The organism is Enterobacter sp. Taxon_2 (genome assembly GCF_058355295.1).
Genome location: NZ_CM178024.1, coordinates 4234425 through 4349767 on the forward strand (window position 1 = coordinate 4234425; position 115343 = coordinate 4349767).

Below are 115343 nucleotides of genomic sequence, written 5' to 3' on the forward strand. Positions count from 1 at the left end.
TTCATCTGCGAGGCTGGCGGAGCCATGTGAACTAACTGGTTTCCACGGTATACCCCTACGTCCCCATTTCTGAGCTTTCCGGGATGATCGACCAGACCCATCATCAATAATCGGTGCGCACTGAGTAAGTCATTGAGCTTCCAGGGCTTCCATTCGGGCAATTTCTCATATGCCAGGATAGCGTTGCGTACTTCCTGAATATCTTTTTCAGGAGCAAGTACGCATTTGCCATCCATGATTGCCGTCACCTGCCCTGTCGTCAGCGAGTTATGTTCAATGGCTAGCGAGGCCTGAATGGTTCTAATACGATTCTCTTTACGGAGAAGTGGCGAAGTCCTACCAGAATGTGCCGCCCAATGCCCTAATAGCTCACCAATCTCAACCACCTGATTGAGGATAAAGGGTGTGATGGTGAACGGAGGCTGATAGCGGCTCATTTGACTTACTCCCCCTGCTGCTCCAGCGCATGCTTATACAGCGCATTTTTCTTCACGCCGTGGATCTCCGCCGCTAATGCCGCCGCTTTCTTCAGCGGCAGTTCCGCCTGCAGCAATGCCAGCGTACGCAGCGCGTCGGCAGGAAGCGCGTCTTCTTCCGCCTTGTGCCCTTCGACAATCAGCACCATTTCGCCCTTGCGGCGGTTTTCATCTTCCTTCACCCACGCCAGCAGTTCACCCACCGGCGCGCCGTGGATCGTTTCCCAGGTTTTGGTCAGCTCGCGCGCCAGCACCACGTAGCGGGCTTCTCCCCAGACGGTCACCATATCTTCCAGGCTCTCCAGCAGGCGGTGCGTGGATTCGTAGAAAATCAGGGTGCGCGGCTCCGCTTCCAGATCTTTTAACACGTCGCGACGGCCTTTGGATTTGGCTGGCAGGAAGCCTTCATAGCAGAAACGGTCAGACGGCAGACCTGCGGCGCTCAGCGCAGCAATGGCAGCGCATGGACCCGGCAGGGGCACAACGCGAATACCAGCTTCGCGACAGGTACGCACCAGGTGATAGCCAGGATCGTTAATCAACGGCGTACCGGCGTCGGAGACCAGGGCGATGTTCTGCCCCTCTTTCAGCTTCGCCACCAGCGTTTCGGCTTTTTGTTGCTCATTGTGATCGTGCAGAGCGAACAAACGGGCGTTAATCGCGAAATGTTGCAGCAGTAAGCCGGTGTGGCGGGTATCTTCAGCAGCAATTAAATCAACAGCTTGCAGTACGGTGAGCGCACGTTGGGTAATATCAGACAAATTCCCGATAGGAGTAGGTACAATATAAAGCTGGCCTTGAGAATTATCTGCCGTTTCGTGTTGTTTCATTGTTTCGTCCGTATTGCCGATTTAATATTGAGCATTGCGTAAAAAAAATCACTGGATACAGTATGGTACCGTTAACGTTTCTTCGAAAAAAAGCCACGCGCAGCGTGCCGCTTCTGCTGGCAGCCCTGATCTTTGCAGGCTGTGGCACCCAGGCACCTGACCAGAGCACCGCCCATCTCCAGGGTTCTGCTCAGGCTGATTCTGGCTTTTATCTGCAACAAATGTCGCAGAGTTCAAATGATACCAAGACCAACTGGCAATTACTCGCCATTCGTGCACTGCTGAAAGAGGGTAAAACCCAGCGGGCAGCCGAGCTGTTTAACCAGTTGCCAAAAGATCTTAACGACGCCCAGCGTCGTGAGCAGAGCCTGCTCTCTGCCGAGCTGAAAGTCGCGCTGAAAGATTACGCCGCCGCGAAGAAGATCCTCGGGGATATTGACGTGAGCGCGCTGGATAAAAATCAGCAGGCGCGCTTCTGGCAGGCGGGCATTACCGCTGAGCAGGGACGCCCTTCGCTGACCTTGCTCCGCGCGCTCGTCGCGCAAGAGCCACTGCTTGGCGGTGCCGATAAGCAGAAAAATATCGATGCCACCTGGCAAGCGCTGGCTTCGATGACGCAGGAACAGGCGCAGGCGCTGGTCATCAACGCCGATGAAAACGTCCTGCAGGGCTGGCTGGATCTGCAGCAGATGTGGTTTAACAACCGCAGCGATCCAAAGATGCTGAAAGCCGGTATTACGGACTGGCAGACGCGCTACCCGCAAAACCCGGGCGCGAAAATGCTGCCAACCCAGCTAGTGAACGTGCAGAACTTTAAGCCTGCGTCTACCAGCAAAATCGCTCTGCTGCTGCCGCTCAACGGCCAGGCGGCGGTGTTTGGCCGCACCATTCAGCAGGGCTTTGAAGCGGCGAAAAATGGCACGACGTCGGTAACCGGCAGCGCGGTTCCCGCGCAGGCGGCCCAGGCGGCTAACGTGAATGATGTTGTCAGCCCATCAGCAGCAGAGACCAGCGACCTGACCTCGGCGCAAGCGCCGGCGCAGGGCACGATGCAAAACCCTGTAACGGCTCCGACGCCGCCGCCAGCTACAGCGGCACCGGCTACTACAGCACCTGCGACCCAGGCTCCGGCCGAGACGCAAGCGGCACCTGCACCTGTCACAACAGCAGAGCAACCTCAACAGCAGCCTGCGCAACCCGCGGCCCAACCTGCCGCGCAGCCGCAGGCCGTGGCAACCACCAGCGCCAATCCGGGCGCTGAGTTGAAAATCTACGACACCAGTTCGCAGCCGCTTGATCAGGTGCTGGCGCAGGTTCAACAGGACGGGGCGAGCATCGTTGTCGGTCCGCTGCTGAAAAACAACGTGGAAGAGCTGATGAAGAGCAATACCACGCTGAACGTGCTGGCGCTCAACCAGCCGGAGCAGGTTCAGAACCGGGCCAATATTTGCTACTTCGCGCTCTCTCCTGAAGATGAAGCCCGCGATGCGGCGCGTCATATTCACGAGCAGGGTAAGCAGGCTCCGCTGCTGCTCATCCCACGCAGCGCGCTGGGCGATCGCGTGGCCAATGCCTTTGCCGATGAGTGGCAGAAGCTCGGCGGCGGCGTGGTGCTGCAGCAGAAATTCGGTTCCGTCTCTGAACTGCGCGCGGGCGTAAACGGTGGAGCGGGTATCGCGCTTAACGGTAGCCCGGTCACCGCGAGCCTGCCACAGCAGCAGGGCGTGACGATTGGCGGCCTGACGATCCCTGCCCCACCTACCGACGCGCAGATCAGCGGTGGCGGTAAAGTGGATGCGGCTTATATCGTTGCCACGCCGCAGGAGATCGCCTTTATCAAACCGATGATTGCGATGCGTAACGGCAGCCAGAGCGGCGCAACGCTCTACGCCAGCTCCCGCAGCGCGCAGGGCACCGCAGGCCCGGATTTCCGTCTGGAAATGGACGGTCTGCAGTACAGCGAAATCCCGATGCTGGCAGGCAGCAACCCGGCGCTGATGCAGCAGGCGCTGAGTACCGTACGTAACGATTATTCGCTGGCCCGTCTGTATGCGATGGGTGTCGATGCATGGGCGCTGGCGAACCACTTTACCCAGATGCGTCAGGTGCCGGGCTTTGAGCTTAACGGCAACACCGGCGATCTGACCGCCACTCAGGACTGCGTGATCAACAGGAAGTTATCATGGCTCAAATACCAGCAGGGGCAGATCGTCCCGGCCAGTTAAGCCGCAAACAGACCGGCGATGCGTGGGAGTTAAGGGCGCGTCGCTGGCTTGAAGGCAAAGGACTGCGCTTTATCGCCGCTAACGTCCGCGGGCGCGGCGGCGAAATTGATCTGATCATGAAAGACGGTCAGGTCATCGTGTTTGTAGAAGTGCGCTTTCGACAGTCCTCCCGTTTTGGCGGTGCTGCCGCCAGCGTGACGCTCGCCAAACAACATAAATTATTACAGACTGCCCACTTGTGGCTTGCCCGCCATAATGGGAGTTTTGATACTGTGGATTGCCGGTTCGATGTGATAGCCTTCACCGGAAATGAGATCGAATGGCTTAAAAACGCTTTTGGCGAAGACGCATAATTAAGATTTAAAAGGGATAACGTGCTCGAAAGAATTAAAGTGTGCTTCACAGAAAGCATCCAGACTCAGATTGCCGCGGCGGAAGCCCTTCCGGATGCTATCTCGCGTGCCGCAATGACGCTGGTGCAATCCCTGCTTAATGGCAACAAAATCCTCTGTTGTGGCAACGGCACGTCAGCCGCCAACGCACAGCATTTTGCTGCCAGCATGATCAATCGCTTTGAAACAGAACGCCCGAGTTTACCCGCCATTGCACTTAATACCGATAATGTGGTCTTAACGGCGATTGCTAACGATCGTCTGCATGAAGAAATTTACGCAAAGCAGGTGCGAGCCCTGGGTCATGCCGGAGATGTGCTGCTGGCCATCTCCACGCGCGGCAATAGCCGGGATATTGTCAAAGCCGTTGAAGCCGCCGTCACCCGCGACATGACCATCGTGGCCTTAACCGGCTATGACGGGGGTGAGCTGGCGGGTCTGCTTGGGCCGCAGGATGTGGAAATCCGCATTCCGTCTCACCGGAGCGCGCGTATTCAGGAAATGCATATGCTCACGGTGAACTGCTTATGTGACTTGATCGATAACACGCTTTTCCCTCACCAGGATGATTAAGGAGTTCTTATGAAGGCTTTATCGACCCTCGCAGTCCTTATGTCTGCATTACTGCTTCAGGGATGTATCGCTGCGGCCGTTGTGGGTACCGCCGCAGTAGGCACCAAAGCGGCAACCGATCCGCGCTCTGTGGGAACACAGGTGGATGACGGTACGCTGGAGCTGCGCGTCAACAGTGCGCTGTCGAAAGACGAAAAGATCAAGAAAGAGGCGCGTATTAACGTGACGGCTTACCAGGGCAAAGTGCTGCTGGCAGGCCAGGCGCCGAATATGGAACTCGCCTCTCGTGCGAAACAAATCGCAATGGGTGTTGAAGGAACCACAGAGGTGTTTAACGAAGTGCGTCAGGGCAAGCCAATTGGTTTAGGTGATGCCTCTTCCGATACCTGGATCACCACCAAAGTGCGTTCCCAGCTGCTGGGCTCGGACCAGGTGAAATCCTCCAACGTGAAAGTGACGACGGAAAACGGCGAAGTGTTCCTGCTGGGTCTGGTGACCGACCGTGAAGGGAAAGCGGCGGCCGATATCGCCAGCCGGGTGAGCGGCGTGAAGCACGTCACCACCGCGTTTACTTACATTAAATAAAAAAAATCCCCTCACTTGAGGGGATTTTTTTGTAGGCCCGGTAAGCGTAGCGCCACCGGGCGTTTTTCACAGAAGCGCAATACTTCCCACCATCACCCCGCTCAACGCCACCAGCCCCGCGGTCAGCCAGAGCGCTTTCGCCGGGAATGACTTACGCAGCATAATCAGCGACGGCAGGCTGATCGCCGGCAGCGTAATCAGCAGCGCCAGCGCCGGCGCGGTGCCCATGCCGGCCAGCATCATGGTCTGAACAATCGGGATCTCCGCCGCCGTTGGGATCACAAACAGGCAGCCTGCAACGGCCATCGCAATGACCCACATCAGCGTGTTGTCGATAGCGCCATCCGCATGCGGGAAGAGCCAGACGCGCGCCGCTCCCAGAACCAGTACCGCCAGGATATAGACCGGGATGGTGCTCCAGAAAAGTTGCCATAGCGCCCTGCCCCAGCGCGCAAAGAAGCCCCCCTGCGGCTCGCTGACGTCCAGCTCAACGGCTGCGGGTTCTTCAGCAGTATCCTTCACCAGTTTTTGCACCAGCGTCGCCACCACCAGCACGGTCAGCAGCCCGGCGACCAGACGGATGAACGCGAAATGCCAGCCCAGCACAAAGCCCATAAACACCAGCGTCGCCGGATTGAGCAGCGGGTTGCCCATCCAGAACGCCAGCGCGCCGCCCATCGACACGCGCTGGCGGCGCATCCCTGCCGCCACAGGCGCGGCACAGCAGGAGCACATCATGCCCGGCAGGGAGAAAATCGTCCCCAGAAGCGTGCCCTGAAAGCGCGGCTGTCCGAGGGTTTTCACCAGCCAGTTACGCGGGATCAGCACCTGAATCAGCGACCCCAGAATGACGCCTAAAACGGCGGCTTTCCAGACGGCAAGGAAGTAGACCATGGCATAGTCCCACGCCGCCTGCAGCGGGCTGGACTCAGCCTGAGCGAGAATAGATTTACCGATGCTGTGCGTTTCAGCGGCGGTGAAGGCTTTGCCGTAGTACGGCTGCCATTTCACGTACCAGAGGCCAACAATGACCACGAGAAAGAAGAGTGCGGGCTTCCACCATTGAACAGGTGTTGCCGCCTGAGATGAAGACTGACCAGTCATAGCATTCCCCGGAGAGTATTAGGTTATTAGCCGGGGGAGTTTACGCCTCGCCCTGCGCGATTTCACGCAGTTTTGCCGAAGGGATAATGTTTACGCCCGCTTTCGACGGGGCCAGTCCCTCTTTTAACATCGCCCGCGCGACGTCCCGTGCCTCGATGGCCTTCCAGTTGCCGGGAAGGATGCGAAACAGCGGGGCCAGGATCGACTCGTTAAAGCGGCGTTCGTCCCGGTGGCCGATCAGCATCGAAGGGCGCACAATCGTCAGTTGCTCCCATTTCTGCGCAATCAGCGCATCCTCCATCTTGCCCTTCACCTTGTTGTAGAAGAAAGGCGATCCGGCATTAGCGCCCAGCGCGCTGACCACCAGAAAATGTTTGGCCCCCAGCTTTTTCGCCGTAAGCGCGGTGTCCACCACCAGCGTATAGTCAGCGTGGATAAATGCCTCTTTGCTGCCCGCCTCCCGTCGCGTGGTGCCCAGACAGCAAAAGGCGATATCAATAGGATCCTGGACCTGCGCCAGTGCGTCCGTCAGCTGAGGATCGTGCGGATTAAAGACGCCAGATAAATCTGCCAGCGGTCGACGCGTCGGGGCGGCGATATAGTTCACGCGGCGATCCTGAATCAGCAGCCGCAGCAGATGATCGCCCACTAACCCGGTAGCCCCGGTAATCAATACCTGACTCATCGTATCCCCTTTACAGAATTGTCCGTTTGCGAACTCAGCGTCGTCGACCACACTTAGAAGTCTGTTACAGGTAAGTATTTACCACAAGCGGAGAAAAATCAGTCTGAAGCCAAAACAACGGAGGAAGCATGGGCAAGAAAATCGCAGTCTTGATTACCGACGAGTTTGAAGATTCAGAATTCACCTCTCCTGCAGAGGCGTTCCGCAAGGCGGGACATGAGGTCATCACCATTGAGAAAGAGGCGGGCAAAACGGTGACAGGCCATAAGGGCGAGGCGACCGTAACCATTGATGAGACTATCGATAACGTTAGCCCCTCAGATTTCGACGCCCTGCTGTTACCCGGTGGCCATTCCCCGGATTCCCTGCGCGGGGACGAGCGCTTCGTGACCTTTACCCGGGACTTTGTCTCTACCGGCAAACCGGTCTTTGCCATCTGTCACGGTCCGCAGCTGCTTATCAGCGCAGAAGTGGTCCGCGGGCGTAAGCTTACCGCCGTGAAACCGATCGTTATCGATCTGAAAAATGCGGGCGCCGAGTTTTACGATCAGGAAGTGGTCAACGACAAAGATCAGCTGATCACCAGCCGTACCCCGGACGATCTCCCGGCGTTTAACCGCGAAGCGCTACGCCTGCTCGGCGCGTAACCAGTGCAGCTTCTTGCCAAAGCCCAGGGTGTTGTCGGTAAATTTCAGCTCATCGAGGCGGATTTCCCACACCGGGGCTTTTAGCGCAGCGGCAACGGGAAAGCGGCGCGTGTAGAGCTTACGGCGCGCGTCGCTCTCTTCGCCGTCCAGACGACGGATCTCCCCTTTGAACTGCACGCCGCGGATCAGTGCGACCGTTTTCGGCTGGCCATTTACCGTCCCCGCGACCTTTGCCTGCAGGCCGGTCATCTGCGCATGACGCGTTTTGTCTTCGCTCATGACATAAAACGCGACGCGCTCCGGATCATAGTAGTAAAACGCGTTTGCGCACCACATCTCCCCCTCGTCATAGACGCACCAGGTGACAACATGCTGCTTCGCCAGCCAGCGGTTAATGGCGGCCAGTGTTTCCATTTTCGTTCTCTCTCATGCTATGGTGCGTTCACCTTAACATACTGAATCTGTTTACCGTGTGCTGGTTTCTCTATCTTGTCCGAACCGCTGATAACGCACTCTACACCGGGATCACCACCGATGTGGCGCGGCGTTTTTTACAACATCAAACGGGGAAAGGGGCAAAAGCACTGCGAGGGAAAGGGGAATTACAGCTCGCCTTTTCGGCGCCCGTCGGTGACCGATCGCTGGCGCTCAGGCTGGAATACCGCATCAAACAGCTGACGAAGCGCCAGAAAGAGCGCCTCGTGACCGGAGACGGCTCCTTTGAGGCGCTACGCGAGAGCCTGATTAAAAGCGATTGAAATGGTCGTGGTACTCGACCAGGCCATTGACGCCGTTCAGCGCGTCGTCCGCCAGACGGTGCACCTGGAAAGCGGATTCCGTACCCGGCCAGCGGCAGCGCAGATCGTAATGCGCGGCCTGCTCAAAGCCTAAACGGCCATAGAACGCCGGATCGCCCAGCGTGACAACGGCCGCATAACCGAACTCATTGAGCGAATCCAGGCCTTCATAGACCAGCTGGCGTGCCAGCCCCAGCCCGCGATAGCTTTCATCTACCGCCAGCGGTGCCATGCCTACCCACTGCAGCTCTTCGCCCTGAACGATGACCGGACTGAAGGCAACATAGCCCACCACCTGACCTTCGTCATCGGTGGCAACCAGCCCCAGCGTAATCAGGCCGTCTTCGCGAAGGTCGTGGACCAGTTGGGCTTCGGCATCGCTCGCAAAGGCGCGGCGTAACAACGCATCGATCCCCGGCGCATCAATCCCAATTTCGACTCGAATCAGCATGGCTCACCTACTGAAGTGTGTTTACCGTCCGGCGGGGTTTTCAGCCCGGCCTCAACGAAATCTGCCATTTGCATTAACATCACGCGCAGCGCTTTCGGCATCTGCTCCAGCTCAATGGCATCCATTAAATTCTTCACGTACAGACCGAGCTCCGTGTCGCCTTCAATCACCAGACGGCGCTGGAAGAAGAGCGTATCCGGATCCTGCTTACGCGCGGCGATCATCAGCAGATCGCTGGCGTTGGCGCTAAAGCTCACATCCGCCTCGGCGGTTTCGCGGACGATCAGCTGGTCATTCTCAACGGAGGTAAACCAGCGCAGCCCGATATCACGCACCTCAATGCTCAACCAGCGCCCTTCCAGGAATTCCAGCTCGCCATCCTGCAGCGCCTGGCGGAACTGCCAGCTCAGGACCTGCTCCAGCACCTGACGTTTAAGCGCGAACGGCGCCAGCTTTACCGGCACGCTCAGCATTGATGGACCAAATTGTACGAGACGTGAACGCAGTTTATCCAGCACGAGCTTTACTCCCTGATATCTATAGTCCTGCTATTTTGCCATATCCGAAGCGCAACATAGCGGCGTAAATCAACAAACCGTCGTCCGCCGTACCTCATTATTGGTGTCATCAATACGCCATTAGCTGCCTTAAATCAAAAATTGTCGCCTATGGGTTAATTAAAATCCCAGCTCGTTAACAATTTTGCGATCGACTACATCAGGATAAATTATGGAGCTGCTCTGCCCTGCCGGAAATCTTCCGGCGCTTAAGGCGGCCATCGAAAATGGGGCCGATGCGGTCTATATCGGGCTAAAAGATGACACCAACGCCCGCCATTTTGCTGGCCTCAACTTTACGGAGAAAAAGCTTCAGGAAGCCGTTAACTTCGTTCACCAGCACCGCCGCAAATTGCATATCGCCATCAATACCTTTGCTCATCCTGACGGCTACGCCCGCTGGCAGCGCGCGGTGGATATGGCGGCACAGCTGGGTGCCGATGCGCTGATCCTGGCCGACCTCGCCATGCTTGAGTATGCGGCAGAACGCTATCCCCATATTGAGCGCCACGTCTCTGTTCAGGCATCTGCCACCAACGAAGAAGCTGTGCGTTTTTACCATCAACACTTTGACGTGGCTCGCGTGGTGCTGCCGCGCGTGCTCTCTATTCATCAGGTTAAGCAACTCGCGCGCGTCACGCCAGTGCCGCTGGAAGTTTTTGCCTTTGGCAGCCTGTGCATCATGGCCGAAGGCCGTTGCTATCTTTCCTCTTATTTAACCGGTGAATCGCCGAATACCGTCGGGGCCTGCTCCCCTGCCCGCTTTGTCCGCTGGCAGCAGACCCCTCAGGGGCTGGAATCCCGCCTGAATGAGGTGCTGATTGACCGCTATCAGGACGGTGAAAACGCCGGTTATCCCACCCTGTGTAAAGGCCGCTATCTGGTCGACGGCGAGCGCTACCACGCGCTGGAGGAGCCGACCAGCCTCAACACGCTGGAGCTGCTGCCGGAACTGCTGGCGGCCAATATTGCCTCGGTGAAAATCGAAGGTCGTCAGCGCAGCCCGGCCTATGTGAGCCAGGTGGCGAAAGTGTGGCGTCAGGCCATCGACCGCTGCATGGCGGACCCGCAGAACTATGCTCCGCAGCAGGCCTGGATGGACACGCTCGGATCGATGTCCGAAGGCACGCAAACCACGCTTGGCGCGTATCACCGTAAATGGCAGTGAGATAACCATGAAATATTCATTAGGACCGGTGCTCTACTACTGGCCAAAAGAGACGCTGGAAGATTTTTACCAACAGGCCGCCACCAGCAGCGCCGATGTGATTTACCTCGGCGAAGCGGTGTGCAGCAAGCGCCGCGCCACTAAAGTGGGCGATTGGCTGGATATGGCGAAAAGCCTGGCCGGCAGCGGCAAGCAGGTGGTGCTCTCGACGCTTGCGCTGGTGCAGGCCTCTTCTGAAGTGGGCGAGCTGAAACGCTACGTAGAGAACGGCGAGTTCCTGCTGGAAGCGAGCGATCTCGGCGTGGTGAATATGTGCGCCGAACGCAAGCTACCGTTTGTCGCGGGCCATGCTCTGAACTGCTATAACGCCGTGACCCTGCGCCTGCTGCTCAAACAGGGGATGACGCGCTGGTGCATGCCGGTGGAGCTCTCCCGCGACTGGCTGGCTAACCTGCTGAACCAGTGCGACGAGCTGGGCATTCGCAATCAGTTTGAAGTGGAAGTGCTGAGCTACGGGCATCTGCCGCTGGCCTATTCTGCCCGCTGCTTTACCGCGCGCTCGGAAGACCGTCCGAAAGACGAGTGCGAAACCTGCTGCATTAAGTACCCAAACGGGCGCAGCATGCTGTCGCAGGAGAACCAGCAGGTGTTTGTTCTCAACGGTATTCAGACCATGAGCGGCTATGTCTATAACCTCGGCAACGAGCTGGCGTCGATGGACGGGCTGGTAGATATGGTGCGCCTGTCGCCGCTGGATACCGGCGTGTTTGCGATGCTGGATGCCTTCCGCGCCAACGAAAACGGCGCCGCTCCGCTGCCGCTGACGGCAAACAGCGACTGCAACGGCTACTGGAAGCGTCTGGCCGGGCTGGAATTGCAGGCGTAAAAAAGGCTCACTTTGTTAACAACGGTTATCATTTTTTAATGCAGTATTAAAGATTGACCGTCGACAAAGTGAGCTGGTATGACTGACAAAACTATTCCGTTTTCGGTGCTGGATCTGGCGCCGATCCCACAAGGCTCCTCGGCAAGAGAAGCCTTTTCGCACTCCCTCGATCTCGCTCAGTTGGCCGAAAAACGTGGCTATCACCGCTACTGGCTGGCCGAGCACCACAACATGGTGGGCATTGCCAGCGCCGCCACCTCGGTACTGATTGGTTATCTGGCGGCAAATACCACCACTCTGCACCTGGGCTCCGGCGGCGTGATGCTGCCGAACCACGCCCCGCTGGTGATCGCCGAGCAGTTCGGCACGCTGAATACCCTCTATCCGGGCCGTATCGATTTGGGGCTTGGCCGTGCGCCTGGCAGCGACCAGCCAACGATGCGCGCCCTACGTCGCCATATGAGCGGCGATATCGATAACTTCCCGCGCGACGTGGCAGAGCTGGTGGACTGGTTCGACGCGCGCGATCCGAACCCGCACGTGCGCCCGGTACCGGGTTACGGCGAGAAGATCCCGGTATGGCTGTTGGGATCAAGCCTCTACAGCGCACAGCTGGCCGCCCAGCTGGGGCTGCCGTTTGCGTTTGCCTCGCACTTCGCGCCGGATATGCTGCATCAGGCGCTGCATCTTTACCGCACGCACTTCAAACCGTCCGCGCGTCTGGAGAAACCGTACGCGATGGTGTGCATCAACATCATTGCCGCCGACAGCAATCGCGACGCGGAATTCCTGTTCACCTCTATGCAGCAGGCGTTTGTGAAGCTGCGCCGCGGTGAGACGGGCCAGCTTCCGCCGCCGGTGGAGAATATGCATCAGCTGTGGTCAGCGTCAGAGCAGTATGGCGTTCAGCAGGCGCTGAGCATGTCGCTGGTAGGCGATAAAGCGAAAGTGCGTCACGGGCTGGAGGCGGTGCTGCGCGAAACGCAGGCGGATGAAATTATGGTTAACGGCCAGATTTTCGATCACCAGGCGCGATTGCATTCGTTTGAGCTGGCGATGCAGGTGAAAGAGGAGCTGGTGGGGTAGTTTTTTGCCGGATGGCGGCTTCGCCTTATCCGGCCTACGCGATCCCTGTAGGCCCGGTAAGCGCAGCGCCACCGGGCTTTCTGTTTATTGATACACAGGCAGCAGGTTAAAACTCGACAGCACGTGGACCAGCGCATTGCCAGCACCGAACACCAGAATCAGCGCAATCATCGGCTTACCGCCCCAGACGCGGAATTTCGGGCTGCCGAAGCGTTTACGTGATTTACGCGCCAGCAGTGCGGGCACTATTGCCGCCCAGATGGTGGCCGCCAGTCCGGCATAGCCGATGGCGTACAGGAAGCCGTTCGGCCACAGCAGGCCACCCACAATCGGCGGCAGGAAGGTCAGCAGCGCGGTTTTGTAACGCCCTATCGCAGAATCATCAAAGCCAAACAGATCCGCCAGGTAGTCAAACAGGCCCAGGGTTACGCCGAGGAAAGAGCTCGCCACCGCAAAGTTAGAGAAAATAACCAGCAGCAAATCCAGGCTGCGGCTGTTCAGCACGCCGCTCAGGGCCTGCACCAGCACGTCGATGTTACCGCCCTTCTGGGCAATGCCGATAAACTCCGGGCGCGGGATGTTGCCCATCGTCCCGAGCAGCCAGATGACGTACAGCCCCAGCGCCAGCAGCGTGCCGTAGACCAGACACTTCACAATGGTGCGCGGATCTTTGCCGTAGTACTTCATCAGGCTCGGCACGTTGCCGTGGTAGCCGAACGACGCCAGACAGAACGGTAGCGTCATCAGCAGATACGGCGTATAGGAGGTATTCACTTCGGCAACGTTAAACAGCGTGGCGGGCGTCACGTGCCCCAGCAGGCTGCCGAAGGTCAGGAAGAAGGTGATGACCTTCGCGCCCAGTACGATTGCCGTCATCCGGCTTACCGCTTTGGTACTCATCCAGACGATAAACGCCACGCCCAGCGCAAAGCACAGCCCGGCCAAACGCGCCGGAACGTTCAGCGACATCTCAGAGAAGGTGTGATGCAGAATCGAACCGCTCGCCGAGATATACGCGTAGGTCAGGATATAGAGCACAAAGGCGATGGACAGCCCGTTAACCAGGTTCCAGCCTTTGCCCAGCAGATCTTTGGTGATGGTGTCGAAGCTGGAGCCAATGCGGTAGTTCAGGTTTGCTTCGAGGATCATCAGCCCGGAATGGAGCATACAGAACCAGGTAAAGACCAGCGCAGCCAGCGACCAGAAGAACCACGCACCGGACATGACCACGGGCAGGGAGAACATCCCGGCACCTATAATGGTTCCGCCGATGATCACCACGCCGCCAAGCAGCGAAGGTGACGTTTGGGTGGTGGTTAGTGTCGCCATACAGCCTTTTCTCCAGTCAATCATGCGGTTCTGCATTTTAATGTGACGCACTGTACCAGTACAAGAGTACAAAGGGAATAAAAAAAGCCCCGATAGCATATATCGGGGCTGTATATTTTACTTTACGTCAGAAGCGTAAGGCTTACGCGTCACCGAAACGACGACGGCTGGTACCTTCTTCACGACGCGGGCCACGGTTTTCGCGGCGCTCGCCGGAGAAACGACGACCTTCACCACCGCGACCTTCGCTGCGGCCGCCTTCACGACGCTCGCCGCCGAAGCTGCGACCACCGCCACGACGTTCGCCGCCACGGTCAGGACGTGGCTGTGCATCGCCCAGCAGCTGCATGTTCATCGGCTTGTTCAGGATGCGGGTACGCGTAAAGTGCTGCAGCACTTCGCCCGGCATGCCTTTTGGCAGCTCGATGGTAGAGTGGGATGCGAACAGCTTGATGTTACCGATGTAACGGCTGCTGATGTCGCCTTCGTTAGCGATCGCGCCAACGATGTGACGAACTTCAACGCCATCGTCACGGCCCACTTCAATGCGGTACAGCTCCATATCACCTGCGTCGCGACGTTCACGACGTGGACGGTCTTCACCACCACGCTCTGGACGGTCACCACGTGGGCCACGATCGTTACGGTCGCCACGACGTTCGAAACGATCGTCACGGTCGCGGAATTCACGCTTAGGACGCATCGGCGCATCTGGTGGCACGATCAGGCTACGTTCACCCTGAGCCATTTTCAGCAGTGCTGCAGCCAGGGTTTCCATATCCAGCTCTTCGCCTTCAGCAACAGGCTGAATCTGCGACAGCAGCGCGCGGTACTGATCCAGATCGCTGCTTTCCAGCTGCTGCTGTACTTTGGCGGCGAATTTTTCCAGACGGCGTTTGCCCAGCAGCTCTGCGTTTGGCAGGTCCGCTTCTGGAATAGTCAGCTTCATGGTACGTTCGATGTTACGCAGCAGACGACGCTCGCGGTTCTCAACGAACAGCAGTGCACGGCCAGCACGACCCGCACGACCGGTACGGCCGATACGGTGAACGTAAGACTCGGAATCCATCGGGATGTCGTAGTTAACAACCAGGCTGATACGCTCAACGTCCAGACCACGTGCTGCCACGTCGGTGGCAATCAGGATATCCAGACGACCGTCTTTCAGACGCTCCAGAGTCTGCTCACGCAGGGCCTGGTTCATGTCACCGTTCAGCGCTGCGCTGTTGTAGCCGCTACGCTCCAGGGCTTCAGCCACTTCCAGGGTCGCGTTTTTGGTACGAACGAAGATAATCGCCGCATCAAAATCTTCCGCTTCCAGGAAACGTACCAGCGCTTCGTTTTTACGCATGCCGTACACAGACCAGTAGCTCTGGCTGATATCCGGGCGAGTGGTTACGCTGGACTGAATACGCACTTCCTGCGGCTCTTTCATGAAGCGGCGGGTAATGCGACGGATAGCTTCCGGCATGGTTGCAGAGAACAGCGCGGTCTGATGACCGTCCGGGATCTGCGCCATGATGGTTTCAACGTCTTCGATGAAGCCCATACGCAGCATTTCATCTGCTTCATCCAGTACCAGACCGCTCAGTTTAGAGAGGTCCAGGGTACCGCGCTTCAGGTGATCCAGCAGACGGCCCGGCGTACCGACAACAATCTGTGGGCCCTGGCGCAGGGCGCGTAACTGCACGTCATAACGCTGGCCGCCGTACAGGGCAACCACGTTTACGCCGCGCATATGTTTAGAGAATTCCGTCATGGCTTCTGCAACCTGAACAGCCAGTTCACGGGTTGGAGCCAGAACGAGGATCTGCGGTGCACGCTGGTCCGGATCAATGTTGTTCAGCAGCGGCAGCGAGAATGCTGCAGTTTTACCGCTACCAGTCTGGGCCATGCCCAGCACGTCACGACCAGAAAGCAGGTGTGGGATACACTCAGCCTGGATCGGAGATGGTTTTTCGTAACCCAGATCGTTAAGGGCTTCAAGGATAGGAGCCTTCAGGCCCAGATCTGCAAAAGTGGTTTCGAATTCAGCCATGTAGTACGAGTGCCTCAATGTCAATGGCGGCCAGTCTACTTAGCTCATCGTGAAAATGATTAGCAATTTTCATTGAAAAGTGTGAACCGGCTCAAAGTAGGTGTATTGACGAACAACAACGCCCTCACCAGTTAAGGTGATGGCAATCAAAAGATTACGGGCTGATGTTTATGTCGTCAGCTATTGCTGGTCCGATTCTGCCAGGTCGTCATGCTCCTGGCCCAAGAGCGATAATTCCAACAATGCATAACGGTGCTCAACGAAGTTGTGTACGTTGTTAGCAACCGCTAATTTGAACAGTGCCGTAGCGCTGTCCATATCCCCCAGACTTAGGTAGTACTTACCTAAATAGAAGTTGGTTTCACTGAGATGCTCAGCGAGCGAGGTGTTATCCGTTGCGTCCGCCTTGAGGCGTTCCATCAGCGTTGCTTCGCTAATGTTGCCCAGGTAGAACTCGACAATGTTCCATCCCCACTGTTCCTTGTCCGATTTATCGAAGCGCTGTTTCAGTGCTTCTTTTGCCTGCTTCTCATCGAGCTTCCGCTCAACGATGTAAAGCCACAGGCTACGGAAAGGATCATTAGGATCGTCTTGATAAAACGCCAGCAGATCATCTTGCGCTAACTTATCACGACCGCCGTAATACAATGCGATACCGCGATTCAAGTGCGCGTAGTTGTAAGTTGGATCAAGCTCAAGTACAGAATCAAACGCTTCATAGGCAGCATCAAAATTGCCTGCCTGCGTTAAATAAATGCCTAAGTAATTGAATACTTCAGGCATATCAGGTCGGATAGCCAGCGCTTGTGAAAAATCATTCCGCGCCAATGCCCTCAGACCGAGACTATCATACAACACTCCGCGCTCATATAAAAGCTGTGCGCGTTCTTCATCGGTTAAAGCCCGACTGGCAAGTATTTGTTCCATGCGTGCCAGGATCACTTCCTGCTGCAAAGTCGGTTGCAATGGCACTGCGAGGACTTCGCTCTTACGCCAGGCAGAGTTGCTGCATCCTGCCAGCGTTAAAGCTGTCGCAACGAAACACCAGCGCAAAAAAGGCTTCATTTCCCACTCCCGAAGACAACTATTGGATGAACGTCCTGTCCCCCGGCGGCTTAACAAGGCGTCCTGCCTGATAATAGGCCCTCCGCAAAGCGGAGGGCAAATGGCAACTTACTCGCCTTGCTGTTCTGCTGCCTGTGCTTCTGGCGCAGCAGCTGGCTGAGACTGCTCGGTTGCTTCTTTAATGCTCAGACGGATACGGCCCTGGCGATCAACTTCCAGAACTTTCACCGGTACTTCCTGACCCATCTGCAGGTAATCAGTCACTTTCTCAACGCGCTTGTCAGCGATCTGAGAGATGTGAACCAGACCTTCTTTACCGCCACCGATGGCAACGAACGCGCCAAAGTCAACGATACGGGTCACTTTACCTGCATAGACACGGCCCACTTCGATTTCTGCAGTAATTTCTTCGATGCGACGGATCGCGAATTTCGCTTTCTCGCCGTCGGTTGCTGCGATCTTCACAGTACCGTCATCTTCGATTTCGATGGTGGTGCCAGTCTCTTCGGTCAGCGCACGGATTACGGAACCGCCCTTACCGATAACATCTTTGATCTTGTCTGGATTGATCTTGATGGTGTGGATACGTGGAGCGAACTGAGAAATGTCGCCACGCGGCGCGTTAATCGCCTGTTCCATCACGCCCAGGATGTGCAGACGCGCACCTTTAGCCTGGTTCAGAGCAACCTGCATGATCTCTTTGGTGATACCTTCAATTTTGATATCCATCTGCAGTGCAGAGATACCTTCGCGGGAACCCGCTACTTTGAAGTCCATATCGCCCAGGTGGTCTTCGTCACCCAGAATGTCAGACAGAACAACGAAGTTGTCGCCTTCTTTCACCAGGCCCATTGCGATACCCGCAACGGCGGCTTTGATTGGCACGCCTGCATCCATCAGCGCCAGAGAGGCACCACACACGGAAGCCATGGAAGAGGAACCGTTGGATTCGGTGATTTCAGACACTACACGTACGGTGTACGGGAATTTGTCTGCTTCTGGCATGACTGCCAGTACGCCGCGCTTCGCCAGACGACCGTGACCAATTTCACGACGCTTCGGCGAGCCAACCATACCGGTTTCGCCTACGGAGTACGGAGGGAAGTTGTAGTGGAACAGGAAGCTGTCAGTGCGCTCGCCCATCAGTTCGTCGATGATCTGCGCATCACGTGCAGTACCCAGGGTCGCGGTAACCAGCGCCTGCGTTTCGCCACGGGTGAACAGCGCGGAACCGTGAGTACGTGGCAGAACGCCAGTACGCACATCCAGACCACGGATCATGTCTTTTTCGCGGCCATCGATACGCGGCTCGCCTGCCAGTACGCGGCTACGAACAACGTTTTTCTCGATAGCGTGCAGGATGTCGCTCAGCTCATTAGCGTCCAGCGTTTCATCTTCCGCAACCAGGGTCGCGATAGTTTCAGACTTGATCACGTCAACCTGAGCGTAACGCTCCTGTTTGTCAGTGATGCGATATGCATCGCTCAGACGAGATTCTGCCAGTGCAGCAACGCGTGCGTTCAGCGCGTCGTTTGCCGCTTCTGGCTGCCAGTCCCAACGTGGTTTACCGGCTTCTTTCACCAGGTCGTTGATGTTCTGGATAACGATCTGCTGCTGGTCGTGGCCAAATACCACAGCGCCCAGCATCTGGTCTTCGCTCAGCAGTTCAGCTTCGGATTCAACCATCAGTACAGCCGCTTCAGTACCCGCAACCACCAGGTCCAGCTTACTTTCTTTCAGCTCTTCCTGGGTTGGGTTCAGCACGTACTGGTCGTTGATGTAGCCAACGCGCGCGGCACCGATTGGACCATTGAATGGAATACCAGACAGTGACAGAGCAGCGGACGCACCGATCATCGCTACGATGTCCGGGTTAACCTGCGGGTTAACGGAAACAACGGTCGCGATAACCTGTACTTCGTTAACGAAGCCTTCCGGGAACAGTGGACGAACCGGGCGGTCAATCAGACGCGCAATCAGGGTTTCGCCTTCGCTTGGACGGCCTTCACGACGGAAGAAACCACCCGGGATTTTACCGGCAGCGTAGGTACGCTCCTGGTAGTTAACGGTCAGCGGGAAGAAGTCCTGACCTGGTTTAGCTTTTTTCTGGCCAACAACGGTAACGAATACCGCAGTGTCATCCATGCTTACCATAACGGCAGCAGTAGCCTGACGAGCCATCATGCCGGTTTCCAGCGTGACGGTATGTTGACCATACTGGAATTTACGAACGATCGGATTCAGCAAAGTTCTGTCCTTTCTTAAATGTTTGACAGCACACCACCGGTGTGCTGTCGATTTAACCCGACCTTCTTCGCATCCTCGCGACTAATGACAACCAACACCCCCATGGGTGAAGCCTCTCATTAGCCGCGCGAACCTCTGCAATGAAGATCATTTATAGCAACAATACAATAGTTTCCAGTGAATTGCTGCCGTCTGGTTGAAAAAAGGGGCCATCAGGCCCCCTTTTCTGAAACTCGCAAGACTTAGCGACGCAGACCCAGACGCTCGATCAGCGCGGTGTAGCGTGCAACATCTTTACGTTTCAGGTAGTCGAGCAGTTTACGACGCTGAGAAACCATACGCAGCAGACCACGACGGCTGTGGTGATCTTTTTTGTGCTCTGCAAAGTGACCCTGCAGGTGGTTAATCTGTGCAGTCAGCAGTGCAACCTGAACTTCGGTAGAACCGCTGTCGTTAGTACCACGACCAAACTCAGAAACGATTTTAGCTTTAGCTTCAACGCTTAGAGACATTTTCAAACTCCAAAGTATAAAGAATGTAAGGATGCCGATCTCTAATTCAGCGACCCCATGTACGCCCCGCAGATTGTTAAACAATTTACCAGGCGTTAAGCGGCGATATTCTACTCGTCTCCCCTGCTTATCGCAAGGTGAGCCGTCATCACCGTCATGCTTCGATCGGATACTCGACGACCAGACGACGCGGCGCAACGCGCCCCTCACCATCCATTTCGCCCATACCGATGAATTTCCCTTCGTCGCCTTCGGTCACGCGTACCAGTCCTTCCAGCGGCGCTTCCGCCGTACGAACCGGGTTGCCGTTCTTAAAGTAAACGGAGGATGTTAAAGGAAGATTAACAACCGGGAAGTCCGCTGCCGGACTGTCCATCGGCATCAGCAATGGATCCAGCAAATCTGCCGGCGCGATCCCCTGCACTTCCGCCTGTTCTACCAGCTCGCGCAGTTGCTCCAGGGTCACCATCCGCTCTACCGGGTACTTGCTCACCGCCAGACGGCGCAGGTAAATCACATGTGCGCCGCAGCCCAGCTTTTCACCGAGGTCGTCGATGATGGTGCGAATATAGGTCCCTTTCGAACAGTGCACTTCCAGCTCCAGCTCATCACCTTCGTGGCGAATAAACAGCAGCTCATACACGGTTATCGGACGGGCTTCACGCGGGACGTCAATGCCCTGGCGCGCATATTCGTAGAGTTTTTTTCCCTGATACTTCAGCGCCGAATACATCGACGGCACCTGCATCGTGTCCCCACGGAAGCTCTCCAGCGCAGCATCAAGCTGTTCCGCGCTGAAGGTCACCGGACGCTCTTCTACCACCTGGCCATCCGCGTCGGAGGTATCCGTGCGCTGGCCCAGCTTAGCGATAACGCGGTAGCGCTTATCGGAGTCGAGCAGGTACTGGGAAAACTTTGTCGCCTCTCCCAGGCAGACCGGCAGCATGCCGGTTGCCAGCGGATCAAGCGCGCCGGTGTGGCCCGCACGGTTGGCGTTATAAATACGCTTAACTTTTTGCAGCACGTCGTTGCTGGAAGCGCCCTGGGGTTTATCCAGCAGCAGCACACCATGCACGTCGCGACCACGACGACGAGGACGACTCATCAGTCCTCCTTGCTGTCGTCCGCCGGGTTAACACGACGCTCATCGTCATGTTTAACCACGCTGGTCACCAGGTTGGACATACGCATACCTTCGACCAGCGAGTTGTCGTAGAAGAAGGTCAGTTCAGGCACGATACGCAGGCGCATCGCTTTGCCAAGCAGGGAGCGGATAAAACCAGAGGCTTCCTGCAGCGCTTTAATGCCGTTTTTCACTGCCGCTTCGTCCTGATCGTTCAGGAAGGTGACGAACACTTTGGCATAGGCCAGGTCACGGGACATTTCCACACCGGAAACGGTGGTCATCATGCCGACGCGTGGGTCTTTGATTTCACGTTGCAGAATGAGTGCGATCTCTTTCTGCATTTCCTGCGCTACGCGCTGAGGGCGACCAAATTCTTTCGCCATAATAAATTCTCCAGACAAAAAAGGGGCTAAAGCCCCTTTTTGAAATTATTGCCGGGTGGCGCGAGGCGATCCCGGCTTACAATCGGTAATTAAGCGATGGTACGCTGAATTTCGATGATCTCGAACACTTCGATCATATCGCCAACGCGAACGTCGTTGTAGTTCTTCACGCCGATACCACATTCCATGCCGTTACGGACTTCGTTAACGTCATCTTTGAAGCGGCGCAGGGATTCCAGCTCGCCTTCGTAGATAACCACGTTGTCACGCAGTACGCGGATTGGGTTGTGACGCTTGATGTTACCTTCGGTAACCATACAGCCCGCGATCGCACCGAATTTCGGTGATTTGAACACGTCACGGACTTCAGCCAGACCGATAATCTGCTGTTTCAGCTCAGGAGACAGCATACCGCTCATCGCGGCCTTCACTTCGTCGATCAGGTTATAGATGACGGAGTAGTAACGCAGATCCAGGCTTTCGGATTCAATCACTTTACGCGCAGACGCATCCGCACGAACGTTGAAGCCAACCAGGATAGCGTTAGAGGCAGCAGCCAGGGTAGCGTCGGTTTCGGTGATACCACCTACGCCCGAACCGATGATCTTCACTTTCACTTCGTCGGTGGACAGTTTCAGCAAGGAGTCGGAGATCGCTTCCACAGAACCCTGAACGTCGGCTTTCAGAACGATGTTCACTTCGTGAACTTCGCCCTCGGTCATGTTGGCAAACATGTTCTCGAGTTTAGATTTCTGCTGACGAGCCAGTTTAACTTCACGGAATTTGCCCTGACGGTACAGTGCCACTTCACGCGCTTTCTTCTCGTCACGCACAACGGTCACTTCGTCACCGGCAGCCGGAACACCGGACAGACCCAGGATTTCCACTGGAATGGACGGACCCGCTTCCAGCACTTCCTGACCCAGTTCGTTACGCATCGCACGAACGCGGCCGTATTCGAAACCGCACAGAACGATATCGCCTTTATGCAGTGTGCCTTCACGAACCAGAACGGTAGCAACCGGGCCACGTCCTTTATCCAGGAAGGATTCGATTACCGCGCCGCTCGCCATACCGTTACGGATGGCTTTCAGCTCCAGAACTTCGGCCTGCAGCAGGATCGCGTCCAGCAGTTCGTCGATACCGGTACCCGCTTTCGCAGACACGTGTACGAACTGGCTTTCGCCGCCCCACTCTTCCGGCAAGATACCGTACTGGGAAAGTTCGTTTTTAACACGATCGGGATCCGCTTCTGGCTTATCGATCTTGTTCACGGCAACCACAACCGGCACACCTGCAGCCTTCGCGTGCTGGATAGCTTCGATGGTCTGTGGCATCACGCCGTCGTCTGCGGCAACAACCAGAACAACGATATCCGTCGCCTGAGCACCACGAGCACGCATTGAGGTAAACGCGGCGTGGCCTGGGGTATCCAGGAAGGTGATCATACCGTTGTCAGTTTCTACGTGGTATGCACCGATGTGCTGGGTAATACCACCCGCTTCACCCGAGGCAACCTTAGTAGAACGAATGTAGTCAAGCAGAGAGGTTTTACCGTGGTCAACGTGACCCATGATGGTCACAACCGGTGCACGCGGTTCAGCCGCAGCGCCAGTATCACGGTCGCTCATTACTGCTTCTTCCAGCTCGTTTTCACGACGCAGGATAACTTTGTGGCCCATCTCTTCAGCAACCAGCTGTGCGGTTTCCTGATCGATCACCTGGTTGATGGTCGCCATGGCGCCCAGTTTCATCATCGCTTTGATGACCTGAGAGCCTTTAACCGCCATCTTGTTAGCCAGTTCGCCAACGGTAATGGTTTCGCCGATCACGACGTCACGGTTAACGGCCTGAGCAGGCTTCTGGAAGCCCTGCTGCAGAGCGGAACCTTTACGCTTACCGCCTTTACCGCCGCGAACAGCCGCGCGTGCTTCTTCACGGTCAGCTTTGGATTCAGCGTGCTTGTTGCCTTTTTTCGCCGGACGCGCTGCTTTTGCATTACGACCACGGCCACGACCGCCTTCCACTTCACGGTCGTTATCATCTTCAGCCTGACGCGCATGCTGAGAAGTGGTCACGTGATAGTCGCTGGTGTCTTCAGTCGGCTCAACGGTATTCACACCATTCTTCTCGTTTTCTTCTGCCATACGGCGCGCTTCTTCGGCGACGCGGCGAGCTTCTTCTTCCAGCTTACGGCGGGCTTCTTCTTCCGCTTTACGCTTCAGCTCGGCAGCTTCATTTTCACGGCGGGCTTTTTCAGCCTGGGCGGTTTTGGTCATTTCGTCTGTCTGTTGATTGCTCACTTTGTCTTTTTCCGCAGCGTCACGCTTCACTTTATCACTTGCGTCGCGTTTCGCTTTTTCTGCGGCCTCACGTTCAGCTTTTAATTCTGCTTCACGTTTGGCGGTTGCTTCCGCCTCACGCTGAGCTTGTTCTTCCGCTTCACGCTGTGCCTGCTCTTCCGCGGCAAGGCGTTCTGCCTCTTGCGGATCACGTTTTACAAAGGTGCGCGTCTTGCGGACTTCAATTTGTACCGATTTGCTTTTGCCACCGGTACCAGGGATGTTTAACGTGCTACGCGTTTTGCGCTGCAGCGTTAACTTGTCAGGCGTAGAACCGTGTTCACGGTTCAGGTGCGTTAACAAGGTTTGTTTTTCTTGCGCGGTCACCGAGTCATCAGCGGATTTCGGGATCCCTGCATCAGCAAATTGCTGTACCAGGCGGTCCACGGAGGTCTGAATCTCAGCAGCCAGCGATTTTACAGTTACATCAGTCATGCTGTTCCTTCCTGCTACAGTTTATTACGCTTCGTCGCCGAACCAGCAAATATTACGTGCGGCCATGATGAGCTCGCCGGCTTTCTCGTCGGTTAAACCTTCGATATCAGCCAGGTCATCAACGCCTTGCTCAGCGAGATCTTCCAGCGTACAAACACCACGGGCAGCCAGCTTGAACGCAATCGCACGATCAAGACCTTCCAGATTCAGCAGGTCATCAGCCGGCTTCTTATCGCCAAGGCTTTCTTCCTGAGCCAGTGCCAGGGTGGTCAGTGCGTTTTTAGCGCGTTCACGCAGGGCTTCAACGGTTGGTTCATCCAGACCGTCAATTTCCAGCAGCTCTTTCATTGGCACATAGGCCAGTTCTTCCAGCGTAGAGAAACCTTCTTCAACCAGAACAGTGGCGAAGTCTTCGTCAATATCCAGGTATTTAGTGAAGGTGTCGATCGCCGCATGGGCTTCAGCCTGATGCTTAGCCTGCAGGTCATCAACGGTCATCACGTTGAGTTCCCAGCCGCTCAGCTGTGACGCCAGGCGTACGTTCTGGCCGTTACGGCCGATTGCTTGCGCCAGGTTGCCCGCTTCAACAGCGATATCCATGGTGTGTTTGTCTTCGTCAACAACGATAGACGCCACATCAGCCGGAGCCATTGCGTTGATCACGAACTGCGCCGGGTTGTCATCCCACAGAACGATATCAATACGTTCGCCGCCCAGCTCAGTAGACACTGCCTGGACACGCGCACCGCGCATACCGACGCAAGCACCGACCGGGTCGATACGCTTGTCGTTGGTTTTCACCGCAATTTTCGCACGGGAGCCCGGATCGCGAGCCGCCGCTTTAATCTCGATAACTTCTTCACCGATTTCCGGTACTTCGATACGGAACAGTTCTACCAGCATTTCTGGTTTAGAACGGGTCACGAACAGCTGTGCACCACGCGCTTCAGGGCGAACGGCGTACAGAACACCGCGAATACGGTCGCCTGGGCGGAAGTTTTCACGCGGCAGCATATCTTCACGCAGGATCACGGCTTCAGCGTTACCCGGCAACCCTTCGGATTTGATCTCCAGGGAGATGTTGTCGCGGTTCACTTTCTTCACCACGCCGGTGATGATCTCGCCTTCCTGATCGCGGAACTGATCGACAACCAGCGCGCGCTCGGCTTCGCGCACTTTCTGCACGATAACCTGTTTAGCGGTCTGGGTGGTGATACGGTCGAAGGTCACAGATTCAATCTGATCTTCAACGTAGTCACCCACGTTCAGACTTTCGTCTTCAAAACGGGCGGCTTCCAGGGTGATCTCTTTCGTCGGCTGGGTCACTTCTTCAACGATTACCCAACGACGGAATGTATCGAAGTCACCGCTTTTACGATCGATTTCTACGCGAACATCGATCTCTTGTTCGTATTTTTTCTTGGTTGCTGTAGCCAGTGCACTTTCCAGCGCTTCGAAAATCTTTTCACGCGGCAGTGATTTCTCGTTGGAGACGGCTTCAACAACAGCCAAAATTTCTTTGTTCATCGCGGGCTTTTCACCTCAATCCAGACTGTTAAAAGTGGGGAACCAGGTTCGCCTTCTGGATATTACTCAGCGCGAACACTTCATCTTTGCCTTCGACTGTCACCGTGATCATTTCACCATCAACGGCTTTGATAATTCCCTGCCATTTACGGCGGTTCTGTACGGCCATACGCAGAACGAGAGCCACTTCTTCACCGGTAAAGCGCACATAGTGCTCGGCCGTGAACATCGGGCGATCGAGGCCAGGTGAGGAAACTTCCAGGTTGTACGCAACGGTAATCGGGTCTTCAACATCAAGAACCGCACTCACCTGGTGGCTGACATCAGCACAATCATCAACATTGATGCCATCTTCACTATCAATATAGATGCGCAGCGTCGATGTACGGCCGCGAACGAATTCGATGCCGACCAGTTCGTAGCCCAGTGCTTCGACCGGTGCAGTAATCATCTCTGTTAATTTTTGCTCTAATGTGGACAAGCCCACCCCCAAGACATAAAAAAAGGGCGTAAAGCCCAGTTATTCTGTAGTCAGATAACAAAAAACCCCGATAAATCGGGGCTTTAGATAACTGAACCCTATAGCCACAACTGTGGCCTGGAGCACTTTCCGAAAGAATTTTTTCAAATCCAGCTACGAAGGCTCTAAGTCTTCACAGTATATTTGAAAAAGAACTTTATGGGAAAGTGGTTGCGGGGGCCGGATTTGAACCGACGACCTTCGGGTTATGAGCCCGACGAGCTACCAGGCTGCTCCACCCCGCGCCTGAAACGTGGCAAATTCTACGCGTTTTGGACAGAATTTGCAAATAATGCTGGGATTTGGTACCGAAGACGGGACGTAAAATCGGCGTTTAGTATATTGATAGTTGACCCCACCTGTCAAGGCGACTTCCGCCAGATCGATCAGACCAAAATTTTTACAAAAAACGCACGACTCTCTTCCGGTCTTCGCCAAAAGATGATTAAATGAATACTCACTTATTTTGCATAAAAATGCACAAGAGAGCGAAAGCGGTCTCTAATCAGTCAATCAAGCAGGGTTTTATTCTATGACGACGATTCTCAAGCATCTTCCGGTAGGACAACGTATTGGCATCGCTTTCTCAGGTGGCCTGGATACCAGCGCTGCACTGCTGTGGATGCGCCAGAAGGGAGCGGTTCCGTATGCCTATACTGCGAACCTGGGTCAGCCGGATGAGGACGACTATGATGCCATTCCTCGTCGCGCTAAAGAGTATGGTGCAGAGAACGCGCGCCTGATTGACTGCCGTAAGCAACTGGTCGCGGAAGGTATCGCGGCGATTCAGTGTGGTGCATTCCATAACACCACCGGCGGTCTGACCTATTTCAACACCACCCCGCTGGGCCGTGCGGTCACCGGCACCATGCTGGTTGCGGCGATGAAAGAAGACGGCGTCAACATCTGGGGTGACGGTAGCACCTATAAAGGTAACGATATCGAACGCTTCTATCGCTATGGCCTGCTGACCAACGCCGAGCTGCAGATTTACAAACCTTGGCTGGACACCGACTTCATCGACGAGCTGGGTGGTCGTCATGAGATGTCCGAGTTTATGATCGCCTGCGGTTTCGACTATAAGATGTCAGTCGAGAAAGCTTACTCCACCGACTCCAACATGCTGGGTGCGACGCATGAAGCGAAAGACCTGGAATTCCTGAACTCCAGCGTGAAGATCGTTAACCCGATCATGGGCGTGAAGTTCTGGGACGAGAACGTGAAGATCCCGGCAGAAGAAGTGACCGTACGTTTCGAACGCGGTCATCCGGTTGCGCTGAACGGTAAAACCTTCTCTGACGATGTTGAGCTGATGCTGGAAGCTAACCGTATTGGCGGTCGTCACGGTCTGGGCATGAGCGATCAGATTGAAAACCGTATCATCGAAGCGAAAAGCCGTGGCATTTATGAAGCCCCGGGAATGGCGCTGCTGCACATCGCTTACGAGCGTCTGCTGACCGGCATTCACAACGAAGACACCATTGAGCAGTATCACTCTCATGGCCGTCAGCTGGGCAAACTGCTGTATCAGGGCCGCTGGTTCGATCCACAGGCGCTGATGCTGCGTGATGCGCTGCAGCGTTGGGTGGCAAGCGCGATCACCGGTGAAGTGACGCTGGAACTGCGTCGCGGTAACGACTACTCCATCCTGAACACCGTGTCTGACAACCTGACCTATAAAGCAGAGCGTCTGACTATGGAGAAAGGTGAATCCGTATTCTCACCGGACGATCGTATTGGTCAGCTGACCATGCGTAACCTGGACATCACCGATACACGTGAGAAGCTGTTCAACTATGTTGAAAATGGCCTGCTCTCCGCCAGCTCCGGGAACGGCCTGCCGCAGGTTGAAAACCTGGAACACAGCGATAAGAAGTAATCGACAGCAAGACATGCAAAAGGCGCCCAACAGGCGCCTTTTTTATTTGGTATTTGTAGGGCGGGTAAGCGCAGCGCCACCCGCCATTTTGCCCGCTACCACAATATACAGACGAAAAAAAAGACGTCTTTCGACGTCTTTCTTCTGGAATATTGGTACCGAGGATGGGACTCGAACCCACAAGCCCGTTAGGGCACTACCACCTCAAGGTAGCGTGTCTACCAATTCCACCACCTCGGTACAGAATACTTAGTGCGGGATATCGCTGGTTGGCTTAGCCGGTGCAGCTGGCTGAGTCTGCTCAGTTTTTGCTGGCGCGCTCAGGTTTTCCCACTCGCTTCCTTTGCTGGTCTTGTTGCTGTTGATATTGCCAAGCACCAGACTGATGATGAAGAACAGCGTAGCCAGAATCGCCGTTGTGCGGGTCATGAAGTTCGCAGAACCACTTGAACCGAACAGCGTACCGGAAGCGCCTGCTCCGAAGGAGGCTCCCATATCAGCGCCTTTACCTTGCTGCAGCATAATCAGCGCTACGAGAGCGATGGCTACAATAAGGAAAATAACTAAAAGAGCTTCGTACATAATCAACCTGTTCCTTGCGGATTTGCCGCATACCAATGCTTCGACCAATTAGCAGGATTTCTGTTTCCCACTGAAGCGGGTGTGAATACTAACCAAAGCGAATGACCTTCGCAAGGGCATTTTCGACGCATTGTATCAACTGCGGAAAAAAACAGCAAAAAGCCATAAATTGCTTAAAACAAAGGCGGCAAGCGCCGCCTTTTTAAACATTTAGCGTGCAAGATTATGCAGCTTTCACCGCATCCGCAATACGGTGCGCAAATTCGGTGACCTGCGCTTCGTCTTCGCCTTCCACCATCACGCGGATCAGCGGTTCGGTACCGGACTTACGCAGCAGCACGCGTCCACGGCTGCCCAGAGCCGCTTCAACATCAGCCATCACCGCTTTGACGTTCTCATTTTCCAGCGGATCGCCTTTGCCAGCAGTAAAGCGCACGTTCACCAGGATCTGTGGGAACATTTTCATCCCGCTGCACAGATCGTGCAGGCTCATATGGTTGCGCGCCATCGCGGCAACCACCTGCAGCGCGGCCACGATACCGTCACCAGTGGTAGTTTTGTCGAGCAGGATGACGTGACCCGAGTTTTCTGCACCGATGCGCCAGCCCTTCTCCTGCAGTTTTTCCAGCACGTAGCGGTCACCCACTTTCGCGCGAACGAACGGAATACCGAGCTGTTTCAGCGCCAGTTCCAGGCCCATGTTACTCATCAGAGTACCTACCGCACCGCCGCGCAACTGGCCCTGACGCAGACCTTCACGTGCAATGATGTAGAGGATCTGATCGCCGTCGACCTTGTTACCTTCGTGGTCAACCATGATCACACGGTCACCGTCGCCGTCCAGCGCAATACCCAGATCGGCTTTCTCCGCCAGAACACGCGCCTGCAGAGCACGAACGTCAGTTGCACCCACCTGCTCGTTAATGTTCAGACCATCCGGCTCGCAGCCAATGGCGATCACTTTCGCACCCAGTTCGCGGAAAACATTTGGGGCGATGTGGTAGGTCGCACCGTTCGCACAGTCCACCACAATTTTCAGATGAGCCAGGCTCAGCTCATTCGGGAAGGTACCTTTACAGAATTCGATGTAACGCCCCGCCGCATCGACGATACGGTTCGCTTTACCCAGCTCTGCGGAATCAACACAGGTGATCTCTTTTTCCATTTCGGCTTCAATCGCCTCTTCCACGTCATCCGGCAGCTTGGTGCCGTCAATGGAGAAGAATTTAATGCCGTTGTCATAGAACGGGTTGTGAGAAGCCGAAATGACAATCCCCGCTTCCGCACGGAAGGTGCGCGTCAGATACGCGACTGCAGGCGTTGGCATTGGACCCGTAAAGGAGGCGGACAGTCCGGCAGCCGCCAGACCCGCTTCAAGCGCGGACTCCAGCATATAGCCCGAAATACGGGTGTCTTTACCGATGATAATTTTACGTGAGCCATGACGCGCCAGTACCTTGCCAGCAGCCCAGCCGAGCTTCAGGACAAAATCAGGGGTGATGGGAGCATCGCCTACACGCCCACGGATACCGTCGGTACCAAAATATTTACGATTACTCATAGCGTTTGTTTTCCTTCGCTGCCAGTGTGGCTTCCACCACACGCATGGCTTCTACTGTTTCTTTGACGTCATGGACACGAATAATGTGCGCACCCTGCATCGCCGCAATCACTGCGCAGGCCAGGCTGCCGCTCAGGCGTTCGCTCGGCCCCACGTTCAGCAACTGCCCAATCATCGACTTTCTCGACATCCCCACCAGTAACGGCAGGCCAAAATGATGGAATTCCGATAAGCGCGCAAGCAACGCATAGTTGTGGGAGAGATTTTTACCGAAACCGAACCCCGGGTCGAGCAGCAATTTCTCTTTTGGGATACCTGCACGTTCACAGCGTGCAATATGCTCAATAAAGAAGCGATTCACGTCGGCAAAGACATCGTCATACTTCGGTGCTTCCTGCATGGTTTTCGGTTGGCCCTGCATGTGCATCAGGCATACCGGTAACCCCGTCTCTGCCGCGGCTTCAAGTGCGCCAGGCTCGGTGAGTGAGCGAATATCATTAATAATGTGAGCGCCCACTCTCGCCACTTCACGAATCACTTCGGGTTTGGAGGTATCAACGGAGATCCATACTTCAAACCGCTGTGCAATCGCTTCAACCACCGGCACGACGCGCGCCAGCTCTTCTTCCACAGACACGTCCGCCGCACCAGGACGCGTCGATTCGCCGCCAACGTCAATGATGGTCGCACCCGCATTAATCATTAAATTCGCGTGCTTAACCGCCTCGATAAGCGTGTTATGCGTGCCGCCGTCAGAGAAGGAGTCAGGGGTAACATTCAGGATCCCCATCACATGGGGATGTGAAAGATCGAGATGCGAGTCCTGAGCGAATAATTTCATGGCGAAATCCCTGATATCTATATGGTTAAACAGAAATGAAAAACCCCGGAGCAAGCTCCAGGGTTTGAGGTACAGACAAACGCGTCAACAGCAGTAACTTACTTATCGCCCAACTGTTCTGACATGGTGTTGCCCGGGTTTGGCGTACGCGGTTCATCAACCGGACGCGGCGCACGCGGGGTGCCATTGTTGTCAGAATTATTGGAAGCGCCTGGGTCTTCCCAGCCTGCTGGCGGACGTACTTCACGGCGCGCCATCAGGTCGTCAATCTGCGGTGCATCGATGGTCTCATACTTCATGAGCGCATCTTTCATCGAATGCAGGATGTCCATATTGTCGTTCAGGATCTGGCGCGCACGTGCATAGTTACGCTCTACCAGAGATTTTACTTCCTGGTCGATGATACGTGCCGTCTCATCGGACATATGTTTCGCTTTCGCCACAGAACGGCCCAGGAAGACTTCACCCTCTTCCTCTGCATACAGCAGCGGACCGAGTTTGTCGGAGAAGCCCCACTGCGTCACCATGTTACGCGCCAGGTTTGTCGCGACTTTGATGTCGTTGGACGCACCGGTAGAAACATGTTCCACACCGTAGATAATCTCTTCTGCCAGGCGACCACCGTAGAGGGTAGAAATCTGACTTTCCAGTTTCTGACGGCTGGCGCTGATCGCGTCGCCTTCAGGCAGGAAGAAGGTCACACCCAGCGCACGACCGCGCGGAATAATCGTCACTTTATGCACCGGATCGTGTTCCGGCACGAGGCGACCGATAATCGCGTGACCCGCTTCGTGGTATGCCGTGGACTCTTTCTGCGCTTCCGTCATCACCATGGAGCGACGTTCCGCACCCATCATGATTTTGTCTTTCGCTTTCTCGAACTCCACCATGGACACCACGCGCTTGTTACCGCGAGCGGCAAACAGAGCTGCTTCGTTGACCAGGTTAGCCAGGTCCGCACCGGAGAAGCCCGGGGTACCGCGCGCAATGATTGCCGCGTCGATATCTGGTGCCAGTGGTACGCGACGCATGTGAACTTTCAGAATCTGTTCACGACCGCGAACGTCCGGCAGACCCACAACAACCTGACGGTCGAAACGGCCTGGACGCAGCAGCGCAGGGTCAAGTACGTCCGGACGGTTAGTCGCCGCGATAACGATGATACCTTCGTTACCTTCGAAGCCGTCCATCTCAACCAGCATCTGGTTTAGCGTCTGTTCACGTTCATCGTGACCACCGCCCAGACCTGCGCCACGCTGGCGGCCTACGGCGTCGATTTCATCGATGAAGATAATGCACGGCGCTGCCTTCTTGGCCTGCTCGAACATGTCACGCACACGAGATGCACCGACACCCACGAACATTTCAACGAAGTCAGAACCTGAAATAGTAAAGAACGGCACCTTCGCTTCGCCCGCGATGGCTTTCGCCAGCAGGGTTTTACCGGTACCCGGAGGGCCAACCATCAGCACGCCTTTCGGGATCTTACCGCCCAGCTTCTGGAAACGGCTCGGTTCACGCAGGTATTCAACCAGTTCGCCGACCTCTTCTTTCGCTTCGTCACACCCGGCAACGTCTGCAAAAGTGGTCTTGATCTGATCTTCCGTTAACATACGCGCCTTGCTCTTACCGAACGACATGGCACCTTTGCCACCGCCGCCCTGCATCTGGCGCATAAAGAAGATCCAGACGCCGATAAGAAGCAGCATCGGGAACCAGGAAATGAAGATAGAAGCCAGCAGGCTTGGTTCTTCTGGCGGCTCGCCAACTACCTTGACGTTTTTGGTCAGAAGGTTATCAAGCAGCTTAGGATCGTTCACCGGGATGTAAGTCGTGTAACGGTTACTATCTTTCTTGGTAACGTTGATCTCACGTCCGTTGATACGCGCTTCGCGAACCTGGTCCTGATTGACCTCCTGCAGGAAGGTAGAATAATCCACCTTGCGGCCATTCGACTCGCTGGGCCCAAAGCTCTGGAATACTGACATCAGCACAACGGCAATGACCAGCCAGAGTATTAGGTTTTTCGCCATGTCACTCAAGGGATTAACCTCATATTACAACTGTGTTAAAAACAGCGTCAGGATACTCTATATCCAGTTTCATTCAAACTTTCGTCTGAAATCTCCCGGCTATCATTTTCGCCCGGTCGCTACAATATACACTTCACGGGAACGGGCCCGGGAAGAGTCCGGCTTACGAACTTTGACCTTCGCAAACAGGGAGCGAATTTCCTTAAGATACTCCTCGAAACCTTCGCCCTGAAACACCTTCACAACAAAACTACCACCAGGCGCTAGTACATCACGACACATTTCTAACGCTAGCTCCACCAGATACATGGCGCGGGGGATATCCACCGCCGGTGTTCCGCACATATTTGGTGCCATATCTGACATGACAACCTGGACCTTACTGTCACCTACACGATCTAGTAACGCTTTCAGCACTAATTCATCACGAAAGTCGCCCTGAAGGAAGTCGACACCGACGATGGGATCCATTGGTAAAAGATCGCACGCGATGATTCGGCCCGTTCCGCCGATCTGCGTGACCGCATACTGGGACCATCCGCCAGGTGCCGCGCCGAGGTCAACAACCGTCATCCCCGGCTTAAAAAGTTTGTCACTTTGCTGTATTTCATCAAGTTTAAACCAGGCACGGGAACGCAACCCCTTTTTCTGTGCCTGTTGAACATATTTATCGCTAAAGTGTTCCTGGAGCCAGCGGCTGGAGCTGGCAGAACGCTTTTTACCTGTCATTTAACATTTCCGTCCTGGTTCATCGTTGCTTGCCTGTGACGTAAATTTCTACGCAGCTATTTGGCGATATAAGGGAGATGGCGGTAGAATGAACCGTTTTCAATCCCAACGTAAGCAAAAATATACGATGAATCTGAGTACTAAACAAAAACAGCACCTTAAAGGTCTGGCACATCCGCTCAAGCCTGTAGTGATGCTTGGCAACAATGGTTTGACCGAAGGGGTGCTTGCCGAGATTGAACAAGCGCTGGAACACCACGAGCTGATCAAGGTGAAAATCGCCTCTGAAGACAGAGACACTAAAAACCTGATCGTGGAAGCCATCGTGCGCGAAACCGGCGCCTGTAATGTACAGGTCATCGGTAAAACGCTGGTGCTCTACCGCCCGTCTAAAGAGCGTAAAATCTCGCTGCCACGTTAAGGATATCCTGAATTAAACACATTTTCTGTGTGAAACGAGGGATTTCTGTCAGCAGGCGAGCAAAATGCCATGCTCCTTGAGTTGATAAAAGGCCGCTATGCGGCCTTTTTCTTTTCTTTACAATGTATCAACATCTTAGTAGAGAAGCGAATTACAGGTATTCAACCTTAATAATTTCGTATTCTACTTCACCGCCAGGGGTGCGGATGGTGACAACATCGTCCTGCTCTTTGCCAATCAGGCCGCGAGCAATCGGCGAGTTCACCGAAATCAGGTTCTGTTTGAAATCAGCTTCATCATCACCCACGATGCGATAGGTCTGCTCTTCGTCGTTGTCCAGGTTCAGCACGGTCACGGTAGAACCAAAGATCACACGCCCGTTGTTAGGCATTTTGGTGATATCGATAACCTGGGCATTGGACAGTTTTGCTTCGATATCTTTAATACGCCCTTCACAAAAGCCCTGCTGCTCACGCGCGGCGTGGTATTCAGCATTCTCTTTCAGGTCGCCATGCTCGCGCGCATCCGCGATAGCGGCGATGATTTCAGGACGACGCACGGATTTCAGGAAATCCAGCTCTTCGCGCAGTTTTTCGGCACCACGTAAGGTCATCGGAATAGCTTGCATTTGTTATACCTCTTAAACATTCCTGTTGGGAGCAGTGTTCCCTGCTCCTGCCCCCCTAAGCGGGCAAGAAGCAAAAAGAAAACCGACCCGGGAGCAATGCCCCAGGTCAGCAGCAATTTTTCAATTTGATATGCATTTTACCGCGAAGTTCACTATGGGTCATCGTTTACTTTGCAGTGCCATGCACCGTAGTATGACGGTTTGTTTTCGGGTTGTTAGCGCGAGATTATGCGATTTTCCAGATTTATCATCGGATTGACTACCAGTATAACGTTCACCGCCCAGGCCGCGAATGTTGATGAGTACATTAATCAGCTCCCCGCAGGCGCGAACCTTGCCCTGATGGTGCAGAAGGTTGGCGCACAGGCTCCCGAGATTGACTATCACAGTCAACAGATGGCGCTGCCTGCCAGTACCCAAAAGGTGATCACTGCCCTCGCCGCCCTGCTCCAGCTCGGGCCTGACTTCCGTTTTACCACCACTCTTGAAACCAAAGGTAACGTTGAGGGTGGCGAACTGAAAGGCGATCTTATCGCCCGTTTTGGCGGCGATCCGACCTTTAAGCGCCAGGATATCCGCAATATGGTTGCGGTGCTGAAAAAATCTGGCGTGCAGAAAATTGATGGCAATGTGCTGATCGACACGTCCATCTTTGCCAGCCACGATAAAGCCCCAGGCTGGCCGTGGAACGACATGACCCAGTGCTTTAGCGCCCCGCCCGCCGCCGCGATTGTCGACCGTAACTGCTTCTCGGTTTCGCTTTACAGCGCGCCAAAGCCGGATGATTTAGCGTTTATCCGCATAGCGTCCTACTACCCGGTCACGATGTTTAGCCAGGTCCGCACGCTGGCGAAAGGCTCCCCGGATGCGCAATATTGTGAGCTGGACGTCGTACCAGGCGATCTTAACCGCTTCACGCTGACCGGCTGCCTGACCCAGCGAGCCGATCCGCTGCCGCTGGCATTTGCGATACAGGATGGCGCAAGCTATGCAGGCGCCATTCTGAAAGATGAACTGAAACAAGCGGGAATAACCTACTCGGGCACGCTGCTTCGTCAGACGCAGGTCAACCAGCCCGGTACGGTCATCGCCAGCAAACAGTCTCCACCGCTGCACGATTTATTGCGCATCATGCTGAAAAAGTCGGACAACATGATTGCCGATACGGTGTTCCGCATGATTGGTCACGCCCGTTTCGGCGTGCCGGGAACCTGGCGCGCGGGTTCAGACGCGGTTCGGCAGATCCTGCGCCAGCAGGCGGGGATCGATCTGGGTAATACCATCGCTGTCGATGGCTCCGGACTATCGCGCCATAATTTGATCTCTCCGGCCACGATGATGCAGGTGCTTCAGTACATTGCACAGCATGACACTGAGCTAAACTTTATTTCAATGCTGCCGCTGGCCGGGCATGACGGTTCACTGCAGTACCGCGCCGGGCTTCACGCTGCTGGTGTGGATGGCAAAGTATCCGCTAAAACAGGCTCACTGCAGGGGGTTTACAACCTTGCAGGCTTCATCACTACCGCCAGCGGACAACGCATGGCATTCGTGCAGTATCTTTCCGGCTATGCCGTCGAACCGACCGACCAGCGCAATCGTCGTATTCCGCTTGTTCGCTTCGAAAGCAGGCTTTATAAGGACATCTACCAGAATAACTAGCGATGAAACTACTTATAGTTGAAGACGATCTGTTATTGCAGGAAGGGCTGGCGCTGGGGCTGGCCAATGAAGGGTATGCCCTCGACTGTGCCGGCACCGCAGCGGAGGCGGACGCCCTGATTCAGAGCGGCGAATACAGTCTGGTGATCCTCGATTTGGGCTTACCTGATAAAGACGGCGCTACGCTGCTCAGCCAGTGGCGACGCCGCGGTATCGCCAACCCGGTGTTGATCCTGACGGCACGCGATGCCATTGAGGATCGTATCACCGGCCTCGATGCAGGCGCAGATGATTACCTGGTGAAGCCTTTTGCGCTTGCGGAGCTGCAGGCTCGGGTGCGAGCGTTGATTCGCCGCTATCAGGGACATAGTGATAACTTACTGACCGACGGCGATATTACGCTGAATCTGCAAACCCAGCAGGTACTGCGCCAGGATCAGGCGGTCGAGGTAACACCAAAAGAGTTCGCCTTGCTTACGCGTCTGATCATGCGCAGCGGGCAAACGGTGCACAGAGAAACGCTCCAGCAGGATATCTACTCCTGGCAGGACGATCCGGGGTCAAATACCCTTGAAGTCCACATTCACAACCTGCGTCGTAAGCTCGGCAAGGACAGAATCAAAACCGTCCGTGGCGTTGGCTATCGCCTGGAGAGCCAGAAATGAACAGCATGCGTCGGCGTTTGATGGTGCTGCTGGCGGTCATTCTGTTATTTTTCCAGCTGATAAGCGTTATCTGGCTGTGGCATGAAAGCCGTGAGCAGATTAGTTTCCTGGTCAGTGAAACGCTGTCAGCAAAAGCGCGTAATAACCATGTCGAGAAAGAGATCCGCGAGGCGATTGCCTCGCTGCTGGTCCCTTCTCTGGTGATGGTCGGTTTTACCCTGCTCTTCTCCTTCTGGGCGGTCACCTGGATAACCCGGCCCCTGAATAAACTGCGTGTCAGCCTGGCTAACCGTTCGGCGGATAACTTAACCCCGCTTCCTATGTATTCCGACATGGAAGAGATCGGCGCGGTGACGACCTCCCTGAACCAGCTCCTCGCCCGGCTGGACAATACCATTCAACAGGAGCGTCTCTTCACCGCAGACGCCGCACACGAGCTCCGAACGCCTCTTGCCGGTATCCGGCTCCATCTGGAGCTGATGTCGCAGTCAGGTGCGCCTCAGGCCGCCACGCTGGTTAGCCGTATCGATCAGCTCATGCATACCGTCGAACAGCTGCTGATGCTGGCCCGTGCCGGACAGGCAATGGCGAGCGGCCACTACGAAACCGTAAGCTGGACGGAAAATATCATTGAACCTCTCGGCCTGGGTCATGAAGCCAAAGAGCATACGGTGATTTGGCCCGCTAAAAGCGCGCTCACGGTTCAGGGAGACGCCGTGCTCCTGCGCCTGATGCTGCGCAACCTGCTGGAAAATGCAGGACGCTACAGCCCGGCAGGGACAACGATTACAGTGACATTAACCGAGGTCGACGGGGGGACGCAGATCAGCGTTATCGATCAGGGCCCAGGGATTGATGAAGCGCACCGGCAGTCCATTACCGAGCCATTCCGCCGTCTTGACCAGCGCTATGGCGGCAGCGGTCTGGGGCTGAGCATCGTGCAGCGCATCGTCCAGCTCCACCACGGCAGGCTCACGCTTGAGAATGGCGCTGAAGGCGGTTTAATCGCCAGCTGCTGGCTGCCTGCGACGCTGGAATAAAAAAAGCCCCCATAATGGGGGCCTTGGACAGATATTAGTGCTTGTAGATGAACTCGACGCCTTCTTCGTCGTCTTCATCCCAGTCATCGTCCCAGTCTTCATCGTCTTCTTCCGCTTCCAGCTCTTCGAGCTGCTGGCGGTGGTAGTCATCCCACATGAATTCGACTTTTTCAGGCTGTTTGGCTTCTTCCGCCTGAACGATTGGGTTCTCGATGATGAAGGTCATCACATCCCAGCACAGATCTTTCACGCCAACCTGACTTGCCGCAGAGATCAGGTAGTATTTATCTTCCCAACCCATCGCTTCAGCAATGGCTTTCGCTTTTGCTTCCGCTTCGGCTTTGTCCATCAGGTCGATCTTGTTAAAGACCAGCCAGCGTGGTTTATTCGCCAGTTTTTCGCTGTATTTTTCCAGCTCACCGATGATGATGCGGGCGTTTTCAACCGGATCGGAACCGTCGATAGGATCGATATCAATGAGGTGCAGCAGTACGCGGCAACGCTCAAGGTGTTTCAGGAAGCGAATACCCAGACCCGCGCCTTCCGCAGCGCCTTCAATCAGACCCGGAATATCGGCAACCACAAAACTCTTCTCGTTATCCATGCGGACAACGCCCAGACTTGGTACCAGCGTGGTAAACGGATAGTCCGCCACTTTCGGTTTCGCCGCAGAGACGGCACGAATAAACGTTGATTTACCGGCGTTTGGCATACCCAGCATGCCCACATCTGCCAGAAGCATCAGCTCCAACTGCAGATCGCGCTTATCGCCCGGCGTACCCATCGTTTTCTGACGCGGCGTACGGTTAACGGAAGATTTGAAACGGCTGTTACCCAGTCCGTGCCAGCCGCCTTTCGCTACCATCAGGCGCTGACCGTGTTTGGTCATGTCACCCATGGTTTCACCGGTTCCCTGGTCAATCACACGCGTACCGACCGGAACCTTAATGGTGACGTCTTTACCGCGTTTCCCGGTACAGTCACGGCTCTGGCCGTTCTGGCCACGTTCAGCGCGGAAGGATTTTTCGAAACGGTAGTCGATCAGCGTGTTGAGGTTCTCATCCGCCTCCAGCCACACGTCACCACCATCCCCACCGTCGCCGCCATCAGGACCGCCACGAGGGATATACTTTTCACGGCGGAAGCTCACGCAACCGTTGCCGCCATCACCAGCCACGACCAGGATCGTCGCTTCATCAACAAACTTCATTTTACTCTCCGTAACTCATTCGCCTGAGCGGGGGACTACTACAACCGCTTCATTTTTGCGCCAACGTCCCCAAAGACGATGACCAATGGCGGAATACATCGCGCCCGCAACCACGACAAACGCACCGAGATAACCCAACAGGTTGAGCATCGGTCTGACGAAGACATCGGGCCAGGCCATTGATAACAAATCTGAAAATAACAGCGTAAACAGCGGAGTAAGCGTAATTAACGCGCTCACCTGTGCTGCCTGCCAGCGCGCCATCGCTTCGGCCAGCGCGCCATAACCGACCAGCGTGTTCAGCCCACAAAAAATGAGGCACGCCAGTTGCCAGTCGCTAAGCTGAGTAATCACACCCGGCTTCGCTAATGGCAGCAATGCTATTGTACACAAAGTGTACAGCAAAAAGAGGATCTGCTGTGAGGCAAGTCGACGCAATAACACCTTTTGTGCGACGCCATAGCTCACCCAGACCGTTGCTGCCCCCACACCGAAAATGACGCCCCATGTGTAATCCGTCAGGCGGGTAAAAATCTCTATCAGACTGGTGTTGAAGAACATCACCAGACCGCACAGCAGCATGCTCGCCCCGATAATCTGCGTACCGCGCATCTTCTCCTTGAGGATAAAGACGCTGGCGACCATCATGCCCACCGGTGAAAGCTGACCAATCACCTGCGACGCCGTGGGGCTAAGATATTGCAGGGAAGAGCTGAACAGGATGAAGTTACCGAACAGACCGCCCGTCGCGATAGCCAGCAGCACCAGCCAGCGCGGTTTACGGAAGAGCCGCAAGGGTGGAAGCTTACCTTTGACGGCCAGAATGGCCCCGAGGCCAATGCTTGCCATCAGAAAGCGATAAAAGACCACCGTAGGCGGCTCCATCACTTCCAGCACCTGCTTCATTGCAATTGGCAGCGCACCCCAGCACATTGCGGTGGTGAGCGCCAAAAGAATTCCTATGCCGGCCTGCTGCTTCATGCCCGTTTTCCCTACAGAAAAAATTACCGGGTTTCCAATGTAAAAAGCCCCGCAACAGGGTGCGGGGCTTTAATCCGTTACCGGACCGAGAAAACCTTACTCAGCAACGATGCTGATGTATTTACGGTTGTTCGGGCCTTTAACTTCAAATTTCACTTTACCGTCTGCTTTAGCAAACAGAGTGTGGTCACGACCGCAACCTACGTTGTTGCCAGCGTGGAATTTGGTACCACGTTGACGAACGATGATGCTACCCGCCAGAACGGATTCGCCACCGAAACGCTTAACGCCCAGGCGTTTAGCTTCTGAATCGCGACCGTTACGTGTGGAGCCGCCAGCCTTTTTATGTGCCATTTAAATCTCTCCTCAGGTCTTAGGCGCTGATGCCAGTAATTTTCACATCAGTGAACCACTGACGGTGGCCCTGCTGCTTACGGTAGTGCTTACGACGACGAAACTTAACGATTTTAACTTTCTCGCCACGACCGTGTGCAACAACTTCAGCTTTGATAACGCCGCCATCAACGAAAGGAACGCCGATTTTGACTTCTTCACCGTTTGCGATCATCAGAACTTCTGCGAACTCAACAGATTCGCCAGTTGCGATGTCCAGCTTTTCCAGGCGAACGGTCTGACCTTCGCTTACTCGGTGTTGTTTACCACCACTTTGGAAAACCGCGTACATATAAACTCCGCTTCCGCGCACATCCTCGTATGATTCAGAGTGCGCTATAAATATTCACAATAGGGCGCGAATATTACGCAAAACGCGAGCCTTTGACAAGTGCTACCGTCAATACATGAAGAAAAAAAACACAACACGTACGGTAACGTTTATCTGAGCCGTTTTTTCAGTACAATCAGCACTACTATTGATAAACCGAAACCCTTCGTTACCCCATTGAAGATGGGATAAACAGGATAAAAAGCCCGGCTTTTGCGATGAATTTAGAAAAAATCAACGAGTTAACCGCGCAAGATATGGCGGGTGTGAATGCAGCAATCCTGGAGCAACTCAACTCTGACGTCCAGCTGATCAATCAGTTGGGCTATTACATTGTCAGCGGCGGTGGTAAACGCATTCGTCCGATGATCGCCATTCTGGCTGCCAGAGCCGTTGGTTATCAGGGAAATGCCCACATCACTATCGCAGCGCTCATCGAATTTATCCACACGGCGACGCTTCTGCACGACGATGTGGTGGATGAATCGGATATGCGTCGTGGCAAAGCCACGGCTAACGCCGCGTTCGGGAACGCAGCCAGCGTACTGGTGGGGGACTTTATCTACACCCGCGCCTTCCAGATGATGACCAGTCTGGGCTCCCTGAAAGTGCTGGAAGTGATGTCCGAAGCCGTAAACGTCATTGCTGAAGGCGAAGTGCTGCAGCTGATGAACGTCAACGACCCGGACATCACCGAAGAAAACTACATGCGCGTGATCTACAGCAAAACCGCGCGCCTGTTTGAAGCGGCGGCCCAGTGTTCCGGCATTCTGGCTGACTGTACCGAAGCACAGGAAAAAGGCCTGCAGGACTATGGTCGCTATCTGGGTACGGCATTCCAGCTGATTGATGATTTGCTGGACTACAGTGCGGACGGCGAGACGCTCGGCAAAAACGTTGGCGATGACCTGAACGAAGGCAAACCGACCCTGCCGCTGCTTCATGCCATGCGTAACGGAACAGCCGATCAGGCGAAAATGATCCGTGAAGCGATTGAGCAGGGAAATGGCCGCCATCTTCTGGAACCTGTGCTGGAAACCATGGCTATCTGCGGATCGCTGGAATGGACGCGTCAGCGTGCGGAAGAAGAAGCCGACAAAGCCATCGAAGCTCTCCAGGTCATTCCCGACAGCCCGTGGCGCGAGGCATTGATTGGTCTTGCCCACATCGCCGTTCAGCGCGACCGTTAACCCTCCTTGTTTCTCCCCGCGACCATGGCGGGGAGATTCCAGAAAAATCCTGTAAATTACGTATTCCTGTAAATCCATCGGTTTAGAGACCGCATGAATAAAGCCATGTCTTATTCTGAATATCCCTTCAAGTAACGCGAACTTTTTAGAACAAAAGCTTGAAATGGGTATATTAACCCCGTCGTTTCAGAAGAAACGGCGTAGGTGAATCCGAACTTAAGGACGGTGTTATGGATACGAAATTTATCGACTGGCACACGGCTGATATTATTGCCGCACTGCGCAAAAGAGGCACTTCACTGGCAGCAGAGTCCCGCCGCCATGGACTGAGTTCTTCAACTCTGGCAAACGCCCTCACCCGCCCCTGGCCCAAGGGAGAATTAATCATCGCGACGGCGCTGGATACGCATCCGTGGGTGATTTGGCCTTCGCGCTACCACGATCCCATCACCCATGAATTTATCGACAGAACGCGCATGATTCGCCAGAGAAAGGCAAAAAGAGAACCGCAGAAGTAATGCGTTTTTGACAGGAACAGCAACCCCCCGGTCATTGCTGGCAGGGGGCTGCCGGAACGATTACTCGCCCTTCACACGCTCGATATTGGCACCCAGCGCGCGCAGTTTATCTTCGATACGCTCATAACCACGATCGATGTGATAAATACGATCCACGATCGTTGTGCCTTCCGCGATACAACCCGCCAGCACCAGGCTTGCAGACGCACGCAGATCGGTTGCCATCACCTGAGCACCTGACAGTTTCTCAACGCCATGGCAAATCACGGTATTACTTTCGATCTCAGCATGCGCACCCATACGGATCAGCTCTGGTACGTGCATAAAGCGGTTTTCGAAAATGGTTTCAGTGATGAAGCCAGTACCTTCGGCGACCAGGTTCAACAGGGTGAACTGCGCCTGCATGTCCGTTGGGAACGCCGGATGCGGCGCCGTCCGCACATTGACCGCTTTTGGACGCTGGCCGTGCATATCAAGGCTGATCCAGTCTTCACCGATTTCGATATCCGCACCCGCATCGCGCAGTTTCGCCAGCACCGCATCCAGGGTATCGGGCTGCGCGTTGCGACAAACAATCTTACCGCCAGAGATCGCGGCAGCGACCAGGAAGGTACCGGTTTCGATACGGTCCGGCAGAACGCGATAAACACCACCGCCCAGACGCTCAACGCCTTCGATAGTGATACGGTCGGTCCCCTGACCGGAGATCTTCGCACCCAGCGCCACGAGGAAGTTGGCGGTATCCACAATTTCCGGTTCGCGCGCGGCGTTTTCGATGATAGTGGTCCCTTCTGCCAGCGTCGCCGCAGACATAATGGTCACCGTTGCGCCCACGCTCACTTTGTCCATGACAATGTGCGCGCCTTTCAGACGACCATTGACGGACGCTTTAACGTAGCCTTCTTCCAGCTTGATCTCTGCGCCCAGTTTTTCCAGACCAAAGATGTGCAGGTCAACCGGACGCGCACCGATAGCGCAGCCGCCCGGCAGAGAGACCTGACCCTGACCAAAACGCGCCACCAGTGGGCCAAGCGCCCAGATGGATGCACGCATGGTTTTCACCAGATCGTAAGGGGCAGAGAAGTTGTTCACCTTGCTGGCGTCGATCCAGACGGAACCGTTACGCTCGACTTTCGTGCCCAACTGGGTGAGCAGCTTCATGGTGGTATCGATATCTTTCAGCTTCGGTACGTTCTGAATTTCTACCGGCTCTTCCGCGAGCAGCGCAGCAAAGAGGATTGGCAGCGCGGCGTTTTTCGCGCCAGAAATTGTGACTTCGCCCTGGAGACGCGTTGGCCCCTGTACACGAAATTTATCCATTGTGTGCTCTCTTATAAATTCAACCGTGCTGCGGGCCTGTCGCCCTCAGCTCAAAAACCGTTTAGTTTGCGATCGCGTGCCCACTCTTGCGGGGTGAACGCTTTAATCGACAGGGCGTGGATGCGGTTATCCGCAATATATTCCATCAGCGGCGCGTACACAGCCTGCTGTTTCTTCACACGGCTCATACCGTCGAACATCTCACCCACAGCAATAACCTGGAAGTGACTGCCATCGCCAGTGACGTGGGCTTCCTGAAGGGAGAGTGCATTCATCAGCACTGTCTGGATTTCATGATTTTCCATGGGTTCTTAATCATCTGATAGTGAAAACAAGCCCAACATCTTAGAGCAAAGTGGCGTCGTCTTAAACAAGCAAAAAGCCCCGACGATGAAACTGTCAGGGCTTTCGGAAGTAACGCACTGAAAATATTAACGGGGCAGTACATCCTGAGGCAGATTGTAGAGCTGCGCCAGGGTAACGACATTATCGCTCGCGCCGCGAAGCGTGACGCTCGCCCCCTGCTTTTTCCCTACCGCAACCAGATGGGCAAGCAGCGCAACGCCTGCCGTATCGACCCGTGTGATGTCGGTTAAGTCGATAAGCGTCACACCCTGCATAGCCTCATGGCGTTTATCCCATAAGGGGTTCAGCAGATCCTGATCCAGCTCACCGGACAGCTTTAATGTCTCGCCTTCACGCGACCAGCTGAGTTGCTGTGACATTACTTCTTCTCGTCCAACGTGATTTTCTGACGAGCAATGGACTGCAGCTGCGCGGTCAGGCCATCAATACCCTTAGTGCGCAGCAGGTCACTCCACTCGTTCTGTTTGGTGGTGATCATGCTTACGCCTTCGGCGATCATGTCATACGCCTGCCAGTGGCCGGTCTGGCTGTTTTTACGCCACTGGAAATCCAGACGAACCGGCGGACGGCCGTTAGGATCGTTGATCGTTACGCGGATAGGCACGATGGTCGCATCACCCAGCGGCTGCTCAGGCGCAATCTGATAGGTCTGACCGTGGTACATCGCCAGCGCCTGGCCATAAGCCTGTTTCAGGTATTCACGGAACGCGGCAAAGTAGGCCTCACGCTGCGCAGGGGTCGCGTCTTTGTAATAACGTCCCAGCACCAGCGCACCCGCATATTTGATCTGCACATACGGCAGCAGTTCCTGGTCAACGACGTCACGCAGATAATCAGGATTAGCACGAATTTTAGGCTGTTCGTTTGTAAGGCGGTCGAAGGTCTTCTTCGCCGCTTCGTCCATCAGTTTGTACGGGTTACTCTGATCCGCAGCGTGGGCAGCGGTAAGAGGGGCGATGACCAGCATGGCAACCATTAACAGTCGTTTAAACATGAATGACTTCTCCTGAAATTAATTCGCAGCACCAGGTGTCGGTGCGGCGTCGGTATGCTCTTCGCTCTGCGCAGGGGCTGCATCGGATTTTTTCTCATCCCCTTTGCTGTTGTAAAGGAACTGACCAATCATATCCTCCAGAACCATCGCGGATTTCGTATCCTGAATGACGCTACCGTCTTTAAGGATAGTCGTTCCCAGCTCGGGGTCTTCAAAACCGACGTTAAGTGCCAGATATTGTTCACCCAGCAGGCCGGAAGTACGGATAGAAAGGGAACTGGTGTCCGGGATATGGTTATAACGCTCTTCGATATCCATCGCGACGCGTGGCAGATAGGTTTTCTCATCGAGCGTAATGTCCGTTACGCGTCCGATCACCACGCCGCCAATACGGACCGGTGAACGCGCCTTCAGCCCGCCGATGTTATCGAAGGTGGCATAGATGCGATACGTCGGCTCGGTGCGCACAGACGTAATATCCGCCGCTCTCAGGCAGATGAACAGCGCGGCCAGCAGCGCCAGAAGCAGGAATACACCGACCCAAATTTCATTTTTTCTCGTTTGCATGAACTCAATTCCCAAACATCAGTGCGGTGAGCACAAAATCCAGACCCAGTACGGCCAGCGACGAATGTACGACGGTACGTGTAGTTGCACGGCTAATGCCCGCCGACGTCGGGATGGCATCGTAACCATTGAACAATGCAATCCACGTGACCGTAATGGCAAATACCACGCTTTTAATCAGGCAGTTAACCAGATCCATTCGCAGGTCAATGGCGTCCTGCATCGCGGACCAGAAGAAACCGGCGTCAATGCCTTTCCAGTGCACGCCAACCAGCGAACCGCCCCAGATACCCACGGCGACAAACAGAATAGTCAGTAACGGTAAAGAGATCACCCCAGCCCAGAAACGCGGCGAGATCACGCGACGTAGCGGATCGACCGCCATCATCTCCATGCTGGAGAGCTGCTCGGTCGCACGCATCAGGCCAATTTCTGCCGTTAATGCCGACCCCGCACGCCCGGCGAACAACAGCGCCGCCACAACCGGCCCCAGCTCTCGCAGCAGCGAGAGCGCCACCAGCATCCCGAGGCTGGTTTCCGCACTGTAGGTTGTCAGAACAAGATAGCCCTGTAGCCCAAGCACCATACCGATAAAAAGACCGGAGACAATGATGATGAGCATCGACAGCACGCCGACATTATAAAGCTGCCGCACCAGCAGCGGTGCGTGCTTACGGAATTCCGGCTTGCCGACCAGCGCGTTGAATAACATCAATCCGGCACGCCCGAACGTCCTGATGGTTTTTATGCCACGGTGTCCGAGAGCGGCCAACGCATTTAACAGCATGAGTGGCTTAACTCCCTATTCCCAGTAAATCGTCACGATAGTCGCCCGCCGGGTAGCGGAACGGCACAGGGCCATCGGCAATACCGTCGAGGAACTGCCGCACGCGCGGATCGCAATTTTCCTGCAGCGCCTGGGCGCTACCGTGTGCGACGATCTTTTTGTCCGCCACGATATAGGCGTAATCGGCAATGCTCAATACTTCCGGTACATCGTGAGATACCACAATGCAGGTGACGCCAAGCGCACTGTTCAGTTCAGAGATGAGCTTCACCAGCACGCCCATCGTGATGGGATCCTGTCCAACGAACGGTTCGTCAAACATGATTAAATCAGGTTCGAGTGCAATGGCTCGCGCCAGCGCGGCGCGGCGCGCCATCCCCCCGGATAGCTCTGAAGGCATCAATTTCGCGGCGCCCCGCAAACCGACGGCTTCAAGCTTCATCATCACCGTGCTTTTCAGCAGTTCAGGCGGCAGGCTGGTATGCTCGCGCAGCGGATAGGCCACGTTATCAAAGACATTCATGTCGGTGAACAAGGCTCCAGACTGAAAGAGCATGCTCATGCGTTTGCGGACAGTATACAGGCGCGAGCGTGACATCTCCGGGATGTTTTCGCCATCAAAGAGAATTTCACCGCTATCCGGTGGGATCTGCCCACCAATAAGGCGCAACAGGGTCGTTTTACCGATCCCGGACGGCCCCATGATGGCAGTGATCTTGCCACGCGGTACGGTCAACGAAATATCATCAAATATCAATCTGTTGGCGCGAGAAAAACTCACACCGCGAACATCGACTAAATTCGCCATCGTTTGGCTCATTTATGGTTCCTTTATTACCCTGCTCACATTAAGGCATGCTGCCTGAATCAGCCCTCAACTCCGCATTTTTACAGAATAATAGCCGTTGAGGTTAGCGAAAGCTGGCATTTGTTTTACTTTTCCGGCGCATAAAGTCAAAATTAGGAATTCGTTACGCCTCAGACTGTATGCAGTCCAGCCATTTCCGCGCGATGGACCGACGAGTATACCTGAAGAAAGGACTTTTGATGCTTTTAGCAACAGCACTGTTAATAATTGGTTTACTTTTGGTGGTCTACAGTGCTGACCGTTTAGTGTTTGCTGCATCTATCCTGTGTCGCCTGACGGGCGTACCGCCTGTCGTCATCGGGATGACCGTGGTCAGTGTTGGAACGTCACTTCCTGAAATCATCGTCTCTGTCTCGGCATCGCTGCATGGTCAGTTAGACCTGGCAGTAGGCACTGCGATTGGCTCTAACATCGTCAATATACTCTTGATTTTAGGCCTGGCGGCACTGCTCCATCCATTTCGCGTGCATTCTGATGTTCTGCGCCGTGAATTGCCGCTAATGTTAATCGTAAGTCTGCTGGCAGGGTGCGTATTTTACGATGGTGTACTGAGCTACAGCGACGGCATTTTCTTGCTGGCGCTGGCCGTTATTTGGCTGCTGTATAGTGTTAAAATCGCCCGTCTGGCTGAAAAACAGGGCCAGGATAGCCTCACGCGTGAGCAGGTCGCCGAACTTCCGCGAGAAGGCACGCTGCCTGTTGCCCTGCTGTGGCTTGGCGTTGCGCTGATCATCATGCCGATGGCAACGCGTATGGTTGTGGATAACGCGACGGTGCTGGCGAACTATTTCGCCATCAGTGAACTGACCATTGGCCTGACGGTGATTGCCATCGGTACCAGCCTGCCGGAGCTGGCCACGGCCATTGCGGGGGCACGCAAAGGTGAGGATGACATTGCCATTGGTAATATCATCGGTTCCAACATATTTAATATCGCCATTGTGATGGGTCTGCCGGCCCTGATTACGCCAGGGCCCTTTAATCCCCTGGCGTTCTCACGCGACTACGGCGTGATGTTATTGGTCAGCGTGATATTTGCCCTGCTCTGCTGGCGGCGGCAACGACAGATCGGCAAAGGCGCAGGCGCGCTGCTGACGGGTGGATTTATCGTATGGATGGCGATGCTGTACTGGCTCTCGCCTCTTCTCTCTGGGTAACGGAAACGCATTATGTCGCAAATAGAATTGCAGCCGGGTTTTGACTTTCAGAAAGCAGGCAAAGACGTTCTGGAGATTGAACGTGAAGGTCTGGCGCAGTTAGATCAGTACATTAATCAGGATTTTAGTCTGGCATGTGAGAAGATATTCTACTGTGCCGGCAAAGTCGTGGTGATGGGGATGGGTAAGTCCGGCCACATTGGACGCAAAATGGCGGCAACATTTGCCAGTACCGGAACCTCTTCCTTCTTTGTGCACCCGGGAGAAGCCGCGCATGGCGACCTGGGTATGGTCACGCCGCAGGATATCGTCATCGCGCTGTCCAACTCCGGTGAGTCCAATGAGATCCTGGCGTTGATTCCGGTACTGAAGCGCCTGCAGGTGCCGCTTATTTGCATGACCAGCCGTCCGGAAAGCAGCATGGCGCGTGCGGCCGACATTCACCTGTGCGTGAAAGTGCCCAAGGAGGCCTGTCCGCTCGGCCTGGCGCCGACGTCCAGCACCACCGCCGCGCTGGTCATGGGTGATGCGCTTGCCGTCGCGCTGCTCGAAGCCCGTGGTTTTACGCCGGAAGATTTCGCGCTTTCCCACCCGGGCGGTGCGCTGGGGCGCAAGCTACTGCTTCGGGTAAACGATATTATGCACACCGGGGATGAGATCCCTCACGTCAGTAAAGAAGCCTCCCTGCGTGATGCGCTGCTGGAAATCACCCGCAAGAATCTGGGGATGACGGTCGTGTGCGACGATCTGATGAAAATTCAGGGGATCTTCACCGATGGCGACCTGCGTCGCGTGTTCGACATGGGTGTCGATGTCCGCACGCTCGGCATTGCCGACGTGATGACGCCAGGCGGTATCCGCGTGCGTCCGGGTACGCTGGCCGTGGATGTGCTGAACCTGATGCAGTCCCGCCATATCACCTCCGTTATGGTTGCCGATGGCGACCAGTTGCTGGGTGTGGTACATATGCATGATCTGCTGCGCGCAGGCGTAGTGTAATGAAGGATAAGACAATGAGTAATGCGGGTGCATCCCTTGCAACCTGTTATGGTCCGGTCAGTACCCAGATGATGGCAAAGGCGGAAAACATTCGTCTGCTCATCCTGGATGTGGATGGGGTACTCTCCGACGGCCTGATTTACATGGGCAATAATGGTGAAGAGCTGAAAGCGTTTAACGTTCGCGACGGCTACGGTATCCGCTGTGCGCTCACCTCAGGTATTGAGGTGGCTATCATCACCGGGCGAAAAGCTAAACTGGTAGAAGACCGCTGTGAAACCTTAGGCATTACCCATCTGTATCAGGGGCAATCCGATAAGATGGCGGCGTTTAAAGATTTACTGGGTAAACTGGCTATCGCACCGGAAAACGTGGCCTACGTCGGGGACGATCTGATTGACTGGCCCGTGATGGCTGAAGTTGGGCTGAGCATCGCCGTTGCCGATGCGCATCCGCTGCTGATCCCGCGCGCTGACTATGTTACCCACATCAACGGGGGCCGCGGTGCCGTACGTGAAGTCTGCGATCTGCTCCTGCTGGCGCAGGGCAAGCTTGATGAGGCCAAAGGGCAATCGATATGAGTAAAACCAGACGTTGGATTATCATTTTGCTTTCGCTTGTCGCACTGGTATTGATTGGCGTGAACCTTGCCGATCGCGACGATACGCAAACGGAAGTGATCAACAATAACGATCCAACCTATAAAAGCGATCACAGCGACACCGTGGTCTACAGCCCTGAAGGTGCGCTGAACTATCGCCTGATTGCCCAGCATGTTGAATATTTTTCAGATGACGGTATTTCGTGGTTTACCCAACCTGTCATGACCACATTTGATAAGGACAAAGTGCCGACGTGGTCAATTAAGTCAGATCGGGCAAAACTGACAAATGACCGTATGCTTTATCTGTATGGCCACGTTGAAGTCAACGCCCTGACCGCTGACTCGCAGCTACGAAAAATTACGACGGATAATGCCCAGATCAACCTGGTAACCCAGGACGTGACGTCGCAGGATCTGGTCACACTGTATGGCACAACATTTAATTCCAGCGGTTTGAGAATGCGCGGGAACTTACGCAGCAAAAACGCCGAGCTGATTGAAAAGGTTAGAACCTCCTATGAAATTCAAAACAAACAAACTCAGCCTTAAAGTAATTATCGCCAGCGCGATGCTGGCGACCAGTCTCCCCGCGCTTGCTGTAACGGGCGATACCGACCAACCGATCCATATCGAGTCCGACACCCAGTCTCTCGATATGCAGGGCAACGTCGTCACCTTCACGGGTAACGTCGTCATGACTCAGGGCACCATCAAAATCAACGCCGACAAAGTGGTCGTGACCCGTCCGGGTGGCGAGCAGGGCAAAGAGATCATTGATGGTTATGGTAACCCGGCCACCTTCTACCAGATGCAGGACAACGGCAAGCCGGTGAAAGGTCACGCTACGCACATGCACTATGAGCTGGCGAAGGACCTGGTCATCCTGACCGGTAATGCGTACCTGGAACAGCTGGACAGCAACATTACCGGCGACCAGATTACCTATCTGGTAAAAGAGCAAAAAATGCAGGCCTCCAGCGAGAAAGGCAAACGCGTCACCACCGTACTGGTTCCGTCGCAGCTGCAGGATAAAGGCAAAGGCCAGGCCCCGGCACAGAAGAAGAGTAACTAATTCGTTATGGCAACATTAACTGCAAAAAATCTCGCGAAGGCCTATAAGGGCCGCCGTGTCGTAGAAGATGTCAGTCTGACCGTCAACTCCGGCGAAATTGTAGGGCTACTTGGCCCTAACGGTGCGGGTAAAACCACCACTTTCTACATGGTCGTTGGCATTGTGCCGCGCGATGCTGGCAACATTGTCATTGACGATGAAGACATCAGTCTTCTGCCGCTGCACGCGCGCGCACGTCGCGGGATCGGCTACCTGCCGCAGGAAGCCTCCATTTTCCGTCGTCTTAGCGTTTACGATAACCTGATGGCGGTCCTGCAAATTCGTAACGATCTGACCAGCGAACAGCGTCAGGATCGTGCCAACGAGCTGATGGAAGAGTTCCACATTGAGCATCTGCGCGACAGCCTCGGTCAGGCTCTCTCCGGGGGCGAACGCCGTCGTGTTGAGATTGCCCGTGCGCTGGCCGCAAACCCGAAGTTTATCCTTCTGGATGAACCGTTTGCGGGCGTTGACCCGATCTCGGTTATCGACATTAAACGTATCATTGAACACCTGCGTGACAGCGGGCTTGGCGTACTGATCACCGACCACAACGTCCGTGAAACGCTGGCCGTGTGTGAACGCGCGTATATTGTGAGCCAGGGCAATCTGATCGCCCACGGTACGCCGCAGCAGATCCTCGAAGACGATCATGTTAAGCGCGTCTATCTTGGGGAAGACTTCAGACTCTGATAGGGTAGAGGTAACGTAACGCCGAACCGGAGAAAAATGCTCTGAACATGAAGCAAGGTTTGCAATTAAGGCTCAGCCAACAACTGGCGATGACGCCGCAGCTACAGCAGGCAATTCGCCTGTTGCAACTGTCCACGTTAGAACTTCAGCAGGAGCTCCAGCAGGCGCTGGACAGCAACCCCCTGCTGGAACAAACCGATCTTCATGACGAGGTAGATACCCAGCAATCGCAGGAGACAGAAGCGCTCGACACCGCGGATGCACTCGAACAAAAAGAGATGCCGGACGAGCTTCCGCTGGATGCCAGCTGGGATGAAATCTACACCGCCGGAACCCCTTCCGGTACGCGTGCAGACTACCAGGATGATGAGCTACCGGTCTACCAGGGCGAAACCACCCAGTCACTGCAGGATTACCTGATGTGGCAGGTGGAACTTACTCCCTTCTCCGATACCGACCGCGCGATTGCCACCTCAATTGTCGATGCCGTTGACGACACTGGCTATTTGACCGTCACGCTGGACGATATTCTGGAAAGCATGGGCGACGACGAGATAGAGCTTGAGGAAGTTGAAGCCGTTCTGAAGCGCATCCAGCGTTTCGATCCAGTAGGCGTGGCCGCAAAAGATCTGCGCGACTGCCTACTGATCCAGCTTTCTCAGTTCAGCAAAGAGACGCCGTGGCTCGACGAGGCGCGCTTAATCATCAGCGATCATCTGGATCTGCTGGCGAACCACGATTTCCGCTCCCTGATGCGCGTCACGCGCCTGAAGGAAGAGGTGCTGAAAGAAGCGGTGAATCTGATCCAGTCGCTCGATCCGCGCCCGGGACAGTCGATCCAGACCAGCGAGCCCGAGTACGTCATCCCGGATGTGCTGGTCAGAAAACACAATGGCCGCTGGGTCGTTGAACTGAATTCAGACAGCATCCCTCGTCTGCAAATCAACCAGCAGTATGCCTCCATGTGCACCAGCGTGCGTAACGACTCCGACAATCAATATATTCGTAGCAATTTGCAGGAAGCGCGATGGCTGATCAAAAGTCTGGAGAGCCGAAATGATACGCTGCTACGCGTCAGCCGCTGTATTGTCGAACAGCAGCAGGCGTTCTTTGAGCAGGGCGAAGAGTATATGAAACCGATGGTACTGGCGGATATCGCCCAGGCCGTCGAAATGCATGAATCAACCATTTCCCGTGTCACCACGCAGAAGTATCTGCACAGTCCACGCGGTATTTTTGAGCTTAAGTATTTCTTCTCCAGCCATGTGAATACCGAGGGCGGCGGCGAAGCGTCGTCAACGGCCATTCGTGCCCTGGTGAAGAAGTTGATCGCCGCGGAGAATCCCGCGAAGCCACTAAGCGACAGTAAGTTAACCACCATGCTGTCCGATCAGGGTATTATGGTGGCACGTCGTACTGTTGCGAAGTATCGAGAGTCTTTATCCATTCCGCCGTCCAACCAGCGTAAACAGCTGGTCTGACACAACCGATAAGGAAGACACTATGCAGCTCAACATCACTGGACAAAACGTCGAAATTACTGAGGCTTTACGCGACTTTGTGAACGCGAAGTTTGCAAAACTCGAGCAGTATTTCGAAAGGATCAATCAGGTCTATATTGTGTTGAAAGTGGAGAAAGTGACTCATATCTCGGATGCCACCCTGCATGTTAACGGGGGTGAACTGCATGCCAGTGCGGAAGGGCAAGACATGTACGCTGCTATCGACGGCTTGATTGATAAGCTTGCACGACAGCTCAATAAACATAAAGATAAACTGAAACAACACTAATTGTCCGGGCAGTTAACGGGTGCAGGACGGCCTGTTGTGAAACACAACAGGCCATTTGTACAGTTAGCGCTTAGGTGAAATTATGATGAACAACGATTCCGCTCTTCAACTGAGCAATGTCCTTAACCAGGAATGTACCCGCAGTGCGGTTCACTGCCAGAGCAAAAAACGTGCGCTGGAGATCATCAGTGAACTGGCCGCAAAACAGCTGGGCCTGCCGCCGCAGGTGGTGTTCGAAGCGATTCTGACCCGTGAAAAGATGGGCAGTACCGGTATCGGCAACGGCATCGCGATCCCGCACGGCAAACTGGAAGAGGATACCCTGCGTGCCGTTGGTGTGTTTGTGCAACTTGAAACACCCATCGCCTTCGATGCCATTGATAACCAGCCCGTCGATCTCCTCTTCGCGCTGCTGGTGCCTGCTGACCAGACGAAAACCCATCTGCATACGCTGTCGCTGGTCGCAAAACGTCTGGCCGATAAAACCATTTGCCGTCGGCTGCGCTCGGCCCAAAGTGATGAAGAGCTCTATCAAATTATCACTGAAGCAGAAGGCAATCAGGATGATGCATAACCAGGAGATGGCCTTCACATCTGTTGTCCTGAGGAGAAACGGAACATGGTGCTGATGATTGTCAGTGGCCGTTCAGGGTCGGGGAAATCCGTTGCTCTGCGCGCGCTGGAAGACATGGGTTTTTACTGCGTCGATAACCTGCCGGTCGTGTTATTGCCCGACCTGGCCCGCACGCTTGCGGAGAGACAAACCTCTGCCGCCGTCAGTATCGACGTCCGTAACATGCCTGAATCGCCAGAGATCTTCGAACAGGCCATGAGCAACCTGCCTGATACGTTCTCGCCTCAGCTGCTTTTCCTCGATGCAGACCGCAATACGCTGATCCGCCGCTACAGCGATACCCGTCGCTTGCACCCGCTTTCCAGTAAGAACCTCTCTCTGGAGAGCGCGATCGATGAAGAGAGCGACCTCCTGGAGCCGCTGCGCTCTCGTGCCGACCTGATTGTCGACACCTCTGAGATGTCCGTTCACGAGCTGGCGGAAATGCTGCGTACCCGGTTGTTGGGTAAACGCGAGCGTGAGCTGACGATGGTGTTCGAATCCTTCGGCTTTAAGCACGGTATTCCGATTGATGCGGATTACGTTTTCGACGTGCGCTTCCTGCCTAACCCGCACTGGGATCCGAAGCTGCGTCCCATGACCGGTCTGGATAAACCCGTCGCGGCCTTCCTCGACCGGCACACAGAAGTTCACAATTTTATCTACCAGACGCGAAGCTACCTTGAGCTATGGTTACCTATGCTGGAGACAAACAATCGTAGCTACCTGACGGTGGCGATTGGCTGTACCGGCGGTAAACATCGTTCGGTTTATATCGCCGAACAGCTGGCCGACTATTTCCGCTCGCGCGGGAAGAACGTTCAGTCCCGTCATCGCACGCTGGAAAAACGTAAAACATGACCGTAAAACAAACCGTTGAGATCACCAATAAGCTGGGTATGCATGCACGCCCGGCGATGAAACTGTTTGAGCTGATGCAGGGTTTCGATGCAGAGGTTCTGCTGCGGAATGACGAAGGTACCGAAGCGGAAGCGAACAGCGTGATCGCCCTGCTAATGCTGGATTCCGCCAAAGGGCGCCAGATTGAAGTGGAAGCCACCGGGCCTCAGGAAGAGGAAGCGCTGGCAGCGGTGATTGCCCTGTTTAACGCTGGCTTTGACGAAGACTAACGTTCGCCCCTCGGCGGGTGGCGCTGCGCTTACCCGCCCTACATAAGATTGTTACGCTGCATAAAACCCTCTCCACCCAGCTGATTCATCTGACGTAGGATCCACGCCTGACGGCTTCGCACGTACCCTGATGGGGCGCTGGCTTTAAAGCGGATGGGATTCGGTAAGACAGCGGCCAATAGTGCTGCTTCTGACATGCTCAGACGGCTGGCTGGCTTATTGAAATAACGCTGCGCGGCAGCTTCCACGCCAAAAATACCGTCGCCAAATTCAGCGACATTGAGATAGACGGTCAGAATGCGCTTTTTGCTCCAGACCGTTTCCATCCCCAGGGTCAACCCCGCTTCCAGCCCCTTTCGCACCCAGCTGCGGCCGTCCCACAGAAACAGATTTTTGGCCGTCTGCTGCGACAAGGTTGAGGCACCGCGTACGCGGTTTTCATGGCGTTCGTTATGGGCCAGCGCCTTCTCAATGGCCGCCACGTCGAACCCCCAGTGCTCCGGGAATTTCTGGTCCTCCGCCGCGATGACCGCCAGCCCCATGAACGGCGAGATCTCGTCCATGCTTACCCAGTCAGAGTGGGCAACATAGCTGAAATCGCCGCTGAGCCACGCGCCGAGCTGGCGCTCAACCATCACGGCGGAGAACGGGACTGGCATAATGCTGAACAGGGCGAGTCCACCACCCCAAAACACCGCCAGCACCAGAACGATGCGCAACAGGGTACGTTTTACCCACGCGCCAGCACCGGATTGACGACTCATTCAGCCAACACCAGCACGCGGGCGACCAGCTTTTCGATCCCCATAGCCGCTTCTGCAATATTCTTCGCCAGCATATACGCAGGCGTGGTGACAATTTTGTTATCTTCATCAACCACAATGTCATCTACCGGGCACGGAACGTGTTCGCCCCCCATTTCCTCGACGATCTCTGCGGTATCAATATCCGTCCCGATGGTCAGGCGCAGCGGGAAATCAAAAATCTTAGGCAACATCGCCGGTGCGATACAGATAAAGCCCAGCGGTTTCCCTGCCGCATGCATGGCCTGCGACAACGCTTTCAGATGAGGATCGATCTGACACTCCGCGCCCTGCGCAGCAAAGGTACTGAGATTTTTGGCCGCGCCAAACCCACCCGGCACAATGAGCGCATCAAGCTCTGTAGGGTCTACCTGAATAAGAGGATGGATATCACCTCGCGCAATACGCGCGGCTTCAATCAGTACATTACGGGTTTCCGCCATCGGCTCACCGGTCAGATGATTAATCACATCTGCCTGATTTTTGTCTGGCGCAAAACAAATCACCTCTGCTCCCTGCTTAGCCAGGGCCAGCAGCGTGATTACGGCTTCATGTACCTCAGAACCATCGTAAACACCGCATCCGCTCAGCACGACACCAATCTTTTTCATCATGACAATCCTTTTCTGCAACTTGCTGAAGCACATTAATAATTTTGATTAAAACGCTATGCTTCACACATTTCACTGATTCATGTAACAAACCATTTAAGATTTGCTATCTTATCTGCGTGCGGCCTAAATTTTTCAGGCGGCGCCCTTTCGAAAATAACGTTTAAAAACAGGCGCAGCCACGATTTCCCTGGTGTTGGCGCAGTATTCGCGCACCCCGGTTAATCCGGGGTCATTTTTTTCTGGCGTCAACCCAGGCTTTAAGCACCGCCACATCGTTTTGCCACTCTTGCTTCATCTCTTCAACCCAATCACCCACGTTATCTTCCCATGCAGGTAAATCAGGCGACTGAATCTGTTGACCCAACTGCTGCAGGTGGCGTAGGCCAACCGAACCGGCGGCACCTTTAATTTTATGTCCTTCTTCCACGATGCCCTTCTGGTCACGCGCCGTCAGGTTTGATTCCAGCACACTCAGATAGCCCGGCATCATTTTTTCGAACACCGCCAGACCATCGGTAATCAGTTTCGGGCCGACCAGATCGATGTACTGCTCCAGCATCGCGGTATCGAGTATCGTTTGGGCTTTTGCGCTATCAACAGACGTCATGGTGCTCTCCTCTTCATCACGGGTATCCCAGAACTTCTTAATCATGGCGGTCAGAGCAGGCACCGCCAGCGGCTTGCTGAGTACATCGTCCATACCGGCATCGAGATACTCTTTTTTATCTTTCAGCACGTTCGCCGTCAGGGCAACCAGCGGCGGCAGTTCGTCGGCCGCGTACTGACGCGTCAGCTCGCGCGAGATATCCAGCCCGGTCATATCCGGTAACTGAATATCCAGCAGAACAAGATCGTATTCGCCGGGTTTAAACATCTCCAGCGCGGCTTTGCCGGTCATCGCGACATCGACGCTGTTGCCCAGTTTTTCCAGCACGGAGCGCGCCACGATCACGTTCAGCTCAATGTCTTCCACCAGCAGGACGTGCAGCGCAGGCAGCGGCATATCGTCATTTTCAAAGGTATCTTCTACCTCTTCCGCCACCGCCGGCGCATGGACCGTCAGCGTGAAGGTTGACCCTTTGCCCGGCTGGCTGGCAACGGTGATATCGCCCCCCATGCTCTTCGCCAGTCGTTTAGAGACCGCCAGCCCAATGCCCGTTCCTGTCGCCGGTTTCCCGCCGTTGCTGTCCTTCACCTGGTAGTACATGGCGAAGATTTTGTCCTGCTCCTCCTGCGGAATACCCATCCCGGAGTCCTCTACCTCAAAGTGCAGCATGTCGCCTTCGTCAAAGCGGATGCGCACCGCAACCTGCCCCTTCTGGGTAAATTTCACCGCGTTGCTGATCAGGTTCCACAGGATCTGGCGCAAACGCGTGCCGTCAGTCACCACTTTATGCGGCAGCGGCAGGGTTGGCTCCATGACAAAACTTAGCCCCTTCTGCTGCGCCTGCAGGCCGGACAGGTTTTCCAGATCGGCAAGGAAGCTGGTGAAATCAACAGGCTGATTATCAAGCTGAACTTTACGGCGCTCCATCTTATCCATATCAATAATATCGTTGAAGATATTACCCAGCGTGACCGCCGAAACATGGATAGTCTTGAGGTATTTTTCCTGCTCTGCGGTCAGGTCGGTATCCAGCAGAATACGGCTCAGCCCGACAATGCCGTTAAGCGGCGTACGCAGCTCGTGGCTGATAGTAGAGATAAAGGTAGTCTTGTCGCGGCTGGCGCGCTCCAGGGCATCCTGATAGCGCTTACGCTCGGTGATATCGCGGCCAAAGCCCATCAGGCCATGGCGTTTCCCCACGCGGTCATAGTAGGGCACCTTACGGATCTCAAAGCAGGCTTTGCGTCCGTCCGGGTAATCCAGCCACTGTTCATAGGTCAGCGAGACGTTATGGCGGAATACCTTTTCATCCGTCTCCATGACCTTAGCCGCCGCCTCTTCAGAGTAAACGTCCTGCGGCTTCAGGTTAATCAGCTGCTTCTCGCTTTTCCCGGTGAGCAACTCCATCGCCCGGTTACAGCCGGAAAACTCTTTATCTTCATTACGGTAAAACACCAGATCCGGCGAAGCATCGAGGAACGACCGCAGAAAAGAGGATTGCTGCTCAAGCTGGATCTGCGTGACCTCGCGCTCTTTCATTTCGATTTTCAGCTGCTCCAGCGTGGCCTGGCGCTCGGCCTCCGCCTTCTCACGATCTGAAATCTCCTGGTTCAGCTGCGCAATATTGTCTTTAAGCTGGACGTTGAGCTTCAGGTCGCGCTCGCGCATCTCTTCCAGTTTATCGACCAGTTTAGACAAACGCTGACGGGACTCTTCCAGCTGTTCAACCACCACGGAAAGGAAATAGACCGCCCAGGGGGTAATAAGCAAGCCAAAGAAGATGGAGCGGATGACGTCGATACTCTCGACCTGACCATGCAGAACCATGGTGACGGCCATTTGCACGACAATGGCCAGAACGACCAGTGCCAGCGCAAGCAGCATAGAGAAACGCACCAGCCCAAGCTTCATCATCAGGTCGACGTAATACTGGGCAAGCATTCGAATTTGCTTCATAGAGGATCCCTTCACGACTTTATCGCTCAATAATACTCAAATTCAGGGCGAGGCGTTGAAGGTTGTGAGAAAAAGTGCGGGGTGAAACAGGAGATTAGCCTCGCTCCCGGTTAACCGGAAGCGAGGAGAGGTCAATCAGGAGCGTTTCAACAACAGCCAGAGGCTGATCAGGAGGAAACTGGCGCTTGGCAGCAGCGCACCAATTATCGGCGGAATGCCATAAACCAGCGTCAGCGGACCGAAGATCTGGTCGAGCACGTAGAACACAAAGCCGAAGCTGATACCGGTCACGACGCGCACGCCCATCGGCACGCTGCGTAACGGGCCGAAGATAAACGACAGCGCCATCAGCATCATCACCGCCACGGACATCGGCTGGAAGATCTTGCTCCACATGTTGAGCTGATAACGTCCCGCATCCTGCCCGCTCGACTTCAGGTATTTCACATAGTTGTGTAAACCGCTGATGGAGAGCGCGTCTGGATCCAGCGCCACGACCCCGAGCTTATCGGGCGTCAGGTTGGTCTTCCACGTCCCGGTTACCGTCTGAGAACCCGTAATCTGTTTCGGATCGGTCAGGTTGGATTCATCAACCTGGGACAACCGCCACTGCTTATGTTCGGCGTCAAATTTCGCCGAAGAGGCGTGGCGAACGGACTCCAGACGGCGCTGGTCATCGAAAGCGTAGATGCTCACCCCACCCAGTTCATCATTCCCCTTTACCCGCTCGATGTAGACGAAGTTTTTACCGTCTTTCGCCCATAAACCTTGTTGAGTAGAGAGCAGTGAGCCACCGTACATTGCCTGCGCACGGTAGTTACGCGCCATCTGTTCGCCCTGCGGCGCGACCCACTCGCCGATCGCCATGGTCAACAGCACCAGTGGGATCGCGGTTTTCATTACCGACAGCGCGACCTGCATGCGGGTAAAGCCTGAGGCCTGCATAACGACCAGCTCACTACGCTGTGCCAGCATTCCCAGCCCCAGCAGCGCCCCCAGCAGGGCCGCCATCGGGAAGAAGATCTGCACATCTTTCGGCACGCTGAGCAGGGTATACATCCCCGCGCCCATCGCGTCATAGCTCCCCTGCCCGGCTTTTTTCAGCTGATCGACAAATTTGATAATGCCGGAGAGCGACACCAGCATGAACAAGGTCATCATGATGGTGGTAAAAATGGTTTTACCGATATAGCGATCAAGAACGCCAAACGCCTGCATTAGATGGCTCCTTTACGCGAGAATCGGGCACGTATGCGGCGCACAGGCACCGTATCCCACAGGTTTAACCCTAGCGCCAGTAAGATGTACAGGCTGTTGACGAACCATGTCCAGACCATAGGGTCCAGCTTACCCTTCGCGCCGTTAGAACGAATCGAGGTTTGCAGCAGGAAATAGATCAGGTAAAGCAGCATCGCCGGCAGCATAGAGAGCACGCGTCCCTGGCGAGGGTTCACCACGCTCAGCGGAACGACAATCAGCGCCATCATAAACACGGTGAAGACGAGCGTAATACGCCAGTGGAACTCAGCGCGCGCTCTGTCGGTATCGGTATTCCAGAGGGTCCGCATGTCCATTTGCTCGGTATCCGTTGGATCGAGCGCCACCGCCTGATGGCCGATAATGGCCTGATAGTTCTGGAAATCCGTGATACGGAAGTCGCGCAGCATCGCGGTGCCTTCGAAACGGGTGCCTTTATTCAGCGTCACGATCTGAGAACCATCTTTGCGCTGAGCAAGCTGACCGGAATCTGCAACCACCACGGAAGGACGCGCGTTACCTTTGGGACGTAACTGCGCCAGGAAGACGTCGTTGAATTTACTGCCGTCAACGCTCTCAATAAACAGCACGGAGTTGCCGTCGGTCGCCTGCTGGAACTGCCCCTGGGCTAACGCCGCCATGCCGGGGTTGGCTTTCGCTTCGGCCAGCACTTCGTCCTGATGACGGGAAGACATGGGGCCCGCCCACATCACATTCACCGCGGCAACAATACCCGTGAACAGCGCCAGTATCATGGCCGCTTTCACCAGTACCGCTTTGCTCAGGCCACAGGCATGCATCACCGTGATTTCACTCTCGGTGTAGAGTTTCCCAAGCGTCATGAGCAGGCCAAGGAAAAGACTTAGCGGCAGGATGAGCTGCGCCATTTCCGGGATCCCTAAACCAAGCAGGGAAAGCACCAGATTTGTTGGAATTTCGCCGTCAACGGCCGCACCGAGGATCTTAACCAGCTTCTGACAGAAAAAAATCAGCAGCAGGATGAAGAGGATCGCCAGTTGGCTTTTGAGCGTCTCCCGCACCAGATATCTTATGATTATCACTTTAAATACGCCCGTAAAAACCCGTCTCTTTGCAGGAATTTCGCTTGTTTCATGGCTTAAACGTCATTTATTCTCTTGAGTCGTCGAAATCATCGCTAAGATTAAAACATCCAGCGGATTCACGCTTCAGGACTTTTTCTGACGTGTCGAAACCGTAGTAACGTAAGATTAACACGAAGTCACCACAACAGCGGACATGAGTTACGAAAGGTTTCAATTCTATCCGTAGCAGCCGCCGTTGTCTTTAAGATTCAGGAGCGTAGTGCATGGAGTTCAGTGTAAAAAGCGGTAGCCCGGAGAAACAGCGGAGTGCCTGCATCGTTGTGGGCGTCTTTGAACCACGCCGACTCTCCCCGATCGCCGAGCAACTCGATAAAATCAGTGACGGCTATATTAGCGCCCTGCTGCGCCGTGGCGAACTGGAAGGCAAACCTGGGCAGACGCTGTTACTGCACCATGTTCCGAACGTACTGTCAGAGCGTATTCTGCTGATTGGCTGCGGCAAAGAACGCGAGCTGGATGAACGTCAGTATAAGCAGGTGATTCAGAAAACAATCAATACGCTGAATGATACCGGCTCAATGGAAGCCGTCTGCTTCCTGACTGAATTGCACGTCAAAGGGCGTAATACCTACTGGAAAGTGCGTCAGGCGGTCGAAACGGCAAAAGAGAGCCTCTACAGCTTCGATCAGTTGAAGACCAATAAAAGCGAGCCACGTCGTCCGCTGCGTAAAATGGTCTTTAACGTGCCAACCCGTCGCGAACTGACCAGCGGCGAACGCGCGATCCAGCACGGTCTGGCGATCGCAGCCGGCATTAAAGCGGCCAAAGATCTCGGCAACATGCCGCCTAACATCTGTAACGCGGCGTACCTGGCCTCTCAGGCGCGTCAGCTGGCCGACGCCTACAGCAAAAACGTCATTACTCGCGTCATCGGCGAACAGCAGATGAAAGAGCTCGGGATGCACTCTTACCTGGCGGTCGGTAACGGATCGCAGAATGAATCCCTGATGTCCGTCATCGAGTACAAGGGCAACCCGGCCGAAGACGCGCGCCCTGTCGTGCTGGTCGGTAAAGGCCTGACCTTCGATTCCGGCGGTATCTCCATCAAGCCTGCCGAAGGCATGGACGAGATGAAATACGACATGTGCGGCGCGGCGGCGGTTTACGGCGTGATGCGCATGGTCGCTGAACTTCAGTTGCCGATTAACGTTATCGGCGTACTGGCGGGCTGCGAAAACATGCCTGGCGGGCGTGCTTATCGTCCGGGTGACGTGCTGACCACCATGTCCGGCCAGACCGTTGAAGTGCTGAACACCGACGCCGAAGGCCGTCTGGTGCTGTGTGACGTGCTGACCTATGTGGAACGCTTCGAGCCTGAAGCGGTGATTGACGTCGCCACCCTCACCGGTGCCTGCGTGATTGCGCTGGGCCACCACATCACCGGCCTGATGTCGAACCACAATCCGCTGGCGCACGAGCTTATCGGCGCCTCGGAACAGGCCGGTGACCGCGCATGGCGTCTGCCGTTGGGTGACGAATATCAGGAGCAGCTGGAGTCCAACTTTGCGGATATGGCAAACATCGGTGGACGTCCTGGCGGGGCGATCACCGCGGGCTGCTTCCTGGCACGCTTCACCCGCAAGTACAACTGGGCGCATCTGGATATCGCGGGCACCGCATGGCGCTCCGGCAAGGCCAAAGGTGCAACCGGTCGTCCAGTGGCGCTGCTGTCGCAGTTCCTGCTCAATCGTGCGGGTTTTAACGGCGACGAATGATGTAAAACGCCGGGTGGCGGCTTCGCCTTACCCGGCCTACAGCATCACTCAACCGTAGGCCGGGTAAGCGTAGCGCCACCCGGCTTTGCATTTAAATCCACGACAAGAAGCCCCATATATGAAGAATGCAACGTTCTACCTTCTGGACAACGACACCCATCAGGATGGCCTCAGCGCCGTCGAACAGCTGGTGTGTGAAATTGCCGCAGAACGTTGGCGCGCAGGTAAACGCGTTCTGATTGCCTGTGAAGATGAACAGCAGGCCATTCGCCTTGATGAGGCGCTGTGGGCGCGTCCGCCGGAGAGTTTTGTGCCGCATAACCTGTCGGGCGAAGGCCCGCGCGGTGGAGCACCGGTTGAAATTGCCTGGCCGCAAAAGCGCAACAGCAGCGCGCGCGATATTCTGATTAGCCTGCGGATAGATTTTGCAGATTTTGCCACCGCTTTCACAGAAGTGGTAGACTTTGTCCCTTACGAAGAATCTTTGAAACAACTGGCGCGCGAACGCTATAAAGCGTACCGCCTGGCTGGTTTTAACCTGAATACGGCAACCTGGAAATAATGGAAAAGACATATAACCCACGCGATATCGAACAGCCGCTTTACGAGCACTGGGAACAGCAGGGCTATTTCAAGCCTAACGGCGACGAAAGCAAAGAGTCCTTCTGCATCATGATCCCGCCGCCGAACGTCACCGGCAGTTTGCATATGGGTCATGCTTTCCAGCAGACCATCATGGATACCATGATCCGCTACCAGCGCATGCAGGGTAAAAACACCCTGTGGCAGGCGGGGACTGACCACGCGGGTATCGCGACCCAGATGGTGGTTGAGCGTAAAATTGCCGCTGAAGAAGGAAAAACCCGCCACGACTACGGTCGCGACGCGTTCATCGACAAAATCTGGCAGTGGAAAGCGGAATCCGGCGGCACGATTACCCGTCAGATGCGCCGTCTCGGCAACTCCGTGGACTGGGAGCGCGAGCGCTTCACCATGGATGAGGGCCTTTCCAACGCCGTGAAAGAAGTCTTCGTCCGCCTGTATAAAGAAGACCTGATTTACCGCGGCAAGCGCCTGGTAAACTGGGATCCAAAACTGCGTACCGCCATCTCTGACCTGGAAGTGGAAAACCGCGAGTCTAAAGGCTCCATGTGGCACATCCGCTATCCGCTGGCCGACGGTGCAAAAACCGCCGACGGTAAAGATTACCTGGTGGTCGCGACCACCCGTCCGGAAACCCTGCTGGGCGATACCGGAGTGGCCGTTAACCCGGAAGATCCACGTTATAAAGATCTGATCGGCAAATTCGTGGTGCTGCCGCTGGTAAACCGCCGTATTCCGATTGTGGGCGACGAACACGCCGACATGGAAAAAGGCACCGGCTGCGTAAAAATCACCCCTGCGCACGACTTCAACGACTATGAAGTCGGTCGTCGTCACGCCCTGCCGATGATCAACATCCTGACCTTTGACGGTGATATCCGTGAGAGCGCAGAAGTGTATGACACCAAAGGCGAAGAGTCTGACGTTTACTCCAGCGACATCCCGGCGGAGTTCCAGAAGCTGGAACGTTTTGCCGCGCGTAAAGCCATCGTGGCCGCCGTCGACGCACTCGGCCTGCTGGAAGAGATCAAACCTCACGATCTGACCGTGCCGTACGGCGACCGTGGCGGCGTGGTTATCGAGCCAATGCTGACCGACCAGTGGTACGTGCGTGCCGACGTGCTGGCGAAACCGGCTGTTGAAGCGGTTGAGAACGGCAGCATTCAGTTCGTGCCGAAACAGTACGAAAACATGTACTTCTCCTGGATGCGTGACATTCAGGACTGGTGTATCTCCCGTCAGCTGTGGTGGGGTCACCGTATCCCGGCGTGGTACGACAACGACGGCAACGTCTACGTTGGCCGCACCGAAGACGAAGTGCGTCAGGAAAACAACCTGAGCGCGGACGTTGCGCTGCGTCAGGACGAAGACGTGCTGGATACCTGGTTCTCCTCCGCGCTGTGGACCTTCTCCACCCTCGGCTGGCCAGAAAACACCGACGCGCTGCGTCAGTTCCACCCGACCAGCGTGATGGTGTCCGGCTTCGACATTATCTTCTTCTGGATTGCCCGCATGATCATGATGACCATGCACTTCATCAAAGACGAAGACGGCAAGCCGCAGGTTCCGTTCCATACCGTCTACATGACCGGTCTGATCCGCGACGACGAAGGCCAGAAGATGTCCAAGTCCAAGGGTAACGTGATTGACCCGCTGGACATGGTTGACGGTATCTCTCTGGAAGAGCTGCTGGAAAAACGTACCGGTAACATGATGCAGCCGCAGCTGGCGGAGAAAATCCGCAAGCGCACCGAGAAGCAGTTCCCGCACGGGATCGAGTCTCACGGTACCGACGCCCTGCGCTTCACCCTGGCGGCACTGGCCTCTACCGGCCGTGACATCAACTGGGACATGAAGCGTCTGGAAGGTTACCGTAACTTCTGTAACAAACTGTGGAACGCCAGCCGCTTCGTGCTGATGAACACCGAAGATCAGGATTGCGGCTTCAACGGCGGCGAAATGACCCTGTCTCTGGCGGACCGCTGGATCCTGGCGGAATTCAACCAGACGGTGAAAGCGTTCCGCGAGGCGCTGGACAGCTACCGCTTCGATATCGCGGCGGGCATCCTGTATGAATTCACCTGGAACCAGTTCTGCGACTGGTATCTGGAGCTGGCGAAGCCGGTGATGAACGGCGGTACTGAGGCGGAACTGCGCGGCACGCGCAACACGCTGATTACCGTTCTGGAAGGTCTGCTGCGCCTGGCGCATCCGGTCATTCCATTTATCACCGAAACCATCTGGCAGCGCGTGAAGGTGATTGCAGGCATCAACGCTGACACCATCATGCTGCAGCCGTTCCCGGAATTCGATGCGGCTAAGGTTGATGAAGCGGCGTCCGCGGATACCGAGTGGCTGAAACAGGCGATCGTGGCGGTGCGTAACATTCGTGCTGAAATGAACATCGCCCCGGGCAAACCGCTGGAACTGCTGCTGCGCGGCTGCAGCGAAGCGGCTGTTCGTCGCGTCACCGAGAACAACACCTTCCTCAAGACCATGGCGCGCCTGGAAAGCATCACCGTGCTGCCTGCGGATGACAAAGGTCCGGTTTCCGTGACCAAAATCATCGACGGCGCCGAGCTGCTGATCCCAATGGCAGGTCTGATCGACAAAGACGCTGAACTGGCTCGTCTGGCGAAAGAAGTGGCGAAAGTCGACGTGGAAATTGGCAAAATCGAAGACAAGCTGGCGAACGAAGGCTTTGTCGCCCGCGCGCCGGAAGCGGTCATCGCGAAAGAGCGTGAGCGTCTGGTTGCCTTCGCCGATGCGAAGACCAAGCTGATTGAGCAGCAGGCGGTTATCGCCGCGCTGTAATGCTTTTACCCCTTACGCTTCAGGGCGTAAGGGGTAACCTTCCTGAAAACTCCTCGCTTGCACTCCCCCTTCTGCGGTGCTATTAACAGCAGTTATGTGTCAATTTTTGTAATGAGTAATGCTATGAGCGTGATTACCCCCGTCGCGACGACGATGCGTCGGATCACTGAGCAGGATAATCCGGCTATCGCCGCCGTTATCCGCACCGTTTCTGCCGAATATGGCCTGACGGCTGACAAAGGCTACACGGTTGCGGACCCGAACCTGGACGCGCTTTTCCAGCTCTACAGCCAGCCAGGGCATGCCTACTGGGTAATCGAGCAGAATGGCCAGGTGGTGGGCGGTGGCGGCGTGGCGCCCCTGAGCTGCAGCGAGCCGGAAATCTGCGAACTGCAGAAAATGTATTTCCTGCCAGCGGCGCGCGGACAAGGACTGGCAAAAAAGCTGGCGCTGATGGCGCTGGACCACGCGCGCAAGCAGGGCTTTACCCGCTGCTACCTGGAAACGACCGCCTTCCTCAAAGAGGCCATCGGCCTGTATGAACATCTGGGCTTTGAGCATATCGATGCGCCGCTGGGCTGTACCGGCCATGTTGATTGCGAAGTCAGGATGCTGAAAAGTCTGTAAATATCTTTGCTGCCCCCTTCTGTTAAGCGGCGCTGAACTGAATACTCTACACTCTCAGTTCACACCACAACGGGGGAAACACGATGTCAAAGATAAAAAGCTACGCCGCACCGCAGGCGGGTGCAGAACTTGAGCTGTACGAGTACGACGCGGGCGAACTAAAAGCAGAAGACGTCGAAGTACAGGTTGATTACTGCGGGATCTGCCACTCGGATCTCTCGATGATCGACAACGAATGGGGCTTTTCAAGCTATCCACTGATTGCCGGGCACGAGGTCATTGGCCGCGTCGTGGCGCTCGGTAGCGCCGCGCAGGACAAAGGGCTGAAAGTGGGCCAGCGCGTAGGCATTGGCTGGACGGCACGCAGCTGTGGCCACTGCGATGCCTGTATCAGCGGTAATCAGATCAACTGCCTCGAAGGCGCCGTTCCCACCATTCTGAACAAAGGCGGTTTCGCCGACAAGCTGCGCGCCGACTGGCAATGGGTCATCCCGCTGCCGGACAGCATTGATATCGAATCCGCCGGTCCGCTGCTGTGCGGCGGTATCACCGTCTTCAAACCCCTGCTGATGCACCATATCACCGCCACCAGCCGCGTGGGTGTCATCGGTATTGGTGGCCTTGGGCATATCGCCATCAAGCTGCTGCACGCGATGGGCTGTGAAGTCACGGCGTTCAGCTCGAACCCGGCGAAAGAGAAAGAAGTGCTGGCGATGGGTGCGGATAAAGTCGTGAACAGCCGCGATCCTGAAGCACTGAACGCGCTGGCGGGTCAGTTTGACCTGATCATCAACACCGTTAACGTCGATCTCAACTGGCAGCCGTACTTTGAAGCGTTGGCCTACGGCGGTAACTTCCACACCGTGGGTGCGGTGATGAAGCCGCTGCCGGTTCCGGCGTTTACCCTGATCGGCGGGGATCGCAGCATATCCGGTTCTGCAACCGGTACGCCGTACGAGTTGCGCAAACTGATGAAATTCGCCGGACGCACCAAAGTGGCGCCGACCACCGAACTCTATCCGATGTCGAAAATCAACGAAGCGATCCAGCACGTGCGCGACGGCAAAGCCCGTTACCGCGTGGTGTTGAAAGCGGATTTCTGATGTGAGTTTGCCGGGTGGCGGCTTCGCCTTACCCGGCCTACTTTCACTGCTGCGCCAATACGTTAAATACTTCCGCTACCGCGACCGCTCCCGGATCCATCACCCCATCCAGGTTCTCTTTATTGACATACGACGAGCGTCCCGCGCCGGCTTTCGCCATTTTCGACGTTGCTTCTGCGCCCTGCAGCGCGGCCTGCGCTGCCGCCTGAATATTGCCTTTCTGTAACGCCTCCAGCGCTGGTTGCAGCGCATCGATCAGCGTGCGATCGCCAAGATCCGCTCCGCCGTACTGCTTCATCTGCGCCAGTCCGCTCAACAGCGCATCCGGCAGGGCGTGTCCGTCATGCAGCTTTTGCCCGGCCGCCGTAAAGAAGATCGACATCAATACGCCGCTCGATCCGCCCATCACCGTTGCCAGCCGCTCGCCAACCAGCAGCAGCAGCTTAGGCACGTCATTAAGCGGGAGCGTGTTCTGCTCCAGGCGCTGCGCAATATCCCGCGCCCCTTGCGCAAAGGTGGAGCCGGTATCACCGTCGCCCACTTTGGCATCCAGCGCGTTCAGGCGGTTTTCCAGCTGGAGCAGCGTGCTGGTCACCGAGGCGACATATTCGCCCACCTGCAGATTGTCCGACGGGGTATATTCCACGCGATCGTGAATAGCGCTATGCGCCACGGTGCGCAGCGGCGCAAACGCCACGGGCTTCTGCCAGCCCAGCGTTTCAACCTCGGCGTGAATCGCCTTTTCGAAGAAATCGTTGAGCTTCAGCAGCGTGAGCGAAAAGCCCTTCATGTCCAGCGCGCTCACCAGCGGCGCGGGGCCTATCAGATACGCGATCTCCTCTTTCAGCGCCGAATGCGCCAGCTCTTTGGTCAGCAGCGCCATCTCCAGCGCCGATACGCCGCCAAGATTGTTAATCAATACCGCAAAGCGCCCCTCTCCCGCCTGCGCGCGTAGCGGCGTCACCAGCGTGTCGATAATCGCTTTGCTGTTCTGGGTATCTACGACGGAAGCGCCGGGCTCGCCGTGAATGCCCAGACCCAGCTCGACGTGGCCTTGCTTAATGCGCCCCTCTTCATCGTCGCTGCCCGGCAGGTTGCAGGTTTGCATCGCCACGCCCAGGCTCCAGAGGTTGTCGCAGGCCTGTTGCGCAATCTCCCGTACCTCGCTCAACGATTTCCCCTGCTCCGCCGCATAGCCCGCAATCTTATGCACCAGCGCCGTACCGGCAATACCGCGCGGCTGCTTGTTGTCCGGCAGCGCGATATCGTCTGCCACGATCACCATCTCCACCTTAAGACCGTAGCGTTTGGCCTTTTCTGCCGCCAGACCAAAGTTCAGGCGGTCGCCGGTGTAGTTTTTGACGATCAGCAAACAGCCGCGATCGCCCGTGACCGCCACAATGGCATTCAGCACTGCATCCACGCTCGGCGAGGCAAACAGATCGCCACATACCGCCGCCGTCAGCATCCCTTTGCCGACAAACCCGGCGTGTGCGGGTTCGTGGCCTGAGCCGCCGCCGGAGATCACCGCCACGCGGCTTTTGTCCCAGTCGCCGCGTGCGACGATCCTGATGGCCGGATCGATATCAAGCTTGACGAGATTGGCATGTGGCGCAGAAAGCAGTATGCCTTCAATGGCATCGTTGACCAGCTGTTTGCGATCGTTAAAGAAGAATCTGGACATAGTTTCCCACTATTTTGTGAACCGTATGCAAAAGCATAGTCCGCGCTGGATAATGCGCCGCAAAGTCAGGAATTTACTCAACCAAATTGCTATCAGGTTGCCTATACTCCACCCAGGACTAAGAGAGGAAGCGCATCATGAGTACACCATTGTTAATTGCCCGGACGCTGGAAAAAGAGCTGTATTTACTGCCCGCGATGGCGAACCGCCACGGTTTGATCACCGGCGCGACCGGGACGGGGAAAACCGTCACCCTGCAAAAGCTGGCGGAGTCGCTTTCGGAGATTGGCGTACCGGTCTTTATGGCTGACGTGAAAGGCGATTTAACCGGTGTCGCTCAGGAAGGGACGGCCTCTGAAAAACTGCTCGAACGGCTAAAGAATATTGGCATCACGGACTGGACGCCGCATAACAATCCGGTAGTGGTATGGGATATCTTTGGTGAGAAAGGCCATCCGGTGCGCGCCACCGTCTCCGATCTCGGCCCGCTGCTGCTGGCCCGTCTGCTTAACCTCAATGACGTGCAGTCCGGCGTGCTGAATATTATCTTCCGCATTGCCGACGATCAGGGGCTGCTGCTGCTTGATTTTAAAGATCTGCGCGCCATTACGCAGTACATCGGCGATAACGCCAAATCCTTCCAGAATCAGTACGGCAACATCAGCAGCGCCTCGGTGGGCGCCATTCAGCGTGGGCTACTGACCCTGGAGCAACAGGGTGCCGAACACTTCTTTGGCGAGCCAATGCTGGATATCAAAGACTGGATGCGCACCGACAGCAGCGGCAAAGGCATCATCAACATTCTGAGTTCGGAAAAACTGTACCAGATGCCAAAGCTCTACGCCGCCAGCCTGCTGTGGATGCTCTCCGAACTGTATGAACAGCTACCGGAAGCGGGCGATCTGGAAAAACCGAAGCTGGTGTTCTTCTTTGACGAAGCACATCTGCTGTTTAACGATGCGCCGCAGGTATTGCTGGATAAAATTGAACAGGTCATTCGCCTGATCCGCTCCAAAGGGGTCGGCGTCTGGTTTGTCTCGCAAAACCCGTCGGATATCCCCGATAACGTGCTCGGTCAGCTCGGCAACCGCGTGCAGCACGCCCTGCGCGCCTTTACGCCGAAGGATCAGAAAGCGGTGAAAGCCGCCGCGCAAACCATGCGCGCCAATCCTGCCTTTGATACTGAAGCGGCGATTCAGGCGTTAGGCACTGGTGAAGCGCTGATCTCTTTCCTGGATGCGAAGGGCAGCCCGTCCGTGGTGGAACGCGCCATGGTGATTGCCCCCTGCTCGCGCATGGGGCCGGTGACCGACGATGAACGTAACGGCCTGATTAACCACTCTCCGGTTTACGGGAAGTACGAAGACGAGGTGGATCGCGAGTCCGCTTTTGAGATGCTGCAAAAAGGGGTACAGGCGACCACCGAATCGCAGGATGCGCCCTCCGCTAAAGGACAGTCTGTCGCCGTGGATGACGGTATTCTCGGGGGGCTCAAAGACATCCTGTTCGGCAGCACCGGGCCGCGTGGCGGCAAGCGCGACGGCGTGGTACAGACCATGGCGAAAAGCGCGGCGCGACAGGTCACCAATCAGATCGTGCGCGGCATGCTGGGGAGTCTGTTAGGCGGCCGTCGCCGGTAGACGGGGAACCCACGGGCGGCCCAGCGCCGAACCCTGTACACCGTTCTCCTGCAGATAGCGGTCGATTTCCACCATCCCCGTCCAGCGGTTCTCACACCATAGCGGTGCCAGAAGCGTTGGACGGCGGGCGCTGGCCGAAATACGGTGGTAGACAATTTCCGGCGGCGTGTGGCGAATCATCTCCCCCGCCGTCACCGAATAGTCCTCAAGCGCAATACCGTTTAACCGCCCCGCTTCCCAGGCTTTCGCCATAATGCTTCCCGTAACAATATGCAGCGGGTGCAGCTTGATGCCGTCCACGCCGGTCTCAACTACCCTCTCCAGCGTTTCAAGGCCATGCTGTTGACCTTCGCCGGGCAGACCGACAATCAGATGCGAACAGACCTTCAGCCCGCGCTCACGGGCCAGGCGCGTGGTGCGCTGGTAGCAGGCGAAATCATGGCCACGGTTAATGCGGTGCAGGGTTTTGTCGTGCGCGGTTTGCAGGCCCAGCTCCAGCCAGATCTCGTAGCCTTGTTCTTTATACTCGCTGAGCAGGTCCAGCACCGCGTCCGGCACGCAGTCCGGGCGCGTGCCCACGCACAGCCCAACGATGTTAGCCTGGCTGACGGCCTGCTGATACATAGAGCGCAGCACCTGCACCTCCGCCCACGTGCTGGTGTAGGCCTGGAAATAGGCCAGATACTGCTTCGCGCGATTCACCAGGCTGGCCTGATGGGCAAGCTGCTCCGCGATAGATTTATGCTGCTGGGCTTCGTCAGCAAAGGACGCAACGTTACAGAAGGTGCAGCCGCCGCGCCCGATGGTGCCATCACGATTCGGGCAGCTAAACCCGCCGTGCAGCGTCAGCTTGTGAACCTTTTGCCCGTACCGCTGCAAAAGATCCCCACCAAACATATTGACTAATTTCTGTAACTGCATAATCTGATAGACCGTCCCGGAGAAAGGGGACAAGCCTGCCACTTTTAGCCTCTGTCGGCGATGACCTGGATCAATCGCCCTGGACGGCCTTTATCTATATGAATAAATACTCAAGATTACTGCAATTTCATTCACGCCATTCGTGATTACTTTTCCTTATGTTCTGATTGTTTTTTTCATTTATAGCGCCGCCACTGAAAAACAGTGACTTTATGCGGGTTTGAAGACAATGCCAGATTATTATTCTGCTATAAAACTGCTATTCAGCACGCTACATTGATAATACCGCTTACATATAGTGAGTCAGATCACACTCCGCTGCGTCCGGTCAGGGCATACAATCAATGTAAAAATAGTTAAATAGCCTTTAATTACAATGATATAAACTCTCTTTAGCACATTTTTGTATAAATAAGATTGCCATTTGACCTGTGTACCAATTCCCGATAAGTTGGAAATCCGCTGGAAGCTTTCTGGATGAGCGGCCTGCTCATCATATTTATGCAGTAATTGAGATTCCCTCTGAAGCAAGTCCTCAAACTTGTTTACCTGCGCGAAAGGATGAAAAAGAGGGCGAATGCGAGGTCCGCGTATGAAACGCAAACCCCGTCGCCATGCTCTTTCTGTGCCTGTGCGCCACGGTAAAGTTCAGTGGGAAGCCCGACGAGCCTGGGGAGGTTCACTGATATGTTGTACGATAAATCCCTTGAGAAGGATAACTGTGGTTTCGGCCTGATCGCCCACATAGAAGGCGAACCTAGCCACAAGGTAGTGCGTACCGCTATTCACGCACTGGCCCGTATGCAGCACCGTGGCGCCATCCTTGCCGATGGTAAAACCGGCGACGGTTGCGGCCTGCTGCTGCAAAAACCGGATCGTTTCTTCCGCATCGTGGCGGAAGAGCGCGGCTGGCGTTTAGCCAAAAACTACGCTGTCGGCATGCTGTTCCTGAATCAGGATCCTGAAAAGGCTGCCGCCTCACGCCGCATCGTCGAAGAAGAACTTCAGCGTGAAACCCTGTCGATTGTCGGCTGGCGCAATGTGCCAACCAACGAAGGGGTACTCGGTGAAATCGCCCTCTCCTCGCTGCCTCGTATTGAACAGATTTTCGTCAACGCACCTGCGGGCTGGCGTCCGCGTGATATGGAACGCCGTCTGTTTATTGCCCGCCGCCGTATTGAAAAACGTCTCCAGGACGATAAAGAGTTCTACGTCTGTAGCCTCTCTAACCTGGTGAACATCTATAAAGGTCTGTGTATGCCGGCTGACCTGCCGCGCTTCTACCTGGACCTGGCGGACCTGCGTCTGGAATCGGCCATTTGCCTGTTCCACCAGCGCTTCTCCACCAACACCGTTCCACGCTGGCCGCTGGCTCAGCCGTTCCGCTACCTGGCGCACAACGGCGAGATCAACACCATCACCGGTAACCGCCAGTGGGCCCGCGCCCGTACCTATAAATTCCAGACGCCACTGATCCCCGATCTGCACGATGCCGCACCGTTCGTGAACGAAACCGGCTCTGACTCCAGCTCGATGGATAACATGCTGGAACTGCTGCTGGCGGGCGGGATGGATATCGTGCGCGCCATGCGTCTGCTCGTGCCACCGGCCTGGCAGAACAACCCGGATATGGACCCTGAGCTGCGCGCGTTCTTCGACTTTAACTCCATGCACATGGAGCCGTGGGACGGCCCGGCGGGCATCGTGATGTCCGACGGCCGTTTTGCCGCCTGTAACCTGGACCGTAACGGTCTGCGTCCGGCACGCTACGTCATCACCAAAGACAAGCTTATCACCTGCGCCTCTGAAGTCGGGATCTGGGATTACCAGCCTGACGAAGTGGTCGAGAAAGGCCGCGTCGGTCCGGGCGAGCTGATGGTAATCGACACCCGCGGTGGGCGCATCCTGCACTCCGCCGAAACCGACAACGATCTGAAAAGCCGCCATCCGTACAAAGAGTGGATGGAGAAGAACGTGCGTCGTCTGGTGCCGTTCGAAGATCTGTCGGACGAAGAAGTGGGCAGCCGCGAACTGGACGACGATACCCTCGCAAGCTATCAGAAGCAGTTTAACTACAGCGCGGAAGAGCTGGACTCCGTCATCCGCGTGCTCGGTGAGAACGGTCAGGAAGCGGTCGGCTCGATGGGTGACGATACCCCGTTTGCCGTGCTCTCCAGCCAGCCGCGCATCATTTACGATTACTTCCGTCAGCAGTTCGCGCAGGTCACCAACCCGCCGATCGATCCGCTGCGTGAAGCACACGTGATGTCGCTGGCCACCAGCATCGGTCGCGAGATGAACGTCTTCTGCGAGGCCGAAGGCCAAGCACACCGTCTGACCTTTAAATCGCCGATCCTGCTGTACTCCGATTTCAAACAGCTCACCACCATGAAAGAGGAGCACTACCGCGCTGACACGCTCGACATTACCTTCGACGTGAACGAAGCGAGCCTCGAAGAGACGGTGAATGCGCTGTGCGACAAAGCCGAGCAGATGGTGCGTAACGGTACCGTTCTGCTGGTGCTGTCTGACCGCAACATCGCGAAAAACCGTCTGCCGGTACCTGCCCCGATGGCGGTTGGCGCTATCCAGACGCGTCTGGTCGATAAGAGCCTGCGCTGCGACGCCAACATCATTGTTGAAACCGCCAGCGCCCGCGACCCGCACCACTTTGCCGTGCTGTTGGGCTTTGGCGCGACGGCGATCTACCCGTACCTGGCCTACGAAACGCTGGCCCGTCTGGTGGATACCCGCGCGATCGACAAAGATTACCGCGCGGTGATGCTGAACTACCGTAACGGCATCAACAAAGGTCTGTACAAGATCATGTCCAAAATGGGCATCTCGACCATTGCCTCCTACCGCTGCTCGAAGCTGTTTGAAGCGGTCGGCCTGCATGACGAGGTCGCCAACCTCTGCTTCCAGGGCGTGGTCAGCCGCATCGGCGGCGCCGGTTTTGCTGACTTCCAGCAGGATCTGGTGAACCTGTCCAAACGCGCCTGGCTGGCACGTAAGCCGCTGGATCAGGGCGGTCTGCTGAAATACGTTCACGGCGGCGAATACCACGCCTACAACCCGGACGTGGTGCGCACGCTGCAGCAGGCGGTTCAGAGCGGCGAATACCGTGATTATCAGCAGTACGCTGAGCTGGTGAACAACCGTCCGGCGGCAACGCTGCGCGACCTCATTGCCCTGAATCCGGGTGATGAAGCGGTCAGCATTGACGACGTTGAACCGGCATCCGAACTGTTCAAACGCTTCGACACCGCGGCGATGTCCATCGGCGCGCTGAGCCCGGAAGCCCACGAAGCGCTGGCGGAAGCCATGAACAGTATCGGCGGCAACTCTAACTCCGGCGAAGGCGGTGAAGATCCGGCCCGTTACGGCACCAACAAGGTGTCCCGTATCAAGCAGGTGGCATCCGGTCGCTTTGGCGTAACGCCAGCGTACCTGGTCAACGCCGACGTGATTCAGATTAAAGTCGCTCAGGGTGCGAAACCGGGCGAAGGCGGCCAGCTGCCGGGTGATAAAGTTACCCCGTACATCGCCAAACTGCGCTACTCGGTACCGGGCGTGACGCTGATCTCCCCGCCGCCGCACCACGATATCTACTCTATCGAGGACTTAGCGCAGCTGATTTTCGACCTGAAGCAGGTCAACCCGAAGGCGATGATCTCCGTGAAGCTGGTTTCCGAACCGGGCGTCGGCACCATCGCCACCGGCGTGGCGAAAGCCTATGCGGACCTCATCACCATCGCCGGCTACGACGGCGGTACCGGTGCAAGCCCGCTCTCCTCCGTGAAATATGCGGGCTGTCCGTGGGAGCTTGGCCTGGTGGAAACCCAGCAGGCGCTGGTGGCTAACGGTCTGCGTCACAAGATCCGCCTGCAGGTGGACGGTGGCCTGAAAACCGGCCTCGACATCATCAAGGCGGCGATCCTCGGTGCGGAAAGCTTCGGCTTCGGTACCGGCCCAATGGTTGCGCTTGGCTGTAAATACCTGCGTATTTGCCACCTGAACAACTGCGCAACCGGCGTGGCAACCCAGGACGAGAAGCTGCGTAAGAATCACTATCACGGTCTGCCGTTCAAAGTAACCAACTACTTTGACTTCATCGCCCGCGAAACCCGCGAGCTGATGGCGCAGTTGGGCGTTAAACGTCTGGTGGATCTGATTGGTCGTACCGACCTGCTGAAAGAGCTGGAAGGCTTCACGGCGAAGCAGCAGAAGCTGGAGCTGTCTAAGCTGCTGGAAACCGCGCAGCCGCACCCGGGCAAAGCGGTCTACTGCACCGAGAACAACCCGCCGTTCGATAACGGCGTGCTGAACGCGCAGCTGCTGCAGCAGGCGAAGCCGTACGTGGACGACAAGCAGAGCAAAACGTTCTGGTTTGATATCCGCAACACCGACCGCTCCGTGGGCGCCTCCCTTTCCGGTTATATCGCGCAAACGCACGGTGACCAGGGGCTGGCGGCCGATCCGATTACCGCGCACTTCAGCGGTACCGCGGGTCAGAGCTTCGGCGTGTGGAACGCAGGCGGCGTTGAGCTTTACCTGACCGGCGATGCCAACGACTACGTCGGCAAAGGCATGGCGGGCGGTCTGCTGGCGGTGCGTCCTCCGGTTGGCTCAGCCTTCCGCAGCCATGAAGCCAGCATCATCGGTAACACCTGCCTGTACGGCGCGACCGGCGGTCGCCTGTTCGCAGCAGGCCGTGCGGGCGAGCGTTTTGCGGTGCGTAACTCCGGTGCCATCACCGTGGTGGAAGGCATTGGCGATAACGGTTGTGAATACATGACGGGCGGGATTGTTTGCGTTCTGGGTAAAACCGGCGTGAACTTTGGCGCGGGCATGACGGGTGGTTTTGCCTACGTCCTGGATGAAGACGGTGAATTCCGCAAACGCGTGAACCCGGAGCTGGTGGAAGTGCTGGACGTTGATACGCTGGCTATCCACGAAGAACATCTGCGCGGTTTGATCACCGAACACGTGCAGCATACCGGTTCTTCGCGCGGCGAAGAGATCCTGGCGAACTGGCCAGCGTTCTCTGCGAAATTCGCGCTGGTTAAGCCGAAGTCCAGCGATGTTAAAGCCCTGTTGGGTCACCGTAGTCGTAGCGCAGCAGAGCTGCGCGTGCAGGCGCAGTAAGGAATTCAGATGAGCCAGAACGTATACCAGTTTATCGACCTGCAGCGTGTTGATCCGCCAAAGAAACCGCTGAAGATCCGCAAAATTGAATTTGTTGAAATCTACGAGCCGTTTTCAGAGGGCCAGGCCAAAGCGCAGGCAGACCGCTGCCTGTCCTGCGGTAACCCTTACTGCGAATGGAAATGCCCAGTACATAACTACATCCCGAACTGGCTGAAGCTCGCCAACGAAGGACGTATTTTTGAAGCCGCCGAGCTGTCTCACCAGACCAACACCCTGCCGGAAGTGTGCGGCCGCGTGTGTCCTCAGGACCGTCTGTGCGAAGGCTCCTGTACGCTGAACGACGAGTTCGGCGCGGTGACCATCGGCAACATTGAGCGCTATATCAACGATAAAGCGTTCGAGATGGGCTGGCGTCCGGACATGACCGGCGTGAAGCAAACCGACAAGCGCGTGGCGATCATCGGCGCGGGCCCGGCGGGCCTGGCCTGTGCGGACGTGCTGACCCGCAACGGCGTGAAGGCGGTGGTCTTTGACCGTCATCCGGAGATCGGCGGCCTGCTGACCTTCGGTATCCCGGCCTTCAAGCTGGAAAAAGAGGTCATGACCCGTCGCCGTGAAATCTTCACCGGCATGGGCATTGAGTTCAAACTGAACGTGGAAGTGGGCCGCGACGTGCAGCTCGACGACCTGCTGAAGGATTACGACGCCGTGTTCCTGGGCGTGGGCACCTATCAGTCCATGCGCGGCGGTCTGGAGAACGAAGACGCGCCGGGCGTGTACGACGCGCTGCCGTTCCTGATTGCCAACACCAAGCAGATCATGGGCTACGGCGAAACCGCCGATGAGCCTTTCGTCAGCATGGAAGGCAAACGCGTGGTGGTGCTGGGCGGCGGTGATACCGCGATGGACTGCGTGCGTACCTCCATTCGTCAGAATGCGGCACACGTGATCTGCGCCTACCGTCGTGACGAAGAGAACATGCCGGGCTCTAAGCGCGAAGTGAAAAACGCGCGTGAAGAGGGCGTGGAGTTCCAGTTCAACATACAGCCTCTGGGTATTGAAGTGAATGCCAACGGTAAAGTGAGCGGCGTGAAGATGGCGCGCACGGAGATGGGGGCACCGGATGCGAAAGGCCGTCGTCGTGCGGAAATCGTCGCCGGTTCTGAACACGTGATCCCGGCCGATGCCGTGGTGATGGCGTTCGGTTTCCGTCCTCACAGCATGGAGTGGCTGGCGAAGCACAGCGTTGAGCTGGATTCGCAGGGCCGCGTGATTGCGCCAGAAGGCAGCGATAACGCGTTCCAGACCAGCAACCCGAAAATCTTCGCCGGTGGCGATATCGTTCGCGGTTCTGACCTGGTGGTGACGGCGATTGCCGAAGGCCGCAAGGCGGCTGACGGTATACTGAACTACCTGGAAGTGTAAAAACAACAGGCCCGATTGGGCCTGTTTTTTTATTTCACGACGCGAAGAGCCGGACGACCACCGCGCGGAGGCGGATCGTCATCAGGGTCATTGTCGTCGTGATGATCGGGTTTATCGCCATCAATCAGTGACATCACCGTGTCGCTTTCGCGCTCATCGGATGCGTTGTCATCATTCAGGCTGGCAACATCTTCATCATACGCCGCTTCCGGCTCGAACATGGTACCCGCACCGTTTTCACGCGCGTAGATAGCCAGCACGGCTGCCAGAGGTACGGAAACCTGACGCGGCACGCCGCCGAAACGCGCGTTGAAGCGCACTTCATCGTTTGCCAGCTCCAGGTTACCCACCGCACGCGGCGCAATGTTCAGTACGATCTGTCCGTCACGCGCGTATTCCATTGGAACCAGCACGCCCGGCAACGTCACATCCACAACCAGGTGCGGCGTGAGCTGGTTATCCAGCAGCCATTCATAGAAGGCGCGCAGCAGATACGGACGGCGTGGGGTAAGTTGTGACATTTCCACAGTCATTAGCCTCGGCCGAGACGCATTTCACGTTCCGGTTCAGTTAAAGATGCCAGGAAAGAGTCGCGTTCAAATACGCGAGTCATATAGCCTTTCAGCTCTTTCGCGCCAGGACCACTGAACTCTACGCCCAGGGTTGGCAGACGCCACAGCAGCGGTGCCAGGTAGCAATCCACCAGGCTGAACTCATCGCTCAGGAAGAACGGCTTCTGACCAAACACCGGGGCGATAGCCAGCAGCTCTTCACGCAGCTGCTTACGCGCAGCGTCGGCTTCAGAAGCGGAACCGCTGACGATAACGTTCATCAGCGAGTACCAGTCTTTTTCGATACGCTGCATGTACAGGCGGCTTTCACCACGCGCGACAGGGTAAACAGGCATCAGTGGCGGATGCGGGAAACGCTCATCCAGATATTCCATAATGATACGGGATTCCCACAGGGTCAGCTCGCGATCCACCAGCGTCGGTACGCTTTGGCTCGGGTTGAGATCGATCAGATCCTGAGGCGGGTTATCCTTTTCCACATGCTCGATCTCAAAACTGACACCCTTCTCGGCCAGCACGATACGAACCTGATGGCTATAAATGTCAGTAGGACCAGAAAACAGCGTCATTACCGAACGTTTGTTGGCAGCGACAGCCATGAAAACCTCCAGGTATATTCAGAATTTTTACTGCTACCAGCCCAACAGGGGCCAGCCAGATGTTGTATCGCCCATCCCAGAGAAAACACATTGTTCAAGAAACGAACAAAAATCGAGTATTCACCGATATTTGGGCAGAAAATTGGATGATAGTTTACCAGATTTTGATGGCTTTGTGGTGAGGGGATTCTGGAAATGTGGAAAAAGAGAAGATATATGCATGGAGATTGTGGATAACCTGCGCATTATCCATAAAAAAACCCGCCGAAGCGGGTTTTTCGCCAATCGTTCTGCGTAAGCAGAATGGATTAACGTTTGGAGAACTGTGGACGACGACGTGCTTTACGCAGACCCACTTTCTTACGTTCAACCTGACGCGCGTCACGAGTAACGAAGCCAGCTTTACGCAGTTCAGAACGCAGGGATTCGTCGTACTCCATCAGAGCGCGGGTGATACCGTGACGGATCGCACCTGCCTGACCGGAGATACCACCACCTTTAACGGTGATGTACAGATCCAGTTTTTCTACCATGTCAACCAGTTCCAGCGGCTGGCGAACTACCATGCGGGCAGTTTCGCGACCGAAGTATTGTTCCAGAGAACGCTGGTTGATTACGATTTTACCACTGCCCGGTTTGATGAAAACGCGAGCTGCGGAACTTTTGCGGCGACCAGTGCCGTAGTATTGATTTTCAGCCATTGCCTATAATCCCGATTAGATGTCAAGAACTTGCGGTTGCTGTGCCGCGTGGTTGTGCTCGTTGCCTGCGTAAACTTTCAGTTTACGGAACATAGCACGACCCAGCGGGCCTTTTGGCAGCATGCCTTTAACCGCGATTTCAATCACACGCTCAGGACGGCGAGCAATCATCTCTTCAAAGGTCGCTTCTTTGATACCACCGATGTGGCCGGTGTGGTGATAGTACACTTTGTCAGTACGCTTGTTGCCGGTTACAGCAACTTTATCAGCGTTCAGAACGATGATGTAATCACCGGTATCAACGTGCGGAGTGTATTCCGCTTTGTGCTTACCGCGCAGGCGACGAGCCAGTTCAGTAGCCAGACGGCCCAGAGTTTTACCGGTCGCGTCAACAACATACCAGTCGCGCTGTACGGTTTCTGGTTTAGCTGTAAAAGTTTTCATTAAAAGCTTACCCAAATAATAAGTTACACGTTGGTGAACACCCAAACGTTTAGTCAGTTGAGGTTCACACGACAAAGTCCGGCAAACCTACCCCTTCGAATAGCTAATGCCGACACATAGAAAGTTTCGGGAAAAAAACCTTCTCGTAACGTGGGGTCGCAAGATTATAGAGAAGTTGAGGTCAAAGATCGACCCTTAAATGTGATTTGGAATGGGTTTTTCGGGGGTAAGTATTGTGCGGTCTGGTGCCCTCACCCCCGGCCCCTCTCCCACAGGGAGAGGGTGGCATTTATTAACGTCTGGTGCCCTCACCCCCAGCCACTCTCCCACAGGGAGAGGGTGACGTTTGTTACGGCATATGCTCCAGCTTCAGGTATTCCTCGCTCTGCATCTCCTGCAGGCGCGACAGGCAGCGCTGGAATTCAAACTTCAGCCGCTCGCCCTGGTAAATCTCATATAAAGGTACCTCGGCGCTGACCACCAGCTTGACGTGGCGCTCATAAAACTCGTCCACCAGCGCAATGAAGCGCCGTGCTTCACTCTCCATCAGCCGCGTCATCACCGGTACATCCAGCACCATCACGGTGTGGAACAGACGCGAAAGCGCAATGTAGTCGTGCTGGCTGCGGGCATCCACGCAGAGCGTCGTAAAAGAGACCGCCAGCGTTTGGTTTTCGACGCCAAGGGTGGGCAGCGGACGATGGTTAATCTCGAGTGCCGGGGCGTGCTCGCGTTTTGCCCCCGCCAGCGCCAGCCAAAGCTTATCCATCTCGCGGGTGGTCTCTGCATTTAACGGCGAAAGCCACAGGTGCGCCTGGGTCAGCGTGCGCAAACGATAGTCAACACCGGCATCGACGTTCATGATGTCGCAGTGCTGCTTGAGGGCATCGATGGCGGGCAGGAAGCGTGCCCGCTGCAGGCCGTTACGATAGAGCTCATCCGGCGGGATATTTGACGTGGCCACCAGCGTGATCCCGCGGGCAAATAGCGCTTTCATCAGGCCGCCTAACAGCATGGCATCGGTGATGTCGGACACAAAAAACTCGTCGAAGCAGAGCACGTCGGTTTCCGCCTTGAACCTGTCGGCCACAATCTCCAGCGGATCGCTCTTGCCCTGCAGTGCGGTCAGCTCTTCATGCACCCGCAGCATAAAACGATGGAAGTGCAGACGCTGTTTACGTGCGCCAGGCAGGCTCAGATAGAACAGGTCCATCAGCCAGGTTTTTCCGCGACCGACCCCGCCCCACATATATAAACCGCGCACCGACGCGTGAGCCTGTGGCGCTTTTTTACCGAGCAACCGCCCAAACGCCGCTTTAAGCCCACCATTCTGTTCGACTTCAGCGGGTTTTGTCGTGAGCTCCTGGTAAATCATCTCCAGACGGTTTACCGCCTCACGTTGAACGTCATCAGGCTGATGAGTGCCCTCGTTTAGGGCCAGTTGATATCGCGATGCAGGGGACAGGTTTTGCATAATCTTATTGTTATTCCTTCAATTAACGCTCACCAGCAGACGCGACTGATGAAAAAAAGGCCGTTCTACACTACGCGATGATACGTCAGGATTCCACTTCTACAGAAATAGCGGTTATAGTGGCATTATCAGGCACAGGCAGGAGCCGAGCCAACACCCTACGGAACAACAAGACAACGGGAGAAGTTCATGACCTGGGAATATGCGCTAATCGGTTTAGTCGTCGGCATCGTTATCGGTGCTGTGGCCATGCGTTTCGGTAATCGCAAATTGCGTCAGCAGCAGTCACTGCAGTACGAACTGGAAAAGAACAAAGCCGAGCTGGAAGAGTATCGTGAAGAGCTGGTCAGCCATTTTGCCCGTAGCGCCGAGCTGCTGGACAACATGGCGACCGACTATCGTCAGCTGTATCAACATATGGCCAAAAGCTCCAGCAGCCTGCTGCCGGAAATGACCGCGGAAACCAACCCGTTCCGCAACCGTCTGGCTGACTCTGAAGCCGGTAACGATCAGGCGCCCGTTCAGATGCCTCGCGACTATTCAGACGGCGCGTCCGGCCTGCTGCGCGGCGGTGTAAAACGCGATTAATCGCACAACCTGAATTTATTTTACGGGCGCAGCGATTGCGCCCGTCCTTTCTTGATGACCCCAGCTATCATTTAGTTAAACACCTCATTGTTCAGCGGTTTAAAATTCAATAACATCAACGTGTTTTTGGGGCCGTTTTTCCTTTATTCCAGGTTACGAGAGTCAACATCGATGAAGAAAAAAAACCAGCTGTTGAGCGCTATCGCGTTAAGTGTCGGGTTATCTCTCTCGGCGTCCGTTCCTGTATTTGCCGCCATTCCCTCCCAGGTGCCTGGCCAGGCGGCCATTCCAAGCCTCGCACCCATGCTGGAAAAAGTGTTGCCTGCGGTCGTCAGCGTTCAGGTTGAGGGTACCGCAGTACAAAGCCAACGCGTCCCTGAAGAACTGAAAAAATATTTTGGCGATGAATCTCCCGACCAGCAGGCTCAGCCTTTTGAAGGCCTGGGTTCTGGCGTCATTATTGATGCGGCAAAAGGCTATATTCTGACCAACAATCATGTCATCAGCCAGGCCGATAAAATCAGCGTCCAGCTGAACGATGGCCGCGAATTCGATGCCAAACTGATCGGCGGAGATGACCAGAGCGACATCGCGCTGTTACAGGTGCAAAACCCGAGCAACCTGACCCAAATTGCCATCGCGGACTCCGACAAACTGCGCGTCGGCGATTTTGCCGTCGCCGTGGGCAACCCCTTTGGTTTAGGGCAGACCGCGACTTCCGGGATCGTCTCCGCGCTGGGACGCAGCGGCCTCAATCTGGAAGGGCTGGAAAACTTTATCCAGACCGATGCCTCCATCAACCGTGGGAACTCCGGCGGGGCATTGCTCAACCTTAACGGCGAGCTGATAGGGATTAACACGGCGATTCTGGCCCCGGGCGGCGGCAGCATCGGGATCGGTTTTGCTATCCCCAGCAATATGGCCAAAACCCTCTCTCAACAGCTCATTCAGTTTGGCGAAGTCAAACGCGGGCTGCTGGGTATTAAAGGCATGGAGATGAGCGCGGATATTGCAAAAGCGTTCAACATCAATGTACAGCGCGGGGCGTTTGTCAGTGAAGTGCTGCCTAACTCCGGCTCGGCAAAAGCGGGCGTGAAATCGGGTGATGTGATCGTCAGCCTCAACGACAAGCCGCTGAGCAGCTTTGCAGAACTGCGTTCGCGGATTGCCACAACGGAACCTGGTGCCAAAGTGAAGCTGGGCCTGATACGTGACGGTAAGCCGCTGGACGTTGAAGTCACGCTGGATAAGAGCACCTCTTCCTCTGCCAGTGCGGAGCTTATCGCCCCGGCCCTGCAAGGGGCTACGTTGAGCGATGGGCAGTTGAAAGACGGTACGAAAGGCATTCGCATCGAGACCGTCGAGAAGAGCAGCCCTGCCGCACAGGCCGGATTGCATCAGGATGACGTGATCATTAGCGTAAACCGCAATCGCGTGCAGTCCATTGCCGAACTGCGCAAGGTGCTGGAAAGTAAACCGGCGGTTATTGCCCTGCAGGTCATGCGTGGCAATGAGTCCATCTATATACTGTTGCGCTAAGCATTTGTGACCCGGACATCACCGCTGCGTGTGATGTCCGGATAACTCATGTTATGCTGCAAATCGTTCCTTTTTTAACGACACGCGCATCATGCTTTTAAAGCTCTTACGTTCTATTGTCATCGGTTTGATTGTTGCTGGCCTGCTGCTGCTGGCGCTGCCGTCTATACGTCAGCTCAATAAACTGTCGGCTCCCCAGTTCGATAGCACGGATGAAACGCCAGCCACCTATAACCAGGCCGTTCGCCGTGCCGCACCTGCCGTGGTTAACGTCTATAATCGTGGTCTGAACACCTCAGCCCACAACCAGCTGGAGATCCGTACCCTCGGCTCCGGCGTAATAATGGACGAGCGCGGCTACATTATTACCAACAAGCACGTGATTAACGATGCCGACCAGATCATCGTCGCCCTGCAGGATGGCCGCGTATTTGAGGCGTTACTCGTTGGATCTGACAGCCTGACCGACCTGGCCGTGCTGAAAATTAACGCCACGGGCGGTTTGCCGGTCATCCCGATCAACCGTAAACGAACCCCGCATATTGGTGACGTCGTCCTGGCGATTGGTAACCCTTACAACCTGGGTCAGACCATCACCCAGGGGATTATTAGCGCGACCGGTCGTATTGGCCTCAACCCCTCCGGGCGGCAGAACTTCCTGCAAACCGATGCCTCCATCAACCACGGTAACTCCGGCGGGGCGCTGGTCAACTCGCTGGGCGAACTGATGGGCATCAACACCCTCTCGTTCGATAAGAGTAACGACGGCGAGACGCCGGAAGGGATCGGCTTTGCCATTCCATTCCAGCTGGCGACCAAGATCATGGATAAGCTGATCCGCGACGGACGCGTGATCCGCGGCTATATCGGTATCGGCGGGCGCGAAATTGCACCGATGCATACCCAGGGCGGCGGTATCGATCAGATTCAGGGGATTGTGGTGAATGAAGTGTCGCCTGGTGGCCCGGCCGCTAATGCGGGTATTCAGGTAAATGACGTCATTGTGTCGGTCAACGGCACGCCAGCGGTCTCTGCGCTGGAGACGATGGATCAGGTAGCGGAAATTCGTCCGGGCTCTATCATCCCTGTGGAAGTCATGCGCAACGATAAGAAACTGACGCTGCATGTGACGATTCAGGAATATCCGGCCACTAACTGACAAGCATAAAAAAACGGAGCGATAAGCTCCGTTTTTTTTGCCGGAAGACGGTTCGTTTTACTTGTTAACGAACTCTTCACCCAGGGTGATATCTTTCTTCAGCGTATCCAGCATACCTTCCATCGCGTGTTGTTCAAACGCGCTCAGCGTACCAATGGATTTACGCTCTTCGATACCGTTTTTACCCAGCAGCAGCGGTTGAGAGAAGAAGCGAGCGTGTTCGCCATCGCCTTCAACGTAAGCGCATTCAACAACGCCTTTCTCGCCCTGCAGAGCGCGAACCAGTGACAGGCCAAAACGCGCAGCTGCCTGACCCATAGACAGGGTTGCAGAACCGCCACCCGCCTTCGCTTCCACCACTTCGGTGCCCGCGTTCTGGATGCGTTTAGTCAGGTCAGCCACTTCCTGCTCGGTGAAGCTCACGCCTGGGATCTGCGACAGCAGAGGCAGGATGGTGACGCCAGAGTGACCGCCAATGACCGGCACTTCCACTTCTGTTGGCTGTTTGCCTTTCAGCTCAGCAACAAAGGTGTTGGAACGGATGATATCCAGCGTGGTCACGCCGAACAGTTTGTTTTTGTCGTAAACACCCGCTTTCTTCAGCACTTCTGCCGCGATAGCCACGGTGGTGTTCACCGGGTTAGTGATGATACCGATGCATGCTTTCGGGCAGATTTCTGCAATCTGCTGCACCAGGTTTTTCACGATGCCCGCGTTGACGTTGAACAGGTCTGAACGATCCATGCCTGGCTTACGCGCCACGCCTGCAGAAATCAGCACCACGTCAGCACCCTGCAGTGCAGGACGTGCATCTTCACCGGAGAAGCCTTTGATTTTTACAGCGGTCGGGATGTGGCTCAGGTCAACCGCCACACCTGGGGTTACCGGAGCAATATCGTACAGAGAGAGTTCTGAGCCTGAAGGCAGTTGGGTTTTCAGTAGTAGGGCAAGCGCCTGGCCGATACCACCAGCAGCGCCGAGGACTGCGACTTTCATCCTAAACTCCTTATTATGGTTAACTTAAGTATCTGTAAATCCGTTGCGGCGACCATAATTCAGCAAGTAAATAATTACAATTTTCGTAGCTAAAGAATTTGAGGTCACGCGACTTTATCTCTCATCAGAAGACTATCTGACGACAAATGGCAACGCATTAAGAGGTGGTTACAATACACCCTGCCCCGCCACCAAAACAACATCATTTTGATAACATTTAATTTACTTTTAAGCTTATTTGCGCGGCGTGACCCAGGCATGTTTTCTGATAACGAAATCTGATAAAATCACTCCCTTTCATAACATTATTTCAGCCTGGCGCTGGGTAGATAATTTGCATAAAAATTCATCCACATGCATAATAATGTTGTTTCTATCGTCATATTCCGGGTGACTTATGCGAAGCTCGTCTAAGCAAGAAGAATTAGTAAAGGCGTTTAAGGCGCTACTCAAAGAAGAGAAATTCAGTTCTCAGGGAGAAATTGTTCAGGCGCTGCAGGAACAAGGCTTCGATAACATCAATCAGTCGAAAGTCTCCCGCATGTTAACGAAATTTGGCGCGGTGCGTACCCGTAACGCCAAGATGGAGATGGTCTATTGCCTGCCGGCAGAACTTGGCGTGCCGACCACCTCCAGCCCGCTCAAAAATCTGGTTCTGGATATCGATCATAACGACGCCGTAGTGGTGATCCACACAAGCCCTGGTGCCGCACAGCTGATTGCCCGCATGCTGGACTCGCTGGGTAAAACGGAGGGGATCCTCGGGACTATCGCCGGCGATGACACCATCTTTACCACACCAGCCAGCGGTTTCTCCGTGAAAGATCTCCACGAAGCGATTCTGGTTCTGTTCGAACAGGAACTCTAATCCCCTCTCCCCGTAGCGTCGCTACGGGGATCGTTCTGCTTACGCTGCGTTTCCCCCTCTTTTCTACTGCCCTTCACTTTGACAAATAGTGCTTTTTACCACCCATTAACATTCATCTGGTGAATGCTAAATCAAAAAATCGCACAAAAAATCAAAAGCCACTATCCATATGATTTAATTAGATATAACCACCAAAATCGAACAAAAAAAACCCAATATTATGCAATTTGGTTATAAAAAATAGTCTGGTTAACACGTAATAACAACAGAAACCATTAGTCTGGTATTAATTTTTACCGTTATTAGTGTATACTTGATTTTGTGATGAGGGTCACGAAACAAGACCCCACTAAAAAATTCGACGAGGTAAGAATCATGAAAATCAAATCAACTGTAGCGGCGCTGAGCGTCCTGTCTGTCCTGTCATTCGGTGCTTTCGCTGCCGACTCTATCAATGCTGACCAGGCGCAATCCCGCCAGGCCATCGGTACGGTTTCTGTCGGCGCGGTCGGCACATCGCCAATGGACATGCATGAGATGCTGAACAAAAAAGCGGAAGAACAGGGTGCGTCATCCTATCGCATCATCGAAGCGCGTTCTGGTGACCACTGGCACGCCACCGCTGAACTGTACAAATAAGTTTGAGTAATAACTGAAAACGTAAATCTCCCCTCAACGGCACCAGGCATAAAAATAGCGGTTCAACCCTTCTCGCCGTTGAGTAAAAAACCCTATTCAGGAGTAAAGACTATGAAAACCAAATTGATCATCGCAACCCTCGGTCTGGCATCTGTTCTCTCTTTCGGCGCAAGCGCAGCCGTACAGCAGGTGAATGCTGACCAGGCACAAAATCTGCAGCCAATGGGCAGCGTGTCCGTGACGTCAGTCACCGGTTCCCCAATGGATATTCGTCAGGAACTGGCCGCCAAAGCTGAAAAAGCAGGCGCCAGCAGCTATCGCGTCACCGAACTGAATCAGGGTGACCACTGGCATGCAACGGCTGAACTGTATAAATAAACCCTCGTCGTATCTCATCATACGACTTGCCCCTGGCCTCATGGTCAGGGGCTTTTTTTGATTCAATGCCGCGCGTTAAAGCGCAGCTGCCCTTCAAGCTCTTCTTCCGCTTCATCGAAAAGCAATATCAGCGCGCCAAAACGTCTGCGAAGCTTATCGGGTAAATGGATGAACTCAATTTCCAGCGGTAGCGGCAGCAGACTGCCGGTCACCACGTCCCACAGCGTATCCAGATTCGTCACGCTTTCCCGTTCAAGATCAAACACCCGGATAAATTCACGGTAGAAGTCTTCCTGACTGTCGATCTCGTCAAAATCAAACGTATAGGTTTTCATTGCCAGCCACCCAGTCCAGGCGAGCGGCAGATGCCGCCCTGTCTATTATAATCCCCCAATATGCAGGGTTTTAACTTCCAGATACTCTTCCAGCCCCAGCACGGAGCCCTCTCGTCCAAGACCTGACTCTTTTACGCCACCAAAGGGCCCGAGCTCCGTGGAGACGGCACACTCGTTAATGCCAATCATCCCGCTCTCGATTGCCTGTGAAACGCGGAAGACCCGTGAGAGATTCTGGGTATAGAAGTAAGCCGCCAGCCCATAGGGCGTGTTGTTGGCGCGCTGGATAACTTCATCTTCCGAGGTGAAACGGAAGCACGCCGCCACCGGGCCAAACGTCTCTTCTTCTGCCAGCTTCATGCCTTCATGGCAGTCGCCCAGTACGGTTGGCATCCAGAAATTCCCACCAAGCGGATGGGGCTTACCCCCAGCCAATACGGTTGCGCCCCGGGCAACGGCATCGTCGACATGCTCACGCACCTTGTTGACCGCAGAAGGTTCAATCAGCGGCCCGACGACCACCCCTTCGTCAAGACCATTCCCCACCTTCAGCCCATTCACCGCATCGGCAAGTTTATTAACAAATTTGTCGTAGACGGTTTCCTGAATATAAAAACGGTTCACGCTGACGCAGACCTGCCCGGCATTGCGGAACTTGTTGGCGATCGCCCCCTTAACCGCTGCGTCGATATCCGCATCCTCAAAAACGATATAAGGAGCATTTCCCCCCAGCTCCATCGAGACTTTCTTCATGGTTTCTGCGGCGTTACGCACCAGCGTTTTGCCGACGGAGGTTGAACCCGTAAAGGAGATTTTACGCACGTCCCGGCTTGCCATAATCGCATCGCTGATTTCATGCGTATTCCCGGCCACGGCGTTGAGCACGCCGTCGGGTACGCCGGCCTGTTTTGCCAGGGTAAGCAGCGCAAAGGCACTGAGCGGTGTGTTATTGGCCGGTTTGATCACCCCGGTACATCCTGCTGCCAGCGCCGGGCCTAACTTGCGGGTGAGCATGGCCATCGGGAAGTTCCACGGCGTAATCGCCGCGACCACACCAATGGGTTCACGGGTCGCCAGAATGCGTGAGCCGGGCTTGATCGGCGGAATAATTTCACCGTTGGCGCGTTTGGCCTCTTCGGCAAACCACTGGATAAAGCTGGCGGCGTATTCGACTTCTCCCTCCGCTTCTTTCAGGGGTTTGCCCTGTTCGGTGGTCATTAACCGCCCGAGCCAGCTTTTATTCTCAATAATCAGTTCGTACCAGCGGTAGAGAATCGCCGAACGCTCTTTTGCAGTTTTGGCACGCCAGGCCGGGAAGGCTTTGGTGGCCGCTGCGATAGCGTCTTCGGTTTGTGCTTTACCCGCCTTCGCGACTTTCGCGATGACTTCCCCGGTCGCGGGGTTAAGTACATCGAAGGTCGTGTCCAGCGTTTTCCAGATTCCGTTGACCAGATAACCGGTCTGAAAAAGGATGTGATCCTGAAGCGCCTGGGTCGTCATGTGTCCTCCCTTCCTGAAATGTAAGAACGTGCTGGAATAAGTATAGCCACAAAAAAACCGACGCTTTTGGCGTCGGTTTTTTTACTTCGGTCAGCTATCCGTGAGAGCGTTCTGGTAGCGATGCAGCATAAACACCAGCCGTCCTACCGGCTCGGTCACCTGAGGCGGCGCTTCCCAGTGCTTTAGCTTCTCTTGGTAGATATCGAGCTCTTCAAGCAGCTGCGTAAAGTAACGACGTCGTTTGTCATCACTGCTGGCGGAAAGCACGTGATCGGCGGTACGACGCAGCTGGCGGTGCCAGGCCGACAGATCGTCGTTGATCGGCACCGGCGCGTTACGCAGACGCTGGTGCGCAATGATCATGGTTAACGCCAGGCGGAACTTCGCGATATCGCCCGGGAACTTGTTCAGCAGTAAAAACAGCTGCTGGTAGAGCGCGGGCAGGTGGTTCTCTTTACGGCGCGCGGTATTGGTTGTCATCGACGACACGGCAGCCGACACGAACTGGTTCAGCAGCACGCGGCCCGTTCTTGCCTGCGAGTTATCCCGTACCAGCAGTATCACCATCATGGCCAGGAAACAGCCCACCAGCTGACCTAATGCGCTGTCGAGGAACTGGCTGAAATGGAAGGTCATCGGGTTATCGAGCACGATGATGTTAATCGTGCTCGCCAGCGCCCCCAGCGATCCCAGGCGCCGCTTTTGTACTTCAATGCCGATAAAGAACGCCATTACCGCCAGACTAATACAGAGCAGCAGCATGCTCTGCTGCGTCGACGGGATGATGACCAGAAAATAGAGCGCGCCTATCGGCAGGGCGGCAATGGTGCCGTATAGGAAATCAATGGCGACCATTCGCGGGTTAGGCAGACGCATCGCCAGTGCGGTCACGACGGCAATCATCACCATCGCGCCGCTGCCGGACGTCCAGCCCGTCCACAGCCAGAACAGCGTGCCGAGCATACAGGCCAGCGTGGTACGCCAGAAGTTGACCATGGCGTGATGACGCTCGGCGGATTCCGCCTTGATCACCACTTCGCCCTGCAGCACCTCTTCTTCCGCCGCGCTGATTTTGGTGTTCCCGATCACGCCGCGCTTCATCAGCAGGTAGCGCGTCGCGGCGCCGACCCAGGTGTAAATAGTTACAGGCGTGTCGCGCTCCCCAGTCCAGGCAATCACCCGACGCATGCGCTTAAGCTGCTTGTGCACGTCCTGCACGGTTTCCACCGGCTCGGCAAACAGTTCGCGGAACGTATCGGTGACCGCTTCCGGTCGGGTGTTCTGAATCAAATAGGTTTCACATGCCTGGGTAATCAGCGTCAGAGAGACGGTGTTGAGGGCTTTCAGGCGACGATTCGCGCGAGCCCAGCGCGAGGACTCCATATTAAGGTTGCTGCGCATCCCTTCCAGCGCCTGCGTACGACGTACCAGCCCGCTCCAGGCTTTATCCACCTCTTCGCTGTCGCCATGCTTAATGCAGAGCTGCATCAGCTGGTACTGGGCAACCATCAGCGCGTCAAGCTCAAGGTCTACTTCCTGCTTGATGGAGCGCGGGGAGAACAGCAGGTCAGCGACGATTGCACTGACAATGCCAATCACAATCTCGCTGCAGCGCTCAACCGCAAACTGTGGGGCAAGCAGCGGTTCAGACTGAATGGTGATGACAATAATCAGCGCGGTATAGCCCGCCAGCCCCCAGGCGTAGGAGTTCTCCACTTTCACCAGAGACGAGATCCAGGTGCAGAAACCCGCCCAGATACAGCAGACCATCAGCATCAGCAGCGGGGTGCGGATCATCAGAATAATAATGGTCAGCGCCGCGAAGCAGCCGATAAACGTCCCGATGATACGCAGCATCCCGCGATAGCGGATCGCGCCAGAATAGGGCTCCCCGCCCGCGGCGAAGGCCGGACCCGCCGCGACAATCGCAGCCGTCAGCACCGCCCAGCGAGGGGTTTCAAGCTGGAAGTGGAAGCCGACAAACAGCGCCAGCACGATGGCGCACGCCAGCTTCACGGCGAAGCGAATGTGCTGGCTGGCGATGGAAAAGATACCCATGGCGATTAACCAAACTCGCGCAGGCGGTGGGCAATTTTACGGAAGAAGGAGTCCTGGCTGGCATCCCGGTCTTTTTCACCGGTAATCACCACCGTCGCCGTGGTACCCGCAGGCCACAGATTTCCCTGCTGTTCATCCAGGTGGATACGCACCGGCACGCGCTGGGCCAGACGCACCCACTCGAGGTTGGAATCTACCGTCGCCATCCCTTTGGCATCGTTAGAGCTGCTGGAGTTAGTCACCCCTGCGGCAACGCTGTCGACGGTGCCTTTAAAGACGCGATTGCTGCCCAGCGGCGTGATCTCCGCGCGATACCCTGGACGTACGCCTTCCAGCTTGGTCTCTTCCATATAGGCGAGCACGTAGAAGGAGTTCTGTTTCACCAGCGCCACGGCGGTTGAGCCGCGGGTAATGAATTCCCCGGCGTAGACGTTCAGGTTGGTCACCCAGCCATCCGACGGCGCACGGATCACGGTGCGCTCCAGATCGAGCTTCGCCAGATCGCGCGTTGCTTGCGCTTTCGCCAGCTGGTGGAGCACGGTCTGCAGCACGTTGTTGGACTGGTCAATCTCTTCACGGGACATTGCCTGAACGCCCAGCTGATTACGGCGGCCAGCCTCGCGGCGTTTCTCCGCAGCCAGCGCCTGGTAGTAGGCCACGTCCGCTTCCGCCTCTTCCAGCGCTTTCTGGTAACGAGGCTGGTCGATGGTGAACAGGACCTGATCTTTCTTCACCAGCTGGTTGTCGTGGACGTTGACCGCCGTGATAAGACCGGCCACGTCAGGGGCGATGGCCACCACATCGGCGCTGAAGCGTGCATCACGCGTCCACGGTGATTCGGTGTAATAGACCCAGGCGCGGAAAATAGCGATGAAGGCGAGGATAACCAGCGCCGTAGTGATGGCAGTGCGGGAGATTTTTCTTGTTAGCGTTTTCACATCAACCTCAGACAAACATGCGCGATATCAGGTAGAACAGGCAGCAATACAGCGCGGTATTGAACAATGCAGGGTGCCAGACGAAATCGTAGATCCCGGTAGGGACCAGCACCTTGCGCACCAGCCAGAAGATCGCCAGTGATAAAAGAAGCTCGAAAAATATCGGTGGGAACGACAGACCGAACACCACGATAACGGGAAACAAACTCATGTTGACCTTGATTAGAGAGAGTGCAGGCTTCAGAATTTTTAAGCGCACGCCACCGCGGGAGAGCAAGAAACGCCGGGCGAGAATGGCGCAGCCGTTATGTAATTAATAATATATTAACGTAACTGTTATGCTGTTATCTATAATATGTGATCTAAATCACTTTTAAGCCAGAGTGAACAATGGAACGTTTAAAACGCATGTCGGTCTTCGCCAAAGTGGTTGAACTGGGCTCCTTTACCGCCGCTGCACGCCAGCTTCAGATGAGCGTCTCATCCATCAGCCAGACGGTGTCCAAACTGGAAGATGAGCTTCAGGTCAAGCTGCTCAACCGCAGCACCCGCAGCATTGGGCTGACGGAAGCGGGTAAAATTTACTATCAGGGCTGTCGCCGCATGCTGCTTGAAGTGCAGGATGTTCACGAACAGCTTTATGCCTTCAACAACACCCCCATCGGCACGCTGCGCATCGGGTGTTCTTCAACTATGGCACAAAATGTTCTCGCTGCCATGACCGCGGATATGCTGAAAGAGTACCCCGGGCTTACCGTCAATCTGGTGACGGGTATCCCGGCGCCGGATCTGATTGCCGACGGGCTGGACGTGGTGATCCGCGTCGGCGCGTTGCAGGATTCCAGCCTGTTCTCGCGTCGGCTGGGCAGCATGCCGATGGTGGTCTGTGCATCGAAAAGCTATCTGGCGCAGTATGGTGTGCCGGAGAAACCCGCCGATCTCACCAACCACTCGTGGCTGGAGTACAGCGTGCGGCCCGACAATGAATTTGAGCTGATTGCCCCGGAAGGGATCTCCACCCGACTGCTGCCGGAGGGACGGTTTGTCACTAACGATCCGATGACCATTTCGCGCTGGCTGGTGGCTGGCGCCGGGATCGCCTACGTGCCGCTGATGTGGGTGATCAACGAGATCAACAGCGGCGTGCTGGAGATCCTCTTCCCACGCTACCAGTCCGATCCGCGTCCGGTGTACGCCCTGTATACCGAAAAAGACAAACTCCCGCTCAAGGTACAGGTGTGTATTAACTATCTGACCGAGTATTTTGTGGACGTGGCGGAGCTGTTTCAGGGGATGCGGGGAAGAAGGAAGGAATAATCGATTTATCCCTGAAAGTATATGAGCGATGAATATTTCCAGGATAAAACCCCTCTGCATTCTGGAATATTCCTTCGCCACTATCAGGAATAGCTAATTGACACTGCCGCCGCCCGCCCTTTACTTTATAAACAGTCTGCTGTTCAGACTGTTATTAATTTGTTGCTGATATGAATAATAAAATGTATTCCGCAGGATGACATTAAACAAGGAAAAGAAATGAATCTATTTGAACAAACCCCGCCTTCACGCAGGCGCTATGGGCTCGCCGCATTCGTCGGTTTAATTGCAGGGATTGTCTCCGCGTTTGTCAAATGGGGAGCCGAAGTGCCGCTTCCGCCACGCAGCCCCACCGATTTATTTACCGGCGCATGCGGGCCTGAGCAATTAATAAGAGCCGCAAGCCAGATTGACTGTTCACGTAATTTTTTAAACCCTCCCTATGTATTTTTACGTGACTGGCTGGGTGTTGTTGATCCTAACGCAGCGGTTTATACATTTGCCGGGCATATATTTAACTGGGTCGGCGTGACGCATATTATTTTCTCAATCGTCTTCGCTGTCGGGTATTGTGTCGTTGCTGAAGTCTTCCCGAAAATTAAACTCTGGCAGGGTTTGCTGGCGGGTGCGTTAGCTCAGCTCTTTGTGCATATGATCTCCTTCCCGCTGATGGGGCTGACGCCACCGCTATTTGAGCTGCCGTGGTATGAACACGTGTCAGAGATCGTGGGCCATCTGGTCTGGTTCTGGTCGATAGAAATCATTCGTCGTGATTTGCGTAACCGCATCACGCACGAGCCGGATCCGGAGATACCGCTGGGTCACTTACGCTAAAAGAAAGGCGCTACTGATGTAGCGCCTTTTTTATGAAGGAGTCAGGTCAGGCTGTACCGCCCACCGTCAGGTTGTCCACTTTCAGCGTTGGCTGGCCCACGCCAACCGGCAGGCTCTGGCCCTCTTTACCGCAGACGCCCACGCCGTTATCCAGCTTCAGATCGTTACCAACCATCGAGATCTGCTGCATGGCTTCAATACCGGAGCCAATCAGCGTTGCACCTTTCACCGCTTTGGTCACTTTGCCCTTCTCGATCAGGTACGCTTCTGAAGTAGAGAAGACAAACTTACCGGAGGTAATGTCCACCTGGCCGCCGCCAAAGTTTGGCGCAAAGATACCGTAATCAACGGATTCGATAATCTCCTGCGGCGTGGATTTGCCCGGCAGCATGTAAGTGTTGGTCATGCGCGGCATCGGCAGATGCGCGTAAGATTCACGGCGTCCGTTGCCCGTCGGCGCAACACCCATCAGGCGCGCGTTGAGTTTGTCCTGCATGTAGCCTTTCAGCACGCCGTTTTCGATCAGCACATTGTACTGGCCTGGCGTACCTTCATCGTCGATAGCCACCGAGCCACGGCGATCGCGCATGGTGCCGTCATCCACCACGGTGCACAGCTCCGAGGAGACAAGTTGCCCGATCTGTCCGCTGAACACGGACGTCCCGCGACGGTTAAAGTCGCCTTCCAGGCCGTGGCCTACCGCCTCATGCAACAATACGCCCGGCCAGCCAGCACCCAGCACCACCGGGAATGAGCCCGCCGGCGCCGCGACGGCATTCAGATTCACCAGCGCCATACGCACGGCTTCTTTTGCCCACGCGTCAGCGCGCGCTTCACCGTCAACGTCGCCCAGGAACCAGTCATAGCCGAAACGACCGCCGCCGCCGCTTGAGCCGCGCTCGCGTTTGCCGTCCTCATCAACCTGCACGCTGATGGAGAGACGCACCAACGGGCGAACATCTGCCGCCAGGGTGCCGTCCGTTGCCGCAACCAGAATCAGTTCATACACACCGCTCAGGCTGGCTGAAACTTCCTGCACGCGTTTGTCCGCCGCGCGGGCGACTTTGTCCACGCGACGCAGGATATCCAGCTTCTCTTCACGGCTCATGCTCTGCAGCGGATCGATACTGGTATAGAGCGCAGAGTGCTGCACTTCTCCCAGGGTTTTCACGCGACCATCCCCGGTATCACGCACAATGGTACGCGCGGCCTGCGCGCTCTGCTCAAGTGCGGTGAGGCTGATCTGATCTGCATAGGCAAAACCGGTTTTCTCGCCGCTGACGGCACGGACGCCAACGCCCTGGTCGATGTTGTAGGAGCCATCTTTGATGATGCTGTCTTCTAAAACCCAGGATTCGTGATAGCTCGACTGGAAATAAAGGTCGCCGTAGTCGAGACGGCGTTCGGTCAGTTGACCAAGAATGGAGAACAGGTCCTGATGGCTCAGGCCGTTCGCTGCGAGCAAATGTTCACTTACCAGGTTCAGACTCATCGTATTGCTACTCGTTCGTTGCCGCCCGTGGCGGTATAAAGATCGTATTTATTGAGAGTGAGGCAATTACCTGCCCACGTCAAATCATTGCTGTGCATCTTTGCGCGGCTGGCGCAGCACCTCGTTAATCTGCGGTTTATCTACCGGACCGGTAATGCGGTAGCGCAGAATGGAGACCTTGCTCCAGAGTGGCCCCAGCACTTTACTGGCGGCAAACACCGCCGCACCAACAATCGGGTTCACCACGAAAGCTGCCGCCACACCCACGCTCGCGGAAATTTCCGGTGCCACGACGGCTTCCATATCCAGTTCGCGACGCACGAGGTTAACGGAGCCTTTCATGGCGATATCCGCTTCAAGGCCATCCACCAGCGTGTCGTCCGTGTGCAGAACGCCGTCCTTGATCCACGCCGTACTGCGGATGGAATCGTAGTAGAAACCTTCGTTGAAGGTATCACTGAAATCGAAGCGCAGCTTGCGCAGCAGCGCGTCAAAACTCAGCAGGCGCAGGATCTGTCCGGCACGCCCCGTGCTTACGTCGGCAATTTCACCTTTGCCGAAGTGGGTTTTCAGAATGCCGTTCAGCGAGGCCTCATCCGGCTTCCACGGGGCGTCACGCCAGTGAAGATCGTAATCGACGTCAAATGACGAGCCGCGCAGCGGCGTGGTGATACCAAAGAAACTGGCTGCCGCATCCAGTTTGTTGCCTTTAATGTCGCCCTTCAGGGACGTCCGCTGCTCGCCCGGGTTATTCACCCATTCGCCTGCGGCCGTCATGCGGCCAAATCCGGTATCAACCAGGCCACCGGAGAGCGTAAGCGTGTTTGCCTGAATAGTGAAATCACCGTCGATACGGCCATATTTCTGCCCCCACAGCCAGCACTCCGCACAGCGCAGCTGGAGATCGGGCCAGCCGCTAAAATCGACGCGGGAGGTATGACTCAGCGGCGACGTCTCTGCCGGGTTGTCTTTCCCGCTCGCAGCGCTTGCCGGGTTGTAGTAGAGGTAGCGGATCGCCGCCTGCCACGGCGCGTGATTGCGCATGGTCAGCGTACCGTTGATCTCTCTGCCCTGGGCCTCCACCTTCGTGCCGTTAGCGCCAGGCTGCGAGACAATGCTCAGGTTGTTCCACTGCTGCCCGCCCAGCATCAGCGACGGCGTACGTACGGTAATGGTTTGCGGGAACTGGGCGGTTTCATCAACGTTTTGCCCAACGCCTTTCTGGAACAGCGCCAGCCACTCAGCACCGTCCATCGGCGGGAGGTTCAGCTCAATGCCCGTCTGCTCCGGCAGCGGCGGCGTGGAGCGGCTATCCGTTGTCCAGATGGCTTTATCGAGGGTGAGCTTGCGGTTAAGCAGCCAGCGGCTGTTGAAATGGTTTGTCCCACCCGCGCTGCCGGTCAGCGCAAAGCTGTTCAGGTTGCCATCGACGTTCAGCTTTACCGGCAACGGCTGTCCGGCCTGTTTATCCAGCGGCGCAGGCAGCTGGCTCTGAAGGTTTTTCAGATCGCCCGTGATGTCGACCTTATACTGGGCACCCGCGTGATAAGGCAGGTCGATTGCCACTTTACCCTGCCAGGCAACCGCCCCCTCCACTGACGCCTCAATGGGCTTCGGCAGGACGTCCATACGTGATGGTTGCCAGTTACCGTCCAGATTGACGGCTACCTGATAGGCCTTTTCACCCTCGGTCGTCGTGAAGTCAATATTAACGGGCTGATTAAACCAGCTGGCCGTAAGCGGCTCGCTCTTCAGGTTACCGTTCTCAAAGCTGAACTGCCCGCTGAGATTTTTCAGCGTGCTCTCAAGGGGTTTGATGAACAGGCTGTTGTTCTTCAGACGGACGTCGCCTTTGGCGGTGGTCATCTTGCCGTCCAGCGGGATATCAAGATGTAAGCGAGCATTCACATCGCCATCAAGCTGCAGCTGTTGAAGCGTCGCGGCCAGCGACTCTTTCAGCGGCGTCTCCTCAAAGTACGGTCCGACCACCTTGCCGGGACCGTTGATGTCGGCATCAATCAGCAGCTTCTCTTTTGAGTAGTCCGGAATGTTGGCCGTCAGGTTACTGGCCGTCACGCCGCCCAGCGCCACGCTGTCGGACTTCATCCACAGGCCGTCATTGAGGAAATTAAGTTCGATATCCAGGTTTTTCAGCGCGGGCCAGTCCGGCTGGAACGCGAAGGTGGCGTTATGCAGCGGCACCAGCACCTGGAACTGGCCTTCATTATGTTTGTACGGGAAAAGATGCGGATTTCCGCCGTAGACCAGCGTGGCATTGTCCGCCTGACCGCCCTGAATCGCCCCGCTGAGATAGTCTACCAGCGCTTTTCCCATCAGGTTTTCCGGGAAGTAGCGCCAGGCCTGAGAGCCGTCATCGGTGCTGATCCCGGCGAGAATACCCAGCCACGGCTCATCCCCTTCAGGCTGCAGATAGCGGAAATCGCCGCGCGCATGCACCGCTTTGGCTTTCACATCGATATGGCGTCCATCAAGCTGGAAACCCTTGTCGTTACGGAGCCAGTTAAGCACCGCGCTGCCCTGTTTGATTTCCAGCGGCGCGCGGAAGACCGTCTCGTAAGGCATTTTGGCGTCGTGCATATCAACCGTCAGCCTGCCATTTTCCACGCTGCCTTCCAGCTTGCCGCTAAAGTGCTCTGCCCCCGGCAGCAGCTTCCACTGCTTCCAGGCAAGATCTTTCCACGTTGCCTGGAAGCGGGTTTTTTCCGTCGCCTGGAGCGGGATATCCAGCGCCAGAGCGTCTATCTTCCCGCTCGGCTGCGTTGCCAGCCAGATCTCGCCGAGATCGGGAGAGAGCTTTGCCGCCATCGAGCGCAGCCCTTCAATGGCGGCCAAATCCAGGTTGCTGGCACGGATGCGCAGCTCGTCGCTGCGTTTACTGGCCGTGCCACCGACGTCCTGCTCCGGCATCCAGGCCAGCGTCAGCGCACCGCGCGGCCACGGCTTGCTGTCCATCGTGATGCGCGTATCGGGAATGGCAAACTGCCAGCCCTCTTTCTCCTGCGTTACGTGTGCGGTGAGGTTATCGACGGAAAGCTGATGCTGTTGTTTTTCGCCTTTCCAGCTCGCGCCCCCCTGCTTGAGCCAGATATCACCGCTGGCAAATTCGCCTTTCGTCAGGGTCAGCCAGCCTTCAAGACTGAAGCGGGCCGTTTCTAGCTGCATATTTTGCTGGAGCCAGTCGCCCAGCCACGGCTTGACGTCCACATCATCGGCCTGCAGCCAGACTTTACCGTTATTTAACAGGCCGTCATCGTCGCGCAGATCCATGCGCACCTGCATCACGCCGTGCTGGCCGTTCAGGCTTGAGAGATTGACCTGTCCCTCGGCGCGATGCCGATCCTTACCGTTGAGCCAGGTCAGCTGCGGGATCGCCAGCTCGGCGCGCTGGCCGGAAAGAGTAATAAAGCTCACTTCGCTGTCACGCAGATCGAAATGATCGAACTGGCGGAGGAAAAGATCGCTGAAGCGGTTGGCTTCAAGACCCTGACCGCTATCGCTACCGGACAGCGGCGTATTGGTCAGGAACTGGAGCTGATAAAAGGTGAGATCGCGAAACTGCCAGCGCAGATGCAGCAGGCTTTGCCAGACGTCCAGCGCCAGGGTCACGCGTTTGATTTTCAGATAACCGCCATCTTTCAGGCGGGCGTTGATATCCCGGACATCGAGCGTCGGGCCAAAATTTTGCCAGTTAGCGCTGACCTGACTGACGTTCACCGGCACGCCGGTGGTGGATTCGATTTTCGCCAGCAGCTGCGGACGCCAGCTGTCCAGATGCGGTAATACGAGGCGTAGCCCGCTCACGAGCAACGCGACAATCACGACCAGCGTTGCCCCTGTAAGCAATAAAATCCCCGGCAATCGCCTCACGCATCTCTCCTTGTCAGCATTCGTCACGCAGCGTACTGCGTTTACATCATCACGACGTCAAACTGCTCCTGGTTATAGAGCGGTTCAATTTGTACTTTTACCTGTTTGCCGACAAAGATTTCCACTTCCGCCAGCGCGTGTGACTCTTCGCCTTTCAGCGCTTCAGCCACCGCAGGGGAAGCATAGACCAGAAAACGGTCGGAGTCGTAGGCATGATGCACACGCACAATTTCACGCATAATTTCGTAGCAGACGGTCTCAACCGTCTTTACCGTTCCGCGTCCATGGCAGGTCGGGCATTCATTACACAGCACATGCTCCACGCTCTCGCGGGTACGCTTACGCGTCATTTCCACCAGCCCCAACTGTGAGAAGCCGTTGATGCTGGTTTTCACGCGATCTTTACTCAACGCCTGCTCAAGCGAATGCAGCACGCGGCGACGATGGTCTTCATTACTCATATCGATGAAGTCGATGATGATAATGCCGCCCAGATTGCGCAGACGAAGCTGGCGCGCAATCGCCTGCGTGGCTTCGATGTTGGTGTTGAAGATGGTGTCATCGAGATTGCGATGGCCGACAAACGCGCCGGTGTTAATATCGACGGTGGTCATCGCTTCGGTCTGATCGATGATCAGATAGCCGCCGGACTTCAGTTCAACCTTACGCTCCAGCGCACGCTGGATCTCGTTTTCGACATCATAGAGATCGAAGATCGGCTGACGCCCTGAATAATGCTCCAGCAGGCCAGGCATCTCGGGGATATATTCGGCGGTAAATTCCAGCAGTGCTTCATAGGTCAGGCGCGAGTCCACGCGAATGCGGTCGAGCTGCGCATCAGCAAAGTCACGCAGAACGCGTTGTGCAAGCGCCAGTTCGCCGTAGAGCTGGTAGCGGGTCTGGTTGCGTTTTTTACGCTCCATCACTTTGGTCCAGACGCGCTTCAGGTATGCCGCATCCGACGCCAGGTCTTCCTCGCTGATCCCCTCTGCGGCGGTACGGATGATAAATCCGCCCTGCTCATCGCAGTAGGCGCTCACCACTTTCTTCAGACGCTCGCGCTCGCTTTCGCTCTCAATACGCTGCGAAACGCCCACGTGCGACGCGCCGGGCATAAAGACCAGATAGCGGGAAGGTAAGGTGATGTCGGTGGTCAGACGGGCGCCTTTGGTACCGAGGGGATCTTTCACCACCTGCACCATCAGATCCTGTCCCTGACGCACCAGTTCGGAAATGTCGCGCACGGCAAACTGCTTTTGCTCTTCGCCCGCGACGCACTCGGTGTGCGGCATGATATCGGAGGCATGTAAAAATGCCGCCTTATCCAGTCCAATATCTACAAAAGCCGCCTGCATACCCGGTAGTACACGACTGACACGACCTTTGTAGATATTGCCTACTATTCCGCGCCGCGCTTCACGCTCAATATGAATTTCCTGAAGAATGCCACCATCAATATAGGCCACACGGGTTTCCGATGGCGTTACGTTTACCAACAATTCAGCCGTCATAATTATCCCTTCCCTCACGCAGTGAGTTAAAATTGCTCAGCAACTCATACGTTTCCACCAGCGGTAAGCCGACTACGGCGTGATAGCTGCCATGAATCTTCCTGACAAAACAGCCACCCAGCCCCTGAATACCGTATGCACCTGCCTTATCCATTGGTTCACCGCTGGCAATATAAGCGGCGATGTCGTCGTCGGTAAGCACTCTGAACGTCACTTCTGTCACCACCAGGCAATCCAGCACGTGCTGGCTGTCAGCCAGCGCGACGGCCGTCATCACCTGATGCGTATGTCCGGACAGTTTGCGCAGCATGCGCGCCGCATGATCGGCGTCGCGCGGTTTCTCAAGCACTTCACCGTTCAGAATAACGATGGTATCTGCTCCCAGCACGGGGAGATCGCATGGCACACTGGCCACGCCCGCCTGCGCTTTCTCACGCGCCAGGCGAGACACGTACTGCTGGGCGCTTTCGCCCTCAGCACGTCTTTCTTCAATGCCGGTCACGATGCGTTCAAAAGAGACCCCTAGCTGCGTCAGGAGTTCCTGACGGCGCGGGGAGCCGGAAGCGAGATACAAAGACGTCATAGAAACCTTTTATTGCACAGCAAACTGCTGGCGAACCTTACGCATCAGCAGGAATAACCATGGCCAGAGCACACCGTTTACTACACTACTCCAGAACACTTCCGGTCGGAAAGAGACGTTGATCACTAAAAACTCTGCCCAGAAAACAACGATATCCGCAGCGAGCGACAATAGCATCACCACCAGGGCCTGTTGCCAGAGCGCAAGGTTACGAAAGAGCTGGAATTTGAGTGCGACGAGGTACGCAATAATGCTCATGGACAAGGCGCGCACGCCAAGCGTAGAGCCGCTAATGAGATCCAGTATGGCACCCATCACGAAACCTGTGCCGACATTTACGCGATGCGGCAGGGCAAGGATCCAGTAGAGCAAAATGAGCAATACCCAGTTTGGCCGGAAAACGAGAATGTCATCCGGCCAGGGCATCACTTGCAGCAACAGTGCAATGAGAAACGAGAGCCAGATGACCCAGCGTCCCTGGCTACGATAGCTTGCCACTACTGCCCTCCCGAAGAGAGTTTAGGCGGTGGCGGCGCATCCGGCAGCGGCTGCGTTAACCCGGTTGCCGGCGCCGGGACTGGCGCAGGCGGCCCCATGGAATCCGCAGGCGGGAGAACCTGCGGCATCATCTGCATCAGGCGCTCATTTGCTACGCGATGCACCTCTTCAGGCGTCATCGGATTAGCACCGTTACGATCGGCGCCCCACAGCAGCAGCAGATAGCGCAGACGCTGCAAACCGGCGGTTGGACGCGCCTGAATCACGGTATAGGCACGCTGCGTATCCAGCTTCACTGAAGAGACCACCGCAACCGGATAGCCTTCAGGGAAGCGTCCGCCCAGACCGGAGGTCACCAGGACGTCACCCACGCGGATATCCGTGTTGGCTGGCAGGTGTTCCAGCTGCAGGTCGTCCGTACAGCCATTACCGGCCGCAATCACGCGGATATCGTTGCGCAGCACCTGGATCGGCAGCGCATGCGTGGCATCGCAAATCAGCAGCACGCGGCTGGTCAGTTTGGCCACGGCTACCACCTGGCCCACAACGCCTTTATCACTGATAACAGGCTGACCTTCATACACCCCGTTCACGCTCCCTTTGTCGATCACAACCTGATCGCTGTAAGGGTCGTTCACGGTGGAGATCACCTGCGTGACCATTTTCTGCTCATCCTGACGCAGCGGCGAGCCGAGCAGTTCACGCAGACGCGCATTTTCCTGCTTGTATTGCCCCAGCATCAGCAGTTCGCTGTTTTTCAGCAACAGTTCCTGACGTAATGCCCGGTTTTCGAGTTCGAGTTGGTCACGTGAAGACAGCGTTTGAGAAACGGAGTCGAGCAGTTCACGGGGACCATTGGATATAAAGTAGAAAGGACTGACGGCGGTATCCATGTACGTTCGGATCTGGCTGAACGTACCGAGGCGGCTATCGGCAATAATGACCCCAAGCGCAACCAGAACCGCCAGAATAAGGCGAAACTGTAGCGATGGGCCACGGCTAAAAATTGGCTTCATAGGCTATGCGTATTCTCGCGTCAGAGAGAAAGGGTAGCAAATTGCTACCCTCTCAAACTCGACTACTCTTCGCTGAACAAATCGCCGCCGTGCATGTCGATCATTTCCAGCGCCTTGCCACCACCACGGGCGACGCAAGTCAGTGGATCTTCTGCAACTACGACAGGAATACCTGTCTCTTCCATTAACAGGCGGTCGAGGTTACGCAGCAGCGCACCACCACCGGTCAGAACCATACCGCGCTCGGAGATATCGGACGCCAGCTCTGGTGGGCACTGTTCCAGCGCGACCATTACCGCGCTCACGATACCCGTCAGTGGTTCCTGCAGTGCTTCCAGAATTTCGTTGGAGTTCAGGGTGAAACCGCGTGGCACACCTTCAGCCAGGTTACGGCCACGTACTTCGATCTCACGCACTTCATCGCCCGGATACGCAGAGCCGATTTCGTGTTTGATACGCTCTGCGGTGGCTTCACCGATCAGAGAGCCGTAGTTACGGCGTACATAATTAATGATGGCTTCGTCGAAGCGGTCACCACCGATACGTACGGAAGAGGAGTACACCACGCCGTTCAGAGAGATAACGGCCACTTCAGTGGTACCACCACCGATATCCACCACCATGGAACCGGTCGCTTCAGACACTGGCAGGCCAGCACCGATAGCCGCCGCCATTGGCTCTTCAATCAGGAACACTTCACGCGCACCTGCGCCCTGGGCAGATTCACGGATTGCGCGACGCTCTACCTGGGTTGCACCAACCGGCACACACACCAGAACACGCGGGCTTGGGCGCATGAAGCTGTTGCTGTGAACCTGCTTGATGAAGTGCTGAAGCATTTTTTCAGTCACGAAGAAGTCGGCGATAACGCCGTCTTTCATTGGGCGAATGGCGGCGATGTTGCCAGGGGTACGACCCAGCATCTGCTTCGCGTCATGACCCACTGCGGCCACGCTTTTCGGCGAGCCTGCACGATCCTGACGAATGGCCACAACAGAAGGCTCATTCAATACGATGCCTTGTCCTTTTACATAAATAAGGGTATTCGCGGTACCCAGGTCAATGGACAGGTCATTGGAAAACATGCCACGAAATTTTTTCAACATACTAAGGGATAATCCTGAAAGCTGGGGCGGAAAACAAAATCCGCTTACTTTACCAACCACACGCAGCAGCGACAAGGCGCAAAAATCATCTGCAACGGTGAAAATTTGTGCAGTACGTTTCCTGATGTTACAAAATCATCCCCTGACTCCCTCAGGGCTGAATAAACAGTAGCGTTCCCCACTGACGTTTGTAACCCGTTAAAGGTCGTTCACTGGCTTTTTGCTCGACATACTCAAAGCTACAGGCGCGATATTCTACGTGAAAACAGCGTAAACGGCAGGTCAAACAGAGTATCTTTGCAAATATTTTTTCACGTTGGTGTCAAGCGGTTGAGAGGCAGCAAAAAAATCCCCCTGACCACCCATCACACCGCGCTCTGTTAACATCTGCCATTCACTTCTGGAGCGCACGCCCGTGGCAAATACTTGTGTTCGCGTTCCCTTGCATGCTTCTACCAGACTCTGTACCAGCAGCTGGTTTTCCGTACGCTTCTCAATATTCCTTACCAGCCCCGGATGTAGCTTTAATAACTCCACATCCAGCTCCTTGATCCAGTTGGTACTGACCAGCGTTAAACCTGCCTGCGTCACCGCCACACGCGCACCGAGCGCATTGATCAAACGAACTACCGGACGTAACCGGCTGATGTGTTGACCTACATCAGCCTCAGCAAGTTCAAAAATAATGTGTTTGCGTTGCGATTTTTCGCATTGCATTAATGTATCACGAAGCCAGCGCTGAAAACGTGGGCGTATTAAGGACTCAACGGTAACCTGTAATGCCAGGCTCTCTTCAGGCCAAAAAGATAAAAATGGAATCAATCGCGTAATTTGCTGGCGGTCATACTCTTCGGACAGACCAAATTGCAGGACCATCGGCAGATATTCCGCCGAGATAACCTCTTCCGAACCGTCAAAAATACGACACATCAGTTCACGGTGATGAACGTTGCCGTTTTTCATGACCGCGGGTTTTTGATAAATACGTGGTCCACCGCGGCTAAGCATTTGCTCAATCAAAGTACGCCAGCGCACATTACCACGCCCTTTTTCCGGCAGCGAGTCATCGTAAACCGCCCATCCGTTCGCCCCCTGCAACACGGCGTTGCGGGTGGCCGCTTCCGCATGTTCCATCACCTGTTGTGTGGATTGTCCGCCACGCCAGGCGCAGATCCCCATGTGGACCATATCGTCCCTGTCGAGCATTTTGCTCTGCGGCAGCGCATCCACCGCCTTCAGCAGCTGGCTGGCGATGCTTTCCGACTCCTTCAGCGTACGATGAGGCAACAATACGGCAAAGTCGCTGCGGTGATAGCGGGCCAGCAGCGCGCCCGGGTAGCGCATAATAAAGGTGGAGAGCAGGTTGATCAGCGTAAAGAGGTTTTCTTCCGCAGCCCGCTGTCCCCAGGTATCGCGCAGGAGATCGAAATCGGGCAGGCGAATCATCATCACCACCCCGTGTGTCCCCACTTTTTCTGAATCGTCGAGCAGCGTGGCGAGCTGATTATCAAAGAAAAGACGGTTGTTAAGGCCAGTTTTATTATCCTGGGCGGCATAAGAGCGAATCAGCGTATCCATTCGGCTGCGCTGGTCGCTGGCAAACTGGATTTCCGAGAGCAGCGTATCCAGCGCGCTGCTGGCGCGTGACGGCCACTCATGGACCGAGCCACGCACCTGCGGGCCGCGTTCACCGTTAAGGATCCGCACGGAGCGCATCTCCAGCAGCTCCTGGCCGGAGAGCTGGCGGCGCAGCCAGCGGACCGCGAGAAAGATCAGCAGGACGATAAACGCAACGGCGACGGTGAGCGGTGCGGTGGTCATCATTGAACGAAAATAGCTCGCCATCGGATCGAGGTAGACCATGTGTATGGTCATCCCCGGATTTTTCAGGGAATGCACCGTCACTTCCCGATACTGGCTCACCACGCCCGCGGGACGATAGCCTCCCGGCCGTTCGTGGCTTAAAACACGATGCTTTCCCTGCAGAATGTCGATCTGAACGATATCAACAGGTACCATCAACTCATCGAGCTCACTGGAGAGCGCCGGTAGCGGCGTCGTCAGCAGACGCGCATCAATCACCGATGCAACAGACTGTACCCGGTTAACCAGCTTGTCCTGAATGGCGGTGTAAAAGCTCAGGGAGCAGCCCATAAGCGTGACAAAAATGGTAAGCCCCGTCAGCAAGGTGATAAAAGCCGAGAACTTCGTCGTTAATCGCATCCTTGAGATTACTCCGTGGGTTGATGGGGTAGCGAGTAAGCGCTAACTTGCATTCCAAATGCGGCATACTACCAAATCGAGTGTATCTGGCAATTTATTGCGTTAAATCGGCATTGCGTTTCCCTGAGCGAGTATAGTCTTCAGAAATTATTTTCCAATCATCTGAGTCGAGAGGACCCCGTATGCAGGCTTTGATCTTAGAACAGCAGGACGGCAAAACGCTTGCCTCAGTGCAGGCGGTTGAAGAGAGTCGCCTGCCGGAAGGCGAAGTAACCGTCGACATTGACTGGTCCAGTTTAAATTATAAAGATGCGCTGGCGATTACCGGTAAGGGTAAAATCATCCGAAATTTCCCTATGGTGCCAGGGATTGATTTCGCTGGCCGAGTTCATACCAGCGAAGATCCGCGTTTCCATGTGGGCCAGCAGGTGCTGCTCACCGGCTGGGGTGTGGGTGAAAATCACTGGGGCGGGCTGGCAACGCAGGCGCGCGTGAAGGGCGACTGGCTGGTGCCAATGCCGAAAGGCATGGATGGCCGCAAGGCGATGATCGTCGGCACGGCAGGCTTTACCGCCATGCTGTGTGTGATGGCGCTGGAAGATGCGGGCATCCGCCCTGAATCGGGTGAAATTGTCGTCACTGGCGCCAGCGGCGGCGTGGGCAGCACTGCAGTCACGCTGCTGCACAAGCTGGGCTATCAGGTCGCGGCGGTGTCGGGCCGCGAAAGCACCCACGATTACCTGCGCCAGCTCGGGGCCAGCCGCATTCTCAGCCGTGACGAATTCGCCGAAACCCGTCCACTGGAAAAACAGGTCTGGGCAGGCGCGGTGGATACCGTCGGTGATAAAGTGCTGGCAAAAGTCCTGGCGCAGATGAACTACGGCGGCTGCGTGGCAGCCTGTGGACTGGCGGGCGGATTTGCCCTGCCCACCACCGTGATGCCATTTATTCTGCGTAACGTCCGCCTGCAGGGTGTGGATTCCGTGATGACCCCGCCGGCCCGTCGCCATGAAGCCTGGGAACGGCTGGTGCGCGACCTGCCGGAATCTTTCTATACCCAGAGCGCAACGGAGATAACCCTCAGCCAGGCGCCGGAATACGCCAGTAAGATCATGGACAACCAGTTCCACGGTCGTGCGCTGGTGAAAATCGCCTAATCTTCAAATTTTCGTGACATATTCGCGCGAATCCCTCTCCTCCGTCATGCTTAGGAAAACGCATGACGGAGGATGCCATGAAAAACCGAAAACTGACGGAAGCCGACGTAACGTCCGAGTCTGTCTTTATGTTACAGCGCCGCCAGATCCTGAAAATGCTTGGCATCAGCGCCACAGCCCTGACGCTCTCTCCGGCTGCACACGCCGATCTTCTCGACTGGTTTAAAGGCAACGATCGGCCGAAGGCCCCTTCCGGCGCCCCGCTCACCTTTACGAAACCCGCCCAATGGCAAAATAAACTGACGCTGACGCCAGAAGATAAAGTCACCGGCTACAACAACTTCTACGAATTTGGTCTCGACAAGGCCGATCCTGCCGCCAACGCCGGTAGCCTCAAAACCGATCCATGGACGCTGAAGATTGATGGCGAAGTGGCGAAACCTCTGACGCTGGATCATCACGATCTGACCACCCGTTTCCCGCTCGAAGAGCGTATCTACCGCATGCGCTGCGTGGAGGCCTGGTCGATGGTGGTGCCGTGGGTCGGCTTCCCGCTGCATAAACTACTGGCGATGGTTGAGCCCACCAGCAACGCAAAATATGTCGCTTTCCAGACGCGCTATGCGCCGGACGAGATGCCAGGACAAAAAGACCGGTTTATCGGCGGCGGGCTCGAGTATCCGTATGTGGAAGGATTACGCCTCGATGAGGCGATGCACCCGCTGACCCTGCTGACCGTCGGCGTGTACGGCAAGGCGCTTCCGCCGCAGAACGGCGCCCCCATTCGTTTAACCGTACCGTGGAAATACGGTTTCAAAGGAATTAAGTCCATCGTCAGCATTAAGCTTACCCGCGAGCGTCCTCCCACCACCTGGAATCTGGCGGCTCCGAACGAATACGGCTTCTTCGCCAACGTGAACCCGCATGTGGATCATCCGCGCTGGTCGCAGGCAACCGAGCGGTTTATCGGTTCCGGCGGTGCGCTGGACGTGAAGCGTCAGCCCACGCTGCTGTTTAACGGCTATGCGGATGAAGTGGCCTCGCTGTACCGTGGCCTCAATTTACGGGAGAACTTCTGAGTGCGTTTAACGGCAAAACAGATTACCTGGCTGAAAGTGCTGCTGCACCTGGCCGGGTTACTTCCTTTTATATGGCTGTTCTGGGCCGCCAGCCAGGGGCTCTTTAGCGCAGACCCGGCCAAGGATATCCAGCATTTTACCGGTCGGATGGCTCTGAAATTTTTACTGGCCACCTTGCTCGTCTCGCCGCTGGCGCGCTACGCTAAACAGCCACTATTGATACGCACCCGTCGGCTGTTAGGGCTATGGTGTTTTGCCTGGGCGACGCTGCACCTCACCAGCTATGCCCTGCTGGAACTGGGAATTAACAATCTGGCACTGCTTGGCCGCGAACTGGTGACACGCCCTTATCTGACGCTGGGTATTGTGAGCTGGGTGATTTTACTGGCGTTAGCGCTGACCTCCACGCAATATGCGCAGCGAAAACTGGGCAGGCGCTGGCAGCTGCTGCACAACTTCGTCTATCTTGTCGCGATCCTCGCCCCCATTCATTACCTGTGGTCGGTGAAGATCCTCTCCCCGCAGCCGGTCCTGTACGCACTGGCCGCCGTGGCGCTTTTAGCATGGCGTTACAAGAAGTTCCGCCAGTGGTTGCGATAGTTCGCGAAACTGTGCGTTTTCCCGCATATTCCCCGTCAACCGCAAATCTTTTTTGGATAGCGGTTGATAATCTTCCCTGATAAGACCAGTATTTAGCTGCTAAATGCTACGAAATCGTTATAATGTGCGACCTTGGTTCGCCTGACAGCGGTTTTAAGCCTCTGAAAAGGTGACATTTGCGTTTCGAAGGTATATTTTGTTTTTTACCCGAAAATCGCAGGAGATAGCGGCATAATGACTGATAAGTTCCATATCTTAGTTTTGAACGGACCGAACCTGAACATGCTCGGAACCCGTGAGCCAGAGAAGTACGGCACGCTGACATTGAGTGAAATTGTTAACCGTCTGGGAACGGAAGCAGCATCACTGAATGTGGATTTGGATCATTTTCAGTCGAATGCGGAGTACGCAATCATCGACCGTATTCATCAGGCTAAAGACAATGTGGACTATATCCTGATCAATCCGGCCGCGTTTACGCACACCAGTGTTGCTATCCGCGACGCACTGCTCGCGGTGAGTATCCCGTTTATCGAGATCCACCTGAGTAACGTGCACGCCCGAGAGCCGTTCCGCCACCATTCGTATCTGTCAGATATCGCTGCTGGCGTTATCTGTGGACTGGGCGCAGACGGCTATTCATACGCTTTACAGACAGCGGTAAAACGCTTGTCACAATCACACTAAACAAGAGTACGGAACCCACTCATGGATATTCGTAAGATTAAAAAACTGATCGAGCTGGTTGAAGAATCAGGCATCTCCGAACTGGAAATTTCTGAAGGCGAAGAGTCTGTACGCATCAGCCGTGCAGCCCCAGCCGCTAGCTTCCCGGTAATGCAGCAGGCTTATGCTGCGCCAGTGCAGCAGCCTGCGCTCTCCGCAGCCGTTGCGCCAGCAGCTGAAGCCGCACCTGCCGCTGCAGCAGAAATCAGTGGTCACATCGTACGTTCCCCAATGGTTGGTACTTTCTACCGCACCCCGAGCCCGGACGCGAAGGCGTTCATCGAAGTGGGTCAGAAAGTCAACGTAGGCGATACCCTGTGCATCGTTGAAGCGATGAAAATGATGAACCAGATCGAAGCAGACAAATCAGGTACTGTGAAAGCGATTCTGGTCGAAAGTGGTCAGCCGGTTGAATTTGACGAGCCGCTGGTCGTCATCGAGTAACGAGGCGTACATGCTGGATAAAATTGTTATCGCTAACCGCGGCGAGATCGCACTGCGTATTCTTCGTGCCTGTAAAGAACTGGGCATCAAGACCGTCGCTGTGCACTCAAGCGCGGATCGCGATTTAAAACACGTATTGCTGGCGGATGAGACGGTCTGTATTGGCCCGGCTCCGTCCGTAAAAAGCTATCTGAACATCCCGGCTATCATCAGCGCCGCTGAAATCACCGGCGCGGTGGCAATTCATCCGGGTTACGGCTTCCTCTCTGAGAACGCCAACTTTGCTGAGCAGGTTGAACGCTCTGGCTTCATCTTCATCGGCCCGAAAGCCGACACCATTCGCCTGATGGGCGACAAAGTGTCTGCAATCACTGCGATGAAAAAAGCCGGTGTGCCAACCGTACCAGGCTCTGACGGCCCTCTGACCGACGACATGGATGCTAACCGTGCTCATGCTAAACGCATTGGCTACCCGGTTATCATCAAGGCGTCCGGCGGCGGCGGCGGTCGCGGTATGCGCGTTGTGCGTAGCGATGCTGACCTGGCGCAGTCCATCTCCATGACCAAAGCTGAAGCGAAAGCCGCTTTCAGCAATGACATGGTATACATGGAAAAATACCTGGAAAACCCACGCCACATCGAAATTCAGGTGCTGGCTGACGGTCAGGGCAACGCGATCTATCTGGCAGAACGTGACTGCTCCATGCAGCGTCGTCACCAGAAAGTGGTCGAAGAAGCGCCAGCACCGGGTATTACCCCGGAACTGCGTCGCTACATCGGCGAGCGTTGCGCCAAAGCGTGTGTCGATATCGGCTATCGCGGGGCGGGTACCTTTGAGTTCCTGTTCGAAAACGGCGAGTTCTATTTCATCGAAATGAACACCCGTATTCAGGTTGAACACCCGGTTACCGAAATGATCACCGGCGTTGACCTGATCAAAGAACAGCTGCGTATCGCAGCCGGTCAGCCGCTGTCCATCAAGCAGGAAGAAGTTGTGGTGAAAGGCCATGCGATCGAGTGTCGTATCAACGCCGAAGACCCGAACACCTTCCTGCCAAGCCCGGGTAAAATCACGCGTTTCCACGCGCCGGGCGGCTTTGGCGTGCGTTGGGAATCTCATATCTACGCCGGTTACACCGTACCGCCGTACTATGACTCAATGATCGGTAAACTCATCTGCTACGGCGAAAACCGTGACGTGGCGATTGCCCGCATGAAGAACGCCCTGCAGGAGCTGATCATCGACGGTATCAAAACCAACGTTGATCTGCAGATGCGCATTATGAGCGACGAGCACTTCCAGAATGGTGGAACCAACATCCACTATCTCGAGAAGAAACTCGGTCTTAACGAGAAGTAAGACTACGCGCACACGAAAAGGCCGGATTATCCGGCCTTTTTTATTTCTGGGGCCTGGAAAGCCTCATCATGTACAATCCCCGCTTTCTTCATCCACAAGGGACAAAAAATGGACAAACGTTTTGTTCAGGCCCATAAAGAAGCGCGCTGGGCGCTGTGGCTGACCCTTCTCTATCTCGCCGCATGGTTAGTAACTGCTTACTTACCGAATTCAGCGTCCGGCATAACCGGCCTGCCGCACTGGTTTGAAATGGCGTGTCTGCTGGTGCCGTTGATTTTTATTTTGCTCAGCTGGCTGATGGTGCGCTTTATCTTCCGCGATTTCCCGCTGGAGGACAGTGATGCAAACTGAAATCATCACCGTACTGGTTGTCTATTTGATCGTGGTATTTGGCCTCTCTTTCTATGCCATGCGCAAACGCAGTACCGGATCGTTCCTGAGCGAATATTTCCTCGGCAGCCGTTCCATGGGCGGGTTTGTGCTGGCGATGACGCTGACCGCCACCTACGTGAGCGCCAGTTCATTTATCGGCGGACCGGGAGCCGCATACAAATACGGCCTGGGCTGGGTATTGCTAGCCATGATTCAGGTGCCCACGATTTGGCTGTCACTGGGTATTCTGGGCAAAAAATTTGCCATACTCGCTCGCCGCTATAACGCCATTACGCTGAACGACATGCTGCAGGCGCGTTATCAGAGCCGCGCGGTGGTCTGGATTGCCAGTATCAGCCTGATTGTCGCCTTCGTCGGCGCCATTGCCGTTCAGTTTATTGGCGGCGCGCGCCTGCTGGAAACGGCAGCGGGTATTAAGTACGAGACCGGGCTGCTCATCTTCGGGATCACGATTGCGCTGTACACCGCGTTTGGCGGTTTCCGCGCCAGCGTGCTGAACGACACCATGCAGGGCATGGTGATGCTGATAGGTACTCTTGTGCTGCTGGTTGGCGTCATCTACGCGGCCGGTGGGTTACACAATGCGGTGCAAACGCTGGAACAGATTGATCCTAAGCTGGTCAGCCCTCATGGT

The 115343-nt window shown here is 55.5% G+C and carries 112 protein-coding genes and 2 tRNA genes (2 of these 114 cut by a window edge); 51 read left to right on the top strand and 63 right to left on the bottom strand.

Features of this window, described 5'->3' with window-relative positions; all coding sequences use genetic code 11:
- Both AC4IC4_RS20095 and rsmI read right to left on the bottom strand, forming a co-directional pair.
- Nucleotides 1-437, bottom strand: the 5' portion of a protein-coding gene (locus AC4IC4_RS20095; RefSeq protein WP_491471795.1) for a Fic family protein. It extends 544 nt beyond the left edge of the window; 437 of the gene's 981 nt are visible here — the first part of the coding sequence; it begins with the start codon at nt 435-437; its stop codon lies off the left edge, out of view.
- A 5-nt stretch (nt 438-442) separates the two neighbouring features.
- A complete protein-coding gene (gene rsmI, locus AC4IC4_RS20100; protein WP_267215662.1) occupies nt 443-1306 on the bottom strand; it encodes a 16S rRNA (cytidine(1402)-2'-O)-methyltransferase in 864 nt (287 codons plus the stop codon).
- Between the two features lie 62 nt (nt 1307-1368).
- Here rsmI and AC4IC4_RS20105 point away from each other — a divergent pair, with 62 nt between their 5' ends.
- Genes AC4IC4_RS20105 through dolP form a run of 4 tightly spaced genes read left to right on the top strand, consistent with a single transcriptional unit; the run spans nt 1369 to nt 5081 of the window.
- Nucleotides 1369-3531, top strand: coding sequence for a penicillin-binding protein activator (locus AC4IC4_RS20105; RefSeq protein WP_491471796.1), 2163 nt, complete (start codon nt 1369-1371; stop codon nt 3529-3531).
- The gene (locus AC4IC4_RS20110) at nt 3489-3884 is read left to right on the top strand and encodes a YraN family protein (protein WP_045331022.1); all 396 of its coding nucleotides are present in this window, start codon (nt 3489-3491) and stop codon (nt 3882-3884) included. Before AC4IC4_RS20105 ends, AC4IC4_RS20110 begins: the two co-directional genes overlap by 43 nt.
- A gap of 21 nt (nt 3885-3905) precedes the next feature.
- Nucleotides 3906-4496: a DnaA initiator-associating protein DiaA gene (diaA, locus tag AC4IC4_RS20115; protein ID WP_125294272.1), complete on the top strand. Its 591-nt coding sequence runs from the start codon at nt 3906-3908 to the stop codon at nt 4494-4496.
- A 9-nt stretch (nt 4497-4505) separates the two neighbouring features.
- A complete protein-coding gene (gene dolP, locus AC4IC4_RS20120; protein WP_491471797.1) occupies nt 4506-5081 on the top strand; it encodes a division/outer membrane stress-associated lipid-binding lipoprotein in 576 nt (191 codons plus the stop codon).
- 66 nt (nt 5082-5147) lie between these two features.
- Here the strand turns inward: dolP and AC4IC4_RS20125 are convergent, their stop codons facing one another.
- Both AC4IC4_RS20125 and AC4IC4_RS20130 read right to left on the bottom strand, forming a co-directional pair.
- Nucleotides 5148-6185: a permease gene (locus AC4IC4_RS20125; protein ID WP_032650363.1), complete on the bottom strand. Its 1038-nt coding sequence runs from the start codon at nt 6183-6185 to the stop codon at nt 5148-5150.
- Nucleotides 6186-6225: 40 nt separating this feature from the next.
- On the bottom strand, nt 6226-6870 hold the full coding sequence (locus tag AC4IC4_RS20130; RefSeq protein ID WP_032650365.1) for an NAD(P)H-binding protein: 645 nt from the start codon (nt 6868-6870) through the stop codon (nt 6226-6228).
- Between the two features lie 128 nt (nt 6871-6998).
- Between AC4IC4_RS20130 and AC4IC4_RS20135 the strand changes: the two genes are divergently transcribed.
- A complete protein-coding gene (locus tag AC4IC4_RS20135) occupies nt 6999-7517 on the top strand; it encodes a type 1 glutamine amidotransferase domain-containing protein (RefSeq protein WP_023333577.1) in 519 nt (172 codons plus the stop codon).
- Here the strand turns inward: AC4IC4_RS20135 and AC4IC4_RS20140 are convergent.
- The gene (locus AC4IC4_RS20140; RefSeq protein WP_024906376.1) at nt 7497-7931 is read right to left on the bottom strand and encodes a YhbP family protein; all 435 of its coding nucleotides are present in this window, start codon (nt 7929-7931) and stop codon (nt 7497-7499) included. The two genes, AC4IC4_RS20135 and AC4IC4_RS20140, sit on opposite strands and share 21 nt — an antisense overlap.
- Nucleotides 7932-7945: 14 nt before the next feature.
- Between AC4IC4_RS20140 and AC4IC4_RS20145 the strand changes: the two genes are divergently transcribed.
- A complete protein-coding gene (locus AC4IC4_RS20145; protein WP_008501484.1) occupies nt 7946-8275 on the top strand; it encodes a GIY-YIG nuclease family protein in 330 nt (109 codons plus the stop codon).
- Here the strand turns inward: AC4IC4_RS20145 and AC4IC4_RS20150 are convergent.
- Both AC4IC4_RS20150 and ubiT read right to left on the bottom strand, forming a co-directional pair.
- Nucleotides 8262-8765, bottom strand: coding sequence for a GNAT family N-acetyltransferase (locus AC4IC4_RS20150; RefSeq protein WP_491471798.1), 504 nt, complete (start codon nt 8763-8765; stop codon nt 8262-8264). The two genes, AC4IC4_RS20145 and AC4IC4_RS20150, sit on opposite strands and share 14 nt — an antisense overlap.
- Nucleotides 8759-9283 (bottom strand): ubiquinone anaerobic biosynthesis accessory factor UbiT, encoded by a 525-nt coding sequence (gene ubiT / locus AC4IC4_RS20155; RefSeq protein WP_024906374.1) that lies wholly within the window; start codon nt 9281-9283, stop codon nt 8759-8761. The genes AC4IC4_RS20150 and ubiT overlap by 7 nt, the downstream gene beginning before the upstream one ends.
- A 211-nt stretch (nt 9284-9494) precedes the next feature.
- On the opposite strand from ubiT, the gene ubiU reads away from it, so the two are divergent.
- From ubiU to AC4IC4_RS20170, 3 genes are all read left to right on the top strand, one after another.
- On the top strand, nt 9495-10490 hold the full coding sequence (gene ubiU, locus AC4IC4_RS20160; RefSeq protein ID WP_473712473.1) for a ubiquinone anaerobic biosynthesis protein UbiU: 996 nt from the start codon (nt 9495-9497) through the stop codon (nt 10488-10490).
- Nucleotides 10491-10497: 7 nt separating this feature from the next.
- Entirely contained in the window at nt 10498-11376 is an 879-nt protein-coding gene (locus AC4IC4_RS20165) for a U32 family peptidase (protein WP_491471799.1), read from the top strand.
- A 78-nt stretch (nt 11377-11454) separates the two neighbouring features.
- On the top strand, nt 11455-12462 hold the full coding sequence (locus AC4IC4_RS20170; protein WP_491471800.1) for a luciferase-like monooxygenase: 1008 nt from the start codon (nt 11455-11457) through the stop codon (nt 12460-12462).
- Between the two features lie 84 nt (nt 12463-12546).
- Here the strand turns inward: AC4IC4_RS20170 and mtr are convergent, their stop codons facing one another.
- The 12 genes from mtr to AC4IC4_RS20230 all read right to left on the bottom strand — a co-directional run bounded on the left by mtr (nt 12547) and on the right by AC4IC4_RS20230 (nt 26231).
- Complete coding sequence (mtr, locus tag AC4IC4_RS20175) at nt 12547-13791, bottom strand: tryptophan permease (RefSeq protein WP_491471801.1); 1245 nt, start codon at nt 13789-13791, stop codon at nt 12547-12549.
- Between the two features lie 142 nt (nt 13792-13933).
- Entirely contained in the window at nt 13934-15829 is a 1896-nt protein-coding gene (locus AC4IC4_RS20180; RefSeq protein ID WP_491471802.1) for a DEAD/DEAH family ATP-dependent RNA helicase, read from the bottom strand.
- Nucleotides 15822-15902: a protein YrbN gene (gene yrbN, locus AC4IC4_RS20185; RefSeq protein WP_100122156.1), complete on the bottom strand. Its 81-nt coding sequence runs from the start codon at nt 15900-15902 to the stop codon at nt 15822-15824. The genes AC4IC4_RS20180 and yrbN overlap by 8 nt, the downstream gene beginning before the upstream one ends.
- Before the next feature lie 107 nt (nt 15903-16009).
- Nucleotides 16010-16894, bottom strand: coding sequence for a lipoprotein NlpI (gene nlpI, locus AC4IC4_RS20190; RefSeq protein ID WP_023309331.1), 885 nt, complete (start codon nt 16892-16894; stop codon nt 16010-16012).
- 108 nt (nt 16895-17002) lie between these two features.
- Nucleotides 17003-19141, bottom strand: a complete 2139-nt coding sequence (pnp, locus tag AC4IC4_RS20195; protein WP_024906369.1) for a polyribonucleotide nucleotidyltransferase — start codon at nt 19139-19141, stop codon at nt 17003-17005.
- Between the two features lie 242 nt (nt 19142-19383).
- A complete protein-coding gene (rpsO, locus tag AC4IC4_RS20200; protein WP_003861789.1) occupies nt 19384-19653 on the bottom strand; it encodes a 30S ribosomal protein S15 in 270 nt (89 codons plus the stop codon).
- A 154-nt stretch (nt 19654-19807) separates the two neighbouring features.
- On the bottom strand, nt 19808-20758 hold the full coding sequence (truB, locus tag AC4IC4_RS20205; RefSeq protein ID WP_048992082.1) for a tRNA pseudouridine(55) synthase TruB: 951 nt from the start codon (nt 20756-20758) through the stop codon (nt 19808-19810).
- Nucleotides 20758-21162 (bottom strand): 30S ribosome-binding factor RbfA, encoded by a 405-nt coding sequence (gene rbfA, locus AC4IC4_RS20210; protein ID WP_003024988.1) that lies wholly within the window; start codon nt 21160-21162, stop codon nt 20758-20760. Before rbfA ends, truB begins: the two co-directional genes overlap by 1 nt.
- Before the next feature lie 89 nt (nt 21163-21251).
- On the bottom strand, nt 21252-23939 hold the full coding sequence (infB, locus tag AC4IC4_RS20215; RefSeq protein WP_032650375.1) for a translation initiation factor IF-2: 2688 nt from the start codon (nt 23937-23939) through the stop codon (nt 21252-21254).
- 24 nt (nt 23940-23963) lie between these two features.
- Nucleotides 23964-25466 carry a transcription termination factor NusA gene (nusA, locus tag AC4IC4_RS20220; RefSeq protein WP_003861798.1) on the bottom strand — a complete coding sequence of 501 codons (1503 nt, stop codon included), beginning with the start codon at nt 25464-25466 and terminating at the stop codon, nt 23964-23966.
- 28 nt (nt 25467-25494) lie between these two features.
- Nucleotides 25495-25947, bottom strand: a complete 453-nt coding sequence (rimP, locus tag AC4IC4_RS20225) for a ribosome maturation factor RimP (RefSeq protein WP_014833432.1) — start codon at nt 25945-25947, stop codon at nt 25495-25497.
- Nucleotides 25948-26154: 207 nt separating this feature from the next.
- Nucleotides 26155-26231: transfer RNA gene (locus AC4IC4_RS20230), tRNA-Met, on the bottom strand.
- A gap of 287 nt (nt 26232-26518) precedes the next feature.
- On the opposite strand from AC4IC4_RS20230, the gene argG reads away from it, so the two are divergent.
- Nucleotides 26519-27865: an argininosuccinate synthase gene (gene argG / locus AC4IC4_RS20235; protein WP_014833433.1), complete on the top strand. Its 1347-nt coding sequence runs from the start codon at nt 26519-26521 to the stop codon at nt 27863-27865.
- Between the two features lie 153 nt (nt 27866-28018).
- On the opposite strand, the gene AC4IC4_RS20240 is transcribed toward argG, so the two are convergent.
- The 6 genes from AC4IC4_RS20240 to rlmE form a co-directional block, all read right to left on the bottom strand.
- Nucleotides 28019-28105, bottom strand: a tRNA-Leu gene (locus tag AC4IC4_RS20240).
- A gap of 9 nt (nt 28106-28114) precedes the next feature.
- The gene (secG, locus tag AC4IC4_RS20245; protein ID WP_023333590.1) at nt 28115-28447 is read right to left on the bottom strand and encodes a preprotein translocase subunit SecG; all 333 of its coding nucleotides are present in this window, start codon (nt 28445-28447) and stop codon (nt 28115-28117) included.
- Nucleotides 28448-28670: 223 nt separating this feature from the next.
- The gene (glmM, locus tag AC4IC4_RS20250) at nt 28671-30008 is read right to left on the bottom strand and encodes a phosphoglucosamine mutase (RefSeq protein ID WP_024906365.1); all 1338 of its coding nucleotides are present in this window, start codon (nt 30006-30008) and stop codon (nt 28671-28673) included.
- On the bottom strand, nt 30001-30849 hold the full coding sequence (gene folP, locus AC4IC4_RS20255; protein WP_024906364.1) for a dihydropteroate synthase: 849 nt from the start codon (nt 30847-30849) through the stop codon (nt 30001-30003). Before folP ends, glmM begins: the two co-directional genes overlap by 8 nt.
- Nucleotides 30850-30947: 98 nt before the next feature.
- Nucleotides 30948-32882, bottom strand: a complete 1935-nt coding sequence (ftsH, locus tag AC4IC4_RS20260) for an ATP-dependent zinc metalloprotease FtsH (RefSeq protein WP_010436002.1) — start codon at nt 32880-32882, stop codon at nt 30948-30950.
- Nucleotides 32883-32984: 102 nt separating this feature from the next.
- A complete protein-coding gene (gene rlmE / locus AC4IC4_RS20265) occupies nt 32985-33611 on the bottom strand; it encodes a 23S rRNA (uridine(2552)-2'-O)-methyltransferase RlmE (protein WP_003861812.1) in 627 nt (208 codons plus the stop codon).
- Nucleotides 33612-33738: 127 nt separating this feature from the next.
- On the opposite strand from rlmE, the gene yhbY reads away from it, so the two are divergent.
- Nucleotides 33739-34032, top strand: a complete 294-nt coding sequence (yhbY, locus tag AC4IC4_RS20270) for a ribosome assembly RNA-binding protein YhbY (protein ID WP_003861814.1) — start codon at nt 33739-33741, stop codon at nt 34030-34032.
- 151 nt (nt 34033-34183) lie between these two features.
- Here the strand turns inward: yhbY and greA are convergent, their stop codons facing one another.
- Nucleotides 34184-34660 carry a transcription elongation factor GreA gene (gene greA / locus AC4IC4_RS20275; RefSeq protein WP_014171793.1) on the bottom strand — a complete coding sequence of 159 codons (477 nt, stop codon included), beginning with the start codon at nt 34658-34660 and terminating at the stop codon, nt 34184-34186.
- A gap of 228 nt (nt 34661-34888) precedes the next feature.
- Here greA and dacB point away from each other — a divergent pair, with 228 nt between their 5' ends.
- The 3 genes from dacB to pmrB are packed head-to-tail and all read left to right on the top strand — an operon-like array spanning nt 34889 to nt 38027.
- On the top strand, nt 34889-36322 hold the full coding sequence (gene dacB, locus AC4IC4_RS20280; protein ID WP_032650378.1) for a serine-type D-Ala-D-Ala carboxypeptidase: 1434 nt from the start codon (nt 34889-34891) through the stop codon (nt 36320-36322).
- A 2-nt stretch (nt 36323-36324) separates the two neighbouring features.
- A complete protein-coding gene (gene pmrA / locus AC4IC4_RS20285) occupies nt 36325-36987 on the top strand; it encodes a two-component system response regulator PmrA (protein ID WP_024906362.1) in 663 nt (220 codons plus the stop codon).
- Nucleotides 36984-38027, top strand: coding sequence for a two-component system sensor histidine kinase PmrB (gene pmrB / locus AC4IC4_RS20290; RefSeq protein ID WP_491471803.1), 1044 nt, complete (start codon nt 36984-36986; stop codon nt 38025-38027). The genes pmrA and pmrB overlap by 4 nt, the downstream gene beginning before the upstream one ends.
- A 34-nt stretch (nt 38028-38061) precedes the next feature.
- Here the strand turns inward: pmrB and cgtA are convergent, their stop codons facing one another.
- The 4 genes from cgtA to rplU all read right to left on the bottom strand — a co-directional run bounded on the left by cgtA (nt 38062) and on the right by rplU (nt 40903).
- Nucleotides 38062-39237, bottom strand: a complete 1176-nt coding sequence (cgtA, locus tag AC4IC4_RS20295; protein WP_023333597.1) for an Obg family GTPase CgtA — start codon at nt 39235-39237, stop codon at nt 38062-38064.
- Nucleotides 39238-39252: 15 nt separating this feature from the next.
- Nucleotides 39253-40218, bottom strand: coding sequence for a DMT family transporter (locus tag AC4IC4_RS20300; protein ID WP_014833443.1), 966 nt, complete (start codon nt 40216-40218; stop codon nt 39253-39255).
- Between the two features lie 96 nt (nt 40219-40314).
- On the bottom strand, nt 40315-40572 hold the full coding sequence (rpmA, locus tag AC4IC4_RS20305) for a 50S ribosomal protein L27 (protein ID WP_004385076.1): 258 nt from the start codon (nt 40570-40572) through the stop codon (nt 40315-40317).
- A gap of 19 nt (nt 40573-40591) precedes the next feature.
- Nucleotides 40592-40903 carry a 50S ribosomal protein L21 gene (rplU, locus tag AC4IC4_RS20310; protein WP_003025032.1) on the bottom strand — a complete coding sequence of 104 codons (312 nt, stop codon included), beginning with the start codon at nt 40901-40903 and terminating at the stop codon, nt 40592-40594.
- 257 nt (nt 40904-41160) lie between these two features.
- On the opposite strand from rplU, the gene ispB reads away from it, so the two are divergent.
- Together ispB and sfsB are read left to right on the top strand one after the other, a co-directional pair.
- On the top strand, nt 41161-42132 hold the full coding sequence (gene ispB, locus AC4IC4_RS20315) for an octaprenyl diphosphate synthase (RefSeq protein ID WP_024906360.1): 972 nt from the start codon (nt 41161-41163) through the stop codon (nt 42130-42132).
- A gap of 230 nt (nt 42133-42362) precedes the next feature.
- Nucleotides 42363-42650 carry a DNA-binding transcriptional regulator SfsB gene (sfsB, locus tag AC4IC4_RS20320; RefSeq protein ID WP_024906359.1) on the top strand — a complete coding sequence of 96 codons (288 nt, stop codon included), beginning with the start codon at nt 42363-42365 and terminating at the stop codon, nt 42648-42650.
- A gap of 60 nt (nt 42651-42710) precedes the next feature.
- Here sfsB and murA read toward each other — a convergent pair whose 3' ends face one another.
- The 7 genes from murA to mlaF all read right to left on the bottom strand — a co-directional run bounded on the left by murA (nt 42711) and on the right by mlaF (nt 47504).
- Nucleotides 42711-43970 carry a UDP-N-acetylglucosamine 1-carboxyvinyltransferase gene (murA, locus tag AC4IC4_RS20325; protein WP_023309349.1) on the bottom strand — a complete coding sequence of 420 codons (1260 nt, stop codon included), beginning with the start codon at nt 43968-43970 and terminating at the stop codon, nt 42711-42713.
- A 50-nt stretch (nt 43971-44020) separates the two neighbouring features.
- A complete protein-coding gene (gene ibaG / locus AC4IC4_RS20330) occupies nt 44021-44275 on the bottom strand; it encodes a BolA family iron metabolism protein IbaG (protein WP_008501458.1) in 255 nt (84 codons plus the stop codon).
- 126 nt (nt 44276-44401) lie between these two features.
- Entirely contained in the window at nt 44402-44695 is a 294-nt protein-coding gene (gene mlaB, locus AC4IC4_RS20335) for a lipid asymmetry maintenance protein MlaB (protein ID WP_024906357.1), read from the bottom strand.
- Nucleotides 44695-45330: a phospholipid-binding protein MlaC gene (mlaC, locus tag AC4IC4_RS20340; RefSeq protein WP_024906356.1), complete on the bottom strand. Its 636-nt coding sequence runs from the start codon at nt 45328-45330 to the stop codon at nt 44695-44697. Before mlaC ends, mlaB begins: the two co-directional genes overlap by 1 nt.
- 18 nt (nt 45331-45348) lie before the next feature.
- Nucleotides 45349-45897 (bottom strand): outer membrane lipid asymmetry maintenance protein MlaD, encoded by a 549-nt coding sequence (gene mlaD, locus AC4IC4_RS20345; protein ID WP_024906355.1) that lies wholly within the window; start codon nt 45895-45897, stop codon nt 45349-45351.
- A gap of 4 nt (nt 45898-45901) precedes the next feature.
- Nucleotides 45902-46684: a lipid asymmetry maintenance ABC transporter permease subunit MlaE gene (gene mlaE / locus AC4IC4_RS20350; RefSeq protein WP_010436044.1), complete on the bottom strand. Its 783-nt coding sequence runs from the start codon at nt 46682-46684 to the stop codon at nt 45902-45904.
- Between the two features lie 7 nt (nt 46685-46691).
- Nucleotides 46692-47504, bottom strand: a complete 813-nt coding sequence (gene mlaF, locus AC4IC4_RS20355; protein ID WP_024906354.1) for a phospholipid ABC transporter ATP-binding protein MlaF — start codon at nt 47502-47504, stop codon at nt 46692-46694.
- A gap of 227 nt (nt 47505-47731) precedes the next feature.
- On the opposite strand from mlaF, the gene AC4IC4_RS20360 reads away from it, so the two are divergent.
- From AC4IC4_RS20360 to npr, 11 genes are all read left to right on the top strand, one after another.
- Nucleotides 47732-48709, top strand: coding sequence for a calcium/sodium antiporter (locus tag AC4IC4_RS20360; RefSeq protein WP_023309354.1), 978 nt, complete (start codon nt 47732-47734; stop codon nt 48707-48709).
- Nucleotides 48710-48721: 12 nt separating this feature from the next.
- On the top strand, nt 48722-49708 hold the full coding sequence (gene kdsD / locus AC4IC4_RS20365; RefSeq protein WP_008501450.1) for an arabinose-5-phosphate isomerase KdsD: 987 nt from the start codon (nt 48722-48724) through the stop codon (nt 49706-49708).
- Between the two features lie 14 nt (nt 49709-49722).
- A complete protein-coding gene (gene kdsC, locus AC4IC4_RS20370) occupies nt 49723-50289 on the top strand; it encodes a 3-deoxy-manno-octulosonate-8-phosphatase KdsC (RefSeq protein ID WP_023309356.1) in 567 nt (188 codons plus the stop codon).
- The gene (gene lptC, locus AC4IC4_RS20375) at nt 50286-50861 is read left to right on the top strand and encodes an LPS export ABC transporter periplasmic protein LptC (protein WP_024906353.1); all 576 of its coding nucleotides are present in this window, start codon (nt 50286-50288) and stop codon (nt 50859-50861) included. Before kdsC ends, lptC begins: the two co-directional genes overlap by 4 nt.
- On the top strand, nt 50830-51384 hold the full coding sequence (lptA, locus tag AC4IC4_RS20380) for a lipopolysaccharide ABC transporter substrate-binding protein LptA (RefSeq protein WP_024906352.1): 555 nt from the start codon (nt 50830-50832) through the stop codon (nt 51382-51384). Before lptC ends, lptA begins: the two co-directional genes overlap by 32 nt.
- Before the next feature lie 6 nt (nt 51385-51390).
- Nucleotides 51391-52116, top strand: a complete 726-nt coding sequence (gene lptB, locus AC4IC4_RS20385; protein WP_025756692.1) for an LPS export ABC transporter ATP-binding protein — start codon at nt 51391-51393, stop codon at nt 52114-52116.
- Between the two features lie 47 nt (nt 52117-52163).
- On the top strand, nt 52164-53597 hold the full coding sequence (rpoN, locus tag AC4IC4_RS20390; RefSeq protein ID WP_491471804.1) for an RNA polymerase factor sigma-54: 1434 nt from the start codon (nt 52164-52166) through the stop codon (nt 53595-53597).
- Between the two features lie 22 nt (nt 53598-53619).
- Nucleotides 53620-53907 carry a ribosome hibernation promoting factor gene (hpf, locus tag AC4IC4_RS20395; protein ID WP_008501444.1) on the top strand — a complete coding sequence of 96 codons (288 nt, stop codon included), beginning with the start codon at nt 53620-53622 and terminating at the stop codon, nt 53905-53907.
- An 82-nt stretch (nt 53908-53989) separates the two neighbouring features.
- Nucleotides 53990-54481 carry a PTS IIA-like nitrogen regulatory protein PtsN gene (gene ptsN, locus AC4IC4_RS20400; protein WP_008501443.1) on the top strand — a complete coding sequence of 164 codons (492 nt, stop codon included), beginning with the start codon at nt 53990-53992 and terminating at the stop codon, nt 54479-54481.
- 45 nt (nt 54482-54526) lie between these two features.
- Nucleotides 54527-55381 (top strand): RNase adapter RapZ, encoded by an 855-nt coding sequence (gene rapZ / locus AC4IC4_RS20405; RefSeq protein ID WP_008501442.1) that lies wholly within the window; start codon nt 54527-54529, stop codon nt 55379-55381.
- Nucleotides 55378-55650: a PTS phosphocarrier protein NPr gene (npr, locus tag AC4IC4_RS20410; protein WP_003861872.1), complete on the top strand. Its 273-nt coding sequence runs from the start codon at nt 55378-55380 to the stop codon at nt 55648-55650. Before rapZ ends, npr begins: the two co-directional genes overlap by 4 nt.
- 38 nt (nt 55651-55688) lie before the next feature.
- On the opposite strand, the gene mtgA is transcribed toward npr, so the two are convergent.
- The 5 genes from mtgA to lptF form a co-directional block, all read right to left on the bottom strand.
- Nucleotides 55689-56414, bottom strand: a complete 726-nt coding sequence (gene mtgA / locus AC4IC4_RS20415) for a monofunctional biosynthetic peptidoglycan transglycosylase (RefSeq protein ID WP_148770237.1) — start codon at nt 56412-56414, stop codon at nt 55689-55691.
- Complete coding sequence (gene elbB / locus AC4IC4_RS20420; protein WP_491472848.1) at nt 56411-57064, bottom strand: isoprenoid biosynthesis glyoxalase ElbB; 654 nt, start codon at nt 57062-57064, stop codon at nt 56411-56413. The genes mtgA and elbB overlap by 4 nt, the downstream gene beginning before the upstream one ends.
- A 232-nt stretch (nt 57065-57296) precedes the next feature.
- Complete coding sequence (arcB, locus tag AC4IC4_RS20425; RefSeq protein WP_024906347.1) at nt 57297-59630, bottom strand: aerobic respiration two-component sensor histidine kinase ArcB; 2334 nt, start codon at nt 59628-59630, stop codon at nt 57297-57299.
- Between the two features lie 135 nt (nt 59631-59765).
- Nucleotides 59766-60848 carry an LPS export ABC transporter permease LptG gene (gene lptG / locus AC4IC4_RS20430; RefSeq protein WP_024906346.1) on the bottom strand — a complete coding sequence of 361 codons (1083 nt, stop codon included), beginning with the start codon at nt 60846-60848 and terminating at the stop codon, nt 59766-59768.
- Entirely contained in the window at nt 60848-61948 is a 1101-nt protein-coding gene (gene lptF / locus AC4IC4_RS20435) for an LPS export ABC transporter permease LptF (RefSeq protein WP_024906345.1), read from the bottom strand. Before lptF ends, lptG begins: the two co-directional genes overlap by 1 nt.
- A gap of 266 nt (nt 61949-62214) precedes the next feature.
- On the opposite strand from lptF, the gene pepA reads away from it, so the two are divergent.
- The 5 genes from pepA to ahr all read left to right on the top strand — a co-directional run bounded on the left by pepA (nt 62215) and on the right by ahr (nt 68873).
- Complete coding sequence (gene pepA, locus AC4IC4_RS20440) at nt 62215-63726, top strand: leucyl aminopeptidase (protein WP_024906344.1); 1512 nt, start codon at nt 62215-62217, stop codon at nt 63724-63726.
- 118 nt (nt 63727-63844) lie between these two features.
- Nucleotides 63845-64288, top strand: coding sequence for a DNA polymerase III subunit chi (gene holC, locus AC4IC4_RS20445; RefSeq protein ID WP_008502815.1), 444 nt, complete (start codon nt 63845-63847; stop codon nt 64286-64288).
- A complete protein-coding gene (locus AC4IC4_RS20450; RefSeq protein WP_491471805.1) occupies nt 64288-67143 on the top strand; it encodes a valine--tRNA ligase in 2856 nt (951 codons plus the stop codon). The genes holC and AC4IC4_RS20450 overlap by 1 nt, the downstream gene beginning before the upstream one ends.
- A gap of 123 nt (nt 67144-67266) precedes the next feature.
- On the top strand, nt 67267-67770 hold the full coding sequence (locus AC4IC4_RS20455) for a GNAT family N-acetyltransferase (protein WP_491471806.1): 504 nt from the start codon (nt 67267-67269) through the stop codon (nt 67768-67770).
- Between the two features lie 83 nt (nt 67771-67853).
- Nucleotides 67854-68873, top strand: coding sequence for an NADPH-dependent aldehyde reductase Ahr (ahr, locus tag AC4IC4_RS20460; RefSeq protein WP_248165492.1), 1020 nt, complete (start codon nt 67854-67856; stop codon nt 68871-68873).
- 43 nt (nt 68874-68916) lie between these two features.
- On the opposite strand, the gene AC4IC4_RS20465 is transcribed toward ahr, so the two are convergent.
- Nucleotides 68917-70557 carry a dihydroxyacetone kinase subunit DhaK gene (locus AC4IC4_RS20465; protein ID WP_491471807.1) on the bottom strand — a complete coding sequence of 547 codons (1641 nt, stop codon included), beginning with the start codon at nt 70555-70557 and terminating at the stop codon, nt 68917-68919.
- Between the two features lie 137 nt (nt 70558-70694).
- Between AC4IC4_RS20465 and AC4IC4_RS20470 the strand changes: the two genes are divergently transcribed.
- Nucleotides 70695-72197 carry a helicase HerA-like C-terminal domain-containing protein gene (locus tag AC4IC4_RS20470; RefSeq protein ID WP_259386962.1) on the top strand — a complete coding sequence of 501 codons (1503 nt, stop codon included), beginning with the start codon at nt 70695-70697 and terminating at the stop codon, nt 72195-72197.
- On the opposite strand, the gene mnmL is transcribed toward AC4IC4_RS20470, so the two are convergent.
- Complete coding sequence (gene mnmL / locus AC4IC4_RS20475) at nt 72177-73118, bottom strand: tRNA modification radical SAM protein MnmL/YtqA (protein WP_267217576.1); 942 nt, start codon at nt 73116-73118, stop codon at nt 72177-72179. The genes AC4IC4_RS20470 and mnmL overlap by 21 nt on opposite strands.
- A gap of 687 nt (nt 73119-73805) precedes the next feature.
- On the opposite strand from mnmL, the gene gltB reads away from it, so the two are divergent.
- Together gltB and gltD are read left to right on the top strand one after the other, a co-directional pair.
- A complete protein-coding gene (gene gltB, locus AC4IC4_RS20480) occupies nt 73806-78266 on the top strand; it encodes a glutamate synthase large subunit (protein ID WP_032650412.1) in 4461 nt (1486 codons plus the stop codon).
- A gap of 9 nt (nt 78267-78275) precedes the next feature.
- A complete protein-coding gene (gene gltD / locus AC4IC4_RS20485; protein ID WP_023309377.1) occupies nt 78276-79694 on the top strand; it encodes a glutamate synthase subunit GltD in 1419 nt (472 codons plus the stop codon).
- Nucleotides 79695-79723: 29 nt separating this feature from the next.
- Here gltD and sspB read toward each other — a convergent pair whose 3' ends face one another.
- The 5 genes from sspB to zapE all read right to left on the bottom strand — a co-directional run bounded on the left by sspB (nt 79724) and on the right by zapE (nt 83484).
- Nucleotides 79724-80221, bottom strand: coding sequence for a ClpXP protease specificity-enhancing factor (gene sspB, locus AC4IC4_RS20490; RefSeq protein WP_024906337.1), 498 nt, complete (start codon nt 80219-80221; stop codon nt 79724-79726).
- A gap of 5 nt (nt 80222-80226) precedes the next feature.
- A complete protein-coding gene (gene sspA, locus AC4IC4_RS20495) occupies nt 80227-80865 on the bottom strand; it encodes a stringent starvation protein SspA (protein ID WP_023333624.1) in 639 nt (212 codons plus the stop codon).
- Between the two features lie 308 nt (nt 80866-81173).
- Nucleotides 81174-81566 (bottom strand): 30S ribosomal protein S9, encoded by a 393-nt coding sequence (gene rpsI, locus AC4IC4_RS20500; protein WP_003860436.1) that lies wholly within the window; start codon nt 81564-81566, stop codon nt 81174-81176.
- A gap of 15 nt (nt 81567-81581) precedes the next feature.
- Nucleotides 81582-82010, bottom strand: coding sequence for a 50S ribosomal protein L13 (gene rplM, locus AC4IC4_RS20505; RefSeq protein WP_006178824.1), 429 nt, complete (start codon nt 82008-82010; stop codon nt 81582-81584).
- 349 nt (nt 82011-82359) lie between these two features.
- The gene (zapE, locus tag AC4IC4_RS20510) at nt 82360-83484 is read right to left on the bottom strand and encodes a cell division protein ZapE (RefSeq protein WP_491471808.1); all 1125 of its coding nucleotides are present in this window, start codon (nt 83482-83484) and stop codon (nt 82360-82362) included.
- Between the two features lie 189 nt (nt 83485-83673).
- Here zapE and zapG point away from each other — a divergent pair, with 189 nt between their 5' ends.
- The 3 genes from zapG to degS all read left to right on the top strand — a co-directional run bounded on the left by zapG (nt 83674) and on the right by degS (nt 86770).
- Nucleotides 83674-84072, top strand: a complete 399-nt coding sequence (zapG, locus tag AC4IC4_RS20515) for a Z-ring associated protein ZapG (protein WP_008502832.1) — start codon at nt 83674-83676, stop codon at nt 84070-84072.
- A gap of 171 nt (nt 84073-84243) precedes the next feature.
- A complete protein-coding gene (gene degQ / locus AC4IC4_RS20520) occupies nt 84244-85611 on the top strand; it encodes a serine endoprotease DegQ (RefSeq protein WP_248165481.1) in 1368 nt (455 codons plus the stop codon).
- A gap of 91 nt (nt 85612-85702) precedes the next feature.
- On the top strand, nt 85703-86770 hold the full coding sequence (gene degS, locus AC4IC4_RS20525; RefSeq protein ID WP_032650421.1) for an outer membrane-stress sensor serine endopeptidase DegS: 1068 nt from the start codon (nt 85703-85705) through the stop codon (nt 86768-86770).
- A gap of 57 nt (nt 86771-86827) precedes the next feature.
- Here the strand turns inward: degS and mdh are convergent, their stop codons facing one another.
- Complete coding sequence (gene mdh / locus AC4IC4_RS20530; protein WP_023309387.1) at nt 86828-87766, bottom strand: malate dehydrogenase; 939 nt, start codon at nt 87764-87766, stop codon at nt 86828-86830.
- A gap of 397 nt (nt 87767-88163) precedes the next feature.
- Between mdh and argR the strand changes: the two genes are divergently transcribed.
- The 3 genes from argR to yhcN (AC4IC4_RS20545) all read left to right on the top strand — a co-directional run bounded on the left by argR (nt 88164) and on the right by yhcN (AC4IC4_RS20545) (nt 89651).
- Nucleotides 88164-88634 carry a transcriptional regulator ArgR gene (gene argR, locus AC4IC4_RS20535; RefSeq protein ID WP_023309388.1) on the top strand — a complete coding sequence of 157 codons (471 nt, stop codon included), beginning with the start codon at nt 88164-88166 and terminating at the stop codon, nt 88632-88634.
- Between the two features lie 375 nt (nt 88635-89009).
- Entirely contained in the window at nt 89010-89273 is a 264-nt protein-coding gene (gene yhcN / locus AC4IC4_RS20540; protein ID WP_023309389.1) for a peroxide/acid stress response protein YhcN, read from the top strand.
- 111 nt (nt 89274-89384) lie between these two features.
- Complete coding sequence (yhcN, locus tag AC4IC4_RS20545; protein WP_061096934.1) at nt 89385-89651, top strand: peroxide/acid stress response protein YhcN; 267 nt, start codon at nt 89385-89387, stop codon at nt 89649-89651.
- Between the two features lie 62 nt (nt 89652-89713).
- Here yhcN (AC4IC4_RS20545) and AC4IC4_RS20550 read toward each other — a convergent pair whose 3' ends face one another.
- The 5 genes from AC4IC4_RS20550 to aaeX all read right to left on the bottom strand — a co-directional run bounded on the left by AC4IC4_RS20550 (nt 89714) and on the right by aaeX (nt 94693).
- Nucleotides 89714-89986: a barstar family protein gene (locus tag AC4IC4_RS20550; RefSeq protein ID WP_008502839.1), complete on the bottom strand. Its 273-nt coding sequence runs from the start codon at nt 89984-89986 to the stop codon at nt 89714-89716.
- Between the two features lie 45 nt (nt 89987-90031).
- Nucleotides 90032-91486: an NAD-dependent succinate-semialdehyde dehydrogenase gene (locus AC4IC4_RS20555; RefSeq protein ID WP_061716408.1), complete on the bottom strand. Its 1455-nt coding sequence runs from the start codon at nt 91484-91486 to the stop codon at nt 90032-90034.
- 90 nt (nt 91487-91576) lie between these two features.
- Nucleotides 91577-93544, bottom strand: a complete 1968-nt coding sequence (gene aaeB, locus AC4IC4_RS20560) for a p-hydroxybenzoic acid efflux pump subunit AaeB (protein WP_491471809.1) — start codon at nt 93542-93544, stop codon at nt 91577-91579.
- 5 nt (nt 93545-93549) lie between these two features.
- The gene (gene aaeA, locus AC4IC4_RS20565; RefSeq protein ID WP_032650427.1) at nt 93550-94482 is read right to left on the bottom strand and encodes a p-hydroxybenzoic acid efflux pump subunit AaeA; all 933 of its coding nucleotides are present in this window, start codon (nt 94480-94482) and stop codon (nt 93550-93552) included.
- 7 nt (nt 94483-94489) lie between these two features.
- Nucleotides 94490-94693, bottom strand: coding sequence for a p-hydroxybenzoic acid efflux pump operon protein AaeX (gene aaeX, locus AC4IC4_RS20570; RefSeq protein ID WP_003860416.1), 204 nt, complete (start codon nt 94691-94693; stop codon nt 94490-94492).
- Nucleotides 94694-94872: 179 nt separating this feature from the next.
- On the opposite strand from aaeX, the gene aaeR reads away from it, so the two are divergent.
- The gene (aaeR, locus tag AC4IC4_RS20575) at nt 94873-95799 is read left to right on the top strand and encodes an HTH-type transcriptional activator AaeR (protein ID WP_023309395.1); all 927 of its coding nucleotides are present in this window, start codon (nt 94873-94875) and stop codon (nt 95797-95799) included.
- Between the two features lie 219 nt (nt 95800-96018).
- Nucleotides 96019-96633, top strand: coding sequence for a YagU family protein (locus tag AC4IC4_RS20580; RefSeq protein ID WP_024906328.1), 615 nt, complete (start codon nt 96019-96021; stop codon nt 96631-96633).
- Between the two features lie 46 nt (nt 96634-96679).
- Here the strand turns inward: AC4IC4_RS20580 and tldD are convergent, their stop codons facing one another.
- The 8 genes from tldD to csrD form a co-directional block, all read right to left on the bottom strand.
- A complete protein-coding gene (gene tldD / locus AC4IC4_RS20585; protein ID WP_024906327.1) occupies nt 96680-98125 on the bottom strand; it encodes a metalloprotease TldD in 1446 nt (481 codons plus the stop codon).
- An 84-nt stretch (nt 98126-98209) separates the two neighbouring features.
- Nucleotides 98210-102013 carry an AsmA2 domain-containing protein YhdP gene (gene yhdP / locus AC4IC4_RS20590; RefSeq protein ID WP_491471810.1) on the bottom strand — a complete coding sequence of 1268 codons (3804 nt, stop codon included), beginning with the start codon at nt 102011-102013 and terminating at the stop codon, nt 98210-98212.
- 41 nt (nt 102014-102054) lie between these two features.
- Nucleotides 102055-103524, bottom strand: coding sequence for a ribonuclease G (gene rng, locus AC4IC4_RS20595; protein WP_032650437.1), 1470 nt, complete (start codon nt 103522-103524; stop codon nt 102055-102057).
- Nucleotides 103514-104107 (bottom strand): Maf family protein, encoded by a 594-nt coding sequence (locus AC4IC4_RS20600; RefSeq protein WP_024906325.1) that lies wholly within the window; start codon nt 104105-104107, stop codon nt 103514-103516. Before AC4IC4_RS20600 ends, rng begins: the two co-directional genes overlap by 11 nt.
- A gap of 9 nt (nt 104108-104116) precedes the next feature.
- On the bottom strand, nt 104117-104605 hold the full coding sequence (gene mreD, locus AC4IC4_RS20605; RefSeq protein ID WP_023309399.1) for a rod shape-determining protein MreD: 489 nt from the start codon (nt 104603-104605) through the stop codon (nt 104117-104119).
- On the bottom strand, nt 104605-105621 hold the full coding sequence (gene mreC / locus AC4IC4_RS20610; protein ID WP_032650442.1) for a rod shape-determining protein MreC: 1017 nt from the start codon (nt 105619-105621) through the stop codon (nt 104605-104607). Before mreC ends, mreD begins: the two co-directional genes overlap by 1 nt.
- Nucleotides 105622-105683: 62 nt before the next feature.
- Nucleotides 105684-106727 (bottom strand): rod shape-determining protein MreB, encoded by a 1044-nt coding sequence (gene mreB / locus AC4IC4_RS20615; RefSeq protein WP_000913396.1) that lies wholly within the window; start codon nt 106725-106727, stop codon nt 105684-105686.
- A gap of 282 nt (nt 106728-107009) precedes the next feature.
- On the bottom strand, nt 107010-108950 hold the full coding sequence (csrD, locus tag AC4IC4_RS20620; protein ID WP_491471811.1) for an RNase E specificity factor CsrD: 1941 nt from the start codon (nt 108948-108950) through the stop codon (nt 107010-107012).
- A gap of 182 nt (nt 108951-109132) precedes the next feature.
- On the opposite strand from csrD, the gene acuI reads away from it, so the two are divergent.
- From acuI to panF, 8 genes are all read left to right on the top strand, one after another.
- Nucleotides 109133-110107 carry an acrylyl-CoA reductase (NADPH) gene (acuI, locus tag AC4IC4_RS20625; RefSeq protein ID WP_491471812.1) on the top strand — a complete coding sequence of 325 codons (975 nt, stop codon included), beginning with the start codon at nt 109133-109135 and terminating at the stop codon, nt 110105-110107.
- A 77-nt stretch (nt 110108-110184) separates the two neighbouring features.
- On the top strand, nt 110185-111186 hold the full coding sequence (gene msrP / locus AC4IC4_RS20630; protein WP_023333641.1) for a protein-methionine-sulfoxide reductase catalytic subunit MsrP: 1002 nt from the start codon (nt 110185-110187) through the stop codon (nt 111184-111186).
- Nucleotides 111187-111786 (top strand): protein-methionine-sulfoxide reductase heme-binding subunit MsrQ, encoded by a 600-nt coding sequence (gene msrQ, locus AC4IC4_RS20635; RefSeq protein ID WP_024906321.1) that lies wholly within the window; start codon nt 111187-111189, stop codon nt 111784-111786. It abuts the gene before it with no gap.
- Nucleotides 111787-112020: 234 nt separating this feature from the next.
- Complete coding sequence (gene aroQ, locus AC4IC4_RS20640) at nt 112021-112473, top strand: type II 3-dehydroquinate dehydratase (RefSeq protein WP_024906320.1); 453 nt, start codon at nt 112021-112023, stop codon at nt 112471-112473.
- Between the two features lie 21 nt (nt 112474-112494).
- Nucleotides 112495-112956: an acetyl-CoA carboxylase biotin carboxyl carrier protein gene (gene accB, locus AC4IC4_RS20645; RefSeq protein ID WP_010436174.1), complete on the top strand. Its 462-nt coding sequence runs from the start codon at nt 112495-112497 to the stop codon at nt 112954-112956.
- A gap of 10 nt (nt 112957-112966) precedes the next feature.
- A complete protein-coding gene (accC, locus tag AC4IC4_RS20650) occupies nt 112967-114316 on the top strand; it encodes an acetyl-CoA carboxylase biotin carboxylase subunit (RefSeq protein ID WP_024906319.1) in 1350 nt (449 codons plus the stop codon).
- 108 nt (nt 114317-114424) lie between these two features.
- On the top strand, nt 114425-114667 hold the full coding sequence (locus tag AC4IC4_RS20655; RefSeq protein ID WP_032650447.1) for a YhdT family protein: 243 nt from the start codon (nt 114425-114427) through the stop codon (nt 114665-114667).
- A protein-coding gene (gene panF / locus AC4IC4_RS20660) for a sodium/pantothenate symporter (RefSeq protein ID WP_032650448.1) crosses the window boundary here: on the top strand, nt 114657-115343 show its 5' end (the start). 765 nt of this gene lie beyond the right edge of the window; 687 of the gene's 1452 nt are visible here — the first part of the coding sequence; it begins with the start codon at nt 114657-114659; its stop codon lies off the right edge, out of view. Before AC4IC4_RS20655 ends, panF begins: the two co-directional genes overlap by 11 nt.

Bases quoted from the DNA above. Each gene is read 5' to 3' on its own strand.
- rsmI (WP_267215662.1), bottom strand. From the start codon at position 1,306: ATGAAACAACACGAAACGGCAGATAATTCTCAAGGCCAGCTTTATATT.
- AC4IC4_RS20105 (WP_491471796.1), top strand. From the start codon at position 1,369: ATGGTACCGTTAACGTTTCTTCGAAAAAAAGCCACGCGCAGCGTGCCG.
- AC4IC4_RS20110 (WP_045331022.1), top strand. From the start codon at position 3,489: ATGGCTCAAATACCAGCAGGGGCAGATCGTCCCGGCCAGTTAAGCCGC.
- dolP (WP_491471797.1), top strand. From the start codon at position 4,506: ATGAAGGCTTTATCGACCCTCGCAGTCCTTATGTCTGCATTACTGCTT.
- AC4IC4_RS20125 (WP_032650363.1), bottom strand. From the start codon at position 6,185: ATGACTGGTCAGTCTTCATCTCAGGCGGCAACACCTGTTCAATGGTGG.
- AC4IC4_RS20130 (WP_032650365.1), bottom strand. From the start codon at position 6,870: ATGAGTCAGGTATTGATTACCGGGGCTACCGGGTTAGTGGGCGATCAT.
- AC4IC4_RS20135 (WP_023333577.1), top strand. From the start codon at position 6,999: ATGGGCAAGAAAATCGCAGTCTTGATTACCGACGAGTTTGAAGATTCA.
- AC4IC4_RS20140 (WP_024906376.1), bottom strand. From the start codon at position 7,931: ATGGAAACACTGGCCGCCATTAACCGCTGGCTGGCGAAGCAGCATGTT.
- AC4IC4_RS20145 (WP_008501484.1), top strand. From the start codon at position 7,946: ATGCTATGGTGCGTTCACCTTAACATACTGAATCTGTTTACCGTGTGC.
- AC4IC4_RS20150 (WP_491471798.1), bottom strand. From the start codon at position 8,765: ATGCTGATTCGAGTCGAAATTGGGATTGATGCGCCGGGGATCGATGCG.
- ubiU (WP_473712473.1), top strand. From the start codon at position 9,495: ATGGAGCTGCTCTGCCCTGCCGGAAATCTTCCGGCGCTTAAGGCGGCC.
- AC4IC4_RS20165 (WP_491471799.1), top strand. From the start codon at position 10,498: ATGAAATATTCATTAGGACCGGTGCTCTACTACTGGCCAAAAGAGACG.
- AC4IC4_RS20170 (WP_491471800.1), top strand. From the start codon at position 11,455: ATGACTGACAAAACTATTCCGTTTTCGGTGCTGGATCTGGCGCCGATC.
- mtr (WP_491471801.1), bottom strand. From the start codon at position 13,791: ATGGCGACACTAACCACCACCCAAACGTCACCTTCGCTGCTTGGCGGC.
- AC4IC4_RS20180 (WP_491471802.1), bottom strand. From the start codon at position 15,829: ATGGCTGAATTCGAAACCACTTTTGCAGATCTGGGCCTGAAGGCTCCT.
- yrbN (WP_100122156.1), bottom strand. From the start codon at position 15,902: ATGAAAATTGCTAATCATTTTCACGATGAGCTAAGTAGACTGGCCGCC.
- nlpI (WP_023309331.1), bottom strand. From the start codon at position 16,894: ATGAAGCCTTTTTTGCGCTGGTGTTTCGTTGCGACAGCTTTAACGCTG.
- rpsO (WP_003861789.1), bottom strand. From the start codon at position 19,653: ATGTCTCTAAGCGTTGAAGCTAAAGCTAAAATCGTTTCTGAGTTTGGT.
- truB (WP_048992082.1), bottom strand. From the start codon at position 20,758: ATGAGTCGTCCTCGTCGTCGTGGTCGCGACGTGCATGGTGTGCTGCTG.
- rbfA (WP_003024988.1), bottom strand. From the start codon at position 21,162: ATGGCGAAAGAATTTGGTCGCCCTCAGCGCGTAGCGCAGGAAATGCAG.
- infB (WP_032650375.1), bottom strand. From the start codon at position 23,939: ATGACTGATGTAACTGTAAAATCGCTGGCTGCTGAGATTCAGACCTCC.
- nusA (WP_003861798.1), bottom strand. From the start codon at position 25,466: ATGAACAAAGAAATTTTGGCTGTTGTTGAAGCCGTCTCCAACGAGAAA.
- argG (WP_014833433.1), top strand. From the start codon at position 26,519: ATGACGACGATTCTCAAGCATCTTCCGGTAGGACAACGTATTGGCATC.
- secG (WP_023333590.1), bottom strand. From the start codon at position 28,447: ATGTACGAAGCTCTTTTAGTTATTTTCCTTATTGTAGCCATCGCTCTC.
- glmM (WP_024906365.1), bottom strand. From the start codon at position 30,008: ATGAGTAATCGTAAATATTTTGGTACCGACGGTATCCGTGGGCGTGTA.
- folP (WP_024906364.1), bottom strand. From the start codon at position 30,849: ATGAAATTATTCGCTCAGGACTCGCATCTCGATCTTTCACATCCCCAT.
- ftsH (WP_010436002.1), bottom strand. From the start codon at position 32,882: ATGGCGAAAAACCTAATACTCTGGCTGGTCATTGCCGTTGTGCTGATG.
- rlmE (WP_003861812.1), bottom strand. From the start codon at position 33,611: ATGACAGGTAAAAAGCGTTCTGCCAGCTCCAGCCGCTGGCTCCAGGAA.
- yhbY (WP_003861814.1), top strand. From the start codon at position 33,739: ATGAATCTGAGTACTAAACAAAAACAGCACCTTAAAGGTCTGGCACAT.
- greA (WP_014171793.1), bottom strand. From the start codon at position 34,660: ATGCAAGCTATTCCGATGACCTTACGTGGTGCCGAAAAACTGCGCGAA.
- dacB (WP_032650378.1), top strand. From the start codon at position 34,889: ATGCGATTTTCCAGATTTATCATCGGATTGACTACCAGTATAACGTTC.
- pmrA (WP_024906362.1), top strand. From the start codon at position 36,325: ATGAAACTACTTATAGTTGAAGACGATCTGTTATTGCAGGAAGGGCTG.
- pmrB (WP_491471803.1), top strand. From the start codon at position 36,984: ATGAACAGCATGCGTCGGCGTTTGATGGTGCTGCTGGCGGTCATTCTG.
- cgtA (WP_023333597.1), bottom strand. From the start codon at position 39,237: ATGAAGTTTGTTGATGAAGCGACGATCCTGGTCGTGGCTGGTGATGGC.
- AC4IC4_RS20300 (WP_014833443.1), bottom strand. From the start codon at position 40,218: ATGAAGCAGCAGGCCGGCATAGGAATTCTTTTGGCGCTCACCACCGCA.
- rpmA (WP_004385076.1), bottom strand. From the start codon at position 40,572: ATGGCACATAAAAAGGCTGGCGGCTCCACACGTAACGGTCGCGATTCA.
- rplU (WP_003025032.1), bottom strand. From the start codon at position 40,903: ATGTACGCGGTTTTCCAAAGTGGTGGTAAACAACACCGAGTAAGCGAA.
- ispB (WP_024906360.1), top strand. From the start codon at position 41,161: ATGAATTTAGAAAAAATCAACGAGTTAACCGCGCAAGATATGGCGGGT.
- sfsB (WP_024906359.1), top strand. From the start codon at position 42,363: ATGGATACGAAATTTATCGACTGGCACACGGCTGATATTATTGCCGCA.
- murA (WP_023309349.1), bottom strand. From the start codon at position 43,970: ATGGATAAATTTCGTGTACAGGGGCCAACGCGTCTCCAGGGCGAAGTC.
- ibaG (WP_008501458.1), bottom strand. From the start codon at position 44,275: ATGGAAAATCATGAAATCCAGACAGTGCTGATGAATGCACTCTCCCTT.
- mlaB (WP_024906357.1), bottom strand. From the start codon at position 44,695: ATGTCACAGCAACTCAGCTGGTCGCGTGAAGGCGAGACATTAAAGCTG.
- mlaC (WP_024906356.1), bottom strand. From the start codon at position 45,330: ATGTTTAAACGACTGTTAATGGTTGCCATGCTGGTCATCGCCCCTCTT.
- mlaD (WP_024906355.1), bottom strand. From the start codon at position 45,897: ATGCAAACGAGAAAAAATGAAATTTGGGTCGGTGTATTCCTGCTTCTG.
- mlaE (WP_010436044.1), bottom strand. From the start codon at position 46,684: ATGCTGTTAAATGCGTTGGCCGCTCTCGGACACCGTGGCATAAAAACC.
- mlaF (WP_024906354.1), bottom strand. From the start codon at position 47,504: ATGAGCCAAACGATGGCGAATTTAGTCGATGTTCGCGGTGTGAGTTTT.
- AC4IC4_RS20360 (WP_023309354.1), top strand. From the start codon at position 47,732: ATGCTTTTAGCAACAGCACTGTTAATAATTGGTTTACTTTTGGTGGTC.
- kdsD (WP_008501450.1), top strand. From the start codon at position 48,722: ATGTCGCAAATAGAATTGCAGCCGGGTTTTGACTTTCAGAAAGCAGGC.
- kdsC (WP_023309356.1), top strand. From the start codon at position 49,723: ATGAGTAATGCGGGTGCATCCCTTGCAACCTGTTATGGTCCGGTCAGT.
- lptC (WP_024906353.1), top strand. From the start codon at position 50,286: ATGAGTAAAACCAGACGTTGGATTATCATTTTGCTTTCGCTTGTCGCA.
- lptA (WP_024906352.1), top strand. From the start codon at position 50,830: ATGAAATTCAAAACAAACAAACTCAGCCTTAAAGTAATTATCGCCAGC.
- lptB (WP_025756692.1), top strand. From the start codon at position 51,391: ATGGCAACATTAACTGCAAAAAATCTCGCGAAGGCCTATAAGGGCCGC.
- rpoN (WP_491471804.1), top strand. From the start codon at position 52,164: ATGAAGCAAGGTTTGCAATTAAGGCTCAGCCAACAACTGGCGATGACG.
- hpf (WP_008501444.1), top strand. From the start codon at position 53,620: ATGCAGCTCAACATCACTGGACAAAACGTCGAAATTACTGAGGCTTTA.
- ptsN (WP_008501443.1), top strand. From the start codon at position 53,990: ATGATGAACAACGATTCCGCTCTTCAACTGAGCAATGTCCTTAACCAG.
- rapZ (WP_008501442.1), top strand. From the start codon at position 54,527: ATGGTGCTGATGATTGTCAGTGGCCGTTCAGGGTCGGGGAAATCCGTT.
- npr (WP_003861872.1), top strand. From the start codon at position 55,378: ATGACCGTAAAACAAACCGTTGAGATCACCAATAAGCTGGGTATGCAT.
- mtgA (WP_148770237.1), bottom strand. From the start codon at position 56,414: ATGAGTCGTCAATCCGGTGCTGGCGCGTGGGTAAAACGTACCCTGTTG.
- elbB (WP_491472848.1), bottom strand. From the start codon at position 57,064: ATGAAAAAGATTGGTGTCGTGCTGAGCGGATGCGGTGTTTACGATGGT.
- arcB (WP_024906347.1), bottom strand. From the start codon at position 59,630: ATGAAGCAAATTCGAATGCTTGCCCAGTATTACGTCGACCTGATGATG.
- lptG (WP_024906346.1), bottom strand. From the start codon at position 60,848: ATGCAGGCGTTTGGCGTTCTTGATCGCTATATCGGTAAAACCATTTTT.
- pepA (WP_024906344.1), top strand. From the start codon at position 62,215: ATGGAGTTCAGTGTAAAAAGCGGTAGCCCGGAGAAACAGCGGAGTGCC.
- holC (WP_008502815.1), top strand. From the start codon at position 63,845: ATGAAGAATGCAACGTTCTACCTTCTGGACAACGACACCCATCAGGAT.
- AC4IC4_RS20450 (WP_491471805.1), top strand. From the start codon at position 64,288: ATGGAAAAGACATATAACCCACGCGATATCGAACAGCCGCTTTACGAG.
- AC4IC4_RS20455 (WP_491471806.1), top strand. From the start codon at position 67,267: ATGAGCGTGATTACCCCCGTCGCGACGACGATGCGTCGGATCACTGAG.
- ahr (WP_248165492.1), top strand. From the start codon at position 67,854: ATGTCAAAGATAAAAAGCTACGCCGCACCGCAGGCGGGTGCAGAACTT.
- AC4IC4_RS20465 (WP_491471807.1), bottom strand. From the start codon at position 70,557: ATGTCCAGATTCTTCTTTAACGATCGCAAACAGCTGGTCAACGATGCC.
- AC4IC4_RS20470 (WP_259386962.1), top strand. From the start codon at position 70,695: ATGAGTACACCATTGTTAATTGCCCGGACGCTGGAAAAAGAGCTGTAT.
- mnmL (WP_267217576.1), bottom strand. From the start codon at position 73,118: ATGCAGTTACAGAAATTAGTCAATATGTTTGGTGGGGATCTTTTGCAG.
- gltB (WP_032650412.1), top strand. From the start codon at position 73,806: ATGTTGTACGATAAATCCCTTGAGAAGGATAACTGTGGTTTCGGCCTG.
- gltD (WP_023309377.1), top strand. From the start codon at position 78,276: ATGAGCCAGAACGTATACCAGTTTATCGACCTGCAGCGTGTTGATCCG.
- sspA (WP_023333624.1), bottom strand. From the start codon at position 80,865: ATGGCTGTCGCTGCCAACAAACGTTCGGTAATGACGCTGTTTTCTGGT.
- rpsI (WP_003860436.1), bottom strand. From the start codon at position 81,566: ATGGCTGAAAATCAATACTACGGCACTGGTCGCCGCAAAAGTTCCGCA.
- rplM (WP_006178824.1), bottom strand. From the start codon at position 82,010: ATGAAAACTTTTACAGCTAAACCAGAAACCGTACAGCGCGACTGGTAT.
- zapE (WP_491471808.1), bottom strand. From the start codon at position 83,484: ATGCAAAACCTGTCCCCTGCATCGCGATATCAACTGGCCCTAAACGAG.
- zapG (WP_008502832.1), top strand. From the start codon at position 83,674: ATGACCTGGGAATATGCGCTAATCGGTTTAGTCGTCGGCATCGTTATC.
- degQ (WP_248165481.1), top strand. From the start codon at position 84,244: ATGAAGAAAAAAAACCAGCTGTTGAGCGCTATCGCGTTAAGTGTCGGG.
- degS (WP_032650421.1), top strand. From the start codon at position 85,703: ATGCTTTTAAAGCTCTTACGTTCTATTGTCATCGGTTTGATTGTTGCT.
- mdh (WP_023309387.1), bottom strand. From the start codon at position 87,766: ATGAAAGTCGCAGTCCTCGGCGCTGCTGGTGGTATCGGCCAGGCGCTT.
- argR (WP_023309388.1), top strand. From the start codon at position 88,164: ATGCGAAGCTCGTCTAAGCAAGAAGAATTAGTAAAGGCGTTTAAGGCG.
- yhcN (WP_023309389.1), top strand. From the start codon at position 89,010: ATGAAAATCAAATCAACTGTAGCGGCGCTGAGCGTCCTGTCTGTCCTG.
- yhcN (WP_061096934.1), top strand. From the start codon at position 89,385: ATGAAAACCAAATTGATCATCGCAACCCTCGGTCTGGCATCTGTTCTC.
- AC4IC4_RS20550 (WP_008502839.1), bottom strand. From the start codon at position 89,986: ATGAAAACCTATACGTTTGATTTTGACGAGATCGACAGTCAGGAAGAC.
- AC4IC4_RS20555 (WP_061716408.1), bottom strand. From the start codon at position 91,486: ATGACGACCCAGGCGCTTCAGGATCACATCCTTTTTCAGACCGGTTAT.
- aaeB (WP_491471809.1), bottom strand. From the start codon at position 93,544: ATGGGTATCTTTTCCATCGCCAGCCAGCACATTCGCTTCGCCGTGAAG.
- aaeX (WP_003860416.1), bottom strand. From the start codon at position 94,693: ATGAGTTTGTTTCCCGTTATCGTGGTGTTCGGTCTGTCGTTCCCACCG.
- aaeR (WP_023309395.1), top strand. From the start codon at position 94,873: ATGGAACGTTTAAAACGCATGTCGGTCTTCGCCAAAGTGGTTGAACTG.
- AC4IC4_RS20580 (WP_024906328.1), top strand. From the start codon at position 96,019: ATGAATCTATTTGAACAAACCCCGCCTTCACGCAGGCGCTATGGGCTC.
- tldD (WP_024906327.1), bottom strand. From the start codon at position 98,125: ATGAGTCTGAACCTGGTAAGTGAACATTTGCTCGCAGCGAACGGCCTG.
- rng (WP_032650437.1), bottom strand. From the start codon at position 103,524: ATGACGGCTGAATTGTTGGTAAACGTAACGCCATCGGAAACCCGTGTG.
- AC4IC4_RS20600 (WP_024906325.1), bottom strand. From the start codon at position 104,107: ATGACGTCTTTGTATCTCGCTTCCGGCTCCCCGCGCCGTCAGGAACTC.
- mreC (WP_032650442.1), bottom strand. From the start codon at position 105,621: ATGAAGCCAATTTTTAGCCGTGGCCCATCGCTACAGTTTCGCCTTATT.
- mreB (WP_000913396.1), bottom strand. From the start codon at position 106,727: ATGTTGAAAAAATTTCGTGGCATGTTTTCCAATGACCTGTCCATTGAC.
- csrD (WP_491471811.1), bottom strand. From the start codon at position 108,950: ATGCGATTAACGACGAAGTTCTCGGCTTTTATCACCTTGCTGACGGGG.
- acuI (WP_491471812.1), top strand. From the start codon at position 109,133: ATGCAGGCTTTGATCTTAGAACAGCAGGACGGCAAAACGCTTGCCTCA.
- msrP (WP_023333641.1), top strand. From the start codon at position 110,185: ATGAAAAACCGAAAACTGACGGAAGCCGACGTAACGTCCGAGTCTGTC.
- aroQ (WP_024906320.1), top strand. From the start codon at position 112,021: ATGACTGATAAGTTCCATATCTTAGTTTTGAACGGACCGAACCTGAAC.
- accB (WP_010436174.1), top strand. From the start codon at position 112,495: ATGGATATTCGTAAGATTAAAAAACTGATCGAGCTGGTTGAAGAATCA.
- accC (WP_024906319.1), top strand. From the start codon at position 112,967: ATGCTGGATAAAATTGTTATCGCTAACCGCGGCGAGATCGCACTGCGT.
- AC4IC4_RS20655 (WP_032650447.1), top strand. From the start codon at position 114,425: ATGGACAAACGTTTTGTTCAGGCCCATAAAGAAGCGCGCTGGGCGCTG.